Source organism: Trichocoleus desertorum AS-A10, assembly GCF_039962155.1.
Classification (GTDB): Bacteria; Cyanobacteriota; Cyanobacteriia; order FACHB-46; family FACHB-46; genus Trichocoleus.
The window spans coordinates 57,672-173,014 of record NZ_JAMPKN010000011.1 but is presented as its reverse complement, the minus strand read 5'-3'; the positions used below and the strand labels follow the sequence as shown (position 1 = coordinate 173,014).

Sequence of the window (115,343 nt, the reverse complement as noted above, 5' to 3'; positions counted from 1 at the left end):
ACCACATCCTTAATCACAGAACGTACTTCAGTGGGTTCTGGATGCAGGTCCATTTTGCCTGCCTCATAGCGGGAAATCTCGAGGGCATCATTGATCAGTCGTAGTAGCTGTCTACCATTACGAACGACAGTCTCAATATGCTCTACATGGGACGTGGTGTCTCGTGTCTCTGGCACCTTGCGAGACGCTCGCAACATCAACTCTGAGTAGCCAATAATGGAATTGAGGGGGTTTTTTAGCTCATGAGCTAGTTGGGATAGATTGTCTTGATTCGCTTTCACTAAGCGAGTGAGTTCCTGGTTTGTGAGTTCTGCTTGGCTTTGGAGTTGGTGCAACTCACACAAGCGCTCTTCCACATAACTGTTGAAGCACTGGGTAATCGCTTCGTCAATCATGGTGTCAATTAAGCTATATGCGCGTATTACGTCCGACACCGTTCCTTTGAGAAAATCGGTTTCCAGAGTAGCAAAGATGACCCGACGTAGAAGGTGATACTCACGAGCAATTTCATTGGGTGCAAAACCTTGAGCCGCCCGTAAGACCCCATGCTCTAAACTTCTTTCAACAATGGATTGAATATCATTATTTTGAGTCTGGGAGAGAATGCTAACCATGCCTACAAGCACATCAGGAAGATGATCCCGAATTGCCGATCGCGGTAGCTCGTCAACCGCCGGAATCTGTAAATCCTGGCGAACTGTCTCAATCCAGGTTTGTACAATGATGTCTCGTTTTGCAGCTAGCGCTTGACTAAAATCCATCGTGCCTCAGGTTCAAAGGATGGAGCAGGCTCTAGCATCATTCTAATTGAGCAGCTACTTGATTAATCACGCGATCGCCCCCCTAAAATAAGGCCAATTCCCTTTGTGCCCGTTTTAATTCAGCCCCCACCCAGTATGACTCTAATTCTCACCAATGATGATGGTATTGATGCCCCTGGAATTCGAGCTTTGCAAAAGGCCGTGAATGGAACAGGTGTGCTGGTCGCTCCCAAATTAGAATGGTCTGGTTGTGGTCACCGCGTCACGACTACCGCTCCCATTCATATTGAGCAGCGATCGCCCGCCGAGTATGCGATCGGAGGCACTCCTGCCGATTGTGTCCGTATCGCGATCAGCCATCTCTTTCCCAAAGTCCAATTTGTCCTGTCTGGGATCAACGCTGGAGGCAACTTGGGCGCAGATGTATATATTTCTGGAACCGTAGCAGCCGTGCGCGAAGCTGCATTACATGGAATTCCAGGCGTGGCTATATCTCACTATCGCAAAGGACGACGTAATGTGGATTGGGATACAGCCGCTCGTTGGACTGCTCAGGTTTTAACCCAGCTGCGCGATCGCCCCCTAGAGCTCGGCAGCTTTTGGAATGTCAATCTCCCTCATTTGGAACCCGGTGATCCTGATCCAGAGGTCGTGTTTTGTGATTCCTGTAAGCAACCACTACCGATTGATTATGCTGTTGAGGAAGACTCCCTAATTTACAAAGGAGAATATTCCAAACGCGATCGCACTCTAGGTAGTGATGTCGATGTCTGTTTCTCTGGCAAAATTGCCGTGACGCAGCTCCATCTATGACCTATTCCTTCCTTAAGGTAGATTAACCTTGGTGATCAGGCTTTTTGGGTGACAAAATTTGCGCTCATTGACGGAGTTTTGAATGCCTCATCAAAGGTAACGTAGGGAGAATGATAGCCCAAAGTTTTGCAGAGGAGAAATTCCAATGACTAACTTAGAGCAAAGCGTCTTTGATGTAGTCCGGCGGCGTCCTGTTTGGAGTGTCGTAATGATTGCCTACCAGCTCAATTACCCCCAACAAGATGTCAAAGCTGCCCTCGATCGCCTGGTTGAAACAGGCAGACTTCAAAACGCATAGAGCAGGCTATAAATTCAGGCTAAGGGCGATCGCTTTTTCACGGTGATTGCCTTTAGCCTGAATCCTCACTATTATTTACTAACTTTTGATTTCTGGCTCCTAGCTTCTGACTCCTGACTTTTACCTCTTCCCTCCCACGTCTTAAGATAATAAAGCTGGGTTGTGAGGAGGTCTGAATATGCGGATTTTGATTATGGGTGGCACCCGATTTGTTGGGGTCTACCTGACCCAAATTTTGGTTGAGCAAGGGCATGAAGTAGTTTTGTTTAATCGGGGAAATAAACCTGCCCCGGTGGCGGGAGTGCAGCAGATTCAGGGCGATCGCACAGACCCTGCTCAACTCAAAGATAAACTAGCCGCAGAGACGTTTGATGCCATCTTTGATAACAACGGTCGAGAGTTAGGTGACACTCAACCGTTAGCAGATCTGTTCCGAGACAAAGTACAACATTTTGTCTACATGAGTTCTGCGGGAGTGTATTTGAAATCAGAGCAGATGCCGCATGTGGAAGGAGACGCGGTAGACCCCAAAAGTCGGCATCGTGGAAAGCACGAAACGGAAGCTTATCTGGCGGAGCAGGGATTGCCCTTTACTGCAATTCGCCCCACCTATATCTACGGCCCGCAAAACTACAACGACTTAGAAGCTTGGTTTTTTGATCGTATTGTTCGCGATCGCCCGATTCCAATTCCGGGTCATGGTCTGCACTTGACGCAATTGGGGCATGTGCAAGACTTAGCTCAAGCAATGGCAAATGTGTTGGGGAATCCGACAGCAATCGGGCAAGTCTACAATATTTCGGGCGATCGCTATATCACGTTTGATGGCTTGGCTCGCGCCTGTGCCGTGGCTGCGGGAAAATCGGCAGATGCGGTTGAGATTGTGCATTACGACCCCAAACAATTTGATTTCGGTAAGCGCAAAGCCTTTCCCCTGCGGACCCAACACTTCTTCGCCTCGGTGCAAAAGGCGATCGCTGAACTCAACTGGCAACCTAAGTTCGATCTTGTTTCTGGGCTGAAAGACTCGTTTCACCAAGATTATCTCGTTTCCGGTCGGGACACAGCGGCAGTAGACTTTTCAGTGGATGATGAGATCTTGGGCGCATGAAACGTTTACACTACTTGGCTTTGATCGGAGCGATCGCGTTGGGCACAGCGTTACGCTTCTGGAACTTGGATGCCAAACCTCTGTGGCTGGATGAAGTGATTACGGCGATTTTTAGCTTTGGTCGCAGCTACTATGATGTGCCGCTAAATGTGCTGTTTCCACATACGGTGCTGGATCAGGTCTTCACGCTCAAATCGGGTGTTAGTTGTCCGCAAATCGCCCAAACTGTTAGCACTGAGTCTGTGCATCCGCCGCTGTTCTTTTGCTTGCTGCATGGCTGGTTGCAGTGGATCAACCCATTGGCCCAGTCTTGGGTGTGGAAGTTGCGATCGCTCCCGGCTTTGTTTGGAGTTGCAGCGATCGTAGCTATTTATGGACTAAATCGCGTTGCCTATGCTCCCAAGGCAGGCTTGATGGCAGCAGCTTTGATGGCGGTGTCTCCTTTTGCGGTGTATCTCTCGCAGGAGGCCCGTCACTATACCTTGCCAATGTTGCTGATTACGCTGGCATTGTTGGGTTTAGTCCAGATGCAGCAAGACTTGTGGCAATCTCGACGGCTCAGACCGCTGCCTTGGCTCGGTTGGATGTTGGTCAATGGCATTGGCTTCTATATCCACTACTTTTTCTTGTTGGCGTTTGTGGGGCAAGTCGTTACCTTAGTGGGGATGGCAGTTTGGCAACGCTCCAGAATCTTCCGCTACCACTGGGGGGCGATCGCGCTAGCTATTTCTGGAGTGGCTTTGAGCTATCTCCCTTGGTTGCCCACATTACTCAGCCACACAGGCCGCCCAGAAACGGATTGGCTATCTCCCTTTCAATCCAGTTGGCTCGATAAGCTAGCACCGCTCTATCAACTACCTGCGGCTTGGCTGATCATGGTGATCTCCTTCCCTGTAGAGAATCAGCCACTCTGGATCGCTATTCCAGCGGCTTTATTGATGTTGGTGTTTGCAATTTGGCTTATGCGCCATGCCATCCAGGGCTTGAAGCAGCTTTGGGTACAGCCAGAGACTCGTTTAGCAACCATCACTTTGACCAGCTTTATTCTGTGTGTGCTGTTGGAATTTTTGGGGATTGTCTATGTGTTAGGCAAAGACATTACGGTAGTGCCGCGCTACAACTTTGTCTACTATCCAGCGGTCTGTGCTTTATTAGGAGCAAGCCTAACCCAGCTATCTCAAAATAGCTCTCTGCCTCCTAGAATGGCCTGGTCTCACTACTGGAGTGTTTACCGAGTTCAGATCAGCGTTTTAGTGGTTGGTCTCCTTAGCTGTATCTTTTTAGGAATGGGTTTCATCTTTCAGAAACCTTACCAGCCGCAACAGGTAGCTCAGAATTTAATGTTGGAACCCACTAAACCTCTAATGGTGGTGACAGGTTATGACACACTCTTGGAAGTTGCTCTAGGGTTGAGCTTCGACTTGGAAGTGCATCGGCGATCGCTCACTTCTCCGGCACTCAATCAAAACATCTCTTTTGGCTTCTTGAGCCGCCAACCCACCTACAACCAGCTCTGGCAGAATTTAGCCAACGTGCAACCGCCTGTCTCCACTTCACCTAATTTGTGGATTGTTGGCAGTGGCTTGAGACAAAGAGAATTTCCAGAGCAGCTCAGCTTGCCAAGCCAAGCTAATTCGGGAGGAGAGACGGTAGCTTGCGATCGCGATGAGGAAAACTATCATCGTATTGGCGTGCCTTATCAACTTTATCGTTGCGCTGCCAGATAACGTGTTGCTTAGCCTATGAATCTAGTCATCAGGATTTTGTTTTGGCTGCTGGCTCTAGTTGGCAGTCTACTGATTCTTTCCCTCATTCTCTTAGGGATGGCACCGGGAGTCAAACCGCTGGACTTCACTGGCTTTTTGCTTTATGGTCCTGGTCGTGGATTTCTATGGCTACTAGGGTTGTTGCTCCTGGCTGCAATTCTACAGATTTGTAGCATAGCCCTAAGGCTTAGACGGCAACGTCATCCAAGCCAGTTATGCAACCGGCTTTCCTGGGTTGGTCTGATCTTTCTCTTGATACTTGAGGCAGTGATGATTGCCGATTTTCAGGAATTATTCTGAATGTTAGTTTAAGAACTACCTCTATCTAAGCTGTTGCCCAACCTGAACTTATGTCTGACACCCCTAATTCCCCCGTTGCTCGCAAATCCAGTATCACCGAGCATGCCCTGACGCTGAGCGATCGCCGGATTCGCTATACCGCCTCAGCCGAGTGGCAAACGCTGTTTGACCAAGAAAATCCTGTGGCAGAAATGTTCCACGTTGCCTATCTAGCTGAAACAGATGAAGCAACGACTCGCCCTCTGACTTTTGTGTTTAATGGTGGACCTGGGGCTGCTTCTGCCTATCTCCACATGGGTGCGCTAGGGCCAAAACGGATCTATTTTGATGCCAATGGTGGCTTGCCGAAACCTCCGGTGCGATTGGTCGACAACCTCGAAAGTTGGCTCAGTTTTACAGATTTGGTGTTTATTGATCCGATCGGAACGGGATTTAGCCGTAGTTTGCCAGCTAACAAAGACAAGCAGGACAAATCGAGTGAGACACCTAGCAGCACGGAAGCAGAGAAACCCAAGGAAGTAGAGTTCTGGGAAGTGGAGCGGGATTTAAAGGCATTGGGAGAGTTTATCCAAAGATTTCTCTCGCGCCACAAACGCTGGTTATCTCCTATCTTTATTGCAGGGGAAAGTTATGGTGGCTTCCGGGTTGCTAAGTTGGCTCGCAAGCTGCAACAGGAGTTTGGTATCGGTCTTTCCGGAGCGATTTTAATCTCTCCCGCCTTAGAATTCAGCTTGCTGGGTGGAAATGATTACAATCTCACTTCTTGGGCCACATTGCTACCTTCCCTGGCCGCGGCAGCAGCTCATCATGGACGCGCTCAGTGGGCTGGAGAACCCGGAGATCTATCTGCCCATATGGCCGTAGCCGAACTCTTTGCCCGTAGGACGCTGATTCCACTACTGGCGATGGGAAATGCGCTAACTTCTGAGGAACGCCAATCAGCCTATCAACAGATCGCCAATTTGATTGGGTTGCCGCTGTCTTTGGTAGAGAGACAGGCTGGGCGGGTTGATATTGAAGTTTTTTCGAGAGAACTGTTGCGCGATCGCCAGCGGATTGTGGGGTTGTATGATGCCTCAATCACCGCGATCGATCCCTTTCCCGATCGCACCGTTTACCAAGGAATTGACCCCACGCTAGATGGACTCGATCGCCTGTTTACAGGAGCAATCAACAGCCACTTGCGAGATACCTTGGGTCTGGAAACAGATTTGACCTACCACCTCCTGAATCTGGAAACCTTTAAAGCTTGGCAGTTTGATCTCAAAGGAGAATTAAAACAAGGCTTTATTGGTGCAGTGGATGATTTGCGGATAGGAATGACACTGAACCCTTATATGCAGGTGTATATTACCCACGGATTTTTTGATCTGGTGACTCCCTACTTTGCCTCTAATCACCTAGCGGATCTCCTGAAGCTTGACCCTGAGATCCGCCCCAACTTGACGCTAAAACATTTCCAAGGTGGACATATGTTTTATAGTTGGGATGACTCGCGCCAGCAATGGTTTACAGAGATGGAGACCTTCTACCGAAACGCGATCGCCTGAGAAAAACTTATTATCGACGGGCTTCTGCGGTCGTGACAAATTGCTGGGCAGCCTGTTCGATGCCTGCTGGGCTAAAGACATTCATGTACTTTTGGGCCATCGCAGGTGTGAAGAATTCCAGCATCAAGCGGTTTTCTACCCAAAACTCAACCACGTCAAACAAGCCATCTCGGTTGGCTGGAAGCACCCGCCAGCCTTCCCGCTCACCAATGCGTTCGATCTCTTCTAAGCTGAGGGATACAGAAAAAGCAGCATGAACAGGCGTGTATTGAGAAGACTGCTGTTCGTTGATTTGGAAGCCTGCCTGCCCTTCCCATGCATCGGGAATTAGTTCACTGCCCAAAGGATACAGCTCAATTCCAGTCCCGAATTCATCAGCGGCGAAGACAATGTAGCTGCCAGGGTTAGGAGGGAATGGCATCATCCGACCCTGGAGAACTTCTGCTAAGACGCTGGCAACGTGCTGAGGATTTTTAACGGAAACAGAAAGATGATGTAGCATAAGTGCCTCCTAAGGATGAATATTCGCTGAATTAGGTTGGATGATTAACTGATGCATCTAGAATAGGCAAGATTGTTAGGTGGCGTCACGACCCAAATAGATCATCCAACCGGGTGAGATTTAACGGTGAGCGAATTTAGAATAGGGCGATATTCGCTCTCAATGATGCTGACGCCCAAAGGCAAACAGATTAAAATTCAGCAGCATGAAGCGTTGCTAGCTGCCCCGCGATCGCCAACAGAGGAGCCTTTTGTGGATTTCAAACACTTTGTGAATTTTAGACTGCTGCGAAAAGAAGCAAATCTGCTCTATAAGTCGCTCTCGCCACTGCTAAGCGCAGATGCTAGATTTGCGGATGCCATCTTGATAGATTTAGCCAAAATTGTGCAGCTCTGTGGCCGTAGCACTGGTAAGTTAAGCTCTGCTGAATTAATGGCCTATTTAGTGGTCTATGCTCTGGTTAAGCAAGATGCAGAGAAACTCAATGCTGCTGTTAATCTTTGGGAAGCTTCCTCGGAAGTGCAATTGCAGTATCAAAAAATCACGTTGCAGCTTCTTTTAGATTTCACCAAAGACCAAAAACCTGAGCAGTTGATATTACCCTCAATTTTGAATCAACTAGATGAGGAAAAAGGTACCAATCATGTAGGAGATGTGATCAATGCTATCTACAAATTTGCCCAAGTCATCATCAAAGCAGATGACACAGTGGATTTACAAGATTTGGAATCTTTGTCTCTGATTTGGCAACTGCTGCATTCCTATCAGAAACTAGAGAGTTATCAAGCAGGATTACAAGCTGTCTCTCAGATTGCTCCCCCCCCACCAAGTCCCACATCAAATCCTGGTACAAACTCTGGAGTAGCGCCACAAGCTGCTGCAACTCCCGCCCCAGAGCAGCCAGAAGAGATTTTAGAGCAAGCACTAGCTGAACTCAATGATTTGACTGGGATGGAAAATATTAAAGAAGAAGTGAAAACCCTGACCAACTTTCTCAAAATTCAGAAAGTTCGAGCTGAGCGGGGTTTAGCTCAAACTTCAGTGTCACTCCATGCCGTGTTTTGTGGGCCACCGGGAACGGGCAAAACTACCGTGGCGCGATTGATGGGGCGGATTTATCACGGCCTGGGATTTCTGAAGAAAGGACATTTGATAGAAACCGATCGCACAGGTTTAGTTGCGGGTTATGTCGGCCAAACGGCTCAGAAAGTAGATGAATTAATTAACTCGGCGCTGGATGGCGTTCTATTTATTGATGAAGCTTATGCCCTAGTGCCTAAAGAAGCAGGACGTGACTTTGGTCAGGAAGCGATCGATATTTTGCTGAAACGCATGGAAGACTACCGCGATCGCCTAGTGATTATTGTGGCAGGCTACACGGATGAGATGACCACTTTTATTGAATCCAATCCTGGCTTGAAATCTCGTTTCAATCGCTATTTTTACTTCAACCACTACAAACCGGAGGAACTGCTTGCCATCTTTGAAAAGATGTGTGGCAAAAGTCATTTTCACTTGACTCCCTCCACGCGAGATAAACTACAAACGATGTTTGCAGAGCTTTATGCGAACCGAAACTCAACGTTTGGCAATGCTAGAGTCGCGCGTAATCTGTTTGAGAAGAGCATTGAGCAACAAGCGAATCGATTAGCTGTCTTGACATCTCTAAATGATGAAGTTCTCACGACTTTGCTTCCCGAGGATATCCCTATTGAGACGGTCAAAGTCCATGCTGGTAAAGTTGACTGGCAAAACCTCACTGTGCCCTCTCGCTGAGTGGGCCTTTGGATTGCATGTTCTTTGCTACAACAATCCTTTTCAATGCTTGAACAGGTGTCGGGGTTTATCCTGTCTAGAAAGGCAACCCCGCCCCCCCTGGTTCAAAATAGGTGGCAAAATCAAAGCTTGCCTTAGTATGCTCAATCAGTTAAACTTCTTGACCAACTGCCATTAAGCCCACACTGAGGTAGCTAAAGCAGATCGTGATAAAGCCATCAAGTTACAAAGCTTATAAACAGCTCTAGCCCCAACATTGCCATCCCATTCGTCATCACCCACTTCACACACATCAAAACCAATAATTTTTCGACCGCTATTGACCACTTCACGGAACAAGCAAAACGCCTGTTCCAATTCCAGGCCACCGGGCACTGGAGTTCCGGTATGAGGACAAAGTTTGGGGTCTAAGCCATCAGCATCAAAGCTAATGTAAACATGTTGGGGAAGCTCGGCCACCATTTGCTTGCAGAGTTCTAGCCAAGGCACGCCTGCATAAAGCTTTTGCTTCAGTAGAGGGTCGTAGTAGGTGGAGACTCGCCCGCCTGACTGCTGAATTAAACTGACTTCATCATGGCAGAAGTCACGAATCCCTACTTGAACCAGCTTTGAGACTTGAGGCACTTTTAGGGCATTAAACATAATGGAGGCATGGGAGTACTGAAACCCTTCATAGGCTTGGCGCAAATCAGCATGAGCATCAATGTGGAGGATGCCAAACTCTGAATAACGCTCAGCCAAGGCCTGAATGCAGCCCAAGGGAACGCTGTGATCGCCGCCAATCACTGCGACCTGCTTTCCTTGCGCCATTGCTGCTTTAGCTTGCTCAAAGAGCCATTGGTTTACCGCTTCACATTCCTGATTCACGGTTTCCAGTAGCTTTGCCAAGTCTGGATCAGCTTCAATCTGCCTTCCTTGTTCCATGTGGGCAATGATGCGAGTGGCATCCTGCCGTAGACTCTCGTTTTTCTGCTGAATATGTTCTGGAATTGGAGCCATAAAGATGCCCTGCTGCCAACCCTCTGGATGATCAAAATCGTAGATATCTAGTTGGCGAGAAGCTTCTAGGACGCGCTGAGGGCCTGCGGCTGTACCCGCACCATACGAGACCGTCACTTCCCAGGGCACACCGAATACGATGGTTTGGGCAGATTCGTAGTTGAAAGGGAGACCCAACAAGTTACCGTTGTCGAGGCCAATATCATTGGGATTAAAGTTCTGTAAGATGTCTTCTCTGGTAGGCATAAGGAAGTTCCTGGAGCAACGTGGGTTAGTAGCTTGAGTGATAGGACAGAGACGAGAATCGCTTCACCAAACTGAATGCTCTCCCAGTCTATATTTCCTTTAAGTTAAGAAACAGGGTGGATTAGCGTAGAAGGGATGGGAATCCCGTACCTGCTGAGCAAAACGCATGAAAGCGATCGCTGGCTACCGAGGACTAAGCACACGCCAGACAATGAAGAGAGTAAAGGCTAAGTAACCTAGTACTGTCGCCCAATCTTGCCAGTGATTGGCAGATAGCAAAAATTGGTCGTTCATTGATGGTGCTCCTACACGCCTCATGTCGCTGATTCCATTCTCATCGTTGCATGAGATTACAGATTACTTCTCCTACCCTTTCCGGCTCAAACTGCACTACTTTTCCATCTTGACGAACTCGTAGGCGATCGCGGCAGTTATACACCTCAATGGGTCTAGCCGCTCCATTCACGCTGACAGCGGCTCTGTATTCCCAATAATTCTTGGCGCTGCGTTTGATGCTAAGGATACAAATGGTGCGATCGCTAAGCAAACGACAAAACGATTTTGCCTCTACTGGTGAAACAGGGAAGAGTGACAACACGAGTAGCAACAGAAAAGTAATGAAAGAGGATTTCATGCTTGCCGTCCCCACAGAGCCAGTCCCCCACCTCGACCTCTGGCTGCAATGATATCTTCTTGCACTAAGAAGTAGTTGAAAAAAGCTTGCTTCTCCATCCCCACACTCGCCGAATAAAACTTAGTTTCACTGGTTTCCCCACCGCGAACTGTACCTTGATATAGGGAGAATTTAGACAATTGCAAAGTGATTCTTGTGAAGTCAAACGCCAAGATATTGTTTTTGCTCAACAGCTTAGTTGGGCCTGACAGTGCCATTTGAAGCTGACCCAGTTGAACTCGGTTGGTGACGTTACCTGTCTCAAAAGATGTACTGTAGGATGCGTTATCTGTCGCAGTTGCAGCTAAAGGAGATGTGGCATAAGCAAGAGAGATCGTGATCAAAGATGGCACATAGCGGCCTGCTCCTAGCACGACTCCAGCCCGCTGCCGAGTTTTGCGAGTACCTGTGATGAAGCAAAGCCGCCAGTCACCCGTAATATCATTCAAGGAGTAACGAATTTTTTGCTGCTTGTTCGCTTTTTCTACAGCTAACAGTGCCTGAACCACCTGTTCAGGAGTGGGACGCTGACGAGAGCGCTCAAGCACTGCCAAGGCAGCTTGCTGAAGAATGGTCGAGTTGCTGTTCAAGCGGCTTTTGGTTTCACGTACACCAATGACTATCCTACGACAAACCTGCTGCTGGCAGAGAACACTGAAGTGGGTGGTTCTAGGCTGAGACTGCGATCGCCTCTGTCCGCTGTTCAGTCTATAAACCTACACATGCAAGTGAGAGAAAACTTCTCAAGACAGCCATAGTAGAAATCAATCCACCCCTTTATGTGACTTTTCTATGACCGTCGAGTCATTAGTACCTCAATTAACTTTTACAGAACTGACGGTAGAGAGTCCATTGAGCGATCGCGACCGTCCTAAAATTGCTCTCGATCTGCTGCGATCGCTGCATCTTCTAGAAGCAGCACACCATAGCCGTTTATGGGTCTTTATGGGCCTCTATAGCTTTGCTGCGGCTGCGGCTTGGGTTTTGGCGACTCACTGGGGTGGCTTTTGGTGCCTCTGGGCTTGTGTGCCACTCTACATCCTGGCCGCTGCTGCTCTGCATGGCATCAGTTTGTTTACCCATGAAGGAGTGCATAGTGTCCTGTCTCCTCATCCCCATTGGAATCGGGGGCTAAGTATGGTTTGTGCGATACCAGTTTTGCAGAACTATGCAGCCTATAAGGTATTGCACCTCAAACATCACAAGCACTTGGGTGCTCAAGGCGATCCTGACCACTACAAGAACTACACCCATTGGAGTTGGTTGGTTTTCTTGATGCACTGGGGACGTTTATTAGTGGGTTATCCCGTTTATATTATCGCAATTCCTCTGTTGGGATTTTGGCAGGGAAATCGTCGCGATCGCCTGTGGATTGGGTTAGAAGTTATATTGCTCGGACTGCTGATTGCAGGTGTGGTACTTTCTCCTATCCCGCGATCGCTCCTGGTACATGGCTGGCTCATACCCATGTTGTTGATCAATGGGATGGTCAATATTCGAGGCATGAGCCAACATACTCTGCTAGAGCATGAAACTGACTTAATTCGAGGCACGAGAACGCTTCTAACTAACCCTGTTACTCGGTTCTTTATGTGCAATGAAAACTATCACCTAGAACATCATCTGTATCCCGCTGTCCCTTGGTATCATCTTCCTCAACTCCACAAAGAGCTGCAAGCAGAATTAGAATCTCGGGGTGCACCTTATCTCCCTTCATATTTCGATTTTGTTCGCGAGTTTGTGGTTGCTAGTATTCGCCGGACTTCTGTGGGTAGCGTCGCGCTGGTAACGTTTCAAGGAGAAAAGCAGTCATGCTAGAGCTGCCGACCAAACTGTCAACGCTGTCTTCCTTGATGCCATCTGCACCCACATTGGTTTGTGAAGATCTGATCCAGTTCACCACGTTAGATGCTGCTGTCGCCCAGGTTGCAGCCGCATATAATTTTCCACATCATCCCTATTTCTGCTGGATGATAGCCCCCGCGACTAGTCGAGAGGCTTTCTGCAATAGCCAATCGCCGTTCCGATTTGCTGTAGAGTCTTTCTCTCAGGCTCTGGCAGCTGTCCTGGCTAGGATTCCCAGTTTAGAAATGCGATTGGTGATCGCAGAGAATGTAGCTGAAGAGCATGGGCATGGCGATCGCTGGCGGTCTCACAAATACACATTCCAGCAGTATCTCCAGGCATTGGGAGCTACTAGCACTGGATTGACAAAGCCCTGCCCTACCTCTATTTTAGCTTTCAATCAGGCTATCCTGAACTACTGTCTTACCCAACCTGCGGAGGTAGGAGCAGCGATGCTAGGGATGATCGAATATCTGTATGTGGGCATTAGTGCTGCGATCGCTCGAACCCTGACCCAGCGAGCATGGGTTGCGCCAGGTAGCCAATCGCACTATGCCGTACATGAAAAGCTAGATGCTGAGCATGCTCATGACTTATTGCAACTAGCGAGCCCTGGTTGGCAAGACGCTCGATCTCGTCTGTCTCTAGCTCAAGCCTTGCTATTAGGGGCACATTATTTTTGGAGCCTATATGCCGATTTGCTGCCCTCCCTCTGAAATTGCTTTCTCCCAAGTCCGAGAAGATCCTTTGACTGAATGGCAACTGGTGGAGCGATTGGCAAAACAACAGGGGCATCCATTACGAATCTTGTTAGTTGCTTCTGGAGGCTGTACAGCGCTGAGTTTGTTAGCCCATCCCGCGATCGCGCAGATTGATGCGGTTGATCTCAACCCTGCTCAACTGCATTTAGTCACGCTCAAACTGACAGCTTTATTACATCTCTCTCTACCAGAGCAGTGGCGGTTGTTAGGGGCAGCATCTGATTCTCTCCAGTTCTCTAATACCGCAGGGATATCTGAACCAGAGGCAGAAGCGGGCGATCGCCTCCAACGATACCAACGCTTACAGACTCACCTCCCTGAAGCAATACGTCTCTTTTGGGATGCTCGTCTGGACCAGATCGCTTTTGGAGTGAATCGAATTGGCAGGTTTGAGCAACTCTTTAGGGAGCTAGCAACTCGCTTTGCTGAACTGGGAATAGACCCACTTCATAACCCTCAAGCGGCAATGGCTCATCCCCACTGGTCAGCAGTGTTTGCAGCTGTATTCGAGCGAGACAAACTAATGGAGACTTTTGGCCCCGCAGCAGTGAGCTATTCTATGGATCGGAGTTTTAGCGAGCACTTTGCGGATGTGTTTGCTCAAGCTTTGCAGCAATTTGCACCCGATCAGAACTACTTCTTGACGCAGGTATGGCGCGATCGCTATACGGCTGGCTTGGATGGTGTACCGCCTTATCTCCAAGCCGCAGTTCAGGAAGTAATTCGTCAGCTAGGTACCTCACGGTTGGCACTGCATCTGGGACCTTTTACAGAAGTCTTGTTAAGACTGGTTCAGCAAGATGCTTACGATTTGATTCAATTCTCCAATATTTCTGATTGGATGCCCATTTCTGATTTACACCAAATGCTGGCTACAGGGGCAGCAAGTTTGCGACCAGGAGGGATATTGCTGGGTAGGCGTCTGAACGGTGATCATGATTTGGCGGCAATGATGGCTGAGCATGTTGCAGTTGATCGGCAGCTCAGCGCTGAATTACTGGCTAGCGATCGCTCATACTTTTATCGGGAAGTGGTTGCAGGAGTGCGGCTATGAAGTTTCATCACCTGAGCTTAGAGGAACGATTACAGTGGCAATCTGGTATTGCTGCCCTTGAGCAGATGGCTAGCTACCCTTTGGGAGATGACTTTTTTCAGTTAGACCACGGATCGGATTACTTCGCCTTTTTTGACCGCTTAGGATCTGTCAATTACTATGTGGCGCTTGATGGCGATCGCGTAGCAGCTGTAGGAGCAGGAGTTTTACGACAGGTAAAAACTCGGCGGGCAGAAGCTTTGCAGTCAGCGTGGTATCTGTGTGATTTGAAGGTTCATCCCTTTTACCAGAGACAGCAGCTCTCGATGCGGATTCTTAGCCATGCGATCGCGGATGGGTTGCCAACTTGTGTTACAGGATACACCATCTCCATGAATACCGAAGATGGCAGTGCCAGTCGCTGGGTTCGCGTTCTAGAGCGATTTGATCAAATTGCTTTTTGTCGGGCAACGACACTTGGTATCTATAGCTGTGATGCCATGACTATGCAGAAGCTAGAGCCGATACTAAATAAGCATCGTGGACCTATTACTTATCTCTCCCTCCAAGGAGTTAAAGATCTCCGCTTACAGAGCACAGGCCAAATGCTGCCCTTACTGCATGTGCAGTGGGGAGTAGGCAAAGTAGGAGCGATCGCAGTTCCCCAACCTAGATACACTCATATGTTTTGTGCTCCTACAGAAGATGCTCTAGCCTTGGAGCTGTCAAGGCTTGAAGTGTATCCTAGTGCAACCGCTAGTGTTGTGAGTCATGGGATGCAAAGCGACTGGCGATTTATTTTAACTAGTGATATTTAATTCGATTCAAGCCTCTGGAAGGATGCTGCTAGAACATTTCACGTTTAATGTAGGACCGGAACTCAGCAATAAACTCGGTAATGCATTCGTTAATAGAACGATTGCTCTACTGCTGGCATTTATTGCTGATACCCCTGGTTAAAAATTATTATGAGCCTGACTAATCCTTAAAAATAACTTCATAAAAATGACTTACTCACTGTTTCACCTGATTTTTATCTTGCCGCCCATTTTGTTACTCGCCTTGCAGCAACCGCAACCTCTAGCAGGCGTGGGAGGTCGTAAAGCGGGGCTCTCTCTGCTCTTGATTGCTGCTGTAGCGTTTATCTACACGACACCTTGGGACAATTATCTAATTTGGCGCGATGTGTGGCACTATGGCCGCGATCGCGTAATAGGTACTGTTGGCTATGTGCCCATCGAAGAGTATTTATTTTTTGTGCTACAGCCGATTCTGACAGGATTATGGCTATATCGGTTGTTAGCTCATACCGAGGAACCCAGCGAACTCAAATCCTCTCTCGCAGCCAATATAGGAGGAGCGATTATCTGGGCAGGTTTAGGTCTCGCGGGTGGTTGGTTACTACAACGCGATTTTGGCGTTTATCTGGGGCTGATTTTGGTGTGGGCTAGCCCGATCCTAGCCTTGCAATGGTTGGTGGGCGGAGCACAGCTTTGGGTTCGCAAACGTCTTTGGCTCACCGCCACTTTAGCTCCCACTTTGTACCTCTGGATAGCCGATCGCATTGCCATCGGCCAAGGCATTTGGAGCATATCAGAGGTGTATACTACTGGGCTGCATTTATTTGGGCTACCTATTGAGGAAGCGACATTTTTCCTTGTGACAAATTTTTTAGTAGTGCAAGGGCTATTACTGCTCTTAGTGTTCAGTAAAGCCGACAAGCCCTTCCTGCAGACTGAGAGCGAGTTTTGAGTTTCTAGACTGCTTCTACCTTGAAACTTATTTCGTTGTACGGAGAGAGATTAACAAATATTATGCTAACTTGATTCAATAGTTAAGTCATCTTAACTAGCAGTGTTTACAACGTATTGACTATGTCTTGGTTGTTCTTAGCTCCTTTGGGAATTGCAATTACTGCATTTTTCATCTACGAACGATCCTGCGATGAGATCGCTATTTTATCAGCGGTTGCAGCCATTACAGGCGTCCTTTTTGGTCTTATTCTGGCACCCTGGCAATTGCAGTTGGTGGCTTTGCTCCTGGGTCTCATGTTGAGCCAAAAATTCATTAAAGCAGAGCGCTATCAGTCCAACTCTCGCTCTGAGGCCGATCCCATGATGACCATGATGTACAACGGTTTAGATCGCCAAAGGCCTTTTAAGTAAGCGATTTCTCTGCCTGCACAAACGCAATTGTGCTTACCCAGGATACAGTTTTCTCTTGTAAGTAGCGCTGAAACAGCTTGCCGACCCAATTTATCTCTAATTCTGACAGGTAATGGCTGAGGTGATTGGCATAGGTAGGCGGATAAGCTGCAATCGCAAACCATCGCTCGATTAAAGCGGCAGAGATATACATTTCCGCAATTGTTTGAACTGTCTCGGTTTGAGCCCTACATCCTGCTTGCTCAAAGTCAAGCTTTAGGTCTGTGTGGTCCCAACTCATCTTAGGATCGCTTGTGTCTGCGTAGACGGCTTCTTCAGCAGTCACTAATCGTTGATACAGATCAGGCTCAACGTGAGCTGGGTCTAGCAATCGATACAATCGTTGGCTATGGCGTGGCATTGTTTCCGCCAATGTGATTTGGCCTCCGGATTGTAAGAGAGATACCCAGACGTGAATTAGGCCAGGTCTATCTACTGCTGCCATTAAGACGTTGCGGCCCACAATATGATCGAACCGGATGTCGGGTGCCTGAGCCGTTAATAAAGCGGGTAGTTGTTGCACAGGGCCTTGCAGAATTGTCGGTCGTAGCAACTCTGGCAAAGCTTCTACTTGAGCTTGTAAGCGTTCTACGTCTGTTGAGGTTGGCACCTGTACGTAGACACCACCTTCTGGGACTCGGCGCAGTGCTTCCCAAGTGAGTAAACCGTTGCCACCATTGAGTTCTAGGATTGTGTGGTGCCGCTGGGGTTGAGCCATTTCAAACAGGTGATCGCGGACCTGTGCCAAGCGTTCTCCGGTTTGAGATAGCGTGCGTTGTAGCCAACGTTCTTGAGCTTTATTAGTGGGGCTGTAGGTGAGAATTTCTGGAGCCGTTACATCTAAGCCTTCGGCGATCGCAGCCAGTTGGGCTTCCCGACGACGCTCGACTTGGGTGCGGATGCCCGCTTCAAACCCTTGCTCTGAAGGTTGGTAAAATACTTGGCCTTGCAGAGCGGCAGGGAGATATTGCTGCGCCACCCAATGATCGCGGTAGGCATGAGGATAAAGGTAGTTGGCTCCATGCCCAAAACTATGTTTATCTCGATTAGCATCCTTGAGATGGGAGGGGACATCTGCTTCGCGTTCTCGCTCCACGGCAGCCAAGGCATCAAAAAAGCCCATCACACTGTTAGATTTTGGGGCGGTTGCCAAATACAGAGCAGCTTGGGCTAATGGGTAGCGACCTTCTGGCATCCCCACGCGATCGAATGTGGCGGCACAGGCATTGACTCTGGCGACGGCTTCTGGGTCTGCAAGTCCCACATCTTCACTTGCCAAAATCAACATGCGGCGAAAGATAAATCGCGGATCTTCCCCGGCGTAGACCATGCGAGCCAGCCAATACAAGGCTGCATCTGGATCACTGCCCCGTAGACTTTTAATGAAGGCGCTGATGATATCAAAGTGGGCGTCTCCCTCTTTGTCATACAAAACTGCCCGCTGTTGAATCGACTCTTCGGCGACTGCGAGATCAATGCGAATCATACCTGTGCGATCGGGAGTTGTGGTTTCAACCGCAAGTTCCAACGCGTTGAGGAGACTGCGAGCATCTCCGTTCGCCACATTAACGAGATGATCTAGCGCTTCTGGATCAAGCTGAATCGCGCGATCGCCATAGCCTCGTTCGGCATCCGTCAGAGCTTGGTACACAACTCCAACTAAATCAGCAGCGGTGAGCGACTTGAGCTGAAAAATTCGAGAACGGCTGACGAGGGCTTTGTTGACTTCAAAGTAAGGATTTTCGGTCGTGGCTCCAATCAGAATCACGGTGCCATTTTCCACCCACGGCAGCAGCGCATCTTGTTGCGACTTATTGAAGCGATGCACTTCATCCACAAACAAAATGGTTCGTTGATTGTGGCGATCGCGCCGTTCTTGAGCCGTTTCTACCGCTGCGCGAATCTCTTTCACCCCTGCCAGAACAGCATTAATCGAAATGAAGTGCCCTTGAGTGCTGTTGGCGATCACCCGTGCCAGCGTCGTTTTGCCTGTGCCGGGTGGCCCTGCAAAAATCACAGACGCGAGCTGGTCAGCTTGGATGGCACGTCGCAGCAGTCGTCCGGGGCCAACAATATGCTCCTGCCCGACAAATTCATCTAAAGTGCGGGGGCGCAAACGATCGGCAAGAGGGGCAGCTATCGGGTTCAAGGCGAGTCTGGGTGGGAAGGAATTAGGGTCTCAAGCTAGGATAGCTCGCAGAACCGCCAAAATTACTGGTGGTCTGCTAAGACAACCGCAAGGAGAGAGCAGCGTGAGCAACCTAGATAAAAAGCGACTGGATGTAGCCCTGGCGATCGCGGGTTACGCCGTGGGCAGCGGTGCAGCAGTGGCGGTACCCACTTTTGGCGGAGAACTGCCAAAACAAGTGCTGCTCAGTACTTCCGACGTGCTGATGTACACCAGAATTTGGAAGATTTATTTTGAAGAAGATTTGTCCCACAGCAATTTGATGGAAATGCTGACCCAGGTGGGGCTAGTGACCGTGGCTGCAACTGGCGTTGCGTACATTGTGGCGAAAGGCAGTACTGCAATTTTGAAGGAATTTACCAATTGGCTTGGTCCACTAGGCTGGGGAGCGACTGCCGCGATCGCTGGATCTCTAGCCGCTCTATCCGGCGCAGCTTGGGCACTTTATTGCGATTACCTGTATGCAGAACGCAACCCCCAACCCACGACTTAAGCTGAGATTACTTCGAGCCTAATACAATGCTTTGCGGTGTCCAACTAGGACCAGGACAACGCGGCCCATCTGGAGTCCAGTGGATGGGGTCGATGCACATGCGTCGAGCTTCCATGCCTGTATCCCAGGCGTGATAAACGATGTAGTCTGTTTTGCCATCGGGGCCGACCGTAATTGAGTTATGACCCGGACCGAGAACGTAACCGGGATGCGATCGCAAAACCCTTGGGCCTGCTTCATTGCCTGCATCCGAGTACGGCCCCATCACGTGATCCGCCACGCCATAATCCACCCCGTAGCTATCCGTTTCCCAGCGTCCACCACTGTAGAAGCAATAGTAGCGATTGCCATACTTGCGGACACAAGGGCCTTCTAGGGTGTGCCAATCGTAGACACCACCATACATGGGGCGATCGGCGAGAAATCTTTGCCAATCGGATCTGGCTCGCAACACCACTTTGCCTTCACCCGCCAGTTTGGTCATGGTTTCTAGGCGATCGACCATCAAGGCAGTTCCAGCACGAGTATTCTCGCTCGTATCTAAAAAATCTTGAGCATAGAATAAGTACCACTGCCCGTCGTCGTCACAGAAAGCATGGGGGTCGATCGCGAACGGGCAGGACTGCGGATCTAACAACGGTTCACCCACATCTTGGTATGGCCCCAAAGGGTCTTGGCTGGTGGCAACTCGTAACTGGTGGTTTTTATCTTCATGGCCCACCGAGTAATAGAGATAGAAGGTGCCGTCGCAGTAAGCGACCTCCGGTGCCCAGAAATTATCTCCTAAACTGGGGTCAGGCCGCAGCAAAGCATTCTGGACAAATTCCCAGTTAATCAGGTCATTAGAGCGCAACAGCGGAAAAACTCGTCTCTGCCCAGTTTCCTCTACTTCTCCGGCGGCTTCTACTGGCCCAGTGCCGATCGCGTAGTAAATACCTTGGTGCTGCCAAACATACGGATCGGCAAAATAATCTGGATAAACGGGATTAGTGTAGGTTGTGGTTTCTACGTTTGCTTGTGAGCCTAATCCAGATCTCGCTTCAGATTGAGTCATTCTCACTCCTTATCTGCAATCCATCCTCATCACCAGGAAATGAAGCAGCAAAAAAATAGAGGATGGAACTTTGATCGTTAGCGATCGCGGTCCAACCATCCTCTATCTAGAGTAGACTTCTGATGTTTTTGCGTAGTTGAATTAGTACTTGAAATTGATGTAAGTTTCGGTCTTATTCTCTGGTAGCTGCTCTACCACATTGCAGCGCAACATTTCCTGGAGGTGCTGCGGTAGGCTCTCGTAATAATCCTTCTGAACCGTCAAATCCATTACAGGGGTATGCAACCAGTGCATCACATAACCCATCACTACCATTGGTCGGGGTTGAGCGGTGATATTGGGTGAACCTCGGTGGATTGCCAAAGGCGATCGGATGATCACATCACCCAGTTGCATGGGGAAAGACTCAACGGGAATTTCACCCGCTCTAATCTTCACCAATGCTTCTTCGCGAGGCATGACATGAGTGCCGCGTGCCATTTGGAAGGGGCCATTGTCTTCCGTCACTTCGACTAGGGGAAAATTAACTGCTAGAGCATAGAGTGGCGTAACGATCTGATCAGTAAAGAGGGGACGGAAATCCCGGTGCAGTTCTTGGTATTCCGAGTCTTGGAAGGGCGTATCGGCTCCTAGTTGCACCAAGCGGTATTCCTGAAAAAAGACCCGATCGAGCACACCCAAAATCGTGGGGTTGGCAAACACCTCAGTGTTAGCAAAGGGTTGCACCCAAGGCAGAGTCAAATAATAACGGTTTTTCTCACGAGGGGCTAACCCACCGGGCCGCTGTTGACGCTCCCGAAAGAGTGCAGCAAATGCTGCTGCCCACTTTTGGACCAACTCGCGATCGAAGAGTTCGGGAATGACACAAATTCCATCTCGATTAAGCACTTCGGCAAATCGATCTAAATCCGCTGCTGTGAATTTGCTAACACCAGTGGTATTGAGACTTTGAACCATTTTGCTGTCCTTCCTTCGGGCAGAATGTGGGAGTTGAGGGGGGCTCTCGACAGTAAGCGGGATGGGCGATCGCGTGATGTTTTTATCGAGAGTAAAATGTGTCGAGCTTTACACTTCTATTCTGCCCTGAGGAAGAGGTAGGATAACAGCAAAATGCTAAACAGAGATGCTTTAAAAATTGTGAAGAGTTAGCTGGATTAAGCCATCCGTAACCATTCTTTAATCACCTTCACCAGCCAGTTGCATTCGTCCCAACTAAATCCTTTAGCAAAGAAACTTTCGCTACTGTAGGTCTGGATCGTGACCACCCTTTTTTCATAAGTTTGCTTGCCCGCCCGGAAGGCTCTCAGGGTATGAAAAATATTGTGAATCTCTGCATTTGAGCCTTGAATCATCGTCAAGGAGAAGCCAAAGGGAGATTTATAAATTGCAAATTTCTCTGGAGTAAATTGCACATAAGTTGGTAGAAAATCCCAATAGGTCGAAGCAGCAATTAGTAGCGCGATTGGTAAGAAGAAAAAGAGAGTATTGCCAAACTGCCAGCTCATACTAGCCATCACAGGTGCCCATATCTGACCGAAGATCGCTAGCCCAATGCCAACCGGAATTAAGTAGAGCAAATTCCAGGGGTTTGCGCCTGGGACTTGAATCAGCAACTCATCAGCAGTTTGATGCAACTGAATTCGAGTATCAAAATGAGGCACCAGCGATCGCTCTCTTTGAAGTGCTGGCGATCGCTCACGAGATGGGTCAGGCTGTTGAGAGGAAGTCGAGAGCGGTGAGGCTTTACTGGCTTCTAGCGATCGCAAAGCTTCTAGCGCTTGTCGGGCCGTTTGAAACCGTTTCGCTACGTCAGGCTGTACCAGTTTAGCCACCCACCAGACAAAGTCAGGGTCTAAGCTGACGCGATCGGCAAACTGAATTTTCAGATCTTTCTGAGGTAACTCTGCTGGGGATACCCCTGTGAGGAGGTGAATTAGGGTTGCTCCCAGCGCGTACAGGTCAGAAGCGGCAACGGCTCGGCCCCCAAACTGCTCCATCGGGGCATACCCGTAAGTTCCCACAACTGTAAACGTGCTACCTTCAGCTGCAGCTTTATCTTGAACCGCACCAAAATCAATTAGGTAGATGTAATTATCTTTGCCCAAAATCAAATTGCTGGGTTTGATGTCACGGTGTAATACCGGAGGGCTGAGTTCGTGAAGATAAATCAATAAATACAGCAGATTCGCCGCCATCTGCCGCACTTGCCGCTCGCTGAAATGTTGACCTCCAGCGATTAGTTGCTTCAAGGAAGCGCCAGAAATATGGTCTTGCACCAAGCCGAACCAAAGCAGGCGATCGTCAATGGAAAAATAATCGCGGTACTTGGGAATTTGCGAGTGCTTGAGTTGTCGCAACACCTGAGCTTCGCGCTCAAACAACTTTAGGTCATCCCACTGCACTTGGTCGCCAAATGCCAAGAGCTTGATCACCACAGTTTCCAGAGGCTGCGCTGCTAAATCTTCTGCCAGCCAAGTTTGCCGTCCAGCCGTTTGCCCTAGTTTTTGTTTCAGTCGGTAGTGCCCTTCAGTTGGTGTGCCTTGGCGAATGTGGAGAACTTGTTCAGGTTCTAGCATAGAAGGTTAGGTGAGCATCTCCTTGGCTGTAGTTATCCCCAAGTAACGGGAAGAATCTCTAAAACGAGGTCTGATTCTACCGACTTTATAGATACACAAGCTCATATTCACTTTCCTAAAAGCTAGATAGTTCTGATAACCACCCTTAGACTCAGGCTAGGGATATGTGGCAAACGTTATCCTAAATTTAGGGGCTAGATGCAGCAATAGGGGAGGAGCGTGTGGATCAGCTCTTGAATTTCAACACTTTGATCGAGTTCTTATTAGGCGTGAGCTTGAGTGCGGCTTCTGGCTTCCGAGTCTTTGTACCACTCCTGACACTCAGTGCGGCGGCTGTGCTGGGTCATGCCAACTTACCCACTGACTTCGACTGGATTGAAAGCCCACAGGCATTAGCTGTATTTGCGATCGCCTCAACTCTAGAAGTAGGAGGCTACTACATTCCCTGGTTCGACCATCTGCTCGATGTGGTGGCAACGCCAGCAGCAATTTTAGCGGGCACAATTGTCACAGCTTCGCTGGCTCCTGACCTTAACCCCGTGGCGCAATGGACGCTAGCTCTAGTCGCAGGGGGAGGAGCAGCAGGCATCACCAAAAGCTTGACCAATCTGTTACGAGCTACCTCAACTGCAACCTCCGGCGGCTTAGCGAACCCAATTGTGGCGACGGTGGAATTAGTCGTGGCGATCGCGCTCTCGATTTTAGCAATCACCTTGCCAGTCGTTGCCATTATTGTGGTGATTGCGTTTTTAGGTTTCGCGATCGCGAAGCTGTGGCGATTCTTCTCTCGTTTCAGAACGCCGCAAAGCACCCCAGAAAATTTGTCTTAATTCCAAGCGCCTTCGCAGCGATCGCGACAGTACATGGTTGCAGCAGTTATTCTTCTTCTGGCGATCGGCCTGGTTGTGGTTGGGATTTTTGCCAGTCCTCTCTTGGTAAAACGACGCCGCGATCGCCTCAAAAAACGCTCATTTCCACCCCTTTGGGATGCGGTAGTAAAGAATTATCTCCCTATTTATTCCAGTCTTTCTGCGATTGAAAGGAGAAGACTACAGGGACATATCCAAGTCTTTCTGAAAGAGAAGCAGTTTATTGGCTGTGGGGGGTTGCAAGTTACTGAGGAGATGAAGCTCGCGATCGCAGCAATGGCCTGTTTGCTGTTGTTGAATGAGCGAGGGACCTACTTTCTCAAGTTGCGATCGATTCTGGTGTATCCCGGCACTTACTTTGTAAATGAGACTGCGATCGAGGGTAACTATGTGGTGGAGGAAAGACGAGTCGCGCGGCTGGGAGAGTCGTGGAGCCGAGATCAGGTGGTGTTGTCCTGGGAGCAGGTGCAGCGAGACGCGAGTAATTGGCGAGACGGACATAATGTAGTGCTGCATGAGTTTGCTCACCAGCTAGATCAAGAGGATGGCAACGCCGAGGGAGTACCGTTTTTGCCCAAAAATCTAGATTATGCAGTCTGGGCAAAGGTGATGACGCAGGAGTATCAACAACTCTGTCAGGATGTGCAACGAGGGACCAAAACGGTGATGAATAGCTATGGCACTCTAAATCCTGCTGAGTTCTTCGCTGTGGCAACCGAAACATTTTTTGAAAAACCCCAGCAATTGTTAAAAAGGCATCCCGCCCTTTACGAGCAGCTACAACACTACTATCAACTCGATCCGGTGAAATGGGTTTAATTATGGCGATCGCTGAAAGGGTTTAGACTGAGGCTAGTGATCGACAATGCCGCATCAGGGAGTACGCAAGACAGGGGCATGAATCAGCATCCCTCCGACCCGTCCGATTCTCATCTTAATGGTAATAATGGCTCAGGCCAGAAAACACCTCCATCTACCCCACCAATGCCTGCTCCCCCTACCTCTCCTTCACCAGAAGCGGAACAGGCGAAGCAAGAACGGCTCCGAGCTACTCAACAAAGTTTTAAGCGCCTTTACCTGATCTTGCTTGCCGTTGGTCTGTCGATTGGAGCGGTTCTAGCAGTTGGGGTGGCTATTCTGCTCGATCGCTTTGGGCTCTCTGATCCGCCCTCTAGGTGCGATCGCAATTCGATCGGATGCTTTCAGAACGCGCCACCTGAGACATAGAGCGATCGCCTTCTATCTTCTCATTCCTTCATTGATCACACTTGACCTCAAAGGAGTGCCAACGGGGCTGATCGCCTTTTTGTCTACCCTAATCTGAGTTCCATCACGATAATAGAAACTCGTAGACCCGTCACTGTGTCTAATGGTTGCGGCAGGAGAGGCCACTTGGCCCCGTGGAGAACGGATGGCACCATTAGAATAAACTCGGGCACTATTAGGGTAGTTGGGTTGGCTGTCTCTGGTATTGGGAAAGTTAAAAGTTCCCAATCTATCAATGGCAGCCTGAGCCTGAACCGCTGCGGCACTGGATAGCTCTAACCCCAAAACTACTAATACGCCAGCAATTAAACGTTGCATCAGTTGGCCTCAGGCATCGAAAAAGTTTGAAGTTGTAGGCAGGGCCGATTCATATCGTTCCCTACCTCTATTATTTCAAATCTCTTTGCGTTTGCCTGCTCCTCTGAGTAGTATCTGCGTGATTACATATCTTCTAGTTCTATGCCCTTAGTTTCTTTGACTAGGAAGAGCACGAAGAAGAAAGACATGGCTGCTGCTGTAGCATAGAGAGCGTACGCAGTCCCCAAACCAAAGGATTCTAGCAAGGGTGGGAATGTAGTTGAAACAAGAAAGTTGGCTACCCACTGAATCGTTGCACAAGCTGCCAAGGCAACCGCACGAATCTGGTTGTTAAACATTTCGCCCAATAGCACCCACACCACAGGCCCCCAAGAGAAGCCGAAGCAAAACACATATAGGTTAGCGGCCAGTAACGCGATAATGCCCTGAGAGCCTGCCAGGACAGGATTGCCCGCCGGATCTACCGCCGCATTGCTAAAGACAGTTGCCATTGCGCCTAGCGTCAGTGTCATGCCAATGGACCCCAAAACCAATAGGGGTTTGCGGCCAAATTTATCCACAAAGGCGATCGCGACTAGAGTGGTGACGATGTTAGTGACTGAAGTGATCACAGTAATCCAGAGCGAACTCGCCTCGTTAAACCCAACCGAGCGCCACAGGACGCTGCTGTAGTAGAAGATGACATTGATCCCCACGAACTGCTGGAAAATAGACAATCCCATCCCCAACCAAACAATCGGAATTAGACCACCTCTACGACTCAAAAGATCAGAGAACTTAGCAGTGCGATCGCGAAGCACTGTATCGCGAATTTCCTGAATTTTGGTTCTCACATCGATGGTTCTATCTACTTTGGCAAAGACAGCCGCTGCTTCGGATTCTCGTCCCTGCGCCACTAAGTAACGGGGAGACTCTGGAATCCTTAATGCCGCTACACCATACAGAATAGCGGGAGGAATTTCTGTCCAAAACATCCATCGCCAAGCAGCAATGCCGAACCAGAAAGGGGCAGTCGCAGAACCCGCAGAAACAGCAATAAAGTAGTCGGAGAGCAAAGCCAGAAAAATCCCAACCACAATTGCCAACTGCTGCAAAGAACCCATTCTCCCTCGTAAATGTGCCGGAGAGACTTCAGCAATATAGGCTGGGGCGATCACACTGGCAGCGCCAACGGCTACACCGCCTAAAATTCGCCAAAAAATAAAATCCCAAATGCCGAATGGTAAGCCAGAGCCGATCGCGCTAATTGTGAATAATATTGAAGCAATGATCATGACTCGGACTCGACCAAAGCGATCTGAGATTTGGCCTGCAAAGAAAGCTCCGATCGCAGAACCTAACAGTGCTAAAGAAACGGCTAAGCCGATCAACACACTATTTGCTTGAAAGTGAGCTTGCAAAGCCGCAACCGCACCATTGATGACCGCAGTATCAAACCCGAATAAAAAGCCACCCAGCGCTGCCGCTCCACAGATCAGCAGAATATAGGAGCGATTGTTCTGAGCAGTAGGTTGTTTTGTTGAAAGCATGACTATACTTGTTAAATAATTTTCGTTAAGTCGGTCAGCCACAAAGTTAGCCAACAGAAAATAGGAGCCAGCCTCTGACAGGATCGTTGCGCTCTTAGCTCTAATATTCTTTGTTGGATCTTGACCTTATCCTGCTTTCTACTCGCTGCTCATCTGCCTTAGCGAACATGTTCTTTTTCGAACATCCCCCGTTGAAAGGAGATTTGCCCTTCCAAAGGCGTAGTAGCAGTTGATACACATATGGTTTAGCTAATCTACTCGAACTTTGAAGTCGTAGAAATGATTGCCTGGGCCACCGTAGCCAAAGACATAGTAGTTGCCCATTTTTGGTAGTTCATACTGCAACGGTTGCGATCGCTCGGTTATGCAATGGGCATCCAGGCTAGGGTTAAGCCAACGTGGTGACAAATAACAGGCGATGGAGCGTACCCGCATCATAGGTTTAGCCTGCTAGGCCGCAGAATTGCAAAATATGGCCTGATTGTAAGTTAAAGTTCTTTCGGAGATCTGTGAGTGAATCTAAAGTTAAAAGCTCGCTTTCCGGACTCTGACAGGCTAGGCAGGTAGTACTCTGCCATTAGATTTTAGGATTTTTAAGGGAAATTTTTATGACATTTCGGATTCTCAGCTTAGATGGAGGTGGAATTCGGGGAGTTATTGCAGCACGCATTCTGCAAGTAGTGGAACAGCAGTTAGGCGGCCCACTCAGCCAACATTTTGACTTGATCGCTGGAACTTCCACAGGCTCACTCTTAGCCGCTGGTGTAACTTTAGGCTTTAGCAGTGAGAGGTTAATCAATCTTTATCAAGAGCGCGGCAAAACTATCTTTCCCTATGGGGATTGGTGGGGCTATTTGATGCCGCAGCGGCTAAAACTGATCGCGCAATATGGTTTGACCAGTTTCCCCCCTTCTCTCTCTGTGCCCAAGTTTTCTGATGCGGGCTTGCTGAAAGTGCTGCAAACAGAATTAGGCGATCGCAAATTCTGCCAAATTAGTTCTGCCCAGAAATCTAATGGCGAATCTCAAAAATTATTAGTCACGACTTACGACACGATCCGGCGCATGCCACTGGTGTTTAAGAGTTGGCGGCATGACAAGTGGTATGCCAACGTGCCCTTATGGGAGATCTGTGCTTGCTCTGCTTCTGCCCCCTCCTACTTTCCAGCCCATCGCCTCCTAGTACGGGCAGACGGAACTGCTAACGGTGCTACTCCTCAGACGCTTACCTTAGCAGCGACTCCCTGGCAAGATGCAGATGATTATTACAAAATGCAAATTGAAATCTTGGCAGGGCCAGGAAAAGGGCAAAGAGCTTCAATTGAGCGCTACGATGCTGCTACCCAGACGGCAACTATGGCGCAACCTTGGTCTGTAGTGCCCGATGCTACTTCTACATACCGTCTGATCGGTGAGTTTTCTACCATTGATGGTGGAGTAGGAGCCAATAACCCGACTGCCTGCGCGATCGCGGAAGCTCTAAGATTAGGTCATGCGCCACAAGATATTCAGGTACTCTCTATTGGCACTGGGCAGCCTGAAGGCTCAATTCCTTGGGTGGAAGCGAGACAGTGGGGGATACTGCGTTGGGCTTGGAACGCTCGCATTATTGGTGTGACGATGGATGCCCCTTCCGGCATTCATGCCTACGTCTCCCAGCAAATTATCGCTGACGACCACTACTTGAGAATTCAGCCCAAACTGAATTACTCAAAGGAAGGCATTGATAATGCTAGCCAGGAGAATTTGGCAAATCTACGGCGGGACGCGGAAGCGTGCCTGAGCCAAGTGCAAGGACGACTGACTCATTTCCTTAAAACCAATTGGTTATCCTAATCGCCTAAGAACTGGGTTCAGTTTAGGGTGGGTTCTCAGAGTCTGAATGTTTATCATGGTGCTATGTCTGAGCATACTCCCCACCATCGCGATCGCGACCATCAGCAACACCAGCATCATCAACATCAGGGCCATCACGGTCATCACCACTCTCATGGCCATCATCATGGCCTGGCTAACTATAACCGCGCCTTTGTCATTGGCCTTAGCTTAAATCTTGGCTTCGTGCTAACGGAGGCTGTGTTTGGAGTTTTAGCCCATTCTGTCTCTCTACTTGCCGATGCGGGGCATAACCTAAGCGATGTGTTGGGTTTGGCTTTGGCTTGGGGAGCGAGTCTCTTAGCTCAGCGGAAACCTTCGCGACGGTATACCTATGGTTGGCGGCGTTCTTCGGTTTTAGCGGCGTTCTTTAATGCAATTTTCTTACTCGTCGTGACGGGTGGCATTGCTTGGGAGGCGATCGCCCGCTTGACTCGCTCAGCGCCGCTCCCGGAAGTTGCAGGCAGCACCATGATCGGGGTAGCAGCCCTAGGAATTGTGATTAACGCTGCTACAGCGGCTCTATTTTTAGTAGGTCGTAAGCATGATCTGAATATTCGAGCAGCATTTCTACATATGGTGGCGGATGCGATCGTGTCTTTGGGTGTGGTGTTGGCAGGGTTGGCAATTCTGCTGACTCAATGGTTTTGGTTAGACCCTGTCTTTAGTTTGGTAGTCAGTGCAATCATCATTACAAGTACTTGGCAATTACTTAAGGAGGCTTTCAGCCTTAGTATGGATGCTGTACCCACCCAGATTAACGAGCAGGCGGTGTGGACTTATTTAACTGAGCAGGTAGGGGTGACTCAAGTTCATGACTTACATATTTGGGGCATGAGCACGACGGAGACGGCTTTGACAGCGCATTTAGTGATGCCGCAAGGACATCCTGGAGATGCGTTCTTAGCTCAAATGGCTCAAGAATTGCACGATTTTTTCGGCATTGAGCATACGACGCTGCAAATTGAAATGGGCAACTCTTGCCAAGCTTGTGCTTTGGAGCCAGATCATAGGGTTTAACCTATAGAGGTAATAGAACTCTAGGAGATTATGGTCGCGATCGCTTTTGCGCCTTGGGATGCCCTACTCAAGCAATATGTGGATGGTCAGGGCCGAGTAGACTATGGCACTTGGCAGCGGGACCAGCCAGATAGCCTGAATCAATGGCTCTCAACTTTTCAATCTCCTGGTTTCAGTCTGGAGTTGCCGCGAGACCAGCAGTTGGCATTATGGATTAATCTCTACAATGCCTTCACGATCGCGCGAATTTTGGAGCGTTACCCAATTGCATCGATTCAACCAAAGATTTTAGGATTACCGAACTGGGCCGCTTTTCTGTGGTTTTTCTCTCGTCCCGCTCATGTGGTGGCAGGGAAGCGCTACAGCTTGGCAGATATTGAACATAAAGTTCTGCGATCGCAATTCCAGGAACCCCGGATTCATTTTGCCTTGGTTTGTGCCTCGATTGGTTGTCCCTTACTACGCAATGAAGCTTACTGGCCTGATCGCGTGGAGCAGCAATTGGAGGCGGATGTCAGCCGTTTTATCAACAACGAGGATAAGGTGCACTACGACTCGAAAACGCAAACGCTATATTGCAGTCAAATTTTCAAGTGGTATCGGCAAGACTTTCTCCAGTTGGCTCCTTCGATTCCAGACTACATCCGTCGTTATCTCAAAGTAGATCGACCCCTGGATGCTGAAACTCCAATCCAGTATCTGGATTACGATTGGCAACTGAATCAGCGGATATCGGCATAAAATTTCTTGAGATAGGTCGCTGAAACACCCAATCCCCAGAGAAAGCCAATGTAGGAATAGATGGCAGTGGCTTTCAGCGAACCCCAATGGGCTACCCGGCGATCGGAAGTTTGCACGACTCGGTTGACCATGCAGATACGTCCTTTCTGGACTAATTTGAGACACAAATCCCCATCTTCCATGATGGGTAAAGCTGGATCAAAGCCGCCACATTCCCAAAAGTCCTGGCGACGACAAAACATAACTTGGTCGCCAAACAAAAGACGTAATCCCTTAAAGAAGAGACGGGGGCGAAATAATAGTGGTGCGTAATAGGTTTTGAGATAGTGATGTAAGGAGATGCCCCAACGGGTGGTTTGCGGTCCTGCCAATAAACAAACAAATCCACCACAGGCGATTTGGGCATCTGACAAAGTATGGCTCATGACTTCAACTAAGTCGTCTGGCACCCAAGTATCGGCATGGAGAAAGCAAAGGATATCTCCTGTAGCCGCTTCCGCGCCGAAGTTCATTTGCAGCGATCGCCCCCGTTGCTCGGTTTCTAGGAGGCGCAGTTGCGTCGATGGAGGCATACAACCTGAGGCTGTTACTGCTTCAGCGATCGCGACTGTTCCATCTTCACTGCCGCCATCTACGACGATGATTTCGGCGGCAGGGGGATGCAACAAGGCCAAGTGACGCAACGTGCGCTCTAGACTGCTGGCCTCATTCAAGGTTGGAATCACAATGGAAACACGAGTTTGCATGCAACTGAAGTTTAAGACTCCGCCGCATGATCAATCACTTCGACTGGACCATTAACCACTTCTACAGGCGCTGAAGTTTTACTAGATTTAGACTCTGCACCCCACTGGTCGAGCACGTCCTTAACTAAAACTTCTTCTACCCAAATCTGACCCACAATGACTAAGGGAATGGCGAGGAACAAGCCGAGGAAGCCAAAGAAGATGGCGAAAATTACCTGCGAGAGTAACGTCACAGCGGGTAAGATTGCCACCTGTTTAGACATGACAAACGGCACCAGCAAAAATTGCTCTAGCTGCTGAATTCCTACATAGAACGCTAATACAGCCCCTGCTTTCCAAGGAGCATCCAAAAGCGCGATCGCCATTGGGGGAATCAAGCTCAGCGTTGGGCCTACGGTAGGGATGGCTTCCAAGAGCCCCGCGATCGCAGCGTTGGCTAGCACTAGGGGCACTCGTAAAATCCACAGACCCACGGCACTGACCAAACCAATGACAACCATATTAATCAGAATGCCGCCCATCCAATTGACTAGAGCGATTTCACACTTTGACAGGATCTCATCGGCACGTCTGCGGTAAAACGAAGGAAACAGCAGCACAAATCCATGCCGATAGGGAGCAGGATTGACCAGTAGCATAATGGTCAAAACCATGACTAGTAGCAGGTTCAACAGAATCGCTAAGAAATTTGAGAATAGTGAAAAGAAATTGTTAAAGGCCCAGCTAGCAAAAGGTTGAATTTGGCGGGTCAAGTCATTGACGCTGGGCAAGTATCTTAGCGGCTGACCAGGTAACTGGGTTCGTAAAGCTTCTACCCAGATCCGCAGACGTTCTAGTCCTCGGGGAACTAGTTCGGTCAGTTGTTGAAACTGCTCAACGAAGGGTGGAATGGTTACCGCAGCAAAGACGATGAAGAAGACTACGAAACAAGTGATAGCTAACAATGCTGCAAACCCTCGCTTCGCTCCCGATCGCCGCAATCGCCTCACCAAACGGTTCAAAGCGGTCGCAAACACCACCGCCATAAAGACCAGCAACAGCACCTGCCGGATCTGCCATAAGATGTACATCGAAACTAGCAGGGCAATTAAGCCGATCCATTGTCCCATTTTCATAGCTTTGGCTGAGTCCTTTGGCTGACCGCTTTAGAGGAGGGTGAGAAGTGGAAATGTGAGAGCCTTCCTATGGTGTATTGTCGGGCTTCCTAGCCATTCCTCATATCACTCTAAGGTTAAAATCAACTTTCAAAGATAAAAATAAGTTAGCAAGATTGAGCTGCAGTTCTCTATCTAGGGACAGATTGAGCAGTTGAGGATTTCAAAAAACGGGCAACCACATCAGCGTGAATTTTCACGCCTCTTAGAGGGCCTGGTAACTTTGCCGACTTGTCGCTGATGGTATTGAGGACTAGAGTTATTGATTACGGATTGACTAATCTGTAAGGATCGTTAGGCAATATCAGTATCAGATAAATAGCGAGCGGAGTTACCGTATTTCTCTTTTCATTGAATCCTCCTAAATCTCTCCCTTGGCTTTAGCACTTTTTGGGAGAAGTGATAGGCTTAAAAATAAAGTTAAGAGAGCCTTCGTGATAGAAGTAATTGCTGCGAAATTTAATATAACTACTAAAAATATTGTTACTTATTCATTAGTCTTAGTTGAAACGATTCTGGCTTTCGCGGCTGGCTTTGGGTTTATTGCTTTAGGCATTGGTGGTGGAGCTTGGATTTTGGGCGGAATTGCCGCTGGAGCCCTAGCTTTTTATATTTACCGAGCTCGATTCAGCGATCGCATAGAGCCTAACCGTAATTTGAGAAAGCTGGGCCAAATGATTGTCGGCTTAACGGTGGGTTTTTCGATTCAGCCGCATAACCTAGAAGCCATTACAGCTCAGCTACCAATTTTTGTCTTTCTTGCTTTATTTTTGTTAGCTAGCGGGGGCTTAATTGCTTATATCTATTCTCGGTTACAAAAAACAGATTTACTCACTGCTACCCTAGCCACTGTACCTGGCAACATCGGGATCATGGCGAGCCTAGCAGCAGACTATGGCAAAAGCACTGCCCTAGTTTCCTTAGTGCAACTCATTCGTTTTACCACTTTAATTTCAGCGATTCCGCTCATTGCTAACGTTTCTCATCCCTATGACATTCACACAGCGATCGCGACTCTCACTCAAGACCTATTTAAGCTGAATTCAACTTACTTATTTCTCCTAGTTTTGGTGCTCAGTTTAACAGCTTTGGTTGTTTCTGCGGCAGGTAAACTGAAGATTCCTGTAGCTGCTTTTTTAGGTTCAATTGTGGTGGGTATAGCTCTAAATTTCTCGTTTGCTGCTCTGCCACTAACTGCCCAAATAGACTTTAGCTTTTCACCTTTATTTAAGGTGATCGGTCAAATCCTTTTAGGGATCACAATTGGAGAATATTGGGGACTTAATCCCAAGTTTAGTCGCGCTACGATTGCCTATGCTTTGGTGCCTGTGACATTGACCTTCTTCGCAGGCTTACTCTCGGCAGGAATTGCCATGCTGCTGACGCCTTGGGATTGGCTCACTTGTCTGTTGGTGACGGCTCCGGGAGGCTCTCCAGAAATGATTTGGATTGCTTTGGTCTTACATCACGATGTTGAGATTGTCACAGCGGGGCATCTAGTCAGGTTGATCGCCATTAACTTCTCCTTGCCCGCTTTAGTTTCCCTAGCGTGCTACCTAGAAGAGCGCTTGAGCAACGGTGTTAACAACCCAGCCCCAGTTTTAGAATCTATTCCAGCCGCTAATCCAACCTCCAAACAACGCTGAAGCTCATTCCTGCGTAGCCAATACTTCATGGCAACCATCCACCCGCCACAATATCGCTTGGATAGTGAACCCCTGAGTAAAACTGTGTCCAAGCGATCGCCACCTATTTGGCGTGGCGATCGCAAAATTTTACAGTCGAGGCGGCATAATTTCTACTTAAAGGTATAGTTTCTGCCTAATTACCAAACAGACAAATCGTCTATAGGGAATAGCTTAAGATTTCTAGCACCGAGGGTCACTCTGAGCGGAACCTAGCTCCTCTATAATGAGTGAGGCTTGATATTGCATCAAGCTACCTTAGTTCCCCTAACGAAGGCCACTTCTTCAAGGACTAAACGATAGGACTCAAAATTTTAGTCAAATTTTAGTTCAGGCCTATTCGTTATTCTTCAGTCGCTGCTTCAAGGAGCTAGGTTAAAACCTGGAATGGAGTTGTCACTGGAGATGGGGTGGTAAAGAGGAATGGGTAGCAAAATTCATGACATTCTCGATCAGCATGGAGCTGAGCTACTAACAGAGTGGCTGCAAGTCATCACGGCCAGCCATCGGCGGGGGCTGCTTAAGGAAGGAGAGCTGCGCGAGGAATGCCGAGAGTTTATTCATTTGTTTCGTGAAGCCGTACGCCAAAATAGCTTGAGCGACGTTTATTCAGCGCCTTGGAATGAGGTTCGGGGGCTGTTGAGTAATATTTCTCGGATGCGTTCCCAAAAAGGCTTTACTCCCTCAGAAACTGCTAGCTTTGTCTTCTCCTTTAAGCAGCCATTGTTTGCTCGTCTGCGCCAGGAACTAGCCCAGGACGGAGAAGAGTTGTTGGAGAATGTCTGGACCGCGACTGCTCTACTCGATAAGTTGGGGCTATTTACGACAGAGGTGTATCAGAAGAACCGAGAAGAGGTAATTCTGCGACAACAGGAAGAGCTGCTAGAGCTATCAACTCCAGTCGTCAAACTCTGGGAGGGCGTTTTAGCTTTGCCCATTATTGGGACGTTGGATAGCGCTCGGACGCAAGTGGTGATGGAGTCGCTGCTGCAAAAGATTGTCGAGACAGGATCGGATTTTGCCATCATCGATATTACTGGTGTGCCCACCGTAGATACGCTCACTGCTCAGCACTTACTCAAAACGATTACAGCAGCTCGCCTCATGGGAGCAGAATGCATCATTAGTGGCATTCGGCCCCAGATTGCTCAAACCATTGTCTATCTAGGGGTTGACCTGGCAGGCGTGACGACCAAATCTAGTTTGGCCGACGCTTTTAAGCTAGCGCTTGAGCGCACAGGCAGGAAGATTATTCGCACTCAAGGTTAGGGAGGGAGGTGCTATGGAACGCATTCCAATTCTCCAAATGGGCGACCTGCTGTTGGTGACGATTCAAGTTGATATGCACGATCGCCTGGCTATGACTTTGCAGGACGATCTGACCACGCGCATTAGTCAAGTTGATGCTCGCGGCGTCCTGATTGACATTTCTGCCCTAGAAATTGTGGATTCGTTTATTGGTAGAGTCTTGGGCAATATTGCCAAAATGGCCCAAGTTCTAGATGCAGAAACCGTGGTCGTGGGGATGCAGCCAGCGGTTGCGATTACTTTAGTCGAGTTGGGCTTGTCACTGACTGGCATTCGCACTGCTTTGAATGTCGAAAAAGGCATGGCTCTCTTGCGATCGGCTGTGCATCGAGATTTGAATGAAGACGAGAGCCCCGTCTTGCCAGAGGAGCCTACAGGCATCTATGGAGAAATGTGAAATCATGAGTATCCAATCCTCGGCTGATGTAGTGCTAGTGCGGCAAGCGGTGCGTCAGGTGGCCATTGAGATCGGGCTCAGCTTGGTGGACCAAACCAAAATTGTGACCGCAGCCAGCGAATTGGCTCGGAACACGTTGGACTATGGTGGGGGCGGCACTGCGACTCTAGAGACTGTGCAAGTCGGTGCCCGAAGAGGGGTGCGCTTAACCTTTGCAGACCAAGGGCCTGGTATTCCTGATCTTGACCTTGCCCTGAAAGACGGCTACACCACAGGAGGTGGATTGGGCATGGGTTTGAGCGGAACAAAGCGCCTGGTGAACGAGTTTGAGCTTGTTTCTCAGGTTGGTCAAGGAACCACGGTGACGGTAACAAAATGGAAATAAAACGAATATGACCCACCCCATTGTTCTCTCGATGGTAGAGCCGAGTCAGGTTGGAGAAGCACGACGCAGAGCCGCATCTCTAGCAACGCAGCTTGGCTTTAGTGAGGTAGAGCAAGGCAAGGTGGGAATTGTCGTGACTGAAATAGCCAACAATCTGATTAAACATGCTCAAGAGGGGGCTTTGCTGCTGCGATCGCTAGAGCGCCAAGGTGTCGCAGGGCTAGAAATTCTTTCTCTTGATCGGGGACCAGGAATGCGGGATGTGAGCGAGTGCCTCAGAGACGGCTTCTCCACGGGTGGCACTTCTGGAACTGGGTTAGGCGCAATTCAACGTCTCTCCGATCAGTTTGAGGTCTATTCCGCTTCCCCAGAAGGAACCGCGATTTTCTGCCGGCTGTGGGCGGGTTCTGCCTGCCCAGTCTATGCAGCGGGTGAGTTAGAGATTGGGGTAGTTTGTTTACCTATGCAGGGTGAAGAGGTGTCAGGAGATGCCTATTGCAGCCAATTTGTCGGCGATCGCCATCTCTTACTCATCGCCGATGGGTTAGGACATGGACCGATGGCAGCCCAAGCCTCCCTGGAAGCAGTAAAGGTGTTTCAAGAAGCAGGCGATCGCACTCCATCCGAGCTGATGGCGGATATGCATGCAGCTTTGCGGAGCACGCGGGGCGCAGCAGTGGCGATCGCAGAAGTGAACTTGCAGGAACAGAGGGTGCAGTACGTTGGAGTTGGCAATATCGTGGGTAGCCTTTTGGCGACTGACCAGCCGATTGAGCGCAGTACCAATATGGTTTCTCACAACGGTACTGTGGGCTGCGAGATGCGAAAAAATCAGACCTTTACCTACTCGTGGAAGCCGAAAGGGATACTGATTATGCATTCCGATGGTTTGGGGACAAAATGGCGCTTAGATCGCTATCCTGGCTTGGTCAACCAGCATCCCAGCCTGATTGCAGGAATTCTCTATCGAGACTTTAACCGAGGACGAGACGATGTGACCGTGCTGGTTGCGCGTGAGGTGAACTGAGATGAGTACAGTGCTGCTAACTCTCGAAATTCGCTATGAACAAGATGTGGTCCTAACCCGCCAACGAGTTCGACAAATTGCAGCGCTCATTGGGTTTGACGCACAAGACCAAACTCGAATTGCTACTGCTGTCTCAGAAATGGCTCGCAATGCCTTTCAGTATACGGGAGGCGGCAGAGTTGAGTTTCGCTTGGAAGGTCAGTCGCCCCAGAGTTTCTTAATCATCATCCGCGACCAAGGACAAGGTATCCCGCAGCTTGAGGACGTTTTGCAAGGACGCTATCACTCTGAAACGGGAGCAGGGCGGGGCATTGTCGGGGCACGGCAACTGATGGATCAGTTTCAAATTGAGTCTTTGCCAGGACGAGGCACGACTGTGGTTCTAGCTAAGCAGTTGCCTCGGCAAGTCACCGCTCTCAACAGCCAGCAGATCACAAACATTGTTAATGAGTTAGTCCAGCGATCGCCGCAAAATCCCTATGAAGAGGTACAGCAGCAAAACCAAGAACTCCTCCAAGCCTTAGCGGAACTCCGTAAACGAGAAGAGCAGTTAACGCAACTCAACCGAGAACTAGAGGATACCAATCGAGGAGTCGTGGCTTTGTATACCGAGCTAGATGAGAAGGCAGACTCTCTAAAGCGAGCCAATGAGCTAAAGACCCGCTTTCTCTCGAATATGAGTCATGAGTTCCGGACTCCCTTGAACTCAATTATGTCTCTGACGCGATTGCTGATGGATCGAACAGATGGCGATCTAACGTCGGAGCAAGAGAAACAAGTCACTTTTATCCGTAAATCAGCGGCGGGACTCTCGGATCTGGTCAATGACCTTCTGGATTTAGCCAAGGTAGAAGCGGGCAAGACGGCTGTTCACCTCTCTACGTTTGAAGTTGATGAACTATTTGCGACGCTGCGGGGGATGCTGCGACCGCTTTTGGAACATAACTCTTCTGTTTCCCTGCTTTTTGAAGAACCTATAGATATTCCAGCAATCCATAGTGATGAAGGCAAAGTGGCGCAGATTCTCAGAAATTTCATCTCGAATGCTCTGAAGTATACCGAGCAGGGGGAAGTGCGAGTGTCTGCGGTGAGGGCTGGCGATCGCGTGGTACTCTCGGTCACTGATACAGGAATTGGCATTAGTCCACAGGATCTAGAACGGATTTTTGAGGACTTTATTCAAATCGAGTCGCACTTACAAAAGCGGGTGAAGGGCACTGGATTAGGCTTGCCACTCTCGCGCAAATTAGCAGAACTTTTGGGGGGTGATGTCGCGGTAACAAGCACTCCAGGGAGCGGTTCTACCTTTTCAGCCACCATTCCTTTGGTCTATCCTCATCTGCCTGAAGGAGTGCCGATCGCCCAACCTGATTGGCAGTTTGACCCGCAGCGCTCGCCCGTGCTAGTGGTGGAAGATCATGCTGAAACCCTTTTTACCTACGAGAAATATCTCGAAGGTTCAACGTACCAGTTAATTCCAGCGCGTACACTAGAACATGCCAGCCAGGCCTTAGCCCAAGTGCAACCCGTAGCCATTGTTTTGGATATTCTCTTGGAAGGAGAAAACACTTGGTCCCTTTTGACGCAGCTAAAGCAAGATCCCGCGACCCGATCTATTCCAGTTTTGGTAATGAGTGTGGTAGATAATGAGAGACAAACTAGGAATCTGGGCGCGGACGCATTTCTGGTTAAGCCTGTAGATAGGCTGTCATTGCTCAAGCAACTAAATATGTTAATTAATCAAAACCAACAACAAAAACTGTTGCTGATCGATGATGACCTGGTGGCTCGTTATCTGTTGAAACAACAGTTGTCTCAACTGCTGCCTCACATACCCCTGTCGATTCTAGAAGCCAGCAATGGATACGAAGGAATTCGCTTAGCGCAATCAGAACAGCCTCAGGCGATAGTCTTAGATTTAGTCATGCCAGAGATGAGTGGCATTGAAGTGCTGGACCAACTGAAGCAGCAGCCTGCCACGAGTAGTATTCCGGTGATTATCAACACATCGCAGCTCTTAGAGGCAGAAGAGAGCCAGATTTTAGCTGAGCGGACGGTGGCTATTCTCTCCAAAGAAAATTCCTCAGCCGAGGTTGCGATCGCCAAGCTCCAAGAAGCGCTGATCAAAGCGGGATTAGTGCTGGAGGCGGGGGGAATCGAGCATGGCTGAGGAGTCATTGATCAAGATTTTGCATGTAGATGACAATGAATCTAATCGGTATATTGTCTCTCGGATTCTGCGAAATGCTGGATTTATCGCCCTAGAAGCCGAAACCGGCTATGCGGGATTGCAAGTCGTCACAGAGCAATCTCCCGACTTGGTAATTCTGGATGTGAAGCTTCCTGATCTCAATGGCTTTGAAGTCTGTCACCAGATTAAAACGAACTCCAAAACAGCTTTTATTCCTGTTTTACATCTATCTGCTAGCTTTATCGAAAGCCGAGATAAAGCCCAAGGCTTAGACAGTGGTGCGGATGCTTACTTGGCCCAGCCGGTGGAACCTATTGAGCTACTTGCCACCATTCGCTCGCTGTTACGCATCCGGCGGGCAGAAGATGCCGCTCTAGCTTTGGCCAAGGAATGGCAAATCACCTTTGACTCGATCAGTGATGGCGTTGGCCTACTCGATCGAGAGGGAAATTTTCTCCGTTGTAATCGGGCACTGTCTCAACTTTTAGGCAGACCCGTAGAAGACATTATTGGATATTCTCAACAAACCCTCATTGAGAAGTTTTTAGGCTACACAGACATCACTCCTTTTGCTCGGGTCCAAGTGACCCAACAGCGAGAAATTCAAGAAGTTCAGTTTGATTCTCGATGGTTTTTAATTACAGTCGATCCAGTATTTAACTCCGAGGATATCTTTACAGGCGCAGTTTATCTCCTGACGGATATCACAGAGCGTCAGCGAGCCGAAGCAGAACGAATTCAACTACTCAATCGAGAACAAAAAGCACGAACGGAAGCAGAGGCAGCCAACCGGGTAAAAGATGAGTTCTTGGCAACACTTTCTCATGAATTGCGATCGCCCCTGAATGCTATGTTGGGCTGGACCCGTTTGCTAAATACGCGCAAGTTCGATGAAGCGACTACAGCGCGAGCGATGGAGACCATTGAACGGAATGCCCGCTCCCAAGCTCAGCTCGTAGAAGATTTGCTGGATGTCTCCCGGATTATTCAGGGCAAGCTGCGATTAAATGTCCGTCCCATTGAGCTGAAGGCAATCATTGAAACTGCCCTGGAAACGGCGGGGCCAGCTGCAGAAGCAAAGGAAATCCGTTTGCAATCTGTCCTCGACCCAGGGAGTGGGTGCGTCGCAGGAGATTCAGATCGTCTACAACAAATTATTTGGAATTTATTATCTAATGCCATCAAGTTCACACCCAAGGGTGGACGAGTGCAAATCCGCTTAGAGCGAGTGCATTCTCATGTTGAAATTGCTGTCAGCGATACAGGCCAAGGAATTAGCTCAGATTTCGTTCCTTATGTGTTCGATCGCTTCCGCCAAGCGGATAGCTCTATCACCCGTTCCTATAGTGGCTTAGGCTTGGGGTTGGCGATCGTCCGTCATCTAGTTGAGCTGCACGGCGGTACAGTAGAGGCTTATAGTCCTGGTCCGGGAGAAGGCTCAACTTTTACAGTCAAGTTGCCCCTCATTCCGGTGCGGATTGAGGAAAGTAATACAGAACGCATTCATCCCACCGTTGCCCAAGCAGTTCCTTTTAATAATCCTCCTTCTCTAAAAGGCGTCAGGGTCTTGATTGTAGATGATGAAGTAGATGCACGAAACTACCTCTTAGCAGTGCTAGAGCAATGTGAAGCCGAAACCTTAGCAGCAACATCTGCTCAAGAAGCCATAGAACTCCTTTTAGCTCAAAAACCCGATGTGCTGGTTAGTGACATTGGGATGCCGGAAGAAGATGGATACAGCTTAATCCACCGGATTAGGGCTTTACCAGTAGAGCAAGGAGGCTCAATTCCTGCTGTAGCCTTGACAGCTTATGCCCGCACTGAAGACCGCACGCGAGTGATTGCGGCTGGATTTCAAATTCATATCCCTAAACCAGTCGAGCCAGCAGAACTAGCCACTGTTATTGCTAGCCTCGCGGCAAGAAATCGAAAACTTTAAGCCAAACGCCATTCGCCCAGATGGGTGATCTATTGCTAGGTTCCCGAAAACGCAATTTTGGAGCTTGTAGATCGCAATATCAAGCCCACACACCTTCGAGAAGAGCGTTCATCATGGCTTACACCAATGCCCAATTCCGCAGTATTTTGAATGGTTACGGTTTCGGTTCCTCTCCCGAGCCCGATCCTAACTTTCCCATCTCCAGCTACGAAGGACCACTCGTTGACAGAACTACAGTAGAAGCTATTAGAGCCTTCCAAACCTACTTTAAACTTAAGGTAGACGGCATTGCTGGTCCGCTCACAATGGCAAAAGCAGAACAAGCGATGCGGATTTTGCAAGATAATCTCAACCGGGTGATCCGAGCCAATATTCCTCAGAATCAACCGTTTTATGGTCCTAGAACCGTTGCTGCGGTTAAAGAGTTTGAGCGCCGCTATGCCTACAACGTGGATGGCGTTGCCAATCTCGTAGTTCGTCAGCGCCTCAATGACCTAGCCCGTGCTGTTGTTTAGTTTTTCTCCCTTAAGAGCTGGATTGCTATAGATGAAATTTCTACAGGGGGAGATCGCCATTCTCCCCTACACATTTATATCCGCTCGATCCCCTGAAGCCTGAGAGGGAGAGTGATCAAAAACTCAGCACCTTGACCTAAAGCAGAGAAACATTCAAGCTGACCCAAATGTTTTTCAACGACCACCTGGTAGCTGATGGATAAACCTAACCCCGTACCTTTACCAATCGGTTTGGTGGTAAAGAAGGGTTCAAACAAGCGCTGTCTGACAGGTTCTGGGATGCCAGGCCCGTTATCCGCAATCCTAATCTGCACTTGCTGGGCATCAAGCTTACGAGTCCGAATCGTAATGGTGCTAGGGGTTTGTTTGATTTCTTGAAGCGATCGCTGGCTATCTCGTTCATTCAGTGCATCGATCGCATTCGAGAGCACATTCATAAAGACTTGATTTAGCTGTCCGGCGTAACATTCCAATAGAGGAAGATTGCCGTAGTTTTTGATGATCTCAATGCCGCGATGGTTAGGCGTATCCTTAATACGGTTATGGAGAATCATCAAGGTGCTATCAATGCCTTCATGGAGATTCACTGACTTAACCTCGGCTTCATCCATGCGGGAGAAGTTACGCAGCGCTAGCACAATCTTTTGAATGCGGTCTGCTCCTACTTTCATAGATGACAGTAGGTTGGGCAAATCTCCTGAGAGGAACTCTATATCAATGTCGGCCATCTCCTGTTGAATCTCTGGATGAGGCTGCGGGTAATGTCGTTGATAGAGAGCCAGCAAATGCAGCAAGTCCTGCATGTACCCATCGGCATGAGAGAGGTTGCCATAAATGAAATTTACGGGATTGTTGATCTCATGCGCCACACCCGCCACGAGTTGCCCCAGACTAGACATTTTCTCGGTCTGGACTAATTGTGCTTGGGTTTGCTGGAGGGCACGGAGTGCTTGCTCTAGTTGTTTGGTCTGAGCTTGGGCGGTCGCTGCAGCCGCACGGCTTTGTTCGTACAGTTTGGCTTGATCGATTGCGATCGCCAAATTGTCGCCCACTGCTTGCAGTAAGGCTACCTCTGAATCATCCCAAGTTCGGTTCGCTTGAGTCATGGCGCAACAGATAACACCAATCTCACCAGATTGAGTATGAACAGGGAGCGTCAGCGTGGAAGTGTAGCCTAAAAAGGTAAAGAATTCCCGAGTAGTTGGGTCAGGCTCCCTTTGCACATCGTCAATGCGAACACCCTCTCGTCTTAAAGATTTCTCAGCTAAGGGCAGAATGTCTGCATCGACGTTTTTAAATCCTAATAAGCTGTCGAGGGCAGGATCTTTTGCTTCTTGAGTGATCTCCCAATAAGGAGGCGTAGTATCTTGACAGTAGCGGACAAACAAACAGCGATCGAGCTGCAACAAAGATTGAATTTCCCTTACCGCCGTTTCTAGAGTTTGGTTGAGGTTTAAGGAACTCCGAATTTGATTAGTGAGCTGATTGAGCAGTTGTTCGCGCTGGGCTTTTTCTCTCAGCTTGGCCTCTGATTGCCTCAGAGCTGATTCAAATTGCTTGCGATCGCTGATATCTGTTGAAATACCGCCCGTTGCGCAAACTTCGCCCTTAGCATTAAAAATAGGGAACTTGACGGAGAGATAAGTATGTAAACCGTCAGCCTGTGGTGCTAACTCCTCTACCGTGATTGCTTTGCCAGAGGTCAATAGGATTTGATCGTTTCTCCAGTGCTCATCAGCGACATGTTGGGGAAAGAGATCATGACTGCTCTTGCCGCAAATCTGGTCGGCACTCATCCCTGTCAAGATTTCAAACTGGCGGTTCACACGGGTCAACCGACCTTGTGTATCCCTCAGGTAAATAACAGCGGGACAGTTGTCAATAATGGCCTGTAACTCTGCTTCATTTTCGCGCAGGGCTGCCTCGGCTTGCTTGCGTTGGGTAATGTCTTCAGCCAGTAGCATGACGCCCGCGATGGCACCCGATCGATCTTGCCAAGAGCAAATTCTCCATTGTCGCCAAGCGATCGCCCGATCTGATCGTTGAAACTGTTCTTCGACACAAAGCTCAGTGACTTCCGCTAAGCACTGTTGGTGAGCAGCACTCAAGGGATGACAGTGCTGAGGAAAAAATTCGTAATGCGATCGCCCTGTGATATTTAGCTGATCTAACCCCAAGTCACTCAACCACCGCTGACTGGTGATGAGATAGTTCATGTTGCGATCGAGCAGGGCAGCAGCAAAGGGGAGATTCTCAACAAATAGATAGCAGAGTTCCTCACGCTGTAAGTGACTAGAGGCAGAGAGGTTCTGAGGCATGCTAAATAATTTTTTCTGGGGCTAGGTTAATCACAACTGTTGTAGCTACAGCATCTCTATCTATCCGTAGTCAGCCTGACCATAGATGGGCAGACAGTTGATCAGTATCACGGCTGGAGAAGGGTAAACATCCGTGGAATCTATGATGATTTGAGCAAGAATTAATTCGCAATTATTTTGGCACTATAAATTTTTACGGTTACCTAGCCCTGGCAGGGCTTAGCCGCCACGCAGGTTCATCAATTCTGCCTAGAATCCTGTTTAAGCCAAGGGGTTTAGGATGCAATGAGCTCTCAAGATCGCTTCCCACCTGTAGAGAAAAATTGGAGTAGATTGGCCAGATTCGGGAAAACTGTAATTCAGTGGTTTTGGCTAAGCTCTTATGTCTCGTCTCAGCGATCGCGCCTTTCATATCCTGCAAACCGAAATCCAGAATTGTGCTAGCAATGATGCTGCGGGCCAAGTGCAGAAAGAAATTGTGCTACGACGGCTAGAGAGACTGCGATCGCAGATGGGTGTACCTGTGGCTGAAGCGGAATTATGTCAGGTGATTAGTGATATTTTTCCAGAGTTTAGTCATAAGGCGATCAAGCAAGCGTTAAGGGCAAATCGTCCTCCTGGAATTTGGAGTAAGGTCAAGCTCGTGACTGTGACCACTGTCGGTGTAGTCGGTGGGATTTATGTCCTCAACTTGCCGTTTCCCATGATTCGGATTCCGGTGGCTAAAGTTGCACCGTTTCTCCTGTTCCCCAGCTACCTCAGCATGGACCACAACTACCGACAAGCAATTTCCTTGGTAGAGCAGTCGGATCAACTGGTCAATCGCGCCACCAGTTCCGCTGATATTAGCTTGGGAGGAGAAAAGGTCAAGTTAGCCCAAACGCATTTGGATGCCTTACCTGTTTGGTTTTTAGGCTATAGCCCCCGAACCTATTGTGGGTTCTTTCAGTGCGGTTGGCGCTTCACGTTAGATGAATTTGAAACAGCCCGCAAAAGTATTGGGCGGATGGAAGCGAAAGTGTTTCAAGAGCAGAATGCTCAAACACAATTAGGAGCGAGTGACAAAGCGCTGAATACTGCCAAGCAGGAATATCAACAAGCCAAAGCTTCCGCTGCCAAAGCAGATGCGATCGCTGACTGGCAAATGGCACTCGACCAGTTGCAACAAGTCCCCTCTGCTACCTTGGCGGGTCGGATGGCTCAAACTAAATTGGTGGCCAGTCAACGGGATTTTGAGCAAGTTACAGGTTTTGCTGCTGGTAGCGCCCGCACCGATACATTAATGAATGCTGGAATGCAGTTAGCCTTGAGAGCCGCCCAACTTGGCCAAAATTCCCCCCATCAAGCTGCAAAATGGGAGCAGATAGTAGCGTTGTGGGAAGATGCGGTTACACAAGTGGAGCAGGCTAGTTTGGCCGATCCCGGCTATGTAGCCTCCCGATCTTTATTGGCAGACTACAAGAAAAATTTGGCGATCGTGCGGATTCGCCTAGAGGCAGAACGAGACTCTGCCGCAGCGCTAGAAGCAGCACAAAGGACGACTCGCTCGTTTTTAGCGTCTGCTACAAGGGAAAACTTCTCGACCGATCGGGGCTATCTCCTCAGCGAACTGCAAGGCATTAGAGATCAGCTAGGCAAGGTCCAGCCTGGAACAACCGCTTATGCTGAAGCCCAGGCGCTGTCGCAATCAGCTCAGAAGAAATTGCAGCAATTACAGCCATGAAAGGTGGGAGTAGGGAGTGAAGGGTAAGAAGTTAGCGATCGCTCATCTTCAGCACTCACCCCTAGATTGAGGATCAAACTTAGCCGCAGCATTAAGGTTGAAAAACAGCTCGTAATAAACCTATGCTGATCCACATCATTGCCGATTATGGACAAGGCGACCTCGCTTTTGCGGAAGTCGTGCAGCGCATCAGACTCTACTTACCAGACGCTGAACCGATCCTTACCCCTGTTCCCGCCTTTTCTACGCTAGCAGCGGGCTTTTGTGTGGCTCAGCTAGGTCTCAATGAAGCTCCCGCTGGCACCATCATTTATCACAACGTTGCGCCTCGCCAGGATGACGAGCAAGCCCGTACAGAAAATGCTGGGGAGCGGCTAGCTTTTGCCCGCTTACCCAATGGAGTACGGGTCATGGGGGTCAATGCAGGGCACGCTTTCTCCTTTGTGCGAGATGCGGCAGCAGAGTTGCGTTGGGCCGCAGTAGCTGCTGAAGGCTCCCAGTTTCGATCGCGGGATCTCTTTCCTCAAGCCGCTGCTGCGATCGCTCTAGGGCAACCAGAAGCGCTAGATGATGTCCTAGAGCCGACGGATATTCCTGATATCCCAGAGAACTGTATTGCTTACATTGATGGTTACGGCAACTTAAAAACCACTATTAAACAGAGCGATCGCAAAGCTGAGGTTGGCTCCGCAATCTCTGTGCGAATTGGTGACACAGAGCAAACCGCGATCGCCAGTGATGGTAGTTTTGCTGTAGAACCAGGGCAGATCGCCTTTGCGCCAGGTAGTAGCGGCTGGACAGATTCCGCAGGTCAAGAAACTCAATGGATGGAGTTATTTTTGCGGGGGCACAGTGCTTGGGAAGCATTTGGCAGACCAGCAGTCGGGTCACAGATTCAAATTCGAGAGCGAATTTTAGCTGGCAATAGCGGTCCTGCTTGAATCGAAAAGCCACTATAATGCCGAGAACAGGCGATCGCTGAGCCGCGAATCATGGCAGGGACAACTACACCGGATAACTATCAGTGGCATTACTCTCTCCAAGGTGATCCCAGCCAACCATTAGTTTTGTTTTTGCATGGCTTATTGGGCGACTGTCATGATTTTGACTCTGTCATCTCCTTGCTAGCCAATCAATTTTGCTGCTTAGCTGTGGACTTGCCAGGACATGGCAAAACGAAGGTCAGAGGTGGAAATGAATCTTATACCATGCCGCAGACCGCTCAAGGGTTAATTCAGCTTTTAGAGCAATTAGAGATTTCTCCTTGTTCCTTAGTTGGCTATTCGATGGGTGGACGGCTGGCGTTATATCTAGCCCTCAACTTTCCTCAATTTTTTCATCGAGTCGGGTTAGAGTCAGCTTCGCCCGGACTCAAAACTGCTGCTGAGCGATCGCAACGCCGCGACCATGATGCCCGACTCGCCGAGCAATTAGAAACAGAAAATTTTTCCGATTTCCTGAGGCGATGGTATGACCAGCCGCTTTTCACCTCTCTCAAGCAGCACCCAGATTTTGAGCAGATCGTAGAACGTCGCTTAGACAATCATCCTCAGGAACTGGCCCAATCTCTCCGCTATCTGAGTACAGGGCGGCAACCTTCTTTGTGGGAGCGCTTACCAGAGAATCAACTGCCGTTGCTGTTGCTAGTAGGTGAACAGGATACGAAATTTAGAGCTATCAATACAGAAATGGCAAACTTATGTCCTAAAACTACATTGAGCATCTTGCCCAACTGCGGTCATAATATCCACTGGGAAAATCCCCACCGATTTGCTCAGCAACTGAGACAATTTTTGGCGATCGCACCTGATGCTAGCAAGGACACCCAGAGGCAAAATCTATGCAATATCAATATTTAGCCGGATTGATTGTTTTTGCAGGCGTTGGCTCTTTCCTGCTCACCGATACCATTGATTTTTTTCGAGACCTAAAACGCCGCGATCGCCGTAACCGTTGGTATGTAGACCTCCTTCGACTTCTGTTTTTAGCTGGAATTACCACAATTGGTTATAAAATTGCTTCAGAAACATTCCGAAGTTCTCAAGACCAAGTCAGCTTTCTTGCGATCGGTTTGGTAGGAGCAGTTGTAGCCTATTTAGTTACTCAAGGCACTAAGGATCTCAGAAGGTCCTAAGGATTCTGTTCTATTGAATATTAGTAGGGGCGTAGCTACTAGGCTTTCCCTAGCTCACCGCCTGAATGCTAAACCCCTACTAATATTCTTAAAGGATATCTGCTTTGTTTAGGGATTGGGTTGATTGACCGAAGCAGTACGAGGTGCCTGATCTAAGTAGCTGTAGACAATGCGAGACACATCCTGGATAAAGTCTCTAGCGGCTGGGTCGTCGTAAGCGCTTTCCACTAAGACAGCGGCGAGATAGTGTTTGCCATTAGGCATGACGACAATTCCAGCATCTCCTAGGAGGAAGCCAATATCTCCGGTTTTGTGCGCGATCGTGGCTCCTCGTCCCAAGCCGACAGGCAGGAGTTTCCGGTTTTTGACTCGTTGCAAAATACCGATCGCTTGGGCCTGACTTTTAGAAGAGAGCAACTTCTGCTGATCTAGCATAGCCAACAGGCGAGTCAACTCTTTGGCAGTGGTGGTATTGGTGCCGCGTAAGTCGGGGAGCCAATTGCGAATTACGGTTTTCTCCAGACCCCAACTGCGGAAACGTTGGTTAAGCACCTGGATGCCACCCATGCGCTTGATGATCATGTTAGTGGCGGTGTTGTCGCTGATGGTAATCATCTTCGTGGCGGTTTCCAACGCCGTAAATTTGCTGCCCACAGGGAGATCTTGCATCTCTCCTGAGCCGCCGACAACCATATCTCGCGTCATGGTCAAGGTTTCGTTGAGCTTGATTTTGCCAGCATCTACATCTTGGAAAAAGGCGATCAAGATGGGCAATTTAATAATGCTGGCAGTCGCGTAGACTTTGTCTCCGTTCAAATCCAAATAATTGCCAGTCTCCATATCCAGAAATGAAATTCCGGAGCGAAGGGATGAGTATTTAGAGGTACGGAGCGAGGATACTCGCTGTTGTAACCAAGTTAGAGGTCTCCCTGCCGGGATCAGACCACCGAAAGTTTCAGGAGGAGGGGCGACAGTGGCGATCGCCTGTGGCACATTACTAGGAGGATTGGCGATCGCAGTCGTGGGTTGGGGCGTGGGCAACTTCACCGTCCACCGAGTTAAGGAACTGCCTCTGACCTGAACTTGCTGCGGATCCACCGTATATCCCGGCGCTAATTCCACGACGAATCGGGCTGTCTGGGCATTGAACTGACCCGTCCGCACTGCTTGTACGGTACCTCCGATCACTTGGCTGGTTTTGGGTCGTCCCAAGCGGATACCAGGTAGATCAATTACAACACGGCTAGGGTTGGCAATCAGTTGAGCCGTTGGCTGCACTCCTTCATCAGTGCTAATCTCTAACTGATTCTGGCGGGCGTCAAACCGCCAAGATTGCAAAACATCGGCGTGGGCAGGAGCTGAAAGTAAAAGCGTCCCGACTAAACTGGGCACAAACCAGGGAAACTTGACAACTGTTTGCATGTCGAGGGTAGGAAAACGTGTGAGCAGGAGCGAGGAAAATCAAGGTGAAAGCGAAGGAGTCATCTCCCTAGCTATTGAACAATGATTGTGGCGCGATCGCATCCCTGAATAAATTGGAGGAACTGCCTATGAGTCGTATCTCGTTCCTCGTTTGTTCCACCGTCTAGACCAAATTCTTAATCTAAAATCATGCTCCTGGTAATAGATGCAGCGAACCAGGAATCTCAAAAAATCTGAATAAACCGGAAGTTTTAACCCGCTAGGTTTAAATCACTGGAACTGAAATCTTAATTAACTAGTTGCGACTGTAGTTAGTAGTAGTTATAAGCTCTAGGCTTAAACTACTGCGTTGGCTGTGAGACCTGGCTCAGTGAGAAATGCTTGGAGGAGCGCGATCGCTTTAGCAAACACATTTTCGGGGGCGCGATCGCAGGTGCATCCAAGCAGGCGTTGCTGGCTGTCACGAATTTCTGATTGCCAAAAGCCCGTAGAAGCAGCGCTGACTTCAATGGCAAATTGTTGTTGAGTCGCGGTACTAACCTGAAAATGCCAGGAGCCAGGTGCAGTTGCAGTCACTTTGATGTTTTGCTTTTTGAAGTCAATCTTCATAAAATTCTTTGCTTCATGCTTGCTTCACGATTACTTCATAGTTGTCTCACAGTTCATAGCGCATTTAGTTCAGTAGAATTAAGGATTTTTGATGAAGAATACGGCAAAAGTGCGTAAGTACTCAGCCCAATATTTTCCTCTCGAAAATCTTTAAGTATTTTTTTGCTTTTGAGGAATAAGTTGCATGGCGATCGCTTCTCGCTTCAAGGCCAGTCTTGAGCTGCTTGCTCTAAAACATAAGCTGACACAGCTTGAACCTGCGGCTCACTTAAACGCTCTTGGAAAGCAGGCATGTTGTTTTTGCCATTAGTTACGAGAGCCGCGATCGCCTCCAAGGAGTCTACTTTATATTTCTTCAGTGCTTTCTGCTTCAGAGTTTTACCGCGACGAATAATATTGCCACCATTGGCATGGCACCCTGCACAGTGAATCTGAAAAAGCTCTGCTCCCTGATTCACATCCGCAGCCGCAGCAGAGCTAGGGGCACCACTCCAAATAATGAGGATCACTATAAGGAGAGCTATTAGTTGCTTCATAAATCAAGTTTTCCTACAATCTGGGCTAAGCAAGAGAAGAAAGTTTTAGTCATCGCCCGTTTCTGAGCTATTTTCTGAGCTTGTTTCGGATACTTCTCCCATTGCCCATGCTTCTCCATTCTCGATCGCTTCTTGGAGAAAGCGTATGGCTAAACGTTTGTAAGCACCAGGCCCCACAAATTGTGGATAAGTATGGGAGCGACTATAAACCCAGACCAAGTCTTCTCCCTCAAAAATTCGGATATCTTGCAGTAGGCTTTTGCATTGCGGTTGCAGAGATTTAGCAGTGTTTAAGGCATCTGTCCAACGGCCAAACTCTTGAGAGAAGTTACGGGTAACAACTTTGAACATCACACTTAGTATTTTTAAGCACCTGCATTAATTTAGTATCCCTCACTTGAGCTTAGATTAAGCAAGGTTTTATCACCAACAATACTTTCATTCATTTCGCGCTCATTGTAAATAAATGCAAATTTTTATCGTGCGTTCCCAAAAAAGTTTCTAATTTTTCTGATGAAGCAAATTTTTCTAGTAATACAGTATGGATTGACTCGAAATAGAGCTGTTTTAGTAGCTCCTAAACATTGAAAAATGGTATAAACCAAGGAGCAAATCAATATATTGGCTGCGATCTGTATCAAAAAAAGTGAAATTTTTATAAAGGGTTCCCATTGCTTTAATCATATTAAATATTCCTTGACATCTACCAGAGTCTTAGAGATAAATGATTAGTATTAGATTTTGGTGAGTATAATCCTCAGATAAAATTAACAAATTTAGGATTTTGAAAGTTTAATGTCCAGAGTTGAAAGGGAATTCGGTTGAGCAAGCAATCACTGTATCAGCTCCCTAGTAGTAGCCAGACATGAAGAACGGTAGCCCTTTAGACCTTGATCGATCGCTGCATTTGTCGATTATTACGCAGTTTTATCCCCCCGATTATGCTGCTACCGGACAACTGATTGAAGAACTGGCCTCCCAATTAAGCCATCAAGGAATTGAAGTTCAGGTTTTTACAGGTCAACCGGGATATGCTTTTCAAGCTAAATCGGCTCCAGCGACTGAGAAGGTTGAGCGGGTCCTAGTTCGGCGATCGCGAACTACCCAAATTTGGCCGCAGCGCATCCGGGGAAAAGTAGTTAGTGGTTTGCTATTTTGTCTGCGTTCTGGACTACATTTACTAAAGAATTCTCGACGAGGAAATATTCTTCTCGTTACCACAGCACCTCCGTATTTGCCAGTTTTAGGTCTCTTCGCTAACTTATGCTTTAAGCTGCCTTATATTTGTCTAATTTATGATCTATATCCTGACGTAGCAATTCAGCTGAATGTTGTTTCGCAAAAACACTGGTTAGCTCAAATTTGGCATGCAATTAATTGGGCTGTTTGGAGTAGATCGCAGCAGATTATTGTCTTGAGTCCTACCATGAAGCAGCGGATTGCTGAGCGGTACCCAGCTTTAAGCGATAAAATTTCAGTGATTCATAGTTGGGCAAATCCTAATAAAATTGTGCCGATCGCCAAGCAAGATAATTGGTTTGCAGCGCAGCACCATTTAACTGAAAAATTTACGGTGCTTTATTCGGGAAATTTTGGTCGCTGCCATGATATGGAGACCATTTTAGCGGCGGCAGATCACCTCAAAAATGAAGCTGTTCAATTTGTATTTATTGGTAGTGGAGCCCAGTATCAAGGTTGCATTGATCAGGCTCAAAGCTTAGGTCTCAATAATTGCTTGTTTCTGCCTTATCAAGATAAGCAGACCTTGCCCTACTCCTTAACTGCCTGCGATTTGTCCTTGGTGAGCATTAGTCCGGGGATGGAAGGATTGGTCGCTCCTAGTAAACTTTATGGCACGCTGGCTGCTGGGCGTCCTGTCGCCATTATTTGTGAATCCCACTCCTATCTTCGTCAGATGCTAGCAGCGGCTGATTGTGGTCAAGCGTTTGAGAATGGAGATGGTAGTGGTTTAGCTCACTTTATTCGTGACTTGGTTCAGAACCGCGAACTATCAGCGAACTTAGGGGCAGCAGGGCGGCGTTATCTTTTAACTCACTTTACGCCAGAGATCATTGCCAAGCAATACTCTAATGTGATCAAGGCTCAAACGAAGATTTCTTACCCCGTAGCCGTAAAAGCTCCTCTCTCTTTATCTTTCAAGCTGAATCATAGCTGGTTATCTAGACTAGGATTCTCTAGAAAAGCTTGATGAAAGGATGAAAAAGAAAAAGAGCAAAAACATTTAGGGGCATAGCATCTAGCTAAAATCCAAATCAGAGAGTTACTGGCTGGATACTATGCCCCAAGCTGTGGTTCTGTAATCTACACGATGCCTAACTTAGGTTTGCAGGAACTTCTAGGGGGACAGAATCGCGCTTTTGGGTGTAGTAGCGATTGTAGTAGTCATAGGATTGAGTGGTGTAGCCCTTAATACCATTCGCCACAATGCCTAAGACGGGGGTGGAAGAAATCCTGAGACTATCTAAAGCCATGACCAAGGTTGAGCGATCGGTTTTTCCGAGTCCTACTACCATGATGATTCCATCGGTATAGGTGGCTAAGATGCTACTGTCTGCCAGCCCTAATACGGGAGGAGTATCGTAGATCACTAAGTCAAAGCTCTCCTGCAACTCTTCCATCAGGTTTTGCATTTTTTTGGAGGAGAGCAACTTCGTAGGATCGGGCGGAATTTGCCCTGCGGTAATGATAAAGAGATTTTCGTCACTAGGCGATCGCTGAATCACCTCTTCAGCAGTCACATTGGTAGCGATTAGGTGGCTCAACCCTCGCATATTGGCTAGGCCCAAGTAAGTATGGACTTGGGGGCGGCGCATATCAGCATCGACCAATAAGACTCGCTGACCCATCGCTGCAGCTGCTTTTGCCAGTTGTAGGGAGATCGTGGATTTGCCTTCCGCAGGAACTGCCGACCCTACGACTAGGGAGCGGATAGGAGTATCTGATCCTAATAAACGAACATTTGTATAAAGCGATCGGAAGGATTCTAAGAAAGGAGAAGTGGTGTAATGGCTAGGACTGGCAATGGGGGCATTTTCCAGATTGAAGGTTTCTAATTGCGATTGCTCGCTAAACTCAGGAGCAAGGTTCTGCTCTGGTAAGGTGAAGCGAGGAGCCACGACACCATACGCAGGTTCGGGTAAACGTTTTTGAAACGGCACCACTCCTAACAGTGGTAACCGGGTCAAATCTTTTAGATCGGTGGGAGAATGAAAAACGTTGTCTAGCTTTTCGGTGAGTAACGCGGCTCCAGTTCCCAGAAGTAAGCCTGCGACAACACCCAGAGCTAAATTGCGAGGAGTATTGGGCGAAATCGGTTGCTGTGGTTCTTGGGGGGCCGAAATAACTTGCCACGGAATGGCTTTCTGGGATGCTTCAATTTGCAGCGTTTCTTTGGTGCCCAAGAAGCGATTTAAGCTTTCAGTGGCGACCTTTAGTTCTCGTTGTAAGTCAGTGTATTGTCTGGCCAGCGCTGGTACAAGCTCAAAGTTTTGCTTCAGGTTGCGCTCTACTTCTGCAAGGGCCAAATTTCGCATTTGCAGCACTTGCACTTGATTGGCTGTATTCACCAACTGCTTACTGAGGTCTAAAGAGATGGAGGTTAAGTTACCATCCGCACCGCTGGGTCGTGCCTGATTGCCCAAGACCTTTTGAGACTCTTCACCTAGAAGGGCTTCTAACTGCTGCTTTTTGTCTTCCAGGATTTGAATATTAGGACTGGTCGGTTGAAACCGAGCTAACTCAACCGCGATTTGAGCTTCCACTTCCTGAATTTGATTCAGGAGTTGTTGGTAGCGGGGAGATTCACTCAAAGAGGCAGCGGCGATCGCCTCCGTTGGCTGGTATCCTACTTGATTTTGTAAGGTGCCGTAGAGGGATTGAGCCTCAATGAGTTGCGTGCGAGCTTCTTGTTGTTGTTTTTCTACATCACTAATGAGTTCAGATAGTTCATTGCCCCGTGACTCTGGATCAATGAGACTGTATCTTTGACGAAATTTTTCCAGCTCTTCTTGCAGGTTGCTAACTCGTTCGCGCAGCTTTGGCAATTGTCCATCGACAAACTGAGTGCCTTGCTGCAAGCTAACTTGTCGCTGTTGCACACCATAGTTGAGGTACAAATCTGACAAGCCTTCGAGGACCGTGTGCACCTTCTTGGGATCGGAGTCGCGGTAGCTGACTAGAAGGATTTTGGTGTTGCTGAGCTGAGTAATGGTGAGATTACTCACTAAGGAACCATAGTTGAGGTCGGGATATAGCTTCTGCAACTTTGATACTGCCGGAGCTAATAATTCAGGGCTGCGCAGCACCTCAATTTGAGTCGCGTAGTCAAAGGTGGGTTGGAGGGCGTTTTGATTCTCCTGTAATAACTGCTGGGGAGATGGCGTATCGGTGACAGGTTCCACCAAAACTTGAAAGTCACCCTTGTAGATCGGGGTTTGACTCCAAGTCCATCCCCAAGTGGTTGCTGTGACTGCGATCGCCACACTCGCCACAATCAACGCTCTACGGCGTAAAACCTCTAGAAAGCTTTTAAGATCAAGCTCGTCCTTGGGGGCATAGTAGGGCTGGGGAGCGTAGTATGTCAGGGGCAGAGCCTGAGGTTGTAGTTCGCCAGGTGGCTGGAGATTTCCTGGTACTAAAGAATAGGGGGATGGTTCCATCTGCATAATTTGCCTACTATTTACCCTAGAAATGAATCAAGCCGAAATCACAAGCCGAGGAGCCGAAATAAACCAAAACCACCAGTAAGGGGTGAAAGTACAGTCCCGATCGCATCTGAAACTCCAGAAATGCCTGAGCGCTTCACAACAATGGTGTCGTTGTTCCGAAGAGGCGGGTTGTCTTTGTCGTTCAATCCCTTGGAAAAGTTAATCGCAACTTGCTGCCTGGACACAGTGCCGTTGGGGTTTAGCCGAATCAGTTCTACCGATCCCTTTTTGGCTCGGCGATTAAAGCCACCTGCGGCGAGCAGTCCTTGGTTAAGGGGGGTATTGGGGGGCACTTCAACTACACCGGGCTGTACCACCTCACCTACGACATTGATTGTGATCTTGTTAGGCGAAAAACTAGCTGAAGCTAGCTCTGTCACTTCCGTGGGAGTCATGGCGGTGGCGGTAGGAATCGCGATGGTATCTCCTTCTTGCAGGGGGATATCTTGACGCACATCTCCAGCCTGCAACAGCTTCCAGAGATCAACATCAATGACTTGGTCGGCCCCTGTTTTGGTCAACCGTCGTAGCTGAATCCGTCGAATGTCTGCTGACTGGGTAATCCCTCCGGCTACCTGAATGGCTCGCGTTACAGTTGGCATTTGTACGCCACCACCTGCCTCGGCCTGTCCATCCATGTTTCCGGTCAGGGTATACGGTCCGGGACGATTGACTTGCCCCACAACCGCAATGCGTAAAGGCTCGGCTTTACTGGCCGCAAAGCTAGCAGCCGCTAATTGGTTAGCTTCCGCTAAATTGACAACTGTTTGAGTCGGGATAAAAATGGTGTCTCCGTCTTGGAGCAACAGGTCTTGCCGTAAGTCTCCCGTTTGCAGGAGTTGCCAGAGATCGACTGTCAACACTTGCTCCCCACCAACATTGAGCGGGCGAGCCCGCCGCACTTGCACCTGTCTGGTGTCAGCCGCTTGAGTAATCCCTCCCGCCAATTGCACCGCGCGAGTGACCGTAGGCACCCCTTGCTCCCCACTGGGAGACACTGTGTAGGAACCGGGATGGCTGACCTCTCCCGCGATCGCAATTTTTAAGGGCCGCGCTCCTAGGAGAGTAATCGTGACAATGGGCCGCTTAATAATCGGGGCATACTTAGCCGAAAGGACGGCAGAGGCTTGCTTGAGGGTCATGCCTTGAACGGGTATGGTGCCGATCAGGGGTAAATTCAGCGAACCATCCGAGAGGACTTGGTGTTCTCCGCTATACTCTGGAACCTGAAAAATATCTAAACGAACGCGATCGCCTGCCCCTAACTGGTAGCCATCGGGGGTGGAATAGGTAGGGGTTAGGCTCGGAGGAGCCGCGTTGGCGGGGGCTAGACTGGCGGGAGCTAAGCTCGGAGAAGTCGTTGTAGGTATGGGGAGCGACATTTGGGCCCATCCTGGAGCCGCTGCACTGCTGAGCAGCAACAAGCTAAAAGTAATCTGACTTAGCGAAAAACTGATGTTATTGTCGTTTTGACCCATTGGAAGCCGACTGCCCTTTTTCCTTCATGGTTTATATGAGATAGCGATCGCACCTGATAAATATTTAGTAAATGTCTGGACTTAGTTAAGCATGACGCTGCCCTAAAGTGCTGTAATGGTTAACCAGTTGCTACCAGTAATCAAATTTTGAGGGGTTGCCTTGGCTTTGGTGCTTAAGCTTTGTCGCTTAATTAGGGCAGAGGGATAGCAGACGATTTGGCAGCATCAAGACTTTTCAATAAACAATGGCATACTTTTGCAAAACTAGATGAGTTATTTAGAAATAGTTCAACTATTTAGAATTAGTTAAACATCCCTAGTGAATCTTCGGATCTAGCTCCCCTATACTCGTTACTAGTTCGGGCATGGCAAGGCAAATCCGGATTCCTAGCAGTAGTCCCTGGATCACTGAGAACAGCAATTGGGTCAGCATCGAGAAAATCAGGTGAGACAAGTATTACGGCAGGTTCAACGGCTCATCAAGACCATCTGGTTCCGGTTGCAAGGCTGGTTGTCAGGAAAACCCCGACAACGCTCTTTCTACCAGCGCCAGACTCCCTTTAGTTGGGTGATCCCCGGTAGACTAGCCGTCGGAGGTTTGCCACAAGCAGAAGATCACCCCCGCTTGGTTGCGGCCAACATCAAGGTAGTTCTGTCTCTCTGTGCTGAGATTGAAGGTTGCTTACCGGAAAAGATTATTCAAGATTTCAATTGTCTGCGGTTCATTTTGCCAGATCGCTACTACACCACTCAGTTAGAGGTGCATCAACTAGCTAAGGCAGTAGAGATTGTGCATCAGAGTGTGCAGAACCAGCTCCCTATCTATGTTCACTGTCTAGCGGGAATCGAGCGATCGCCAACCGTCTGTCTGGCCTATCTCTGCCTCTACCAAAATTTGGAGCTGTGGGAAGCGCTAAATTGGCTTAAGCAGGTGCACCCTTCGACTATGCCTAATGAGTCCCAACTGCGAACCCTCCGGGAGTTTTTGCAAGTCAGGCAAAATTAATAAGCTTTTTTAACAAGTCTTAACTTGTTCAGTCTAGATTTAAATATCATTTTTATTAAATTTTTGCTAAGTTTGGCATCGCTTAAATAAAGCATTTTTGTAGAGATGCAATTGTTGATTGTCCTTAAACTTTTCCCTGAGAGCAAAGTAATATAACTTCAGTCTCGGGGTTGTTTTTGATCAGTTGATCAGGGGCGATCGCAATATACTTTAATTGCTACTTGTTTGATTAATCACATAGTTTTTGAATTTTATCTATGTGTAGGCAGGTGTGTAGGTAGAAGCTTCACTAAGTTTTAATTACGTTCTACTCCTTTCAGCAGTTCAGCCACATTAGCCTTCTCAAGTATCCTAAAGCTGATGCAGCAAATGTTTTGGCAGACAAGGAGCAAGGATGTCGGAGCGAGTACTGGTTGTTGGAGCTACAGGGGGAGTTGGGCAATTAGTTGTAGCCAAACTACTGGAGAAAGGATTCTCTGTGCGAGCCCTAACCCGTAACTCTGCCAAAGCTCAAAAAATGTTTGGCGATCGCGTGGAGACAGCAGTGGGCGATATTCGTCAAGCAGAAACGCTGCCTGCGGCAATGCCAGATATTACGCACATCATTTGTTGTACTGGAACCACCGCTTTTCCCTCGGCTCGCTGGGAATTTGATTTGCCTCCACAAAATCAGTTGCAGCGCCTACAAGCCTGGGGCAAGATTTACTTCGATGCCAATTATCGCAATGCCAAAGCCAAAAACAATCCTGAAAAAGTAGATGCTGAAGGGGTTGCCCATCTGGTTAATGCGGCTCCTAAAAACCTTCAGCGATTTGTCTTTATTTCCTCTTGTGGAGTAGAGCATAAAGATAAACCGCCCTACAACTTATTGAATGCTTATGGCGTGTTGGATGCGAAAGAAAAGGGAGAGCAAGCGATCGCCCGATCAGGTTTACCCTACACCATCATCCGACCGGGACGACTGATTGATGGTCCTTATACTTCCTATGATCTCAATACCTTGCTGAAGGCAACCACCGGAGGTAAGCAGGGAGTGGTACTAGGAACAGGAGATCGATTATCGGGGCAGACGAGTCGGATTGATGTGGCGGCTGCTTGTGTGGAATGTCTGAGCAGTGCAGCAACAGTCAGGAAAGTATTTGAAATTGTGAATCAAGGCACGAGACCACCAGCTCTCAGTTGGACAGAACTGTTCGCCCAAATAGCTTGAGGTGAATAGTTAAAGTCAGGCACTTGATCCGGTGGAGCTAGTCACAGCAATTACGAGCTTAAAGGCGGTAGCGTCACCGTTATAGGCTGCTTGCGGACTGACTTGATAGTTATTTCTCAATATGAGACCAGTTAGTTAGAAATTGGTCTCATATTCAATTTTCGAGACTCATCGTTAGACCAAGATTGAGACTCTTAGTCTAAGAAAGGACGAACTTACAGGGCTATATGAATATCCCTAAACAGTTGCTATGGCTTGAAACTAGAAGACCCTGATGAACTCTAAAGTTCCAAATTATGAATTGATAACTGCGAACTGGCATTACGATTTCAATTGGCGTTTTCCAAGCAGGATTGAGCTATACCTTTTTTGTTTCAGGGCGTGCTGCATACCATGAAAGCTTTGTCTCAAATAGCTCGATAAGACTCAAAGCTAGACTCATTTTGAGACTCAAAATCCATAAAAGAGACAAGTATTTTTCGAGATGGCGGATAATACTAATTCTCTAAATTTTATTTACCGATATTCGCAGGGGCGAACGGACGTTCGCCCCTGCGAATATCATTTGTAGCCCGATTTTTAGGAATTGGTATTAGATATTGGGCTTCTACTGGGTCTGGTTAAACATCGCATTGCCCCATGTCCGTGTGAGGTTTAACTAAACCCCGTCTTTAGCGACCAACCTATTTGGCTACTTCACCTCTAACGCCGCTCCTTTTCGCTTACCTGAGATTCCTTTTTTAGTTGGCGTGGGATTGTTCGGTTTAGCTTTGTGGTTTGCCATCAAAACCTTCTCTAAGCACTCCTGGCAAAGCGAATCTCTTTAAACTCATCCTGTCAGTTCGGCGATCGCATTCAGCAGTTCGTAAATATCTAATGGTTTGACCATATATTTCTGGAAACCGGATACTAATGCTCCTTCGTTATGGGCTCGCTCTGAAAGCTTGGTACTGTAGCCCGTCATCGCGATCGCTGGCAAAATCTTACGAGGATTTTTCTGCAAGTTTCTGATTTGCTTGAGCAGATCGTAACCGTCGCCATCGGGAAGTTGGATATCAGTAATGAGAATATCGGGTTCAAAAGATTGCAGTACTTCTAGAGCCTCCTGGGCTGTGCCTGCTACCCTCACCTGGGCTCGCGCCTGACTCAAAAGCAGACTGAACAATTCTGCTGTGTCCGAGTCATCTTCAACGACCAAAATCGACAAGTCGTTGAGGAGTTCTAGAGTACTTGGCGCTTCACTCATCGGGTTGATGTGTTGCGGTGTACGCAATTATTCAAAAAGCCATACTTGCTCGTAAGCAAGGCTTTTGCCTGCCGACATAAAGGGTTTGGACTAAAAATGGACTAAATTTTAACCCTTGTTTTGAGTTGCTTGGCTTGCCCCAGTAGGCTTTGCGATCGCGTAACTCAACTATAAACCGAGATGCCCAATTCGCTTCTACAAACTATTTCGAGGCAGAGCATCTGTCAGCATCTATCGATTTGTGGCTTTTCCTTCCTAGCATGAGCCTTCTAGATAACCCAATCTGACCCTGCATCAAAAGGCTATTACTATTGCCGATTTAGCTTGTCTTTCAGCAAGACTTATATTCTCTAAATAAGTCTTGCTGAAAGATTGCTGATATTGAATTGAGACGAGTTTTGCATTGCCGCACAGGGGATGAAAACTGTAGCGGCAGGTCTCGTGCTGGCTGTTTAATATCAGGACAACCCCAAGGAATTGCCCTTATCCACTTCAACTGTCCTGCAACTATGCAACACCCAGACTTTTAACCCTACCCAGGAATAGTGTAAAAGTCAGATCGTGAAAGGCTCGATCGCGTAGTTCTTCCATTTTCGTTGCACCCGCTCCGACACATAAGGTCGAATCACGAACTGCGGCGGTTTACCTGCTTTGACATCGATCCGCAAAAAAGAATAAGGTCGTCGCTTTTGAGTGCCCGCTCCAGTTCTGCCCACATAGAGCAGCGATCGCGCCACCAAACGATCATCAGGGTTAGCAATAGTGCTGATAGACTCTTGCAGTTCTGGCCCTTCCTCTCTCTGGCGACGCAGACTAAAACCACTGCCTCCACAAACGATCCAGTTGAGACGAGAATCGGCATGACCTGTGTCCAGGGTGCGGAGGTATTCCAAGCAATGAGCATGTCCATTGAGAACTAAATCTACCAAAGGAGCACCATCAGGCAACGGCCCTAGCTCAGCCGCTACTGCATCCAAAACTTGGCGCAAACGGTGACGAATCGCTAACGTTTGACCTTGGTGCCATTTGGTTGCTTCCGTGACATAAGGAGGATGATGAAAATAGAGCACACGTCCCCGCACTGCTTCTGTGTGCCAAGACTCAATCAGTCGTTGTTTCAGCCAATTCAGTTGCTCCTGATCTACAACCACAGTTTCGTCGGCTGCTAATTGTTTTTCAATATCTAACTTGGCTTCTTCCAGTTGCTCCAACTTAGTGCGCATGTCATCTAGGCGCTCAGCTTCTTCCGGTTGGTTAGGCTTCAGTGTCGTGGAAGTCGCTAGGATTTGTTGTTTTTGCTGCTCTAATTCATCTCGTTGTTTTTCTAAGACATGGCGGTAAGCTCTGCCCTCTCCTGTCGTGGGTAAAGGGAGCGGTGCATTAAACGTATTAGAGTCAAGCGCAAAGAAATCGATGCCGCCATAGCGAAAGGTGTAATAGCGATTCGGCAATCGTGTAAACTGCCCCGGATCGTAACGGAGAGATAAACCTGTATCTGTTTTTGCGGTGTAATGAGTGTCTAGATGTTGAGCGATCGCTTGAGGCGAACCGAGTCGATTTAAGCAATCTAAAAATGCCTGAGCATACACCTTGCCTTGACCAGAACCTCGCCAACCAATATCAAAGTCTAAGTGGGATTGCAGTAAGCGACGGAACGGCAAGGTTGCCTGCACCAGCAAACCCAAGGCTAACGGCAGGTCATAGTAATCATGATTGCCAGGAGTAGGAAGAAAAGGAAAGTTGAACACCATGCGATCGTAAGGAATTTTTTCTGGTCGCTCCCCTCCGACTAGAAACTCACGATACGGCTCAATAAAATTTTTCAGATAGTACTCACTCGCACCCACCAAATAGATCACATCGCCTGTGTGCAACACAAAACGAGAGTTCTCTTGCTGGGCCAGCATCTGCTCTGCTACTTGCCGTTGAGGACTATGGCCGCGATGTTCTCCAGATCCACTATCCCCCACCACCAAAAAAGAGAAATCTGTATCTTCCGCTCCTCCATCCTCAATGACCAACCGAGTTTGATCAATTCCTCGCTCCAGCACCAGTGGATCTTGCCACCGAACTCGCTGCTGCATTTGGCGAATCTTGTCAGCGATCGGCGGGTCAGAAACAAATTTCATACGACATCATTTCCAAAGGAGGGAATTTGACCAACGTGAGCTTCAAGTTGCAACACTAGACTACCTTCTTGAATCTCCAACTGATGAACTCGCACCACCATATCTTCCCATTTGAGGTAGGGCAACTCCATCAGCTCTTTCATTTTCTTGAAGAAGGCAAAAGTCAGTCCAAAGGGTAATCCTTGACCGGGATGACAACGGAATTCTTCTAACAAAACAGGCTGCTCTTCGGTTCGAGGGTATATTACAGCCGAAAATCTAGTTCGCTGTTCTTGACCGTTCTCATTTCGCACCACATTGGCCATAAATTGAATTTTGCCGCCGCTCAACAATTGAATCTCCATAGGCGGCTGCAATTCTACCGTCACCATTTGACCGTCTACATTCAGAGCCCAAGGAGACAAATATTGCTTGAGGGCATCCGAGTTTAAAGTTTGGTTGAGGTCTGCTTCTGTCAGCACAACTCGAACCGTTGTATCGACGGGATGGTCTAGCTTGAGCTTGCCGAACAGCGCACTGAGCGGGTTAATAGCTACTCCTTGCGTATGCACCTCTAGCTCTTGCACCCGGACATCGGGTTGAACCACCAGTCCTTGACCTGTCACAGAAACTTGCTTGGCCTGTCCCTGGACAATTTTTCCTAGATCAGTGCGTACATCTACTGCGATCGCGTCCGCAGCATCTAATTGGCTAGCCAACCCCGCTTCCACGACTTGAGCCAGTACTTGTTCTTCTAAACGCGGTTCTTCTGACATAAGTATGTTGTCCTAAATACTTTGATTTTTTATCAAATAAAAACAACGCCCCCCCTGGACGTTGCTTTAAAGTTTTGATCTTAAGGAACTCACCCGCAATCACAAGGAATTATCGAAACAGTTAGTAAACGCCTTCCTGACGGTTAAGACGCTCATCATGCTTCAGAATGACCCAAATCGCATGGATGCTGCCAGGTAACCAACCCAACAAAGTCAGCACAATATTGATGATCAAAGTGGGGCCAATTCCCACAGTCAGGAAGATGCCTAGAGGAGGCACCAAAATACCTGCAAGAATGCGAACCAGTTTCATAGAATTCCTTCCGTTTGTTAAATTTGTTTTGTCTGTATTCTCCTAAACCCATCGCTCGAAATACTCCGTCGAATGGGCTATTTCATCACCAGGGCTGGGTAGATCCAGCCAGGGCAAATTTAGAGCCAGCGTGTAGCGGTAAAAACTAAACTTCGGTTTTTAGATCCACACTTCTCTCAGCAAAGTATCGATTCATGAAAGTGCTGACGAAAGACAGGATCACGGGACCGAGCAAGAAGGCAATCAAACCATCGACTCTGAATCCGGGAACTAAGACGGATGAGAGCCAGAAACAAAGACCGTTCACAACAAGCGAAAAAGCTCCCAAGGAGACAAAATTCAGAGGCAAGGAGAGCACGCTTAAAACAGGCTTGACGCCAGCGTTCACTAAACCGATCGCGATCGCCGCAATGAGAGCAGCCGGGAAGGTCGCGATATCAACGCCAGGAACGGCTAAATCAACTACCAGCAAACTCAATGCAGTCGCGACCAGCGTTAAAAGATTACTAATCATCTTGGTTTTCCCTTAAACACAACAGTAAAACGCTTTAAAAGTTCTACGTTGATCGTGCAAGACCCAACCTGTCTATAACCTCTCTAAGAAGACAGATCTTCCAGTGGGGCTTAAGTCGTAGAAATCCATCGACCCAAATGCTGCCCGATTGCCCAATGCTGACACTGAAGCCTAAACCTCGTTTAAGATGTTTGGCGGAACAGGCGCTCTAATTAAAAAATGTGATGAGTCGAAAGCAATGGGTTGTTTTAGCTTTGGCCTTGCTGATGATTGGGCTGGCTTGGGTGGGCGTCCTTGGTGCGCGGAGTGGTTTAGTGGTGCGTCAGATAGCGCGGAGCGATGTGCCCCTAATTTATCTGGCTCCCCAAAACCAGACTCGTGTTCCTGGAGTGCTGATTGCTCATGGCTTTGCGGGTTCTAAGCAACTAATGTTGGGCTATGGGCATGTATTAGCGCATGCTGGTTATGGAGTGATGCTGTGGGATTTCTCTGGGCATGGTGGCAGTACGCTACCCCAGCGTGATTCTTTGCAAGCAGATTTACAAGTGGCTTATGAGGTGCTGGTGGCTCAGCCAGAGATTGATGCGACTCGGTTGGCGCTGTTGGGTCACTCAATGGGCAGCGGATCAGTAATGACGGCTGGCATTCAACAAGCCGATCGCTTTGCCGCTACTGTAGCGATCTCCCCCACGGGAGCCAAAGTCACACCCGAATCACCCCGAAACTTACAACTCCAAGCAGGCGCTTGGGAAGGTGGATTCATTGCCAATGCGGAACGATTGCTAGACAGAGCAGGCGGAGAAAATGAGAACTTAGCAGCAGGACAAGGGCGATCGCTCGTGCTGATTCCCAAAGCCGAGCACATTACAATTCTGTTTCGTCAGGCGAGTCACCAAGCCGCTTTGCGTTGGCTGGATGCTACATTTGGCCGTCAAAGCTCCAGTCTATATATAGATCAGCGCATGGCTTGGTACGGGTTGCATCTCCTGGGTTGGTTGCTTGCGATGGGAGCAATATTGCCATCTTTTACAGGATCGAGCCCAGCGTTGAGCCAGGTTAGTAAATTTCAGGTGCGATCGCCGATTCGGCGCTGGGGCAGCTTGCTGGTTTCGGCTTTGGCAGCCAGCGGCACCATCCCGTTGCTAGGAGGCGGGAAAAATTTAGCAGCACTGGGAGGTGTGCAAGTCGGAGGAGCAGTGGCGCTGTGGTTTGGCATTGCAGGAATTCTCTGGCTAGGACTGCTAACTCAATTTCCGCGACCGACGCTTCGCGCTCTGCTGTTAGGTTTCTCGGTCTTCGCACTCTTGTGGATTGGCTTTGGCCTGATGGCTCAACTCGTCTGGTTGCAATGGTGGCTCATTCCGACTCGCTTAGCCCTTTGGCCTTGGCTAGCCCTGGGGTTTTTACCGTGGTTTTTAGCCTCTGGTATGGCTCAGCAGGATATTTCAGGTGGTTCCCAAATTGTATGGTGGTTGGGTCAGAGCATTGCCCTAGTCATAGGAATTTATCTGATGCTGCAATTTTCTCCCCAACTGGGTTTTCTCTATATCCTGCTGCCTCTGTTTCCACTATTTATGGCTCTCTTTGCTTATGTGGCAGCTCTACTCAACAATACTTGGGGTTATGCTTTAGGCTGTGCGTTGTTCTTTGGGTGGGCGATCGCGGCAGCTTTTCCCCTCGCTTCGTAAGCAAGCAAAAGCCTCTGCGTCAGTCGCAGAGGCTCGAATTTCTCAGAAACTATTTAACAAAAACCAGATCTCAAACTCTAGCCGTATCAAATCAAATTTTAGGAGACACCACGACGGCCACTAACAGCGTAGTAAATAAAGAGAGCCACGATCGCGCCTAAAACAGCAACCAAAATACCACCCAAGCTTAAGCCAGCCGAAGTTAAGGCCAGCGATCCTGTCGTGAGGAAGCTAAAGAGGCTACCACCCACAAAGGCACCAATAATTCCTAACAACATTGTGCCGAGGATACCGCCACCCTGACTACCAGGATAGATAGCTTTAGCAATAGCACCCGCGATTAAACCTAATACGATCCAAGCCAAAATATTCATCTTTGTTCCCCTTTCTTAAAACCTATGGGTTCTAAATAAACGTTCTAAACTTGATGCATGAATTCCTGAACACATTTATAAGTTATCGAACCACCTAGGACTTTCCAAACTATCACAAGAGAGAAAGCTGTTCTTGCCTACGGCAGAGTTTGGTTCAGTTCGGTCTCTACCTATGCGTAGAGTGATGGCAAAAAAATAGGGGCAGCAACCCTTTGGAAGTTACTGCCCCAGAATTAGATAGTACTCGCTATCTAAACTTGCTATTTAGCTATTTAAGCGATCGCTTATGCAGGAATTAGCACAGTATCGATAATATGAATGACACCATTATCAGCAGCAACATCGGGAGTTGTGACTGTGGAATCATTAATTTTGACACCGCTGGAAGCATCAATTTTCACATCTGAACCTTCAACGGTAGTCGCTGATTTCAGCTTGGTGACATCCGCTGCCATCACTTTTCCAGAGACGACATGATAGGTCAAGATTTTTGTGAGCTTAGGCACATCTTGAAGTAGTGCATCTACAGTTCCTGCGGGAAGCTTAGCAAATGCTTCGTCGGTCGGTGCAAAGACTGTAAATGGACCTTCACCTTTAAGTGTATCGACTAAATTGGCAGCCTTGACTGCGGCAACTAGGGTGCTGAATGAACCAGCATTAACGGCAGTATCAACAATGTCAGCCACGTATTCACCTAGTTTTTTGTCTCTGTTGATCAGCTTAGACTACTTCTCGAAAAATAGCTCTTACTATTTCAAAATTCCTAAATCCGTTGAAGTAAATCATCAAAAATCTGGTGTTTTAATCTGTTTTTAATCAAGCAATAACTAAATGTGCTTTTGAATCTTCAGCAAAAATTAGCCGTAGCAATCTGGATCAACAATAATTTTTTCAGATCTACCCATTTAGGATGAAGCTAAATTTTAGTATTAGGTGATTGATGCAATCTCGCATTAACTTATATGGAATTTTGAGTTAGTTCAAATACCCTGAAATCCAACACATAGCAATTCTAAATGGGTGTACTTCTCCAACTCACCTCTACTGATACGGCCCTAAACTCATTACTATCCTTTCCAGGCCACATAGTTCTGATGACGGTTTCTGCGGAAGAATATCGCCAACTTTTGCAAAATCAAGGTTTTCAATTTTGTCCGGTTGATGCCACCTCTAATTTGGCAATTTTGGCCTGTCCCATCGCAGATGACCAAGGGATAATAGGAGACTTGTGGCTATTTAAGCAATCCACAGAAGCATTTACTAAACCAGAAATTGGCCTGGTACACCAAGTTGCCAATCAATGTGCGATCGCGATTCGTCAAGCACGTCTCTATCAGGCAGCGCAACAGCAAGTTGAAGAACTAGAGCGCTTAAATCATCTAAAGGATGATTTCCTGAACACAGTCTCCCACGAATTACGCACACCGCTGACCAGCATCAGAATGGCAATTCAACTGCTAGAAATCACCCTCAAGCAGCCAGAAATAGGCAAAGCAAAAGCAACCCATTATCTTCAAATCCTTCGCAATGAGTGCCAGCGAGAGATGCGACTCATTAATGATCTGCTAGATTTAGCGCGTCTTGATGCGAATATCGATCCCTTAGCATTAACGATCGCGAATCTAGGCGAATGGATTATCCCAGTGATCGAGCCTTTCACAGACCGAATTTGCCAGCAACAACAATGCCTACAAATTGCGATCCCACCTCAACTCCCCCCATTAGAAACCGATTTTTCTTACCTAGAACGGATACTGAGCGAACTGCTCAACAATGCTTACAAATACACTCCTCCCCAGGGAAGCATCACCATCTCAGCCCAGGCGACAGCGACAAACTTAGAATTGCAAGTGAGCAACTCAGGAATAGAAGTTCCTGAGAAAGAACTCAACTACATCTTTGACAAGTTTTACCGCATTGCTAGTAATGATCCTTGGAAACACGGTAGCACAGGACTAGGACTAGCCTTAGTCAAGAAGCGAGTAGAACAAATTCAAGGCACTATTGAGGTGGCTAAGAAGAACGATGCGATCGCCTTTACACTACATCTTCCTTGGTGCGTCGCCTAGAATTTAGCCTCCAGTCTTACTTCAGATGCCAAGCCGTATGAAAAGCAGCATAAGGTAATTGTTGGGCGCAATACCAAAGCAGCTTGTAACACTCCTGGGCTTGAGAAGAAGGTTTTTCCTTGGGCTTGTCTTTGGCCAGATCTGTCTGAGTTGCAGAGCCAAAACGTCTCAGAGTAGAAACAATTATTGGTAACTGTTCTTGTAGGAGAATCTCTCTTAAGTCCTCACCAATGCGGCGATAGAGAGTCGTAGAGCGTTGAGATTGCAACAGTTGCAGCAACATTTCAACTGCTTGAGGGTGTCCTGGATGCAAATGTCCCAATTGACAGGCCAGCCGCCTCTGGGTAGAAGCATCCGTCGCCACTACCAAACGCTGTTCCAAAGACGCGATCGCTTGGGCTGGATCTCTTTGCACTTGGGATTTAGTCTTGCGCTGTGGCTTGGGAAATGGTGCAGGTTTTCGATGCGCTTGGATGAACTGGGTAGCGATCGCATTACCTGGATCTAACTGCAACAAATTCTCTGCTGCTTGCAGACATAAAGCCTGCTCCGGTGCTGACTTAATCAGGTTGATTAGAGTGGTGGCGGCGATCGCATTACCTAGATCAAGTTTACCGAGGGCGTAAGCTGCTTTCCGCCGCAGCGTATTTTGTTGAGTCGTGGTAATGAGTTTTGTCAGGGTCGCGATCGCCAGAGAACTGCCAGGGTCAACTCTGCCTAAACTCTCACTAATTTGCAGCCGCAGCGCTTCACTCTGTAGCGTTTGTAAGAGCTGTGTGATTGCCGCGATCGCCACCGGATTCCTCGGATCAAAAGTTTTGCCCAAACTATAGGCGGCGTTCCAACGGGCAAAGAAATTGGAGGTAGATTGAATAAATTGTTCTAACGCCGCGATTGCTTGGGTGCGATCGCTTTGCAGCAATGCCACTCTCGCTCCCTCTTGTGCTGGAAATGGGTAGCACTGCCAATGCTCCTGAGAGTCGAACTCACCAAACCGCCATCGCAGCAACTGAGCAAAGATAGACTCTGCATCAGGATATTCGGGAAACTCTGCCAAACCTGCGGCTGCGAGGAAATAAGCTTGATAGTGATAGAACTCGCCACAGCCATCTTCCCATGCAGTTAAGGTTTGGAGAAAACAGCTTTTCTCCATAGCGGATATATCGGAGCGTCCTAACCACAGCAAGATCACTTCTCGCCACTGGGAGGCAAAGACGAGCGGAAATGCCTCTAGATCTATCGTTGAGTTGGCAGCAGTTGCAGGGAGGAAGCAACGCCAATCAGCGATCGCTTGCGCGGCAAAATACTCCTGAAACGTAGGATGGTAAAAGGCGTAGATCTTTTCTCCGGATGCAGTAGAGATCCCCACTTGATTCAGCCAGCCTAAATTGAGAGCCAGATCTAGCAACTCTAAGGACTGTTCTCTAAAGACTTGCTGCACAAACGACTGAGACAGTCGGAACTTAGTCTTTGCTTGAGCCAATCCCTGCAAAGCCAGATGCCCCAAGGCTTGATTCAGTTGCCAGCGTTGAGCCAAAGTCGTGGGAAAGCGATCTTGCTTCCACTCGTAGATAGTATCGACAAACTGTTGATATAGCGCTGCTTTCGAGCTAGGTAGAGTCCCTTGGCTGAGTGACCAAGCTCGACAGAGCAAGGCCAGTCGCAACGGATTTTTTACCACATCCTTGATCCGTCGCCGTTCTAGTTTATTGAGTTCTGCCTGCAAGCGATCGCCCAATGTGGGGTGTTGATGAAACCAACGCTCAATAAATTGTCCTACCTGATCTGCACTGGCAGCATCCCCATGACTAAACGTGAGATTACGATAGGTGGTAAAGGTTTCTAGCGCGTTTTTGCCACTATCCCAAACATTGAGGCGACAGGTGAGAATCACGTTGGCATCTGCAACCCAACCGCGTAATTGCTTCGCGATCGCCGCCAGAGCAGAACTTGCTTCCGTTGCCATCTCATCCACTGCATCCAGTAACAGCCAAACCCGTCCTTGATTAAACTGCGCTCCTAAGGCTTCTTGTAACTCTGTTGAAACCGTGACTTTGCGAGTTGCTGCTTTCAACCAATCTTGTAGTAGATACTGCTCTAGGCTAGCTCCCTGCAAATCCGCCAAAGAGATCCAAATCGGCAACGCTCGCTGGTCTAGCAACCAACTGGCGATCTTTTGCAGCAACGTGGTTTTGCCTGCTCCTGGTTCTCCGGCGATCGCAATCCGCTTCGCCAATCCGGGTTGCTGTAACTGTTCTAGAAATTGCTCTAGAGCAAATTGAGCTGTATCTCCCTCTTCCGCCTCGTAAAGTTTCGAGCCTTGATCTGCCCTCACCTCTGTATCTCGTCGCTCCTGTTGTTTGCGCTCCACCAACCCTAGCGGCACATAAACTTCATCCACCTCAAACGCAACGCCATCTCCTACCGTTAGCGGATTGGTCGTGAGTCGTTGATACTGCTGCGCCTCCAAAACCTCTCGGCACCATTGCCACCACATATCTGTTTCGGACGCATCACCGCTCGCCTCTACAACTGCAACTTCTGCATTGTAAGTTGTGTTTTTCTGCGTAGACTGCTTCGACTTTTGGGACCGCCGCTGCTCCCACTCCTGCTCAAATCGCTCTAAGTTGGCTTTGCGATCGCGTCGAGGATGCCACAGCTTCAAGGTGAAATGCCAAGTCTCCGATCCACCACGATTTGGGCGATTATCCTCCAGGAGTTCCAGAAAATCCTCCAGCCGTCGCAATGCTTCCTTAATCTGTTCTCCGGTTAAAGGGGTAGTCGCAATCTTGGTTAAAGCCTCCAAAAACCGTACCTTCGTCCGCACCACCAATCGCTGTTCCGTCTGCCAATGCACCTGAATCTGCGATCGCAACCCATCCAAAGTCCCCTCATCACAGTCCAGCTCATCATTGGCGTAATCCAACAACACCGCCAACAACTGCTGCGATCGCTTCTTCACTTCCGGGCCATAACTCAGGCGTGCCATTGGTAGAACAACCAGCGCTTAAGGGGTGATCAGAAAGCTCTGACCTCCCAGATTGCTCTACGGTTTTATCCCATATTTTTTCTAAAAGCTAGGGGAATCCCCCAGGTTCTACTACCTCCCTTAGCTTCCAAAACATTGTTTTGATTGCATTTTGAGTGGTTCACTCTGTAATTCGCCTGGGGGAATCTCATCCGCCTATTCTGGATTCATCCAAGACAAAGAGGCAGCAAGAATGATGAATTCACAACGAAGTTAAACAACAAAATCCAAAAAAATCCAACAACTTTACATGTGGCGGCTAGCTCAACAGTAGAGCACCAATTTTGCCCTTACGGGCCGCAGATTTAGGGTTATCGCTTGAAAATCGACACCCCCTTAATCGCCGGAGATGCGGGTGCAACCCCCGCGCCGCTACACCAAACTCTAAGCCTACATGTGGCGGGTAGCTAAGTGGTAAAGCAGCGTGAGTATGTCCTTGTTCACAACCTTGTCCGTAAGGGCCGACGAATGAGGGTTATCGGTTAACGCGCGATCGCAGGTTCGATTCCTGCCCCACCACACCAAACTCAAAATTTCTCTATTCACACTGGCAGGTCGCTTAACAGTAAAGCACCACTTTTTGCCCTCACGGGCCGCAGATTTAGGGTTATCGCTGTAGACGAAGTCCCCCTTAATCGCCGGAGATGCGGGTGCAATTCCCGTTCTGTCAATTTCCCAATTTGCCCAATCGGGCCGGAGGTGTAGAAAACTATGAACTACAAATTTTTTGCCCAAAACAAAGCTCACACGCCACAAGATCAACCCATTCCCGGACGCGAAAAAGAAATGATCCAGGGACGCTCTGGGGGGTATATGTTCAAAGCGGGGTTGTGGCAGAATTTGCGTCGCTGCTTGTTGATTGGCACTGCTCAAAGCACCTACTACGCCGGGAAACAAGAACTGACGAATGAGTTTGTCGATGTTTTAGAGCAGGCGATCGCAGAGAATCCGGAGCGAGTTGCGGCTGAGATTGTCTATGCCTCGGATGGTCGTGCCGTCAACAACAGTGCGCCGATCTTTGCCCTGGTGTTGCTCTCGATGGGGGAAACACCAGAAGCGAAACAGGCATTCCAAAAAATCTTTCCCAAAGTGGTGCGGACGGCTAGCCATTTCTATGAATGGCTGAGCTATACCAAGTCAGTGCGGGGATTTGGCAAGATTGTCCGGGAAGCGGGGCAACGTTGGCTAGCACGAGAGAACGTCAAAGAATTGGCGTATCAATTACTGAAATATCAACAGCGCCAAGGTTTCTCTCACCGAGATGCATTGCGTCTATTCCACGTCAAACCTCCTACTGAGGAACACAACCAGTTGTTTCAGTGGGTAACTCAAGGTTGGGAGAACCTACCTAAAGCCGCTCCCTCAGAGGCTCTGTCACAAATTTGGTGGTATGAGTGGCTAAAGCGGCATCCAGAGCAAGCTCATGAGGCGATCGCGAAAGGCCGCTTAACTCACGAAATGGCCGCACCTGTTGGCAAAATAGATAAGCAGGCTTGGCAGCTCTTGTTTAATGACATGCCGATTGGAGCCATGTTGCGAAATCTAGGTTCCTTGACAGAGTTGGGAGTTTTCCGTTCTGATTACCGCAAAAATCTAGACAAAGTAGAGAGAGTTCTCAACAGTCGAGATCATCTCCGTAAGGGTCGCATCCATCCCATTGATGTCCTCAAAGCGCTGAAAACTTACCAGTCAGGCGGTAAATTAGGCCGCAGCCAGAAAACATGGGAACCGATTCCTCGCATTGTAGACATCTTGGAAAAGGCGTTAGAACTCTCCTTTGATGTGCTGCAACCGACTGGCAAAGTGTTTCTTCATGCGATCGATGTCTCTGGCTCTATGTCTTACTACAGCGTCAGTTCCATTGGCTTAACCTGTTGCGAAATTGCCACCACAATGGCGCTTGCCACAGCTAAAGCTGAGAAGAACTATGTGATTCGGGGGTTCGCAGAGAATTTCCGAGACCTGAGTATCTCTGCTCAAGATTCATTCAGTTCTGCGATCGCTAAAGCCAACAACCAAAATTTTGGTGGCACTGATGCCTCGGTAGCTTACGACTGGATGATTAAGCACAAGTTCAAAGCAGATGTGGTTTGCTTCTGGACCGATTGCGAAAGCTGGGCAGGTCGACGGCACCCTAGCCAAGCGCTAGCAGAGTATCGCCGTAAGGTGAACCCTAACGTCAAGGCGGTGTATATCACCTTAGCTCCTTACCAAATCTCCCTAGTTGATCCCCAAGATCTACTTTCCTGGGATATGGCAGGTTTTGATCCCGGTGCCCCTCGCCTGATCCAGATGCTAGCAACAGGTGAATTATAGATTGAGACCTAATCCCCAGCCCCTTCCCTGCCAGGGAAGGGGAGCCAAATTAAGTAACGCCCTTTGAAACAATCTGATTTAATGGAGGCAGATCAAGTCAAGGGTGTTGAGAGTAGCTGTGATGCATATTCTTCATGGTACTTGGATTCCAGAAGAGACAGCGAGCTTCGTCCAGAGTGGCGGATTCCATCTGTGGATCGAAACCACAGATACACTGCGACGGCGTAAGACAGCCCCACGCCTCCACTTAAATCATCTGCCACAAGAGAAGCTGGCAACATTTCTCACCGAAGTTCTTGGCATCAAACCTGCTACTTATCAAAAACTTGAAACGGCGATCGCGCCTAAATATTTCTTATTACCTACTGTAGGAGATCAGCCTTGCCCCTCTCCAGAACTGGCTCGCTACCTGGAACTGGAGCCACCAGAGCAATGGCAATGGCAGTACTGGCAAGTAGATTGCTACCGTCCCACAGCCTATGTCAAGACGGGCACCTACAGCCGTGCCGCTGTCACGAATGTAATTAAGCTGCTGAATGAGCTGCATTTCATCGCTTTACACAATCTAGCAGAGATTCAGTTGGGCGCAGATCTCCTGTTCTGGTATCACTACACCCAATTCTTTAAGCAAATTATTCTGCATGATCAATATATTCCAGCGCTGAAGTATCGATCGCTAACTCCGACAGAGGCACCTACCAAAGGTAAACGCAAAGCGGCATCCCAAGCTGCTAGTAAGACCACTAAAGCCGCGAAGAGCAAGAGTCAATCCACAATCAAAACAACACCAGAAGAATTTGAAATTTATCAAGGCTGGGAAATCCTTTCAGCTCGGTATGAAGCGGAATTAGAACGCTATGTAGAACTCATGCCTTTTGTTTGTGTAGCAGGTCGTGCAGAACCGAAAGAACCACCGCAACTCTACGACAAGATGACCTTGCTGCGTCATTTCTCGGAGGTGCTGCTCGCAGAAATTGTCACCCATACTCCCACTTCTACGGCCTTTGAGAAACAGATTAACGACACCCTGCTGTGGAGTTGCCTACATCCCGGGCATCCCTGGCAACATCCAGAAGGGCTAACCCAATATCAGCAGTGGAAAACTTGGCGCGATCGCATTGGTCGCAGCCAAAGTGATCTCCCTTTTTATTTATGTTTTCAGCTCCAGTCTCCTGCCAAGTCAGAGGACGCTTGGACGCTGGAGTTTCAAGTGGCATCGCGGCAAGATCCCTCTGTCCAGATCCCCTTACAGGATTACTGGCGACTCCGCACCAAGCGCCACAAGGCTTTAATGCAACAGTTTGGCGAAAACTTTGAGCAACATTTACTGATTCATCTCGGTTATGCTGCTCGGATCTATCCGCAACTTTGGGCTGGTCTAGAAACCGATCAACCCGTTGGTATCTCTCTGGCGATCGCGGAAGCCTCTGCCTTTTTGCAAGAATCAGCTTGGGTCTTAGAAGCAGCAGGATATAAGGTTAGAGTGCCTGCTTGGTGGACCCCCCAGGGTTGGCGACGTACTAAGCTGCGGATGAAAGCGCGCGGTCGCACGTTGGGCGGAGATGACAAAAGCAAAAGCTACTTCTCCTTCGAAACGCTGGTAGATTATCGCTACGAGCTATCCATTGATGGCAAGCCCGTGAGCGAGCAAGAATGGCAAGAATTGGTCAATGCTAAAGCCTCCTTGGTGCAATTTCGGGGGCAGTGGATGCAGCTTGACCAAGACAAGATGCAGCAAATGTTGGAGTTTTGGAAAAAACATCAGCACGAGCAGCCAGAACTGAGTTTGCTCGATTTCATGAGATTGTCTGGAGGCAGTGAAGATGGGATTGAGCTAGAGGTCGATCACGACGAAACCTTGGCAGAGATGATGAGCAGGCTGAATGATAAAAGCCATTTAGAAATACTGCCTGATCCCAAAGCGCTCCAAGGAACCCTACGCACTTACCAAAAACGCGGATTAGCCTGGCTGCACTATCTTGAAACGCTAGGGCTTAACGGTTGCCTCGCTGATGATATGGGTATGGGCAAGTCGATACAGGTGATTGCTCGCTTGGTGCAAGAACGAGAACAAGTACCCGAAAAGCTCAAAAAAGCGGTGCCGATCCCACCCACCTTATTAATCGCACCGACTTCAGTCGTGGGTAACTGGCAAAAGGAGATTGAGAAGTTCGCTCCGCATCTCCGATCGCTGATTCATCATGGTAGCGATCGCCTCCAGAAAAAAGAAGAGTTTCAAGCTGCGATCGCCGACTGTGACGTCGCGATTACTTCCTATACCCTGGTTCGCAAAGATATTGCTCTGCTCTCAGAAGTAGAATGGCGACGGATTGTGATCGACGAAGCGCAGAATATCAAGAACCCCAAGGCGGCACAAACTAAAGCAATTTACAAACTGCCAGGGCAATATCGTCTTGCGCTTACAGGTACTCCAGTCGAAAATCGCTTGCTCGATCTGTGGTCAATTTTTAACTTCCTTAATCCTGGTTACTTGGGCAAAGAGTCGCAGTTTCGTCAATCCTTTGAAATTCCGATTCAGAAAAATAATGATGTGGTGCGCTCGGCTACGCTGAAAAAGTTGGTAGAACCGTTTATTCTGCGCCGTGTCAAAACCGATCCCTCGATTATTCAAGATCTCCCTGACAAGCTAGAGCAAAAGCTCTACTGTAACCTCACCAAAGAGCAAGCGTCTCTTTACGAAGCCACCGTTAAAGACGTGGAAAAGCAACTGCAAGCAGCAGAGGGCATTCAACGCAAGGGTTTGATTCTTGCCACCTTAATGAAACTGAAGCAAATCTGTAATCATCCTATGCAGTTTTTGCAAGATGGCAGCGACTTTACGCCAGACCGATCGCATAAGCTAGAGCGCCTCACAGAGATGACCCAAGAAGCGATCGCAGAAGGAGAAAGCCTCTTGATATTTACGCAATTTGCAGAGATTGGCGAAGCTCTGGAGAAGTACCTCAAGCACACCCTCCGCTGCAATACTTTCTACCTCCACGGGGGCACCCCTCGCCCCAAACGAGAACAGATGATCGCTGAGTTCCAAGACCCCAATACTGAACCCTCGGTCTTTGTGCTGTCTCTCAAAGCAGGAGGAGTTGGCATTACCCTAACCAAAGCCAATCACGTGTTTCATTTCGATCGCTGGTGGAATCCAGCGGTAGAAGACCAAGCCACCGATCGCGCTTTCCGGATTGGGCAAAAGAAGAATGTTTTTGTGCATAAATTTGTGGCGATCGGCACCTTGGAAGAACGCATTGACCAGATGATTGAAGATAAAAAGAAACTGGTAGGCGCGATCGTCGGAGCTGATGAGTCTTGGCTGACAGAACTCGACAATGAAGCCTTTAAGCAACTCATTTCTTTGAATCGCAGTGCTGTGTTGGATTAAAAGTAGCCATGAAAAAACTCTCAAAAACCTGGTGGGGCAATCGATTTATTCAAGCCTTAGAAGCATTCAGCGATCCGAGTCGCTTGAGTCGAGGTCGCTCCTATGCCAACAGCAACCGTATCCTCCAGCTCGATATTATTGATTCTGTCATTCACGCGAAAGTTCGAGGCAACGTCAACCCTTACTTTGGCGTTTACAAAGAACCGACTTATAACATTGAGATTGTCATTCATCCCATTAGTCAGGCGCAATGGGCGGCAGGGATCGCTTACATTGCCTCTAAAGCCAGTTTTATCTCCAAACTGCTGCTGAATGAGATGCCAGATAACATCGAGGATGCCTTTCAAACCTTAGGATTGCATCTATTACCAAAGTCAAAACTAGATTTTGAAACGCACTGCTCTTGTCCCGATTGGGGTAATCCTTGCAAGCATGTGGCTGGAGTTTATTACCGCGTTGCCAAAGATCTCGATCGCGATCCCTTTCTCCTGTTTGAGTTACGAGGGCTACCCAGAAAACAACTACATGCAGAGCTAGCTAAATCACCTTTAGGCCAAGCTCTGATTGCAGAACTGAACGCCGAAGCGAGTGCACCTGCCCCTGTGAGCTCCTACTACACTCGACCTCAACTCACGGCGTTGCCACAGGAGATCAATCCTAAAACTTTTTGGCAGGGAGAGAAACCATTTCCTAAAACTGTTGAAGTACTGTCGCCTAGCACCGTTTCAGGCATTTTGGTCAAAAAGCAGGGAGACTTTCCCGCCTTTTGGCAAAAGGACCACTCGTTTATTGCAACGATTGATGAACTATACGATCGCATTAAAACAAAAAATCGCGACTTGCTATAATCTTAGCGATTGTGGAGCCTGTCCTAGCCCCCATTGCTCCTGTATCCTTTCGCTTGCCTTAGTCCATCAGCCCCCAGCAAGTCTATGAAAGCAATCACCCACCTCCCTTTACTCTCTGATTCCTCCGCTGCTCAGACAGAGTTTGCTTATCAACTCTTTGATGCGCTTTTTAGGGTGGGTGTGGCCTATGTTCCTGTATTACCCGCAATGCAGGATAATGATTTATTCAATAGCTTGCGAGACTTTTTTGCCCTCAGCGATTTACAGAAGCGATCGCTGGCTCAACAGTTATCGTCTCCTTGGCAGGGTGTGTTTCTCCCGTTGGGGCAGGAGCAACTCAGCGATGCCAATGAAGATTACAAAGAAGTATTAGATCTCAATCTAGAGAATGGCACTTATGCTCAATGGCTCCAGCGTTGGGGAAAGCAGTCCGATGCAGATTCAAGCACTATAGAAGAGATGCTTCCTCACCCAGAGGAACTGGCTAGGCTAACAGCTCAACTCTACAAAATCTTTCATGCCTTTCAGGAACAGGCTAATCGAGTTTTAGCGGCCCTCGAAATAGTCTATCAGCAGCCTCCGAATAGTTTGGTGAAGCAGCATGGCCAGAACAGCACTCTACGGCTCCTCCATTATCCTCCTGCTCCTCACTTTACCCTCGGCTCGATTCGCCTGGGAGCCCACCAAGACTATTCGGGTATTACTCTGCTTTGGCAGGATTCCACTGGAGGTCTAGAAGTTTTGACTCCCAACTATGAATGGGTCACTGTAGATATTCCGCCTGGTTGCATTGGAGTGCTTGCTGGTGAGGTAATGCAACGCTGGAGCGGAGATACAATTCATGCAGCTCCGCATCGAGTTCGGATTACAGATGCTCAGCAACTCCAGAACACCCGATACTCGATCGCCTTCTTTTGCGAAACCAATCATGATTGTGTGGTCTATCCAGGTTCACTAATCAGTGAGCCGAATTTAGCAGACGCGCCCATCGCGATCCAGGAATTCCTCGATCGCAAGTATGACCAAATTCAGAATCAGGCAGCTTCAAACGTAAGCTCCGATAAAGCTGTAAATTAATCCTGTGAGAACCAGTAAGGTGATTACGGTATAAGTCAAATCTCGCCAGCGCAAAAAAGTCACCAACGACAAAATTACACGGGCGATCGGCGTGGCAATCAGGAGCAGAAGACCAAGCTGAATTAGCCCCCGTGCCCGACCCGCTAGCACTGCTGCCACTATCCCCGCAGGAGAACGGAAGGTATCTGGTTCTCCCCGGAAAACGTGATAATCAACAGGTTCTGCACCGTGACGGATTAGATACCAAATGCCGCCGATGCAAACGATCGCGCTGGCTGTTAATACTCCATAACTGAGCAGGTAACTAATCCATTGCCCCAGTTTTTGCTCACGAGCCGCAAAGATAAGATTGCACTCTTTAGCGCTTGAATTTGGTTGTGTCTCTGAGTTTAGCTCGCGCATCTAAAGCCCTCCTGCCAAGCTGTTGTAGACCATTCTCAAGGCCATGACAACGAGCACGAGACTAAACAGAATCCTCAAAATTTGCGTTTTGGCACCAATCAACACTTTTGCGCCTAAAAGCGCACCTGGCAGCACACCTAGCATCACTGGCATTGACAAACCTGGATCGATGTAGCCCCTGGCCAAATACACGCCTGCTGAGGCGGCTGCGGTCACTCCGATCATGAAGTTGCTGGTAGTAGTAGAAACCTTAAATGGCAGTCGCATCGCTTGATCCATCGCCAACACTTTCAGCGCGCCTGAGCCAATGCCCAGTAGTCCAGAAAGCACTCCTGCCACAAACATGACTCCGAATCCTGTTGGCACTGCTGCCGCTTGATAAGCCATTAAGCCTTCTGGGGTAGGGCAGGTGCCACTGAGCTTGAGCTGAACGACTAGCGGATCAACGGCTTCACTCACAACATATTCGGAGCGTGGCTGTTGAGCGAGATAAGCAGAGTAGAGGAGCACCACTGCCAGCACCACAGTTAAGGCTTTAATGGAAACCCAAGTCGCTAAAAAAGCTCCGGCGATCGCGCCAATGGTCGTAGCAACTTCTAGAAACATGCCCAAGCGTAGATTGGCAAAGCCCTGTCGGATGTAGGTTGAGGCTGCACCCGAGGATGTGGCAATCACAGAAACTAGAGAAGCACCGATTGCATAACGAATATCCACCCCAAATACTGAAGTGAGTAAAGGAACAATGACAACGCCGCCGCCCAAGCCCGTCAGTGAGCCTAAAAAACCAGCGATTAGTGATCCCAACCAAACCAGTAACGAAAACTCTAGAATGCTCAACCGTCTATCCCCGCTTTTGGGACATTGTGCCTAATTTAATTCTAAATAGGCTGTAGCGTCTGTTCCAAAAGCGCAATAGTTGTATGCAACAGTTGTCATAAATTATCGGTAGTTCATGTAATGAAGCGATCGCCTTCATTCCACGTCTGATTCAACTTATTCAATAGAATTAACATTAAAAGGGAAGTAGACAGAATAGTTATTGCTCTTGGAGGACTGCTCGTCGCCTACCTTAATCTCCTGCAATTGCTGTTGAGCAATGGGTAGAATGCTGACCTTGAGTTCGTTCAGCGATCGCTCCTGTTGCTGCAAGACAGGTAGCACGGTCGCTTTCATTTCATTCAGGCTATGCTGTTGTTCTCTCACAATCAGAGTCAATTCTTTCAATTGTTGCGCTTGTAGAGTATCTATTTTTTCATGTAGCAATCCAATGTCATATCCTGCCTTTAAGTTGACTTGGCGGTCATATTCAGATTTCTCTCGCTCCGCATCTGACTGACGGTTCTGACTCATCAACACAATTGGAGCGGTGTAGGCTGAGGCAAAGGAGAACACCAAATTGAGCAAGATAAACGGTTGTTCATCCCAATGGGGCACTCCAGGCATCAAGTTGAAGGTTACCCAGCCTGTGAGTATCGTCGTTTGTCCAATCAGAAATCCCCAAGACCCCACTTTGGCAGCCAGTTTATCAGCAACTCGTTGGCCTGTGGTCAGCTTTTGCGGTTGGGAGCGTTGTTGCTCAATCTCTTGCAAAGCTGTGTATGTTTTTTTCTGTCTCAACTCAATTACTTTATTTTCTTTAGCCGTGGTTGCCTGTTGGGTGGAGTGTTGTGCTCTCATAATTGACCTACTTGAAGAGTTGGGTGAGTTCTGTATGAACTGTTGGCATGGGCTGCAATTCAGCTTGTTATCAACATAAAGCCAGTTCAAAAATAAAAGCAAATGCTCTTTTTTCTTAAAACGATAAGTTGAAGTAATGCTAGCCAAAAAGAGGGCTAAGGATGCAAGATGCCCATCCTGGAAGGCAAGCGTAGCTGTGTTTGCAGATATCAATCACTTCAAGTTATCTTCTCAACAAAAAAGAATGTTTGCTTTTATCGAATAGGCTTCCTAGAGTGAGACTATGTTTTTCGCAGCCAGTCTTCACTGAACTCTATCAAGAGCAATCAACCTAGTAGGGATAGCAGGTAACGTAAATTCCCTCTCTAAGTTGCAGCGATTCGCAGTCATGCCACCCCCAGCGATCGCCTCACAGATCGCCTCACTCAAGCTTGGTATTTCCCCATCCCAGCCTTAAAAATTTTCAGACCAACCGGAGTAAAGCCCATGAAATTATTCAAAGTCGTTCTTGTCGCCTTAGTACTGCTAGTCAATTTGGTCATTGCTCCAGCTTCCTGGGCAGACCGACCCAAACTCACTAATACCCCTGAATACACAGAAGTAACCCAGGCGATCGATAGTCTCCTGCAAGTCAAAAGTGCGCCCAACCGATCGGGCCTAGCTCCCGACGAGATTGAGCAACAACTCGGTGAACTGAAGTTGCAAAAGTATATCCTTGAAACTGCAACGGAGTGGGCGCAATGCCGCAATAACACAGGTAAGACTTTGGCAGTCTATGCTCACAAAGCCAAGAAAGCAGCTCAACCCAGCACCCTCTACTATCTAGGGAGTGGCAAGATTACAGATGATGACTGGAACTGCGATGGTGTCTACTTACCCAGTGGGGCTCTAATCGCGAATCGAGATCAACCCTTGGCTGAACCTCTGGCGCTCAAAGTTACCCCCGGCACTCAACTCATTGCCAAGAATGATCCTGAAACAGGTGTGCTGGAATTCAATGTCAATCCCGCGCAAGTGTTCCGGGCTGGTGAAACCAATTGGTCAATTCCTAACCTGTCTCAAGCCAACATTGACGCTAAAGTACCCAATGCCCCAATCGAAGACTAACCTGATTTTCTCTCGGCATTGGGGAAAAGTAGCTGATGTAGGTAGTTAGGAATTAGGCATGTTAGAGCAAGTGACAAATACTGTAGGGATGGCTTTCTCCCTCAATACGTTGGGAGCCTTATTGGCCCTGGTTGCTTTAGAAACGGTACTCTCTGCTGATAATGCAGTCGCCTTAGCGGCTCTAGTCCAGCCACTACCCGATCCTAAACATCAGCAGCAAGCCTTAAACTGGGGCCTGGCAGGTGCCTTCATCCTACGGATCGCTTTGCTCTTTACTGCCACCTGGGTCATTCGCTTCTGGCAGATAGAATTAGCGGGGGCGCTTTATTTACTGTGGTTAGTTGGCAAACATTTCTGGACAAAGTTTTCCATCAGCTCAGCCTTCAATCACCCCAGTACTGAACCACCAGTATCCGGTTCGCTTTGGCAGCTAATCGCCTTAATTGCTTTAACGGATTTAGTGTTCTCCCTAGATAGCGTTACAACTGCGATCGCTATCTCTGATAACACCTGGATTGTCCTTACAGGTTGCATTATTGGTATCCTGACTCTCCGCTTTTTAGCAGGCTTGTTTGTGCAATGGCTAGAACGCTTTACCTACCTCCAGGATGCGGCTTACCTAACTGTTTTAGGAGTAGGATTGCGGCTGCTATGTAAAGCGTTGCGACCCGATTCAGTACCGCCTGAGTGGATTGTGTTGACCATGATTGTCGTACTGTTTACCTGGGGATTTTCTAAGCGTACAGCCTCGCTAGAAGCATAGGAACGATAGTAAAACGATAGTAACTGCTGATGCTGATTAGAAAACATATCCTGATCAGCGCAGAACCAGAAAAGTGATAACAAGTGGGTGCAGGCGCAGATCGTTTAACAAACTCAGGGATAGAACTAGATTATGTCTCGCCCTCGAATTCAAATTCTTCCTCACTTGGCCCATGCAGAACTAGTGCGTCGTCAAGAGGAATGCCAAGACCCCAAAACCAAAAACTACTGGCTCACCATTCAACTTTTGAGCCAACCGCATATACCAATGACAGTAGAACAAGTTGCCGAAATTTTAGGCTTTTCTACCGATTGGGTACGTAAACTAGCAGGTCGATATAATCGGCTGGGACCCGTCCGTTTCATAGATAGTCATCAACGGCGGGACAAAGTCTACAAACCCACTTGGCAGAGTTCTGAGCATACGTTAGAGACGTTATTCAGCACATAATCGCCATAGTTTCAGCATCAACCAAATTTGTGAATAGGAGATCTCGTATGAAATTGGTAAAAATTATTCTAGTTTTGCTGGTATTTCTAGTCAACCTGGCGATCGCTCCCGCTTCCTGGGCCGATAAACCAAAGGTCAGCAAAAATCATGACTATGTAGAGATGACCAGAACTCTAAATCGTCTGTTCGCAGAAAGAGATGCTCAAGGCAATTCTCCTGAGCTGAAGCAACAAATTGACGAGTTACAACTACAGAAAGCGGCGATCGAATCTGGCATTACTTGGGGTCAGTGCCGCAATGAAACGGGGCAGACTTTAGCGATTTATGGTCCCGCAGGTGAAGAATCTAAATCTGGCAGCAACGCCCTTTACTTCCTAGCAGATGGTGAAACAACCCCAGAGGGATGGGATTGCAACGGCGTTTACCTCCCCAATGATGTCCAAGCCGCAGGAATTCCATCTAGCCCCGCTGTGTTTAAAATTTTGGACGGCACTCGGTTAGTGGCAAAAACCAACCCTGACACTTCCGAAATCGTCTTTAACGTTCCACCAGTTCAGGATTCTCCAGCTAAGGATCTATCCATTCCTAACGTATCTCAAACATTCATCAACTCCCGAATTCCTAGCCCACTAGCTGCTGGTGAAATCGATGACTAACATTATTGATCTGCCGAGACTCTAAGCGAATCAGCATGATCAAAAAAGAGATGAAGGAGCAAGAAAATTTCTTTCATCCCTCATCTCATCTTTTCAACAACTCAGCTTTGGGCCATTGAGATCGATTCTGCCTCGAACCAGGAGCGATCGAAGTTGCAACCTAGATGTTGTTGAATTCGCAATAAATCTTGTTCCGCGTTGCCTAAGCAAGTAGTAGCTCCGGGAGAAGGCGTGATATTAAAGCGAATCCCCTCTCCTGGATCAATCTCTGCTTGCCCCAGAATCAGCTTCCGTTGGGTGCGATCGATCAACTGAGGCCGAATCCCGCCAATGCCATGAGCGAATTCTAGGTCTTCTAACTGCAATGAAGGAACGATTTTACGAGCATCTTGCAAGAACAAGCGACGGTTGACTAAAGGCACCTCGAAGGCCATGTTTTTGAAGATGTAGTTCCGGATATCTTTCACCTTCAACAGATCGCCCAGCACACTCGCTACAGTGCCGTCTAGCTTCAAAACTTCCAAGTAGTCGATTAAGGTTTTGAGGTTGTTTCGCTCCAACAACGGTAGAGGCAACGCCGTAGGTCCAAAACGAGTCTTGCCGGGCACCGTGATATCTGGATCACCGTGAATTGCTGCAAAGGGCAACTTATCATTCTGTACGGTGTAAACCTTGCCGTTCAAGATCTCTGGCGTGAAGTAGAAGTTGCCTGCGACCGGCAAACAAGAATATTCCAGCCCAATTCCCATCCGGTGAGCGAACAGCAGGCTGTGACCGCCCGCAGACACCACCACAAACCGCGCTGTTACAGTTCCTTCAGCGGTTGTGATTTGGTAATTAGACCCCACAGGTTCAATCGATTGGACTGGATAACCCAACTTCAGATCAACGGTTTTATCGGTTACTGCTTGAGCCTGCTCCACAAAGGACTGCGCTAAGGCTCCATAGTTAATGGCCGTGTATTCTCCCAAAATGGCGATCGCGACTAACTCTTCTGGGCGATCGCCGCCGTTCAGCCGCACCACATTTGGCTCAATTTCGGCAATCTGGGATTTTTCTAGCAGTTGCATCCCAGTGAAGTGGGGCTTAAATACTTCATATCGCTGCCGCAAAAACTCGCACTCTTGCGAGCCCACCCCCAAAACCATCTTGGGAAACTGGTAGATAATCTGGTCCCGCAGGGCTGGCGGCAACTGGCTACCATAGCGGACCAACATTTGAGCCGATCGCCGGACTTTAATTGCTTTTTCCAGCGTGTAGTTGGTCTCAATATCGCCGCAATGGATTGTCTGGCTATTATTTGTGGCTTTCGAGTTGACCGAGGCAACGCTAGGATACTTTTCTAACAGTGCCACACGCTTGAGATCGGTAAAGGTCGCCAAAGAGTAGAGCAAGGCTGCTCCTGCTACTCCGCCCCCTATTACCACAACGTCGTATACCTGATTGACCATCCCAGAGCCTGCTGAATCCCTAAACTTCTTCAGCGTATCGTATTCAGGGTCAGTTCAGGTAGCGTTGCTTCTAGACAAACCCTATTCCTTTAGGCTCCTGTCAAAGTTCTGAGATATAGCCAAAGTCAGAGGTAATTTCTGAGATTAGCAGTAAGTTAAGGAATAAGGGAAATTCAAGGATATTTGATATGGAAAATACAAAAAAGAATTTTGCTCCAGGTGCTAGTGAAGAACTGTCAACTGTTATTGATCATGGTCAAGACGGGTTAAATCCTAACAAAAGCCTTCCAGTAAAATTGACTTTCTGGCTTTCAATGGGAGCCTCGGCAATTGTTCTTCTGGCTACGCTTTATTACTATGGAGTTTTCTCCTAGTTAGCTGATACATAGTAGTCCTAAATGATTGATGAAATTAGCGGGGTGCGCCTCTCACAACCTACTAGGACCGCTATAGTATTTCTGAATTCATGGCAGTGCCTTTGCTTTGTCAAATCTTAGCGGTACTGCCATCGTTGTGTGTTGATGTAAATGTACCGCTTCATTACTATCCATTTCTGACACAGATATTTAACCACAACCGTATCTAGATTACTTTTTGGCTTAGCACAGGGTTACTCACTGGATAGAGAGAGAGCTAATAGCCATCACCTCTCATCGGTTGGAGGGAAGTAGCTCGTAAAAAGCTATCAAAGCAGTTCCTCAAAAATACTTAAAGGAGACAGGAGCATGAGTAATCATCCCGATCAAAGCAGTGAGAAGCAAAATCAGTCCTCCAAGGGGAGCGATCGCCCTCAGGAGGTCGAAACCTATGACGTGTTAAAGCTAGTCCGTCCAGGTGGCTTTGATGGAGACCCTCAAGAGATTTTAGGTAATCCAGCTGTTGCCCCTGAAATGATTCAGGAAGGTAGAGATCTTAGACCCGATTTGTTTAGAGAGGCAGCAGAAGCCAGTCCAGATGAGGGAGCTTAGGCAGCAGGCTGAGGCGATCGCAGGGTTACATCTGTATTCACAATTTTGTGCACATTTAGGACTGCTATACCATCAACACTTTCTAGGAATCTGAATCACAAATTCTGTACCTTTTCCTAATGTGGAGAAACATTCCAGCTTTCCACCATGTTTCTCTGTGATGATCTGGTAGCTAATCGACATCCCCATGCCTGTCCCCTTACCTACTGGTTTGGTTGTAAAGAATGGGTTGAAGATTTGCTGCTGCGTCTGTTGCGTCATTCCTTTTCCATTATCCACGATCGCCACTTGTACCCACTGAGCATTTATTGCCGTTGTCCGAATGGTGATCTGGCTCGGATTTGTTTGCATTTCTTGGTAGGTACGTTTGTGGTTGTGCTCCTCTAGGGCATCAATGGCATTAACCAAGATATTCATAAACACCTGATTCAGCTGACCTGCGTAGCACTCCACCAAGGGCAACTGATCGTAGTCTTTGATGACCTCAATCTCCGGTCGCTCTGATCTGGCTTTGAGGCGGTGTTGCAGAATCATTAAGGTACTGTCAAGACCTTCATGGATATTGACAGGCTTAATCTCTGCTTCGTCCATACGCGAGAAGTTGCGTAATGACAACACAATCTGCCGGATGCGATCGCTGCCCATTTTCATAGAAGCGAGCATTTTAGGCAGATCTTGCTGCAAAAATTCGAGGTCAATCTCTTCGGCTTCCGCTTGGATCTCGGAGACAGGTTGAGGATAGTGCTGCTCGTATAACTGCACGAAGCCTAAAAGGTCTTGAGTGTATTCCTGAACATGCACCAGATTGCCATGAATGAAGTTGATGGGATTGTTAATCTCATGGGCCAATCCCGCAACCAGTTGTCCCAGACTCGACATTTTCTCACTTTGCACCACCTGAGCTTGAGTTCTTTGCAACTCACCTAGCGCCTCTCTAAGCTCAACCGTACGGGCTTCAACGCGGTGCTCTAGTTCGGTATTGCTCTGCTCCAGAGCGGCAAAGGAGTCGCGTAGTTGTCCCGCCATATGGTTGAAGGAGACCGCCAACGTGTTCAGCTCCTGAATGCCACTATCTCCTACCGTTTGGTTGAGGTTGCCTGCTGCCATATCTTCACTGGCACGGCTTAGCCGCAGAATAGGTCGGCTAAGCCAACGAGAAGTAACCACGCTCAAAACTGAGGCGACAGCTAGAGCCACTAGACACAGTAAGATCGTGGTGCGGTTATTGGCATTAATTTGGGCCATAAACCCATCTTCTGGCACGCTAACCACCACAAGCCAATCCAGCCCATATTGATCATGCCAAGGAGTAAGCTGCACGTACTGTGGCTCTCCCTGGAAATCGAGTTTAATCTTCTGAGCTTTGGTAATGTTGCGAAAATCGCCGAACTGCTGTTGCAGTTGTTTGGTAATTCCCTGCACCACTGGATTGGGGCTATTGATCGCCTGCAAACGTTTGATTTCGTCCTTCACAATCGCGAAAGGCTGCTCAGGTGCCGAATTAGCAATCAAGGTACCTTTGCGATCTAGGATGAAGATCTGGCCCGCATGACTGACATCCGAACTTCGTAAAAACTCACTGAGTTTCAGTAGATGAATATCTACAGCAACGATGCCCAGCAATTGATTTTGAGCGCTATAAATTGGTCTACCCGCTGAAGCCACAATGTAGGGGTGGCCTGGATAGTTCCAAGTATAGACCCGAGACCAAATTGGTCTCTTCGCAGCGATCGGCTCAGTATACCAGGTTTCCCTGAGGCTATCCCAGTCGAAGACCGTCGTGACTTTGGTTCGATTGCCCTGGTTATCAGTGGCATAGGTGGAGAGATTATTGACAGATGCGGCGGTCCAATCGTCTACTGTGACGGTTTTGCCATCGTAGCGGGCTGCCCCTGCCCCCTCACCTGTGGTCAACCCAATACCGATATAACTCAGGTCATAAGCCTGCATCTGCCGCCAAAAGTACTTAGCCACTGTTTCGCGATCGCCCACATCTAGCAACCCCATCTGGATCGCGTCAGCATTGATCTGAAGCACCTTATGGGGAACTGACAAGTAAGCATCCAAATGTTGATTCACCGAACGACTAGTGCGTTCCATTAACTGGTCTGCTAACTCATTGACCGCTTTCTGACCATTCTTGAAGGACAGGTAGCCAACCAAACCGACTGCCCCAAAAATTTGCAGCACAAAGGGAACAATTAGGACAAGCTGTAAAGGGAAAGCTTGAACTTGGCCAAAGCGATGCATTTTCATGGGTGCAATTACGGTTCAGTCTGGTATCAGATTAAACACAGTATTCCCATCTAGGCGGTTAAAATATCGATTCGCTTGATTCAATGAACTGCACGAACCGCACCTTCAATGGTGGTAGCTCCTTGTACTGGCCAGACTGATACTGAGCAGACTTAGCTTCAATTTCTTGTAGTTGGCCCAATGCTAAACCGCAAGGTTTTCCATACTTGACCTGCACCCGATCGCTGGCAATTTTTAGGGCTGTACGCGATCGCGCTACAAAATCATCTAAGTCATAGTCCTGGTTGGGAGCGAAATAGTCTTTGACGATTAGAGAGGGAGAATAGCAAGTTTCCTGAGAACCATCGGGCCATTGAATTTGAAAGCGAATTTCAGGCATAGGAAGCTAGAAGTTGTTTGTAGTGATGGAGGTGCATTTCAGCAGAGGCTGCCCAGGTATAGCGAGACAAAACTGATTGGCTGTGCTGCACCAAAGAGCGAGACAGGTCTGGCTGAACCATAGCTTGCATGGCTTGGGCGATCGCGGTAGGTGATTCGGGGTCTACCAGGAGAGCTTGAGTTGGAGCAAGGAATTCGGTAAAAGGGGTTTGGTGGGAAGTTAGAACCGGGAGACCAGAGGCGATCGCTTCCAGTAACACCAAGCCCCAGCCTTCTTTGACTGAAGGAAAGACAAAGGCATCAGCAGTTCGATACAGAGCAGGCAGATCAGCATCCGTAATTACTCCTGGTAACACTAGGGAATGCCCGATTTTGATTTTTAGGGTATTGGCGATCGCAAAAAACTTATCTCGGTAGGATTGGTAGTCAAATAGGGTAGCCCCGCCTGCGATCGCTAACTGAGCGTTGGGATAATGCGATCGGACTTGAGCAAAGGCTTGTAGTAGTCGAATCGAATTTTTTCGAGGTTCAATTCCACCCACCGTGAGATACAGAGGAGAACCATGCAAGCCCCATCGCTCTTTCAGGGTCTGTTCTGAACCATTTGGGATAGACGTAAATCTCTCTAGATTTACCCCGTTTACAACTCGTGGAGCCTGAATCTGGTATTGCTCTTGTAGTGCAGCCTGCCAATTGTCACTGACACAGAAGCAGAAGTTGGCAGCGCGAATCGAACGATCCTGACACTGCTGCAAATAGGGACTCCTGTAAGCTTCAATATGATGCACAGTGCGGATAAAGTGGGAAATTTGTCGCTGCTGAGCTAGCTTCGCAAGAGCATTAGCACTAATACAATCTTGGGCATGGTAGCAGTCATAAATCTCTCTAGGCTGACTGAAATAGTCCACAAACTCTTGAATGCGCTGCTGAATCAGAGCATCTAAATCAGAAGGAGCAGGCTGAGCAGGAATTAGTTGGTAGTTGCAAGCCAAAGGATAATCAAATCCTGAGCCATCTTTATCCAAGGCATAAACACAGACATCATGGCCTAAATGATGCAGAGCTGTCGCCAACTCCAGGGTATGAATGACACTGCCTCTCGGTTTGGTGGAGTAAGTGAACAAGGCAATTTTTAAGTTGGGTGGCAGATCTGAGGATGAAGAGTTCTGATCTACCTGAGCGGTAATACTGGAGGAGCAGTTCATGCCGTTGCTCCTGTTTTAGAGAAACCTGTAAGTAGCTCTTGGGACAAATCCCAAAAGATCATTGATTCTTGGTCTGAACGTAGAATCAGATGCTGGCTGGATTGCACTTCGCCCACCACTGCACAAACTAAACCCTGTTGCTGAAAGCAGGATTGTACCGCAGCCACTTGGTGCGATCGCACACTCAGGAGAAACCCATAACTGGGAAAACTAACGAGCCAGCGAGCCAGCGTTAAGCTTGGTGGACAGGGAACTTGATCTAAATCCAGGATGGCTCCGCAGCCAGAGGTTTCTAGCAACATCAGCAGAGTACCAATGATGCCGCCATTGCTGATGTCTTTGCCTGTATCACACAGGTCGGCTTCCGCCAAATAGGGCAAGATTGCTAGATTTTCTCGCAACTGCACCGGATCAGCCGTAGTTGCTGCGTCCCAAAAGGGATATTTAGGATGGGGTTTACCCCGAAAATCAACCGCCACCAACAGTTGATCGCCCGGTTGAGCATTAAAGCTACTGATCAATCGCTGCGATCGCCCTAAAATCGCGACTGAGAGAGCATTGTAAGGACTATGGCAATTAGTATGCCCACCGACTATCGGCACATTGTAAGCTTGGGCCGCAGCCTGCATGCCCTCCCAGATAGCTAGGGTACTGCTTGTAGACTGGCTCCACAACGTATCTACCACGGCGATCGCTCGTCCGCCCATCGCAGCAATATCACTGATGTTTACCATCACTGCCGACCACCCCGCAAACCAAGGGTCTGTTTCTACGAGCAGCGGCAACATCCCCTCTGCTGCCAACAACAAATATCCTTCTCCATCTGGAATAGCTGCACAATCATCTCCCAGCAGTACGTTGGCAGAAGTCCACTCTGACCCCATGCTCAAAGCTTGGGATGCCGTTTGGATATCCTGCTTCTGCAAAAGGCTGAGGGATTGGCGCAATTGGGCGGCAAGGGGCAATAGCATCAAGAAGCCTCTCTGGCTGGCAAAGAAAGAATGGGACGTATCTCGGTGTTAGGTGGATAGAAACTGAGGTCTGCTTCCATCAAATGATGCGGGTGAGTCCGAATCGCCATCTCTTCTAATGATTGCCAGTGCAGCCGTTGGAAGAAGCGTACATTTTGCAACTGCACCGTGGCTAGAAACTGTTGACAGCCCCAAGTATTCGCAGTGGTGACCGCTTTGTAGATCAATCCTTTGCCAATTTGCCAACCTTTGCGATACTCTGGATGAGTGCCTAGTCTACCCCCGTACCAAATGCCTGGTTTAGCTTCGTAGATTCGCACTACTCCGACGACCTGCTGGGTAGCGGTGGCGATCGCCACAATAGGATAGGCAAATTGATCAATCTCATCTACGTCATCGCCGCAAAAGAGTTGCTGTTCTTCTGCAAAGATGGCACGACGCAATGCAAAGTAAGCTGCAATCTCTTGAGCATCCGTTGCGAGTTTGAATTCGTAAGTCTTCATGGACTTGGTTTGCCAGAATTACTTTTCAAAGGTAGAAAGAGCTGAGCAAGCCCCACACTTTGCGCAGCCTGCTTTGATATCTGCTGATGACATCCCTGCCTGCTTTAACATGGCACCGACTTGTTCATAAAGAGTGAACATAAATTCGCTCTTAGGAGCAGGATGATGAGCGAGGGGAGTGCCTGTGATGGGAACAAAGGGTACCACAAAGGGATAAACGCCGATTTGAATCAGGCGATCGCAAACCTCCAATAAGGTCTCCAAACTATCTCCCAATCCTGCCAATAAGTAGGTATTCACTTGTCCCCAACCAAAGACTTTGACTGCGGCAGCAAACGCCTTGAAATAGTACTCAACGGGGACTGTAGCTTTCCCTGGCATAATCCTAGCCCGAACCTCTGGGTCAGCCGCTTCCAAATGCATGCCTAAGCTATCAATTCCTGCTGCCTGCATGCGATCGAACCAGACAAAATCATCTGGAGGTTCACACTGCGCCTGAATCGGGATATTCACCCTGGCTTTGATGGCTTTGGCACATTCTGTCAAATAAGCCGCACCGCGATCGCTGCTGTTAGGAGTTCCTGTCGTCATCACCATTTGCTTCACTCCATCCAGCCGCACCGCTGCTTCGGCAACTTCAGCTAGTTGAGCAGGAGTTTTCCGAGCAATTGTTCTCCCTGCTGCCAATGATTGCCCGATGGCACAAAACTGGCAAGAGCTATCTGTATTACCATAACGCATACAGGTTTGTAGCACCGTGGTCGCTAATACATCTCGGCTATGCAACAAGGCAATTTGGCTGTAAAGGATACCGTCAGCCGTTGTAAGGTTGTAGAACTGGGGCGGCTGAGGAAACTGAATTGGGGCGATCGCTTCTCCCTGATGATCTAAAGTCAATGATGGAGATGAGGTGGTAGTGACTGTGTAAGGCGATCGCGCTGCTGGATTGTTGAAGATAGGCACCATGACAGTTGTGCCGTCTACAGTCACAGCTTTGTGATCAGAAGGACCCGCTCCACCTTTGCGTCCTGCTGCTCCAATTTCTTCTACCAGCTTCAACCCATGGGTTTGCAGTTCTACAATCAACTGTTGCTTGTTCATAGACTGGGTTTACGCTCCCACCGAAACTTTCTCTCAGGCTCTTGAATCAGCACATCATTAATACTGGCCTCTCGTCTTTGCATCAACCCATTCTCGGCAAACTCCCATTGTTCATTGCCGTAAGCTCGATACCAATAGCCAGAATCATCATGCCATTCATACTCAAATCGCACCGAGATCCGATTTCCTGTAAAGCTCCAAAGCTCCTTTTTGAGACGGTAATCTAACTCCTTGGCCCACTTGCGATTCAGAAAAGCCGCGATCGCTTCTCGCCCACTAAAGAACTCAGCTCGATTGCGCCATTGGGAATCCTCTGTGTAGGCCAAGGCGACCTTTTGAGGATCGCGCGTGTTCCAAGCATCTTCTGCAGCTTGAACTTTGGCTTTTGCTGTTTCTAGGGTAAAGGGGGGTAGAGGTGGTTTTTCCATGCAGTGTTGCAGTTAGGGAGTAGGTTGTAGGGAAGGGTCAAGGGGTATTTCGCTTATTGAAAAACTGCTATCGGGAGATTCTGCTATCACTGTTTGAGCCTCTAAATTGACTTGCAATTGCAGCAACTCTGGGCGGGAATAGTGACCCACACAATCCATCATGCGTTTCCGTTTAGTAATTAAAGAGAAATTCAGATCGGCGATCGCCATTCCCTCGCCTTCTGTAATCGGTGGACAAAGATGATTTCCTTCAGGTCCGATAATTGCGGTATTACAGCCGCCACTGAGCACCCGTTGCAGTTTCTCATCAGAGGTGATCTGACCGACTTGTTCTGGGGAGAGCCAACCTGTGGCATTAACAACGAAACAGCCAGCCTCCAAGGCATGATGACGAATCGTGACTTCAATCTGGTCGGCGAAAATCTGCCCTACTAAGGAACCGGGAAATTGAGCACAGTGAATTTGTTCATGCTGGGCCATGAGGGCGAAGCGAGCCAAAGGATTGTAGTGCTCCCAGCAAGCCAAGGCACCCAGTTTTCCCACTGCTGTCTCCACAACCTTCAAGCCAGAACCATCTCCTTGCCCCCACACCATTCGCTCATGATAGGTGGGTGTAATCTTGCGCCGCTTCAACAATAGAGTGCCGTCGGCATCAAAAATTAACTGCGTGTTGTAGAGGGAGCCATGATCTCGCTCATTGACTCCTAGCACCACCACCATTGCATAAGAACGAGCCGCTCTGCTCACCGCATCTACCACTGGCCCAGGTACTGTCACCGCTTCTTCATACAGCCGCATATGTTCCTGTCCCATGAGAACGGGCGGTTGCACAAAGGAGAAGTAAGGATAATAAGGGATAAAAGTCTCAGGGAAAACGATCAGTTGCACCCCTGCTTTGGCAGCTTTAGCGATCGCCTGCAACACTTTCTCGGTGGTGCCATCTCGACTAAACAAAACTGGGCTAATCTGTATGGCTGCGGCTCGAATGGTATGAGAATCATTCATTATTTACAAGGTCCAAGTATCTAAAATTAAGGCTCCATCTTTGCGATGCAGGAGCACTAGATCTAGTACATCCAAAGGATTAATGGGACGGATACCAGGAATCAGGGAGGGTTCACCATGACCGTATAAAGCTTGTAGAGCAAAGCGGCAAGCATAAACTTTGCCACCTTCCGCCATAAACTTGCTGATTTGGTCGTTAAAATTTTGATGTCCAGGGAAAGCTGCATCTCCTAACTTAGGAAATCCTCGCTGTACCCCCAAAGTTACACCAGGGCCATACAGCAAGACAGAAGTTTCAAATCCTTTACGCAGCAAACGTGTAGCTTGCAAGAGATTAACAAAACCAATCGATCCTTCAAACGCAACGGTGTGGAATGTCACCAATGCTTTCTCGCCAGGTTCGGCTTTGACATCGGGAAATACTTTCTCTTCATAATCAACAAAGAAATCACCAACTTGATGAGCAGGAGTGGTTACTTCAGGCATCTCTTTTTCCTTGAATGGTGTTGCCAGATTAAGGGCTGGCTGAGGAGATCTTTGTATCCCTCACTACGAAAGGTTTAACTCTATCAATAAGGCTAGGGAGGGCGATCGCTAGGTCTCATTCCGAGGTCAAAACGATGAAAATTAGTACCAAATTCACCCAGTCACCTATCGATTTCGCTAGGTCGCTAACGACGTATATCTAGACTACGAACCCAGCAAGAATTCATTGACCACACTCCAGTCATTGGGGTAGGACACCTTCTTCCTGGCGACGATGTAATCGGCTAGATAACTAGCGTCACGAGCGACCCCAGAAAAGCGACCTGACCCCCAAGTGTAGAGCCAGGGAAGTCCTAGAAAATATAGCCCCCAAACTCCGGTTACACCGCGTTCATGACCTGGATACCCCTTGCCATCAAAGACAGGCACTTCTACCCAACTAAAATCAGTCTGATATCCAGTACACCAAATCACTGCACTGATATTGGCTTGAGCATAGTCTAAGCTAAGAATCGACTGCTCAGGCTGCCAGATTGGATGATAAGCAGGTTCTGTAGGAGCCTCAATCTGATTTTTTTCAATAAATCCATCGATAGTTTTCTTGATACTTTCCGCCACCGCATCGGCTTGATCTAAATTTTGCTGCAAGTTATCCCAGAATTCCAACTGGCGATCGCTAATGTCCTTCAGCCTGCCATACAACTGCATTCCTTCTAGGGCAAACTGTCGCAAATCAATTTCTCGACCGCCATCTCGACCTGTAACATAGTGATTAGCTTTGGCTCTCACTTTTTCTTTTTGGGGATGCTCCTCAATCGATAAATCGTAATATCCCATCTGGTCCAGCCAATCGACCACATCTTTACCTCGGTACCGCCGGGGCGATCGCGGTGCACTCCCCACACAGAGATGTACTTGTCTGCCAGCCAAGTGCAGATCCTCAGCAATTTGGCATCCTGACTGCCCCGTACCTATGACCAACATGGCTCCAGGCGGTAAGGACTGGGAGTTTTTATATTCTGAAGCGTGGAGTTGCGTGATGTTTTTAGGGAGCCGTTCAGCAATCTTTGGCACCTTAGGAAGATGGTAGCTACCGGATGCCACAACTACCTGGTCAGCCGTGTATTCTCCAATTGAAGTTGTCACCTCAAAGAAGTTTTGGGCTACATTCTGACTAAGCTTTAATACCTCAACACCTTGCTGAATGGGAGGATCGAAAGAGGCAGCATAAGCTTCAACGTATTGTACAATTTCGTTTTTCTGCATGAAACCATGAGGATCATTACCTGGATAGGCATAGCCTGGGAGTTTACATTGCCAATTGGGTGTGACCAAACAAAAGGAGTCCCAGCGTTTAGTGCGCCAAGCATAGCCAATTTTGTTCTTCTCAAAAACAACGTGATTAATGCCTCTCTCCTTTAAGCAATAGCTCATGGAGAGTCCTGCCTGACCTCCACCTACAATAATGACTGAATAGTGATTGTTCATAAGCTGACTTCTGACTGGCTGGAATGTGTTGCCAGATTAAGTCCTGATTTCGCAAGTCTTTGTATCTCTCACTACGGAAGCGGGAGATCTAGTAATAAGGACAGGAGAAACGATCGCAGCACTTCCTCAGATTTATGTAACCAGCCATCCCTTAGCGATCGCCTGATAAATCGCTTGGCAACGAGTCCGCGCCTGCAATTTCGCCAAGACATTATTCATGTGAAACTTAACGGTACTTTCGCTAATGATTAGATGATCGGCAATATCGCGATCGCGATGTCCCTGAGTCAACAAAGCCAGAATCTCCAACTCTCGCTCAGACAGAGGTTGCTGTTTCTCCAAATCTGGGTCGATACCCCACGATTCACCCTGGGACAACGCTTCTACCGCCTGTCTCAATGTCTCTGGGCTGGTAGACAAATCAACTTTACCTCGAATCCCCTTCGGTGCAATTTGACTTCCCTGTTGCACCCACAGCACCCATTTCGCTGTCTGAATTTGTGTGGCATCATCGGTCAATAAAGGTACATTTTTGTCTGCTTCTTTGGCTATTCCACGGCAAAGTGGTAGACCTGCCGAAAAAGCTAGGTGTGTAAAGGCTAGTTGTAGAACTGATGAGTGGCATTGAATTCGCAATTGATGATCACCGCGATCGCGCCAATTGGGTACTTTGAGCAAAAACTGCATGGCCCGTTGATTACTGGTGGCTCGGGTTTGCAGCACTCCCCCTAAACAGGTGACAGTAAAAAACAGTTTATTTAGAGAGGACGGCAAGCCATTTGGTGGATCGAGGTCGGGAAAATGAGTTGCCGGAATCATGGCCTCTAATGCTACAGACTCTGCTGTATAAATCAGCCGACAATAGTGACAGGTAAATTGGTACAAAGTTTCGGCTGCTTGCAAGAAGACATAAGCTACTGGCAGAGGGAGAGGTCGCTCTGTGCCTACCAAAGTTAAGCGGGTATCACTTAGCAGACTGACTAATTGATCAGAAAGAGAGAGATAGTTGAATTTAAGGCTCTGAACCGCAGGCTGGGCCATCGACTGCATCGAGGTTTGCCAAATCTGCTTTTCCTGCTGATATTGTATAGCTGTGTCTAAGGCGATCGCTGTAACCGTGCAAAGAGTCTGTAAAACCTCTAGAAACTCTGTCTCCATTGCTTGATGGCTAAAAGTTGCCAGCACGCCGATGACTTTATCTTGAATCACTAAGGGATATCCTGCAAATCCTCGAATGTTGTTAGCGATCGCCCATTCGCGATTTCCCACCCAAGTTTCTGCCGCAAGATGATTGCTCAAAAAGGAAACTCGATTTTGAGCAATTTTGCCCACTTTGTAAGCTCCCATCGGGACTCGCCCAAAGGTGCCATTGAGATGTGTATACATGCCTGAGGAAGCAACTAGCTTTAAGGTAGTTTGCTCTGGTTCTAGTAGCCAGATCCGGGCTAAGGCACAGTCAAACTTCTCTACCAAGCCATTGGCGACCCGACGGGCTATTTCTTCTGGTTCTAAGCAACCAGAAAAGCCTTGGGCAATTTCATTGCCCTGCTGCAAGTCAAACAGAATTCGAGTTGCATCAAGGTGCTCTATCAACGGATTAGGCATTGGTATATCGCTCCAGTCCCTAATCTATTGAGGACTAGATTGTTTCCTGACTCTGTATCTCAAGTTACGGAAGGGCTACCTGTTTCGGTATAGGGGCGATCTATATAAACCTAATATTTCCCTACAGCTTTTGGCAGACTCACTGAAACATCTAACCTGAGTTAGGTGGATGATACCTGAAACCTAGACAGAATCAAGGTATTCAAGCCTTTTTGCTTGAAACATAATCCAGTGTAGGGCTGGCTTGCTGCTCTTTAATACTTTTCCCATAAGGATTGGGTCCCAAGAACAAAACATTCATTAACTTAACTTTCCTATAAGAGACATAACAAGAGACACAACATGGTTACAACCCTAAACGATACAAAGCGGCTCGCGATCGCAGAAAGATTGGCAGACCTGAGAGCACTTCAGGCTTTCATTCTCTCCAACGATCAAAAACTAATTGAAGCTTGCCCTTACCAAGACGTGCGGGAACGGCTACAGAACATGCTGGCTGACGATCAGAAAAATCTTGGTATTATCGACACCGTCGTTGTGCAATACGGCATTCAATCTGAACCTAGTGCTGCAACCAAGGCTTTTATTCCTCAGTTTGAGCAGATGATGTCAGGTAATGAGTTGACGTTCTACCAAAAACTCATGCACCACGAACTGATGAAGCACAATCAAGTAATGAGTGGCATCGTGATCCATAAGGCAGCTCAGAAAGTAGGCGCAGACATCGAATTAGCCATTGGCCCTTTGAATACGGTTAACTTTGAAGGCCGAGCGCACCAAGAACAGCTCAAGGGCTTGCTAGAACAAGTTGGTGTCCGGGAAATGACAGGTCAAGATGCCGATCAAGGTCTCTGGGCAAGAGTGCAAGACGCGATCGCCGCTTTCTCTGGTGTGGCTGGTAGTGTTGTCACTCAGAATACCGACAAGCAGGATATGAATATCCAGACTTTGATTCGTCTGGACCACGAGAAGGTGAATACCATCTTCACAGAAATTGGGGCCACCAAAGATCCTCAAAAACTCCAAGAGTACTTCGGGCAGCTCTACAAAGATTTGCTAGTTCACGCTCAAGCAGAAGAAGAAGTCGTTTATCCAAAAGTTCGCCCCTTCTACGGTAACGACGATACGCAGGAGCTATACGACGAGCAAGCTGAGATGAAGCGGGTGCTAGATGAAATCAAAGCGATGAATCCTGCTGATGCTGATGCTTTCAGATCCAGAATCAAGGATTTGATGGATGCCGTGGGTGATCACATCCGTCAAGAAGAAAGCACGATGTTTTCCGCGATCGATCGCAATTGCAGCACTGAGCAAAAAGAGCAACTAGCCACTGAATTCAAAGCTACCAAGAGCCGTATTCAGCAAGAACTGGCAGCTTCTCTGCGATAACAATCAAGGCTGACCTCTCCCCAAACCCCTCTCCTTCAACGAGAGGGGCTTTGAATACCAACAAATAGTCCGGGATAATGTCTGTGGGGTGCGGAAACTATGAAATAGCTAGATGGGTGGCAGAATTACAGCCGCTCTATCTCAACGACATCAGCAAAGGGTGAGACAGAATGACGGTGGAGGAAGCATTAGTAGTTGTTGAGCGAATCTTGCCTCAAGGACGGTTAAGCAAAATTCAGGCAGAAATTTTGCGTCAATCTTGGGACGGGAAATCCTACACAGATATAGCTCTCGCTTCTGATTACGATGCTGGCTATGTCAAAGATGTGGGGTCTCACTTGTGGCAGCTGCTCTCCCAAGTGTTAGGTGAAAAAGTCACAAAACATAACTTTCGGGGAGTATTACAACGCTTTATTCAACGAGAAGTAACTAGCACCCAACCGCTAGCACCCGTTTCCCCGCTCATCCTCCCTAAGCCTTCAACGGCGATCGCTCACAATCTACCCGTCCGAGATTTCAGCCGCATCATAGGACGCGATCGCGAACTTGCCCAGTTACTAGAAGCGCTGACCTTCGATTGCCCCACTCACTGCATCAGCATCGAAGGTATTGGCGGCATGGGTAAAACTACCCTGACTTTGTCTGCGGCCTATCACTACCTACACGCTACATCCAACACTGCTAATCCGGAGCCTGACTCATTTCTGAGGCTTGCACCCACGTTTGAGGCGATCATCTTCACCTCGGCTAAACAAGAGCGTCTCACACCCCAAGGAGTCTTGCCTCGTCTGAAGCCAGAGCGGAGTTTGCGGGATGTCTTCCGCGCGATCGCTCGCACGCTCAAGTGCTCGGATATTTTATTGATGGATTTTGAGGAGCAGATTGAACAAATTCAGGATGCGTTAAATCGTCAGTCTACCCTGCTGATTGTAGACAACCTGGAAACCTTAGAAGACTGGCGGTCGATCTTGGCATTCTTGTATGACCTGCCATCTACGGTTAAAGTGGTGATCACCAGCCGTCAACAGTTCTCATTTCATGCCATTCGCTTAGAGCCACTGCCACCTGCGGAAAGCTTTTCCCTCATTCAGCAGCAGGTTCAAAGTAAGAGTATCGTGCTAGGGTCAACCGATGTGCAAACCCTACATCATTACACCAGCGGCGTACCTGCGGCTATTATTTATGCGATCGGGCAACTCGCAGCAGGCTACCCAGTGAAACATCTACCTTCTCGTTTGACCTTGGCGGTTGGGGACTATGCTCACTTCTATTTCCAGAGTTCTATGTCCCTGCTTCAAGGCACCTTACCTCACTACTTACTCATGGCGTTGGCACTGTCTCCGGGGTCAGCTCCTTTAGAGGCGATCGCGCATATTGCAGGCAGCGACAATCTCGCTCACTCGATGGAGGGGTTGGCACAATTGCTGCAACTTTCTCTGGTGAATCAGCAGGCAGGGCGCTACAGTATCTTGGCGCTAACGCGAGAATATGCTTTAGCAGAATTGGCGACCCATCCCAACTTTGAGCAAGCAGCCCGCAATCGCTGGATCAATTGGTTCCTGTCTTATGTGCAACAGCACGGCGGCAAAGATAGCAAAGAATGGCAGGAATATCCTCTGCTCGACCAGGAATGGGATAACCTGCAAGCGGTGATTGAATGGTGTATTGCCAGCGATCGCTATGACGAGATGCGGCAGTTGTGGCAGCAGGTCAACTCCTACACCCACACGCAAGGCTACCGCAAAAATCGGTTGAACGTCTGGAACACTCGCCTCGACTGGGCTGATTGGCTCATCCAAGCTGCCGAGCAACGGCAAGATTGGTTTACTGCTCTAGAAGTGATGCTGGACCAAGGCTGGACCCTAACTTTACTCGGTCAATCCAGACATTTAGAACAAGCTCATACCCTCTATCAAAAAGCTTGGGAACAGCGGCATTACCAAACCCTCAACTTCCAAGCCGAGTTAGCCATCAACATCGCCGTGCTCCGAATTCAACAGCGCCTTTTTGTCGAAGCGACAGACTGGCTACAACAAGCGCAACAACTCCTTAGCCGCGCTGCAATCGAGACATCTATGCCGCGATCGCAGATACAGATTTGGTATTACCAAGGCGAGGTGGCTTACAAAACCGAAAACTATAACCAAGCCCACACCTTATTCCAACAAGTCTTAGCGCAAGCTGAATACCTGGATTGGCAACGGGCTAAGTTTTTAGCTAAAGACTGGTTAGCGGATATTGCCATTCAGCAACAGCACTTCAGCGAAGCACAACACTTGCTAGAGGAAGGCTTGCAAGCAGCCACAACCAACCAAGACACATGCCGAGTCGCCTTTTGTGAGCGATCGCTAGCCCGCCTAGAAAAAGCCCGTGGCAACGGTGCGATCGCCCAACATTGGGCCGCGACAGCGAAACACCGCTTTGAGGAGTTGGGAATGCTAACCGAAGCTAAGGAAACAGCCGTCCTGCTGCAAACCTTGGTATAAGCCTAACAACCTATCACCTAACGACTAAAGTCACGGCTACAAAAACAAAGACCGCGCAGGCGGTCTCATTCTTGAAAAACTATTTATAGCCTGCGGAGGCAGGCTTGGTTTCAATAGCCCCAAGCTTCAGCCTGCGGAATATTTAGGCAGGGGTAAAAAAGCTCCTCAAAGCATCCTCCATTGAGAGGCTAACGGTAGGACGCGATTGAGAAGTAGAACGATCTACGCCTCGGCAAGTTTGCATTGCTTGTAAGGGTTCGCAATCCGATGGAGCAACACCCGTCGCCAAATCTAATCCAAAGTGTTTGCGAAAGAGCACCTGAGTGAGTGCGTAAGCCTGTTGCCAATTCTGTTGATCGGCTTCTCCTCTTGTACCCAGATAAGGAAAATGATGGATAAATCGCCCGAATAAGTGTTGACAATCTTCCGCATACTTATGTGTGTCCAGGATATGTTGATGCCAAACCTGATCGATTTCCTGAGTTGGTACCAGTTGTAAGCGAGGATATTGTCCTACCAAATAAAGAAAACCCAGATAACGCGCGATCGCCCTAGTAGTCTGAAGTTTCGTCCACTGAGGACCAGTCTGAGAGTGCATTAATTGATGGGCAATAGGGCCAAGATCAAGCGATCGCACCTTTTGGAGAAATGCTTGATATGATTGAGGTGAGGCGGGGTACTGCACCATTGTGGCTTGCTCCTTCAAAGTAGACGTAGCTTAGGAGAAGTTTGTTTTAGAACCAACAAGTCATCTCCTATCTATAAACATCGCTAAAAGTATGGCCTCGTACGGATTTTAATCGGTTCACTTTTTGGTTCAGTTTTGGTTCAGTGTCACATTTCGTCAACATCAATTCTGAAATGAGCGTGCAATACTGAGATAGACTCAGTTTCCGCTCTCGTGCAATCTATCAATGCCCTCGCTCAAGGTCTCCCCTCAGGAGTTAAATCGAATCAAGCAGCTTAGGAAAGCGAGACACTGGGCAATTGAAGACAGGCAGTGGTTGATTGTTGCTAGCCAAATTCTTGACTCCGCCACCGACTGGGGCTCTGAAGCTTACGCAGGCCAACAAATTTTTGCTCCTGGCGTTTCTCTTTCTACTTGGAAGCGCTTTTTACGGGGTGAGGCAATCAACGCCAAAGTCTTCAAGGCTTTCTGCCAAGTCCTAGAACTGCCTTGGCAATCGGTTGTAGAACTAGAGGAAACAGTAGGAATTAGTTCTCCATTAGTTCCGCCCGCTGTGTCTCTGTCCTGTTATCAGGATTGGGGAGAGGCTCCAGAGGTTCCCGTGTTTTTTGGGCGATCGCAGGAATTGAGCACTCTGGAGCAATGGGTTTTAGGGGATCGGTGCCGTCTAGTCGCAATTTTGGGTATTGGTGGCACTGGCAAAACGGGGCTCTCGCTGAAATTTGGCTCTGGTGGGATGGGCAAGACTAACCTATCTCTCGCCTTGGCTCAGAATATTCAGGATGAGTTTGAGTGCATCGTTTGGCGATCGCTCCTCAATGCTTCTTCCTTGGCTACTTTACTGGTAGATCTGATCCAGATTCTCTCAAATCAGCAGGAATCAACCCTGCCAAATACTTTAGAAGACAGTCTTTCTCGGTTATTGCATTACCTGCGATCGCGACGGTGTTTGCTGATTTTAGATAACGTAGAAACGATTCTGCAAGGCGGAGATGTCGCAGGGCAATATCGAGCAGGATATGAAGGCTACGGACAACTATTCAAGCAACTGGGAGAAGTACCTCACAAAAGCTGCCTATTGCTCACCAGCCGCGAGAAGCCACGAGAAGTAGCGCGTTTAGAAGGTCGCAATCGACCTGTGCGATCGCTAGAGCTAGGAGGTTTGGGAGTCACCGATGGACAGCAGATTTTTACGGAGATCGATGAGTTCTCTGGTTCCGAACAGGATTGGCAGGAGCTAATTGCGCTCTACAATGGCAATCCCCTAGCCCTAGAACTAGCAGCCAAACATATCCGAGATGTGTTCGGTGGCAACCTTAACGAATTTCTCAAGTATGGTAAACCTATCTTTCATGACTTACAAGACCTATTAGATTGGTACTTTCAGCGCTTAACTGAGCAGGAAATTGAGGTAATTTATTGGTTGGTAATCAATCGCGAGCCAGTAGCGATCGCCCAACTAAGTGAGGATCTCCTCTCTCCCATCTCTAAGGAGCAACTACCCACCACGCTCCAATCCCTGCAACGCCGCTTGGCGCTAGAAAAAACTGGCGATCGCTTTACGCTGCATCCAGTGTTGATGGAGTATTTCGTCGCTCAATTCATTCAGGCGATCGCAGCGGAGATCCAAACAGGCGATATACGCTTCTTCAAAAGTCATACTTTGCTGAAGGCGATCGCGAAAGACTATATCCGTGAAGCTCAAAAGCAACTGATTTTACAGCCACTCACTGATCAGCTTTTGGCTAAATTAGGTGAATTTGCAGCGGTTGAACAACAACTAAACCAACTTTTGGCAGAGTTGCGAGGTAAACCTTCATCGTACACAGGCTATGCGGCAGGTAATATCCTCAATCTACTTTGCCATCTAAAAGTAGACTTGAGCGATCGAGATTTCTCTAATCTAGCAATTCGCCAAGCTTATTTAGCCAATATCTCTCTACATCGCATCAATCTCACTGATACCACTATCGAGCGCTCTGTTTTTACCGAAACCACCGGAAGCATTCTCGCCATTACTTTTAGTCCTGATGGTAATTTGCTGGCAACAGGAGAAACAGACGGCATTCTCCGCCTATGGCACGTACATTCAGGGAGACAAATTTTAACTTGGAAGGGGCATAGCAGCTGGGTTAGCTCAGTTGTTTTTAGCCCAGATGGTAGTATTTTAGCTAGCAGCAATCTTGACCATACCATTCGCTTTTGGGACATTGCCACAAAGACCTACTTAAGGACGCTGGAAGGACACACGGGTTGGGTACAAGACATCCTATTCAGCGTAGATGGTCAACTTCTATTCAGCGCTAGTAGTGACCAAACGGTAAAAATTTGGCAAGTTAGCACAGGTATCTGCCTCAAAACTTTGGCAGGACATTGTGATCGCATTTGGAAGTTGGCTCTCAGTCCTGATGGCCGTTTACTGGCTAGCGGTAGCTCTGATTTTACAATTCGCTTGTGGGATACTCATACTGGAGAATGTATGAGAGTTCTGAAAGGGCACCAACATTGGATTAGATTCGTAGAGTTTTATCCAGATAATAAAACCTTACTCAGTATTGGGGATGATAAGACTTTAAGAAGATGGGATTGCCATACGGGCGAGTGCTTAGCCATTTTGCCAAATCATATGCAATTGTTAATCTCCAGTACTAGTAACGAAACAGGAAAATTGCTAGCGATGGCTGACCCTGAAAATAGGGTGCAGCTCTGGAGTTTAGAAAATTGGTGTTGCGAAAAGATACTGGAGGGACATTCCAATCAGATTTCAGCGATCGCATTTAGTTCTGATGGGATGACTTGCGCGACAGGAGGAGAAGACCAAATCCTTAAAATATGGGATGTACAAACTGGACAACTTGTTAGAGCATTGCACGGATTCAAAGATGAAGTGACTGCCATTGTCCATTCTCATACTAATAATTGGCTAGTCAGTGGCTATCGTAATGGCACAATTCGCCTGTGGAACTCCTCAACCGGTGAAGGCTGCAAAACTTTCGAGGAACACACTGCAAGAATTTGGTCTGTTACCCTCAGTTCAGATAATTCTATGATTGCCAGTGCTGGTGGTGACTCATCTATCCGTGTGTGGGATGCTGAGACTGGTGCATGTCTTCGAGTTTTACCAGGAAGTAATTACTGGTTCTGGGCAGTTGCTTTTAGCCTCAACAACGAGGTATTGATTAGCGGTGCAGGGAATGGATGTATTCAGTTTTGGGATGTGCGATTGGGAGAATGCCTAAGAGCGATCGCGGCACACCAAGGCCGAGCCTGGTCTCTCTCCTGTAGCCCTGATGGCAAAACGTTAGTCAGTGGTGGGCAAGATTTAGCCGTCAAATTCTGGGATCTCTCATCTGGGAAATATCTTGGAGAACTACCTCCTGTGGAACATCCTGTCTGGTTAGGCGAGTTTAGTCCTGACGGTCAGATCCTGGCTTGTAGTAGTCCTGATGGTACTCTGAGTTTATGGGATGCTAATACTCGTAACTGTTTGCACTTTCTCCCAGGCCACTCGAAGCAGACTTGGCGAGCGAAATTTAGTGTAGATAGCAAACTTCTAGCTAGCTGTAGTGATGACCAAACCGCTCGGATTTGGGATGTTGCCGCTGGGAAATGCCTGCAAGTGCTGACAGGCCACACCCATACAGTGAATTCAGTCTACTTTCTTCCTGATAACCAAACTCTCGCGACTGGCAGCCAAGACGGCACCATTCGCCTTTGGGAGGTTATCACTGGAAAATGCCTCAACGTTTTACGCGCCCCTCGTCCCTATGAAGGCATGAAGATTAAAGGCATAAAAGGGCTAACCGATGCCGAGAAAGAAACGCTGCACCTTTTGGGGGCTGTAAGTTAGGGAGCGATCGCCTCTCTCGGAAAACCAATCTTGAGCAGTAACTCCTGCCAACGCTCCTGTGGTAAAGTACCTCCTGATGCTTGATCATGCCCGTGACCGTAGCTGCCTTCTCCCTCAGAGATCTGCTGTGCCCGGAGAAACTCCAACACATTGGCACTGGTAGAGCGGGCGGAGAAATTAACTCGGCCAGGGAGATAACCGGAATTAGCCACGATCACAATATGTTTAGGGAGACGAGTGCGCCAACTTTGAGCCAGCAGGGGATGAATTTGGCAGGGAGAGTTAACTTGAATCAACGCCACATCCCCCGCGAAAACAGGTGCCGCTTTTCGGCCTACCTCCATTGCTGCTTTCACCTCTGCCCGCGCCGATTGCAACTGTTGCACGGCATCTGAGGTAGAGTTCACCAATTCCTTAGGATTGCTGTGCGTCAGTAGGGCTTGCGCTGCGGCTTCTGGATTGTAGTGAGAGGCTCGACGGATAGCATTAATGAGAACCGTTGCCTCTTTTAAGTATTTGGCGGTGTACTTGCGCTTAGCAGTACTCAACAACTCAAAAGGAGCGCGATCGCCCAGATCACTGACAATTCCAATTGCGGCAACCCAATCTAAATCCGAGATATCCGCGATCGCTTGACACAGATCCCAAACTAGGAGCGATGTATTCGGCACAGGGTCCCAAGTGTAAGCACTAATTAATGTATCTCCGGGTGGCACTCCTTCGGGATGGTGATGATCGATAAAACAGGTAGGAACGCCTGCCAATACAGGTTCAGTTTGACTGCCCAAATCCAGGACAAACAAGCGATCGGGATGCTCCGCCTTGACGCGATCGCGGTTACTATGGGTCCAAGCATTTCGTTCGCGATCGGGAATCACACGGGTAGGAGCGACAAACCCAGCTCGCTGAAAGGCTTGCTGCCATACCACACCCGCCGTTACACCATCAGCATCGGAGTCATGTAGTGCCACCAATTTACTAGCGGTAGAAATGCCTCTGACAAACTGTGCGAACACGGTACAGGCTGCTGCCAAGTTGTGAGTGAGATCCGTTCTAGTTTCCAGTTTTTGCGTCATGATCGATAAGTTCTCATGTTTCTGCGAGCCGACGGACTGTTTCTAGCGTGTCAATCTCTTCCGGTGGCTTATCATGCCGTATCCGCACAATCCGAGGAAAGCGCAGGGCATAGCCGCTCTTGTGGCGCTTGGAGAGTTGGACGCGATCGAACGTCACCTCTAGAACAATTTGAGGCTCCACAACATGCACTTTGCCATGAGCAAACTCTTGCAGTGTATGTGCTTGAAACCAAGTAGATAGCTCTGTCACTTCCGTATCCGTCAAGCCAGAATAAGCCTTTCCCACATTTAGCAAAGTAGGGTCGGTTTCACTGGCTCGCACTGCAAAGGTATAATCCGAGAGAAAGCGACTGCGCTTGCCGGTGCCTACTTCTGCCGCTGTCACCACCACATCCAAAGTAGCGATCGCCCGCTTGATTTTTAGCCAATCCTTGCCTCGGCGACCAGGTTTGTAGGTAGAGTCAAGTGCCTTGACCATCAAGCCTTCGTTACCGCGATCGCGAGCTGCGAGAAATTCTGCATCCAAAGCCGTGGCATCGCTAAAGCGTTGTGAGACTGCCCGACGAACTCTCGGTGTCGCCAGTGGCAGCATAGTTAATGCTGTTTGACGCTGCACATACGGCTCCTCTATCAACACCGTGCCATTTTGGTAGAGCAGATCATAGGCAACAAACGCCACAGGCACTTCAGCTAGTAGTTTTTCCGTAGGGGTTTTACGCCCCAGCCGCTTTTGTAGTTTCTGAAAGGGGAGAATTTGCTCATCTCGGAATGGTACAATCTCGCCATCCAAAATCAATTCTGTGGTTTTTCCTTCTCTAGTCCCTCTTGCTAAAGCAGCCAATGGAGACAACAAGTCTGGGAAACTCGCTGTGATGTCATCTAAGGTGCGAGAAAAAAGAGCCACCCGAATGCCATCAATTACTATTCCGTGAGCCGATTTATTTGCTGGATCGGCGGGAGCAATATGGGCTTGGGCTCGAATGCCATCGTATTTATCCTCAACCGCAAATTCTCCTGGTAACAGTCGGGATACTTCTACCAAATCCTCGGCGGGACTTGCCAACATAAACTTAATTGGATGAAATAGCTGCATTTGGGCTTGCCCTAGCTGGCCGTGACGAGCCAACACAGCCGTTGCCCCAATATCCCCTAGCAACATATTCACCCACTGAATCCGCTCTACCTTTTGCCTCGCCAAACGCGCAATCGCATCTTCTACCGCGCCTTCCTTGAGACCAATCCGCAGATCTCCAGATAACAGCTTGATCAAATACTTTGCTTCTAAGGGAGTCGCGCGTTTCAGCAGTTTGACTACCCACTCTAGTTTGCGCTTGGAGCCTTTGGTTTTGGCAATTTGCTCTAGAGCGATCGCGACATCGGTAAGGTCAAGTAAGGATGAGGCGTGATTGGGAAACACAGCAGCCGTGACATCACCTAAGTCTCCCAGTTTGACCAACTGCGTCTTGAGCGTCTCCAACTCAATCTTCGTAATCAGCATCAAAGCTGACAACAGGGTCGCCCCTCCAACCTTAGTTGTTCTTTGCTCCTTCAAAGGAAACACATAGCCTGCAAAATAACGAGCTGCATAAGCTAGTTGCTCATCGCTGAGGCTATTAAAGTAGTGACCCAGTAAAGCAGACTTGGCCAAGCGTTTCGTTGTGGCACCCACCTGTTCTGCCACTTGGGCAAACCGCCGAAAGGCACCCATCTGAGCGTCTGTGCTAGAGTCAACCTCAGCTTTAACCACAGGGGTGGTGAGTGAGTTAGCGCCAAGATTTCCCGAAGTCATGGATGGTAGTAAAGCGACTTGTATCGAGTTGCCCAGCAAAACGGTTCTCCCTTTTCAACGTTTTGTGCGGCTCACTCTAGCCAGAAAGGCAAAAGAACAGAGAACTCAACCAGGAATGATTCAAATATAGTCAGGGTGAGGGGTCACAGCCTCTATCTTTTGGTACGACCCGCAGGAGCGATCGCGGCTCATTGCCCTGCCGCAAGAGTTATTGCTAAAAGATCTGACTTTCCCCAGACCTTTTCTGACCCTCAGAATGTAGGACAACACGTTAAAGTTGGCTGGGAGTTGAGTATTAGAGGTCTGAGCTAACAAGATTGCTGGGACAACGCAGTTTAGAACGCAATCAGTAAACCAATTTCATTTAAGTAATAAATTATACTCACGCAATCCACCTGTGATTTCATTTAAGATTTGGTGGATTATTTTTTAATGTCAACTTTTACAAGGATCAAATCACTTCTTTTTTAAGGTTTAAATTACTTTTTGATTGTTGTTTCTTAATATATAAAAATCCTTTAAATGCCTTCCAGTAGAACTTCAAGGCGCTCACTAGTTCAAAAATGATAAAAATATAGAGTGTGTGGGCGATCGCTTGCTTTACTTTCAAAAAAGCACCAAATTATTATGAAGAAATTCATAAAAAGACTGTAAAGCAGAAAGACGTGTAGTAGATTTTACAGGTAGGGTGCTGTATCTTCGATGTACATTCACGGAGTAAGTGTTGTTAGTACATCGAAGCAAACTGACGGCAAGCCTATAAACCCGTCAGATTACTGAATCAGGTTTTCGTCTGCCGAATGGTTCCATCTGCTGCGACAGCATCTTTTATGCCAAGCAACTGGCCCAACTCGTTGCGATCGCGCTAACAGTTTTTATCTCTGTAGAGCAGAAAAGTTGCGGTAATCATCGTTGCCGCTCTAATTCTGCTGCCGTTCCCTTATTCAACCGTTTGAGATCAGCCCATGACCGCTACTTTGCAAAAAGCTCCAGCCGCTTCTCTCACTTTCAGCACCTCCGCTGCTAGCCACGAAATTGTTTTTATTGATCCAGCCGTCACCAATTACCCAGAGTTAGTCGCAGGCGTGCGATCAGGGGTTGAAGTTGTTGTGTTAGAGGCAATGGCAGATGGAGTTGAGCAAATTAGCAGTGTTTTAGCTCAGCGGCACAACTTGACCGCTGTACATGTGGTCTCTCATGGCTCACCCGGACGAGTGCAACTGGGTACCAGCGAACTAAGCCTAGAAACCATCGATCGCTATTCCTGGGAACTGCAAGCCTGGGCCGAATCCCTCACCAATACCGCAGAGTTGCTGATTTACGGCTGTGAAGTAGCTAAGGGCGATCGCGGTTGGGTCTTCGTCAATATGGTCCATAGTCTGACAGGCGCAAATGTTGCAGATTCCCCGCTCAGCCGCCTTACTGACAGCAACTAAGCTTTTGCAACTGTAAACGCGATCGCTCCTAGCGATGGATTTGAGGTGGCGATCGCTGCTTCAACTCGTTTTCCCTTCTTGATCAACCTGTTCCAATCCATACCTATTACTTCGCTCTGCTCCCGTGCCGCCTCTCTAGTACGAAGCACTCAAATCTACATTACTCAGGAAAGATTTCATGACTAGCCTCAACGAAGCTATTTTGGCTGATTCTCTAGTTCTAGCTCAGCAACAACTCCAAGGCTTTGCCCAAAGCGAGAACTTCTGGACAGTCCTCGATAGTGTTTTCGGCACCGAATACGATCGCACTCAAACAGAAGCCATTCAGCAAGCATGGCAGGCCAACGACTTCTCCCTCTTGCCTGAGATTCAAGTGGTGGATGCTACTTCCATGTCAGGCATACAGGGAGGCTTTTCGGCGCAAACAGGCAAAATCTATATCAATGCTGATTTCTTGGCAAATGCAACAACAGACCAGATTGCTGCTGTGCTTCTAGAGGAGATTGGGCACTCACTAGATAGCCGAATTAATGTGACTGACGCTGGGGGCGACGAGGGACAACTGTTTTCAGCATTGGTGGGAGGGCAATCTCTTAGCGAAGAGCAATTAGTGTTGATTCAGTCTCAGAATGATGGGATGCAGATAGTCGTTGATGGCTTAAATATCTCAGTGGAAGCAGCCGCAACAGTTGTTAATGGAAACTTTGAGACTGGAAATCTGAATGGCTGGACTGTCGTGAATCAGTCTGGTTCATCTGGAAGCTTTTATATTCAGAATGGGCAATCTTCCCCTTACTCTGGATTTTCAGTTCCCTCGAGTGGAAGCTACGCGGCAATGGCTGATCAGGGCAGTCCAGGCTCTCATCTTTTGTACCAGGACATTTATCTATCCGCCGATGGTTTGGTTCCCACTCTTAACTTTAGTTTATTCATAGGGAATAGAGCAGAAGCTTTTTATACTCCTAATAGCATGTCTTACTCTACCTACCCTAATCAGCAGTTTCGAGTTGATCTGCTCAATCCCAGTTTCAGTAATTTTTTTGGTACAGCTACTGATGGTGTTTTGGCAAACGTATTTCAAACGATTGTTGGCTCACCTGCGGTTTTTTCGAACTACCAGTCTTACTCATTCAATCTAACTCCTTTCGCTGGAAGCACAGTTAGACTAGCTTTCAGATCCGTCGAAACTAATTATTTTTTTCAGGTTGGAGTTGATAATGTTGCGATTAATTCTGTCAACGTTGCACCTGTTTTAGCAGACAGCAGTATTGTTTTTAATTCTGTTAATGAAGACTCTGGAATTCCTATTGGTGCGGTTGGCACATTGGTTTCCCAACTTGCTGATTTGGTTGGAGGAGCAGGACAAAGCAACGTGACAGATGCTGCCCCTGGAGCAGTTACAGGAATTGCTATCACCAACACAGATACAGCAAATGGTACTTGGTTCTATAGCACCAATAACGGTGTAACTTGGAACTCTTTGAGTGGAGTATCTAATGCAAGTGCTCGTTTACTAGCAGCAGACGCCAATACCAGGATCTACTTTCAGCCCAATCCCAACTTTAACGGGGCAATCACTAATACTATTCAGTTCCGGGCTTGGGATCGGATAACTGGAACAAATGGTGGTACAGCAAACACTAATACGAACGGCGGCTTAACGTCCTTCAGTGTTGCGACGGATACAGCTTCTATTACAGTTAATCCTGTCAATGATACACCTGTTGTGGCAAATGCGATCGCTGATCAAACCGTATCCGAAGACACTGCCTTTAGTTTCACCATCCCTGCTAATACCTTCAGTGATGTTGATGGGGATACTCTGGCTTACAGCGCAAAACTGGTAGATGATTCTGATTTACCATCCTGGTTAATTTTTGATCCCACAACTCGAACCTTTAGCGGTACTCCTGAAAATAGTGATGTCGATAGCCTCAGCGTCAAGGTAATTGCAGCAGATGCTTCAGGTACAACAGCAAAAGATATCTTTACCCTGGCGATCTCCAACACTAATGATGCACCCACGCTAGATGCCACTACCACCAGCATCTCCTACACTGATTCCAGTAATGATGACAGTTTTGATGTAGTTGGCGGTGAGCTGACTAGCACTGATCCAGATGTCGGGGATACTGCTACTTATGGCATTACCGAAGGAGATGACAACAACGACGGAACCATCTCGAAAACTGGACTTTACGGCACATTAACGGTCGATAAAGAAACAGGGGCTTACACCTTCACCCCGAATGATGACGCAATCGAAGCTCTCAAAGCTGACTCTTCAGAGGCATTCACGTTGCTAGTTACAGATGGTTCGGGTGCCACTGCCACTCAAAAACTCACCATCGACCTCACAGGTGTCAATGATACTGCCAGCATTAGTGGTACGCAAACCGGATCTGTTACTGAAGACATCACTGTTATTGATGGTGCGTTGACTGCCAGTGGTACTTTGAGTGTGAGCGATCGAGATACAGGGGACGCGAAGTTCAGCACCACAGTGACCCCAGCGGGCAGCGTCTTAGGCAGTCTCACTATTACCGAAGCAGGTGCATGGGCTTACAACGTTGACAACAGCGCCGTGCAATCTCTGGGACAAAACGTCACCAAGCTTGAAAAATTCACCGTCACCTCAATCGACAGTACAGCCACCCAAGAGATTACCGTCACCATCACTGGCACCAATGATGCTCCAACAGGTTCGCCAACCGTAACCTTAACTTCTGGAACCGAAGACACCGCCTATACCATCAACAAAGCTGATCTACTAGCAGGTTTCAGCGATGTGGACGGTGATTCCTTCTCAGTCAGCAATCTCACCGCTAATGATGTAGTACTAACGGCAGATAGCAATGGCAATTATGTTTTCACGCCGCCTGCTAACTTCAACGGCTCGGTGACATTGAACTACAACGTAGTCGATGGTAAAGGTGGCTCTAGAGCAGCAACTCAGTCCTTTGCGCTGGCTCCTGTCAATGATGCAGCAGTTCTCTCCTCAGCTAATGTCGCACTGAGCGAGACCAATGCAGTGCTCTCAACCAGCGGCAAGCTAAGCATCAGCGATGTGGACAATACAGCTGAGTTTGTGGCTCAAGCTGATGTGGCTGGTAGCTATGGTCAGTTCTCCATCGACAAGGATGGCAACTGGTCTTACGCCGCTAACGAAGCCTACAACTCCCTCAATGTGGGTGATTCAGTTGCTGACACCTTCACGGTCAAGACAGTGGATGGCACCGCGAGCAGCGTCCAGGTCACCATCAATGGCACCAACGATGCTCCCACTGCTACCAACGATAGCCTCATCACAAGTGAAGACATCCCCTTGGTGATCAGTGCAGCGACCCTCATAGGAAACGATGTAGATGTAGATTTGGGTGACATCCTCAGCGTTAGCGAATTCACACAACCGAGTCAAGGCGGGTTGGTTGACAATGGCAATGGCACCTACACCTACACCCCCAACGCCAACTACAACGGGGTGGATAGCTTTGCTTACACGATGCGCGATCGTGAGGGCGCAACCAGCACGGCTACTGTCAATCTCACAGTTAATGCTGTGAATGACAACCCAGATGCCATCAATGACATCATCACTGCTCGCCAAGGCACAGCCAAAACCATCCTGGCGGCTGACTTACTCGCTAACGATGCTGACATTGAAGGAGATGCCCTCCGCTTGACTCAGGTGAAGAATGCCCAAAATGGTACAGTTGCCCTCGATAGTAACGGCAATGTCGTCTTCACGGCGAATGCCAACGTCGCAACTGCCAGCTTTGAATATACTCTCAGCGATGGTCAGGGCGGAACTGATATCGCATTTGTGAGCGTATTGGTTGGCGTGGTTGATGATGGCGGCAACGGCCAAGATACCATGAACGGCACGGCTGGAGATGATGTGCTCAATGGCGGCAATGGTGATGATATTTTACGAGGTTTTTCTGGGGACGATAAGTTGTTGGGTGGCAATGGTATAGATAACTTACAAGGTGGAGAAGGTAAAGACTGGCTGTATGGTGGACGCAGTAATGACCTGCTGAACGGTGGTTTAGGACGTGATACCTTTGTGCTAATTTCCCAAAATGGCACAGACACCATTCAGGACTTCACTGATGGCGAAGACCAAATTGGTTTAGCTGAGGGTCTGACTTTCGGGCAACTAACGGTTAGCTCTAGCAACGGCAATACGCTCATCGCTAAGAACGGTGGAGACGTGCTAGCAATCTTGTCAGGAGTTAACTCTAGTCTGATTACCCAAGCCGACTTCATCAGCGTGGTGTAGCACATAAACTGCGATCGCCTCTCTAGTCTTAGTAAAGGCGATCGCAGTTGAACTATCTTAGGTATCTTTATCGCAGCACTAATCGACGACGTGGACGGCGGCTGATCAACAGTAGGGCGATCGCGGCTATCCCAAGTATTATTCCTGGTTCTGGAGTACTCTCCATATTTTCTGGGCTGTCATTGTCGCCTACGCGATTGAAGCGGTCTTTATTTAGCTCAGCTTGGCGCAAAGCTTCTCTCTGCTCATCGTTGACCAGTACGATCATAGAGGAATAAGGACTCACGATCTTGAGTTGTTTCGCGATCGCATGCACTGTATCCAATTGAGCAAGTTGAGGGTTTGCCATATCTTTGCTCAGGGCCAAAATGAGCTGTCGTGCAGCGAAAGGAGCAAAGGTATCTGGATTTTCGGGAGTAAAACGTGGGGGTTTAGCTTGATTACTCGAAGGTTTAGGCTGAACACCTTCTAAAGGAGAAGTGTCTGGAGATGCAGTTGGGGGTGAAGCTGGTTTTTCGACAAACCAGGCATAGCCATCTGCCACTGTCACAACTCCTGGGCCTAAAGCCGCTTGAGTCGCTTGGCGTTGCAGAGCTGTGGGAAGGTCAAAAGCCGTACCT

At 48.3% G+C, this 115,343-nt stretch carries 100 protein-coding genes and 3 tRNA genes (2 of these 103 cut by a window edge); 55 read left to right on the top strand and 48 right to left on the bottom strand.

The annotated features are described in order from the left end of the window. A protein-coding gene (locus NDA01_RS16345) for an ATP-binding protein (RefSeq protein WP_348228766.1) crosses the window boundary here: on the bottom strand, positions 1–761 show its 5' portion. 427 nt of this gene lie to the left of the window's left edge; the window shows 761 of its 1,188 coding nt (coding positions 1–761); it begins with the start codon at positions 759–761; its stop codon lies off the left edge, out of view. Positions 762–896: 135 nt separating this feature from the next. Between NDA01_RS16345 and surE the strand changes: the two genes are divergently transcribed. From surE to NDA01_RS16320, 5 genes are all read left to right on the top strand, one after another. Continuing rightward, on the top strand, positions 897–1,574 hold the full coding sequence (gene surE / locus NDA01_RS16340; protein WP_348228765.1) for a 5'/3'-nucleotidase SurE: 678 nt from the start codon (positions 897–899) through the stop codon (positions 1,572–1,574). A 145-nt stretch (positions 1,575–1,719) separates the two neighbouring features. Beyond that, entirely contained in the window at positions 1,720–1,872 is a 153-nt protein-coding gene (locus tag NDA01_RS16335; RefSeq protein WP_190440076.1) for a hypothetical protein, read from the top strand. Positions 1,873–2,050: 178 nt separating this feature from the next. Next, complete coding sequence (locus NDA01_RS16330; protein WP_348228764.1) at positions 2,051–2,983, top strand: NAD-dependent epimerase/dehydratase family protein; 933 nt, start codon at positions 2,051–2,053, stop codon at positions 2,981–2,983. Next, a complete protein-coding gene (locus NDA01_RS16325) occupies positions 2,980–4,710 on the top strand; it encodes a glycosyltransferase family 39 protein (protein WP_348228763.1) in 1,731 nt (576 codons plus the stop codon). The genes NDA01_RS16330 and NDA01_RS16325 overlap by 4 nt, the downstream gene beginning before the upstream one ends. A 389-nt stretch (positions 4,711–5,099) precedes the next feature. Beyond that, the gene (locus NDA01_RS16320) at positions 5,100–6,599 is read left to right on the top strand and encodes a S10 family peptidase (RefSeq protein WP_348228762.1); all 1,500 of its coding nucleotides are present in this window, start codon (positions 5,100–5,102) and stop codon (positions 6,597–6,599) included. Between the two features lie 10 nt (positions 6,600–6,609). On the opposite strand, the gene NDA01_RS16315 is transcribed toward NDA01_RS16320, so the two are convergent. Next, complete coding sequence (locus tag NDA01_RS16315) at positions 6,610–7,101, bottom strand: hypothetical protein (protein ID WP_348228761.1); 492 nt, start codon at positions 7,099–7,101, stop codon at positions 6,610–6,612. 162 nt (positions 7,102–7,263) lie between these two features. Here NDA01_RS16315 and NDA01_RS16310 point away from each other — a divergent pair, with 162 nt between their 5' ends. Next, positions 7,264–8,877, top strand: coding sequence for an AAA family ATPase (locus NDA01_RS16310; RefSeq protein WP_348228760.1), 1,614 nt, complete (start codon positions 7,264–7,266; stop codon positions 8,875–8,877). Positions 8,878–9,051: 174 nt separating this feature from the next. Here the strand turns inward: NDA01_RS16310 and NDA01_RS16305 are convergent, their stop codons facing one another. The 3 genes from NDA01_RS16305 to NDA01_RS16295 form a co-directional block, all read right to left on the bottom strand. Further along, positions 9,052–10,122 carry an agmatinase family protein gene (locus NDA01_RS16305; RefSeq protein ID WP_348228759.1) on the bottom strand — a complete coding sequence of 357 codons (1,071 nt, stop codon included), beginning with the start codon at positions 10,120–10,122 and terminating at the stop codon, positions 9,052–9,054. Positions 10,123–10,456: 334 nt separating this feature from the next. Then, on the bottom strand, positions 10,457–10,756 hold the full coding sequence (locus tag NDA01_RS16300) for a hypothetical protein (protein WP_348228758.1): 300 nt from the start codon (positions 10,754–10,756) through the stop codon (positions 10,457–10,459). Beyond that, on the bottom strand, positions 10,753–11,385 hold the full coding sequence (locus NDA01_RS16295) for a hypothetical protein (protein WP_348228757.1): 633 nt from the start codon (positions 11,383–11,385) through the stop codon (positions 10,753–10,755). Before NDA01_RS16295 ends, NDA01_RS16300 begins: the two co-directional genes overlap by 4 nt. 202 nt (positions 11,386–11,587) lie before the next feature. On the opposite strand from NDA01_RS16295, the gene NDA01_RS16290 reads away from it, so the two are divergent. The 6 genes from NDA01_RS16290 (at position 11,588) to NDA01_RS16265 (ending at position 16,599) form a co-directional block, all read left to right on the top strand. Beyond that, positions 11,588–12,613 (top strand): fatty acid desaturase family protein, encoded by a 1,026-nt coding sequence (locus tag NDA01_RS16290; RefSeq protein WP_348228756.1) that lies wholly within the window; start codon positions 11,588–11,590, stop codon positions 12,611–12,613. After that, positions 12,607–13,356 (top strand): iron-containing redox enzyme family protein, encoded by a 750-nt coding sequence (locus tag NDA01_RS16285; protein ID WP_348228755.1) that lies wholly within the window; start codon positions 12,607–12,609, stop codon positions 13,354–13,356. Before NDA01_RS16290 ends, NDA01_RS16285 begins: the two co-directional genes overlap by 7 nt. Next, positions 13,331–14,455: a DUF3419 family protein gene (locus tag NDA01_RS16280; RefSeq protein ID WP_348228754.1), complete on the top strand. Its 1,125-nt coding sequence runs from the start codon at positions 13,331–13,333 to the stop codon at positions 14,453–14,455. Before NDA01_RS16285 ends, NDA01_RS16280 begins: the two co-directional genes overlap by 26 nt. Continuing rightward, positions 14,452–15,252 (top strand): GNAT family N-acetyltransferase, encoded by an 801-nt coding sequence (locus NDA01_RS16275; protein WP_348228753.1) that lies wholly within the window; start codon positions 14,452–14,454, stop codon positions 15,250–15,252. The genes NDA01_RS16280 and NDA01_RS16275 overlap by 4 nt, the downstream gene beginning before the upstream one ends. A 187-nt stretch (positions 15,253–15,439) precedes the next feature. Further along, positions 15,440–16,186 (top strand): lycopene cyclase domain-containing protein, encoded by a 747-nt coding sequence (locus NDA01_RS16270; RefSeq protein ID WP_348228752.1) that lies wholly within the window; start codon positions 15,440–15,442, stop codon positions 16,184–16,186. Positions 16,187–16,308: 122 nt separating this feature from the next. Continuing rightward, positions 16,309–16,599, top strand: coding sequence for a hypothetical protein (locus NDA01_RS16265; protein ID WP_190440107.1), 291 nt, complete (start codon positions 16,309–16,311; stop codon positions 16,597–16,599). Here NDA01_RS16265 and NDA01_RS16260 read toward each other — a convergent pair. Next, entirely contained in the window at positions 16,592–18,787 is a 2,196-nt protein-coding gene (locus tag NDA01_RS16260) for an AAA family ATPase (protein WP_348228751.1), read from the bottom strand. The two genes, NDA01_RS16265 and NDA01_RS16260, sit on opposite strands and share 8 nt — an antisense overlap. Positions 18,788–18,890: 103 nt before the next feature. Here NDA01_RS16260 and NDA01_RS16255 point away from each other — a divergent pair, with 103 nt between their 5' ends. Continuing rightward, positions 18,891–19,319, top strand: coding sequence for a hypothetical protein (locus tag NDA01_RS16255; protein WP_348228750.1), 429 nt, complete (start codon positions 18,891–18,893; stop codon positions 19,317–19,319). A gap of 7 nt (positions 19,320–19,326) precedes the next feature. On the opposite strand, the gene NDA01_RS16250 is transcribed toward NDA01_RS16255, so the two are convergent. From NDA01_RS16250 to NDA01_RS16240, 3 genes are all read right to left on the bottom strand, one after another. Beyond that, a complete protein-coding gene (locus tag NDA01_RS16250) occupies positions 19,327–20,373 on the bottom strand; it encodes a glycoside hydrolase family 43 protein (RefSeq protein WP_348228749.1) in 1,047 nt (348 codons plus the stop codon). A gap of 141 nt (positions 20,374–20,514) precedes the next feature. Continuing rightward, entirely contained in the window at positions 20,515–21,330 is an 816-nt protein-coding gene (locus NDA01_RS16245; protein WP_348228748.1) for a phytanoyl-CoA dioxygenase family protein, read from the bottom strand. Between the two features lie 197 nt (positions 21,331–21,527). After that, on the bottom strand, positions 21,528–22,949 hold the full coding sequence (locus NDA01_RS16240) for a serine/threonine protein kinase (protein ID WP_348228747.1): 1,422 nt from the start codon (positions 22,947–22,949) through the stop codon (positions 21,528–21,530). Positions 22,950–23,170: 221 nt separating this feature from the next. On the opposite strand from NDA01_RS16240, the gene NDA01_RS16235 reads away from it, so the two are divergent. From NDA01_RS16235 to NDA01_RS16225, 3 genes are all read left to right on the top strand, one after another. Next, positions 23,171–23,779, top strand: a complete 609-nt coding sequence (locus NDA01_RS16235) for a DUF4126 domain-containing protein (protein WP_348228746.1) — start codon at positions 23,171–23,173, stop codon at positions 23,777–23,779. A 33-nt stretch (positions 23,780–23,812) separates the two neighbouring features. Beyond that, complete coding sequence (locus tag NDA01_RS16230) at positions 23,813–24,637, top strand: M90 family metallopeptidase (RefSeq protein WP_348228745.1); 825 nt, start codon at positions 23,813–23,815, stop codon at positions 24,635–24,637. A 78-nt stretch (positions 24,638–24,715) separates the two neighbouring features. Then, positions 24,716–25,045: a hypothetical protein gene (locus NDA01_RS16225; RefSeq protein ID WP_348228744.1), complete on the top strand. Its 330-nt coding sequence runs from the start codon at positions 24,716–24,718 to the stop codon at positions 25,043–25,045. Between the two features lie 12 nt (positions 25,046–25,057). Here NDA01_RS16225 and NDA01_RS16220 read toward each other — a convergent pair whose 3' ends face one another. The 3 genes from NDA01_RS16220 to NDA01_RS16210 form a co-directional block, all read right to left on the bottom strand. Further along, positions 25,058–25,402: a hypothetical protein gene (locus NDA01_RS16220; protein ID WP_190440127.1), complete on the bottom strand. Its 345-nt coding sequence runs from the start codon at positions 25,400–25,402 to the stop codon at positions 25,058–25,060. 122 nt (positions 25,403–25,524) lie between these two features. Further along, complete coding sequence (locus NDA01_RS16215) at positions 25,525–26,931, bottom strand: sugar porter family MFS transporter (RefSeq protein ID WP_348228743.1); 1,407 nt, start codon at positions 26,929–26,931, stop codon at positions 25,525–25,527. Positions 26,932–27,180: 249 nt separating this feature from the next. Next, positions 27,181–27,369 (bottom strand): hypothetical protein, encoded by a 189-nt coding sequence (locus NDA01_RS16210; RefSeq protein WP_348228742.1) that lies wholly within the window; start codon positions 27,367–27,369, stop codon positions 27,181–27,183. 170 nt (positions 27,370–27,539) lie between these two features. On the opposite strand from NDA01_RS16210, the gene NDA01_RS16205 reads away from it, so the two are divergent. The 3 genes from NDA01_RS16205 (at position 27,540) to NDA01_RS16195 (ending at position 30,566) form a co-directional block, all read left to right on the top strand. Then, complete coding sequence (locus NDA01_RS16205; RefSeq protein WP_348228741.1) at positions 27,540–28,766, top strand: patatin-like phospholipase family protein; 1,227 nt, start codon at positions 27,540–27,542, stop codon at positions 28,764–28,766. Between the two features lie 63 nt (positions 28,767–28,829). Further along, complete coding sequence (locus NDA01_RS16200) at positions 28,830–29,825, top strand: cation diffusion facilitator family transporter (protein ID WP_348228740.1); 996 nt, start codon at positions 28,830–28,832, stop codon at positions 29,823–29,825. A gap of 30 nt (positions 29,826–29,855) precedes the next feature. Further along, complete coding sequence (locus NDA01_RS16195) at positions 29,856–30,566, top strand: DUF547 domain-containing protein (RefSeq protein WP_348228739.1); 711 nt, start codon at positions 29,856–29,858, stop codon at positions 30,564–30,566. Here NDA01_RS16195 and NDA01_RS16190 read toward each other — a convergent pair. Beyond that, the gene (locus tag NDA01_RS16190) at positions 30,548–31,312 is read right to left on the bottom strand and encodes a TIGR04283 family arsenosugar biosynthesis glycosyltransferase (RefSeq protein ID WP_348228738.1); all 765 of its coding nucleotides are present in this window, start codon (positions 31,310–31,312) and stop codon (positions 30,548–30,550) included. The genes NDA01_RS16195 and NDA01_RS16190 overlap by 19 nt on opposite strands. An 11-nt stretch (positions 31,313–31,323) precedes the next feature. Further along, positions 31,324–32,427, bottom strand: coding sequence for an AI-2E family transporter (locus NDA01_RS16185; RefSeq protein WP_348228737.1), 1,104 nt, complete (start codon positions 32,425–32,427; stop codon positions 31,324–31,326). A 473-nt stretch (positions 32,428–32,900) separates the two neighbouring features. Here NDA01_RS16185 and NDA01_RS16180 point away from each other — a divergent pair, with 473 nt between their 5' ends. From NDA01_RS16180 to NDA01_RS16140, 9 genes are all read left to right on the top strand, one after another. Continuing rightward, the gene (locus NDA01_RS16180) at positions 32,901–34,112 is read left to right on the top strand and encodes an AbrB family transcriptional regulator (RefSeq protein WP_348228736.1); all 1,212 of its coding nucleotides are present in this window, start codon (positions 32,901–32,903) and stop codon (positions 34,110–34,112) included. Between the two features lie 27 nt (positions 34,113–34,139). Beyond that, a complete protein-coding gene (locus tag NDA01_RS16175) occupies positions 34,140–34,280 on the top strand; it encodes a hypothetical protein (protein WP_348228734.1) in 141 nt (46 codons plus the stop codon). A 294-nt stretch (positions 34,281–34,574) separates the two neighbouring features. Next, positions 34,575–35,420 (top strand): STAS domain-containing protein, encoded by an 846-nt coding sequence (locus NDA01_RS16170; protein WP_348228733.1) that lies wholly within the window; start codon positions 34,575–34,577, stop codon positions 35,418–35,420. Between the two features lie 13 nt (positions 35,421–35,433). Continuing rightward, positions 35,434–35,856, top strand: coding sequence for an STAS domain-containing protein (locus NDA01_RS16165; protein WP_190440152.1), 423 nt, complete (start codon positions 35,434–35,436; stop codon positions 35,854–35,856). 4 nt (positions 35,857–35,860) lie between these two features. Continuing rightward, entirely contained in the window at positions 35,861–36,241 is a 381-nt protein-coding gene (locus NDA01_RS16160) for an anti-sigma regulatory factor (protein ID WP_242017051.1), read from the top strand. Between the two features lie 7 nt (positions 36,242–36,248). After that, the gene (locus tag NDA01_RS16155; RefSeq protein WP_348228732.1) at positions 36,249–37,268 is read left to right on the top strand and encodes an ATP-binding SpoIIE family protein phosphatase; all 1,020 of its coding nucleotides are present in this window, start codon (positions 36,249–36,251) and stop codon (positions 37,266–37,268) included. Position 37,269: 1 nt separating this feature from the next. Beyond that, entirely contained in the window at positions 37,270–39,438 is a 2,169-nt protein-coding gene (locus NDA01_RS16150; RefSeq protein WP_348228731.1) for an ATP-binding protein, read from the top strand. Next, positions 39,431–41,398 carry an ATP-binding response regulator gene (locus tag NDA01_RS16145; RefSeq protein WP_348228730.1) on the top strand — a complete coding sequence of 656 codons (1,968 nt, stop codon included), beginning with the start codon at positions 39,431–39,433 and terminating at the stop codon, positions 41,396–41,398. The genes NDA01_RS16150 and NDA01_RS16145 overlap by 8 nt, the downstream gene beginning before the upstream one ends. A 113-nt stretch (positions 41,399–41,511) precedes the next feature. Then, positions 41,512–41,913 (top strand): peptidoglycan-binding domain-containing protein, encoded by a 402-nt coding sequence (locus NDA01_RS16140; RefSeq protein ID WP_190549863.1) that lies wholly within the window; start codon positions 41,512–41,514, stop codon positions 41,911–41,913. A gap of 74 nt (positions 41,914–41,987) precedes the next feature. Here the strand turns inward: NDA01_RS16140 and NDA01_RS16135 are convergent, their stop codons facing one another. Next, the gene (locus NDA01_RS16135; protein ID WP_348228729.1) at positions 41,988–44,231 is read right to left on the bottom strand and encodes a PAS domain-containing protein; all 2,244 of its coding nucleotides are present in this window, start codon (positions 44,229–44,231) and stop codon (positions 41,988–41,990) included. Positions 44,232–44,613: 382 nt separating this feature from the next. On the opposite strand from NDA01_RS16135, the gene NDA01_RS16130 reads away from it, so the two are divergent. The 4 genes from NDA01_RS16130 (at position 44,614) to NDA01_RS16115 (ending at position 48,088) form a co-directional block, all read left to right on the top strand. Next, entirely contained in the window at positions 44,614–45,954 is a 1,341-nt protein-coding gene (locus tag NDA01_RS16130) for a hypothetical protein (protein ID WP_348228728.1), read from the top strand. 122 nt (positions 45,955–46,076) lie between these two features. Next, on the top strand, positions 46,077–46,895 hold the full coding sequence (locus NDA01_RS16125) for an SAM hydrolase/SAM-dependent halogenase family protein (RefSeq protein ID WP_190440168.1): 819 nt from the start codon (positions 46,077–46,079) through the stop codon (positions 46,893–46,895). Between the two features lie 51 nt (positions 46,896–46,946). Then, positions 46,947–47,813, top strand: coding sequence for a 2-succinyl-6-hydroxy-2,4-cyclohexadiene-1-carboxylate synthase (menH, locus tag NDA01_RS16120; RefSeq protein ID WP_348228727.1), 867 nt, complete (start codon positions 46,947–46,949; stop codon positions 47,811–47,813). After that, entirely contained in the window at positions 47,795–48,088 is a 294-nt protein-coding gene (locus NDA01_RS16115) for a hypothetical protein (RefSeq protein WP_348228726.1), read from the top strand. Before menH ends, NDA01_RS16115 begins: the two co-directional genes overlap by 19 nt. A gap of 108 nt (positions 48,089–48,196) precedes the next feature. Here NDA01_RS16115 and NDA01_RS16110 read toward each other — a convergent pair whose 3' ends face one another. The 4 genes from NDA01_RS16110 to NDA01_RS16095 form a co-directional block, all read right to left on the bottom strand. Further along, positions 48,197–49,510, bottom strand: a complete 1,314-nt coding sequence (locus NDA01_RS16110; protein WP_348228725.1) for a serine hydrolase — start codon at positions 49,508–49,510, stop codon at positions 48,197–48,199. A gap of 336 nt (positions 49,511–49,846) precedes the next feature. Continuing rightward, positions 49,847–50,119: a hypothetical protein gene (locus NDA01_RS16105; protein ID WP_190549848.1), complete on the bottom strand. Its 273-nt coding sequence runs from the start codon at positions 50,117–50,119 to the stop codon at positions 49,847–49,849. A gap of 203 nt (positions 50,120–50,322) precedes the next feature. After that, positions 50,323–50,655 (bottom strand): cytochrome c6 PetJ, encoded by a 333-nt coding sequence (gene petJ / locus NDA01_RS16100; RefSeq protein WP_348228724.1) that lies wholly within the window; start codon positions 50,653–50,655, stop codon positions 50,323–50,325. 45 nt (positions 50,656–50,700) lie between these two features. Next, entirely contained in the window at positions 50,701–51,006 is a 306-nt protein-coding gene (locus NDA01_RS16095; protein ID WP_348228723.1) for a hypothetical protein, read from the bottom strand. A 514-nt stretch (positions 51,007–51,520) separates the two neighbouring features. On the opposite strand from NDA01_RS16095, the gene NDA01_RS16090 reads away from it, so the two are divergent. Beyond that, entirely contained in the window at positions 51,521–52,864 is a 1,344-nt protein-coding gene (locus NDA01_RS16090) for a glycosyltransferase family 4 protein (RefSeq protein ID WP_348228722.1), read from the top strand. Positions 52,865–52,988: 124 nt separating this feature from the next. Here the strand turns inward: NDA01_RS16090 and NDA01_RS16085 are convergent, their stop codons facing one another. After that, positions 52,989–55,334: a GumC family protein gene (locus tag NDA01_RS16085; RefSeq protein WP_348228721.1), complete on the bottom strand. Its 2,346-nt coding sequence runs from the start codon at positions 55,332–55,334 to the stop codon at positions 52,989–52,991. Between the two features lie 47 nt (positions 55,335–55,381). Next, the gene (locus NDA01_RS16080) at positions 55,382–56,860 is read right to left on the bottom strand and encodes an SLBB domain-containing protein (protein WP_199299218.1); all 1,479 of its coding nucleotides are present in this window, start codon (positions 56,858–56,860) and stop codon (positions 55,382–55,384) included. Between the two features lie 421 nt (positions 56,861–57,281). Here NDA01_RS16080 and NDA01_RS16075 point away from each other — a divergent pair, with 421 nt between their 5' ends. Together NDA01_RS16075 and NDA01_RS16070 are read left to right on the top strand one after the other, a co-directional pair. Continuing rightward, positions 57,282–57,866, top strand: coding sequence for a dual specificity protein phosphatase family protein (locus NDA01_RS16075; RefSeq protein ID WP_190440185.1), 585 nt, complete (start codon positions 57,282–57,284; stop codon positions 57,864–57,866). A gap of 394 nt (positions 57,867–58,260) precedes the next feature. After that, positions 58,261–59,076: an SDR family oxidoreductase gene (locus tag NDA01_RS16070; RefSeq protein ID WP_348228720.1), complete on the top strand. Its 816-nt coding sequence runs from the start codon at positions 58,261–58,263 to the stop codon at positions 59,074–59,076. Positions 59,077–59,905: 829 nt separating this feature from the next. Here the strand turns inward: NDA01_RS16070 and NDA01_RS16065 are convergent. From NDA01_RS16065 to NDA01_RS16045, 5 genes are all read right to left on the bottom strand, one after another. After that, positions 59,906–60,322, bottom strand: coding sequence for a response regulator (locus NDA01_RS16065; RefSeq protein WP_348228719.1), 417 nt, complete (start codon positions 60,320–60,322; stop codon positions 59,906–59,908). A gap of 554 nt (positions 60,323–60,876) precedes the next feature. Beyond that, entirely contained in the window at positions 60,877–62,451 is a 1,575-nt protein-coding gene (locus NDA01_RS16060) for a metallophosphoesterase (protein ID WP_348228718.1), read from the bottom strand. Then, on the bottom strand, positions 62,448–63,206 hold the full coding sequence (locus NDA01_RS16055) for an LmeA family phospholipid-binding protein (protein ID WP_348228717.1): 759 nt from the start codon (positions 63,204–63,206) through the stop codon (positions 62,448–62,450). The genes NDA01_RS16060 and NDA01_RS16055 overlap by 4 nt, the downstream gene beginning before the upstream one ends. 121 nt (positions 63,207–63,327) lie before the next feature. Next, entirely contained in the window at positions 63,328–63,519 is a 192-nt protein-coding gene (locus tag NDA01_RS16050; protein WP_190440200.1) for a YqaE/Pmp3 family membrane protein, read from the bottom strand. A gap of 145 nt (positions 63,520–63,664) precedes the next feature. Continuing rightward, positions 63,665–64,033, bottom strand: coding sequence for a phage holin family protein (locus NDA01_RS16045; RefSeq protein ID WP_190440201.1), 369 nt, complete (start codon positions 64,031–64,033; stop codon positions 63,665–63,667). A 224-nt stretch (positions 64,034–64,257) separates the two neighbouring features. Here NDA01_RS16045 and NDA01_RS16040 point away from each other — a divergent pair, with 224 nt between their 5' ends. Next, positions 64,258–65,721, top strand: a complete 1,464-nt coding sequence (locus NDA01_RS16040) for an alpha/beta fold hydrolase (protein WP_348228716.1) — start codon at positions 64,258–64,260, stop codon at positions 65,719–65,721. Positions 65,722–65,819: 98 nt separating this feature from the next. On the opposite strand, the gene NDA01_RS16035 is transcribed toward NDA01_RS16040, so the two are convergent. Then, positions 65,820–66,095 carry a GlsB/YeaQ/YmgE family stress response membrane protein gene (locus NDA01_RS16035; protein ID WP_348228715.1) on the bottom strand — a complete coding sequence of 92 codons (276 nt, stop codon included), beginning with the start codon at positions 66,093–66,095 and terminating at the stop codon, positions 65,820–65,822. Between the two features lie 284 nt (positions 66,096–66,379). Then, a complete protein-coding gene (locus NDA01_RS16030) occupies positions 66,380–66,781 on the bottom strand; it encodes a fasciclin domain-containing protein (protein ID WP_190440206.1) in 402 nt (133 codons plus the stop codon). 330 nt (positions 66,782–67,111) lie between these two features. Between NDA01_RS16030 and NDA01_RS16025 the strand changes: the two genes are divergently transcribed. Continuing rightward, positions 67,112–68,164 carry a GAF domain-containing sensor histidine kinase gene (locus NDA01_RS16025; RefSeq protein ID WP_348228714.1) on the top strand — a complete coding sequence of 351 codons (1,053 nt, stop codon included), beginning with the start codon at positions 67,112–67,114 and terminating at the stop codon, positions 68,162–68,164. Positions 68,165–68,180: 16 nt separating this feature from the next. On the opposite strand, the gene NDA01_RS16020 is transcribed toward NDA01_RS16025, so the two are convergent. After that, a complete protein-coding gene (locus NDA01_RS16020; protein WP_348228713.1) occupies positions 68,181–71,153 on the bottom strand; it encodes an NACHT domain-containing protein in 2,973 nt (990 codons plus the stop codon). Positions 71,154–71,444: 291 nt separating this feature from the next. Here NDA01_RS16020 and NDA01_RS16015 point away from each other — a divergent pair. The 7 genes from NDA01_RS16015 to NDA01_RS15985 all read left to right on the top strand — a co-directional run bounded on the left by NDA01_RS16015 (position 71,445) and on the right by NDA01_RS15985 (position 78,827). Next, positions 71,445–71,572: transfer RNA gene (locus tag NDA01_RS16015), tRNA-OTHER, on the top strand. A 16-nt stretch (positions 71,573–71,588) separates the two neighbouring features. Continuing rightward, positions 71,589–71,716: transfer RNA gene (locus tag NDA01_RS16010), tRNA-OTHER, on the top strand. Positions 71,717–71,740: 24 nt separating this feature from the next. Further along, positions 71,741–71,863: transfer RNA gene (locus NDA01_RS16005), tRNA-OTHER, on the top strand. A 40-nt stretch (positions 71,864–71,903) separates the two neighbouring features. Further along, positions 71,904–73,508 carry a TROVE domain-containing protein gene (locus NDA01_RS16000; protein WP_348228712.1) on the top strand — a complete coding sequence of 535 codons (1,605 nt, stop codon included), beginning with the start codon at positions 71,904–71,906 and terminating at the stop codon, positions 73,506–73,508. A gap of 121 nt (positions 73,509–73,629) precedes the next feature. Further along, complete coding sequence (locus NDA01_RS15995; protein WP_348228711.1) at positions 73,630–76,902, top strand: DEAD/DEAH box helicase; 3,273 nt, start codon at positions 73,630–73,632, stop codon at positions 76,900–76,902. Between the two features lie 8 nt (positions 76,903–76,910). Beyond that, complete coding sequence (locus NDA01_RS15990) at positions 76,911–77,750, top strand: SWIM zinc finger family protein (protein ID WP_348228710.1); 840 nt, start codon at positions 76,911–76,913, stop codon at positions 77,748–77,750. An 84-nt stretch (positions 77,751–77,834) separates the two neighbouring features. Further along, positions 77,835–78,827, top strand: coding sequence for a 2OG-Fe(II) oxygenase family protein (locus NDA01_RS15985; RefSeq protein WP_348228709.1), 993 nt, complete (start codon positions 77,835–77,837; stop codon positions 78,825–78,827). On the opposite strand, the gene NDA01_RS15980 is transcribed toward NDA01_RS15985, so the two are convergent. From NDA01_RS15980 to NDA01_RS15970, 3 genes are all read right to left on the bottom strand, one after another. Continuing rightward, entirely contained in the window at positions 78,795–79,229 is a 435-nt protein-coding gene (locus NDA01_RS15980; RefSeq protein ID WP_348228708.1) for a DUF1634 domain-containing protein, read from the bottom strand. The genes NDA01_RS15985 and NDA01_RS15980 overlap by 33 nt on opposite strands. Then, positions 79,230–80,066 carry a sulfite exporter TauE/SafE family protein gene (locus tag NDA01_RS15975; RefSeq protein WP_348228707.1) on the bottom strand — a complete coding sequence of 279 codons (837 nt, stop codon included), beginning with the start codon at positions 80,064–80,066 and terminating at the stop codon, positions 79,230–79,232. It lies immediately after the preceding gene. 156 nt (positions 80,067–80,222) lie between these two features. After that, positions 80,223–80,906, bottom strand: coding sequence for a DUF1003 domain-containing protein (locus NDA01_RS15970; RefSeq protein WP_348228706.1), 684 nt, complete (start codon positions 80,904–80,906; stop codon positions 80,223–80,225). A 486-nt stretch (positions 80,907–81,392) separates the two neighbouring features. Between NDA01_RS15970 and NDA01_RS15965 the strand changes: the two genes are divergently transcribed. From NDA01_RS15965 to NDA01_RS15950, 4 genes are all read left to right on the top strand, one after another. After that, a complete protein-coding gene (locus NDA01_RS15965) occupies positions 81,393–82,013 on the top strand; it encodes a hypothetical protein (RefSeq protein ID WP_190559067.1) in 621 nt (206 codons plus the stop codon). A 58-nt stretch (positions 82,014–82,071) separates the two neighbouring features. Then, on the top strand, positions 82,072–82,776 hold the full coding sequence (locus NDA01_RS15960; protein ID WP_431193423.1) for a TerC family protein: 705 nt from the start codon (positions 82,072–82,074) through the stop codon (positions 82,774–82,776). Between the two features lie 132 nt (positions 82,777–82,908). After that, entirely contained in the window at positions 82,909–83,226 is a 318-nt protein-coding gene (locus tag NDA01_RS15955) for a hypothetical protein (RefSeq protein WP_348228705.1), read from the top strand. A gap of 47 nt (positions 83,227–83,273) precedes the next feature. Further along, positions 83,274–83,882, top strand: coding sequence for a hypothetical protein (locus NDA01_RS15950; protein WP_348228704.1), 609 nt, complete (start codon positions 83,274–83,276; stop codon positions 83,880–83,882). Positions 83,883–83,983: 101 nt separating this feature from the next. On the opposite strand, the gene NDA01_RS15945 is transcribed toward NDA01_RS15950, so the two are convergent. Further along, a complete protein-coding gene (locus tag NDA01_RS15945) occupies positions 83,984–85,333 on the bottom strand; it encodes an FAD-dependent oxidoreductase (protein ID WP_190559059.1) in 1,350 nt (449 codons plus the stop codon). A gap of 188 nt (positions 85,334–85,521) precedes the next feature. Here NDA01_RS15945 and NDA01_RS15940 point away from each other — a divergent pair, with 188 nt between their 5' ends. Both NDA01_RS15940 and NDA01_RS15935 read left to right on the top strand, forming a co-directional pair. Next, on the top strand, positions 85,522–85,707 hold the full coding sequence (locus NDA01_RS15940) for a hypothetical protein (protein ID WP_190440249.1): 186 nt from the start codon (positions 85,522–85,524) through the stop codon (positions 85,705–85,707). Positions 85,708–86,058: 351 nt separating this feature from the next. Continuing rightward, on the top strand, positions 86,059–86,301 hold the full coding sequence (locus NDA01_RS15935; protein ID WP_348228703.1) for a hypothetical protein: 243 nt from the start codon (positions 86,059–86,061) through the stop codon (positions 86,299–86,301). Between the two features lie 72 nt (positions 86,302–86,373). On the opposite strand, the gene NDA01_RS15930 is transcribed toward NDA01_RS15935, so the two are convergent. The 11 genes from NDA01_RS15930 to NDA01_RS15880 all read right to left on the bottom strand — a co-directional run bounded on the left by NDA01_RS15930 (position 86,374) and on the right by NDA01_RS15880 (position 97,727). Beyond that, a complete protein-coding gene (locus NDA01_RS15930; RefSeq protein WP_348228702.1) occupies positions 86,374–88,557 on the bottom strand; it encodes an ATP-binding protein in 2,184 nt (727 codons plus the stop codon). A 58-nt stretch (positions 88,558–88,615) separates the two neighbouring features. Next, a complete protein-coding gene (locus NDA01_RS15925; protein WP_190440257.1) occupies positions 88,616–88,936 on the bottom strand; it encodes an MSMEG_0570 family nitrogen starvation response protein in 321 nt (106 codons plus the stop codon). After that, the gene (locus tag NDA01_RS15920; protein WP_348228701.1) at positions 88,929–90,140 is read right to left on the bottom strand and encodes an MSMEG_0565 family glycosyltransferase; all 1,212 of its coding nucleotides are present in this window, start codon (positions 90,138–90,140) and stop codon (positions 88,929–88,931) included. Before NDA01_RS15920 ends, NDA01_RS15925 begins: the two co-directional genes overlap by 8 nt. Further along, positions 90,137–91,111 (bottom strand): sll0787 family AIR synthase-like protein, encoded by a 975-nt coding sequence (locus tag NDA01_RS15915; RefSeq protein WP_348228700.1) that lies wholly within the window; start codon positions 91,109–91,111, stop codon positions 90,137–90,139. The genes NDA01_RS15920 and NDA01_RS15915 overlap by 4 nt, the downstream gene beginning before the upstream one ends. After that, complete coding sequence (locus NDA01_RS15910) at positions 91,111–91,614, bottom strand: MSMEG_0567/Sll0786 family nitrogen starvation N-acetyltransferase (RefSeq protein WP_348228699.1); 504 nt, start codon at positions 91,612–91,614, stop codon at positions 91,111–91,113. The genes NDA01_RS15915 and NDA01_RS15910 overlap by 1 nt, the downstream gene beginning before the upstream one ends. 18 nt (positions 91,615–91,632) lie before the next feature. Next, positions 91,633–92,715, bottom strand: a complete 1,083-nt coding sequence (locus tag NDA01_RS15905; protein WP_348228698.1) for an MSMEG_0568 family radical SAM protein — start codon at positions 92,713–92,715, stop codon at positions 91,633–91,635. After that, a complete protein-coding gene (locus NDA01_RS15900) occupies positions 92,712–93,143 on the bottom strand; it encodes a nuclear transport factor 2 family protein (protein ID WP_348228697.1) in 432 nt (143 codons plus the stop codon). The genes NDA01_RS15905 and NDA01_RS15900 overlap by 4 nt, the downstream gene beginning before the upstream one ends. 12 nt (positions 93,144–93,155) lie before the next feature. Next, a complete protein-coding gene (locus NDA01_RS15895; RefSeq protein WP_348228696.1) occupies positions 93,156–94,148 on the bottom strand; it encodes a Nit6803 family nitrilase in 993 nt (330 codons plus the stop codon). A gap of 3 nt (positions 94,149–94,151) precedes the next feature. Next, the gene (locus NDA01_RS15890; RefSeq protein WP_190440278.1) at positions 94,152–94,634 is read right to left on the bottom strand and encodes an MSMEG_0572/Sll0783 family nitrogen starvation response protein; all 483 of its coding nucleotides are present in this window, start codon (positions 94,632–94,634) and stop codon (positions 94,152–94,154) included. Between the two features lie 204 nt (positions 94,635–94,838). Beyond that, entirely contained in the window at positions 94,839–96,122 is a 1,284-nt protein-coding gene (locus NDA01_RS15885) for an MSMEG_0569 family flavin-dependent oxidoreductase (RefSeq protein ID WP_348228695.1), read from the bottom strand. A 132-nt stretch (positions 96,123–96,254) separates the two neighbouring features. After that, positions 96,255–97,727 carry a LuxR C-terminal-related transcriptional regulator gene (locus NDA01_RS15880; RefSeq protein WP_348228694.1) on the bottom strand — a complete coding sequence of 491 codons (1,473 nt, stop codon included), beginning with the start codon at positions 97,725–97,727 and terminating at the stop codon, positions 96,255–96,257. A 342-nt stretch (positions 97,728–98,069) separates the two neighbouring features. Between NDA01_RS15880 and NDA01_RS15875 the strand changes: the two genes are divergently transcribed. Then, positions 98,070–99,116, top strand: coding sequence for a hemerythrin domain-containing protein (locus tag NDA01_RS15875; RefSeq protein ID WP_348228693.1), 1,047 nt, complete (start codon positions 98,070–98,072; stop codon positions 99,114–99,116). 170 nt (positions 99,117–99,286) lie between these two features. Continuing rightward, positions 99,287–101,602: a helix-turn-helix domain-containing protein gene (locus NDA01_RS15870; RefSeq protein WP_348228692.1), complete on the top strand. Its 2,316-nt coding sequence runs from the start codon at positions 99,287–99,289 to the stop codon at positions 101,600–101,602. Positions 101,603–101,744: 142 nt separating this feature from the next. On the opposite strand, the gene NDA01_RS15865 is transcribed toward NDA01_RS15870, so the two are convergent. Continuing rightward, entirely contained in the window at positions 101,745–102,290 is a 546-nt protein-coding gene (locus NDA01_RS15865; protein ID WP_348228691.1) for a glycine-rich domain-containing protein, read from the bottom strand. 226 nt (positions 102,291–102,516) lie between these two features. Here NDA01_RS15865 and NDA01_RS15860 point away from each other — a divergent pair, with 226 nt between their 5' ends. After that, a complete protein-coding gene (locus NDA01_RS15860) occupies positions 102,517–106,140 on the top strand; it encodes an NB-ARC domain-containing protein (protein WP_348228690.1) in 3,624 nt (1,207 codons plus the stop codon). On the opposite strand, the gene NDA01_RS15855 is transcribed toward NDA01_RS15860, so the two are convergent. Continuing rightward, positions 106,137–107,216 carry a DHH family phosphoesterase gene (locus tag NDA01_RS15855; protein WP_348228689.1) on the bottom strand — a complete coding sequence of 360 codons (1,080 nt, stop codon included), beginning with the start codon at positions 107,214–107,216 and terminating at the stop codon, positions 106,137–106,139. The genes NDA01_RS15860 and NDA01_RS15855 overlap by 4 nt on opposite strands. Positions 107,217–107,229: 13 nt before the next feature. Further along, complete coding sequence (locus tag NDA01_RS15850; RefSeq protein ID WP_348228688.1) at positions 107,230–109,005, bottom strand: ATP-dependent DNA ligase; 1,776 nt, start codon at positions 109,003–109,005, stop codon at positions 107,230–107,232. A gap of 965 nt (positions 109,006–109,970) precedes the next feature. Between NDA01_RS15850 and NDA01_RS15845 the strand changes: the two genes are divergently transcribed. Next, on the top strand, positions 109,971–110,441 hold the full coding sequence (locus NDA01_RS15845) for a DUF4347 domain-containing protein (protein ID WP_348228687.1): 471 nt from the start codon (positions 109,971–109,973) through the stop codon (positions 110,439–110,441). Between the two features lie 178 nt (positions 110,442–110,619). Then, a complete protein-coding gene (locus NDA01_RS15840) occupies positions 110,620–114,723 on the top strand; it encodes a cadherin-like domain-containing protein (RefSeq protein ID WP_348228686.1) in 4,104 nt (1,367 codons plus the stop codon). A gap of 67 nt (positions 114,724–114,790) precedes the next feature. Here NDA01_RS15840 and NDA01_RS15835 read toward each other — a convergent pair whose 3' ends face one another. After that, on the bottom strand, positions 114,791–115,343 hold the final stretch of the coding sequence (locus NDA01_RS15835; RefSeq protein ID WP_348228685.1) for a TIGR02921 family PEP-CTERM protein. 2,249 nt of this gene lie beyond the right edge of the window; the window shows 553 of its 2,802 coding nt (coding positions 2,250–2,802); the start codon falls outside the window, past its right edge; the stop codon is at positions 114,791–114,793.

Excerpts from the sequence above, each read along its gene's own strand:
- surE (WP_348228765.1), top strand. The coding sequence starts at position 897 with ATGACTCTAATTCTCACCAATGATGATGGTATTGATGCCCCTGGAATT.
- NDA01_RS16335 (WP_190440076.1), top strand. The coding sequence starts at position 1,720 with ATGACTAACTTAGAGCAAAGCGTCTTTGATGTAGTCCGGCGGCGTCCT.
- NDA01_RS16330 (WP_348228764.1), top strand. The coding sequence starts at position 2,051 with ATGCGGATTTTGATTATGGGTGGCACCCGATTTGTTGGGGTCTACCTG.
- NDA01_RS16325 (WP_348228763.1), top strand. The coding sequence starts at position 2,980 with ATGAAACGTTTACACTACTTGGCTTTGATCGGAGCGATCGCGTTGGGC.
- NDA01_RS16320 (WP_348228762.1), top strand. The coding sequence starts at position 5,100 with ATGTCTGACACCCCTAATTCCCCCGTTGCTCGCAAATCCAGTATCACC.
- NDA01_RS16315 (WP_348228761.1), bottom strand. The coding sequence starts at position 7,101 with ATGCTACATCATCTTTCTGTTTCCGTTAAAAATCCTCAGCACGTTGCC.
- NDA01_RS16310 (WP_348228760.1), top strand. The coding sequence starts at position 7,264 with ATGATGCTGACGCCCAAAGGCAAACAGATTAAAATTCAGCAGCATGAA.
- NDA01_RS16305 (WP_348228759.1), bottom strand. The coding sequence starts at position 10,122 with ATGCCTACCAGAGAAGACATCTTACAGAACTTTAATCCCAATGATATT.
- NDA01_RS16300 (WP_348228758.1), bottom strand. The coding sequence starts at position 10,756 with ATGAAATCCTCTTTCATTACTTTTCTGTTGCTACTCGTGTTGTCACTC.
- NDA01_RS16290 (WP_348228756.1), top strand. The coding sequence starts at position 11,588 with ATGACCGTCGAGTCATTAGTACCTCAATTAACTTTTACAGAACTGACG.
- NDA01_RS16285 (WP_348228755.1), top strand. The coding sequence starts at position 12,607 with ATGCTAGAGCTGCCGACCAAACTGTCAACGCTGTCTTCCTTGATGCCA.
- NDA01_RS16280 (WP_348228754.1), top strand. The coding sequence starts at position 13,331 with ATGCCGATTTGCTGCCCTCCCTCTGAAATTGCTTTCTCCCAAGTCCGA.
- NDA01_RS16275 (WP_348228753.1), top strand. The coding sequence starts at position 14,452 with ATGAAGTTTCATCACCTGAGCTTAGAGGAACGATTACAGTGGCAATCT.
- NDA01_RS16270 (WP_348228752.1), top strand. The coding sequence starts at position 15,440 with ATGACTTACTCACTGTTTCACCTGATTTTTATCTTGCCGCCCATTTTG.
- NDA01_RS16265 (WP_190440107.1), top strand. The coding sequence starts at position 16,309 with ATGTCTTGGTTGTTCTTAGCTCCTTTGGGAATTGCAATTACTGCATTT.
- NDA01_RS16250 (WP_348228749.1), bottom strand. The coding sequence starts at position 20,373 with ATGACTCAATCTGAAGCGAGATCTGGATTAGGCTCACAAGCAAACGTA.
- NDA01_RS16245 (WP_348228748.1), bottom strand. The coding sequence starts at position 21,330 with ATGGTTCAAAGTCTCAATACCACTGGTGTTAGCAAATTCACAGCAGCG.
- NDA01_RS16240 (WP_348228747.1), bottom strand. The coding sequence starts at position 22,949 with ATGCTAGAACCTGAACAAGTTCTCCACATTCGCCAAGGCACACCAACT.
- NDA01_RS16230 (WP_348228745.1), top strand. The coding sequence starts at position 23,813 with ATGGTTGCAGCAGTTATTCTTCTTCTGGCGATCGGCCTGGTTGTGGTT.
- NDA01_RS16225 (WP_348228744.1), top strand. The coding sequence starts at position 24,716 with ATGAATCAGCATCCCTCCGACCCGTCCGATTCTCATCTTAATGGTAAT.
- NDA01_RS16220 (WP_190440127.1), bottom strand. The coding sequence starts at position 25,402 with ATGCAACGTTTAATTGCTGGCGTATTAGTAGTTTTGGGGTTAGAGCTA.
- NDA01_RS16215 (WP_348228743.1), bottom strand. The coding sequence starts at position 26,931 with ATGCTTTCAACAAAACAACCTACTGCTCAGAACAATCGCTCCTATATT.
- NDA01_RS16210 (WP_348228742.1), bottom strand. The coding sequence starts at position 27,369 with ATGATGCGGGTACGCTCCATCGCCTGTTATTTGTCACCACGTTGGCTT.
- NDA01_RS16205 (WP_348228741.1), top strand. The coding sequence starts at position 27,540 with ATGACATTTCGGATTCTCAGCTTAGATGGAGGTGGAATTCGGGGAGTT.
- NDA01_RS16200 (WP_348228740.1), top strand. The coding sequence starts at position 28,830 with ATGTCTGAGCATACTCCCCACCATCGCGATCGCGACCATCAGCAACAC.
- NDA01_RS16195 (WP_348228739.1), top strand. The coding sequence starts at position 29,856 with ATGGTCGCGATCGCTTTTGCGCCTTGGGATGCCCTACTCAAGCAATAT.
- NDA01_RS16190 (WP_348228738.1), bottom strand. The coding sequence starts at position 31,312 with ATGCAAACTCGTGTTTCCATTGTGATTCCAACCTTGAATGAGGCCAGC.
- NDA01_RS16185 (WP_348228737.1), bottom strand. The coding sequence starts at position 32,427 with ATGAAAATGGGACAATGGATCGGCTTAATTGCCCTGCTAGTTTCGATG.
- NDA01_RS16175 (WP_348228734.1), top strand. The coding sequence starts at position 34,140 with ATGGCAACCATCCACCCGCCACAATATCGCTTGGATAGTGAACCCCTG.
- NDA01_RS16170 (WP_348228733.1), top strand. The coding sequence starts at position 34,575 with ATGGGTAGCAAAATTCATGACATTCTCGATCAGCATGGAGCTGAGCTA.
- NDA01_RS16165 (WP_190440152.1), top strand. The coding sequence starts at position 35,434 with ATGGAACGCATTCCAATTCTCCAAATGGGCGACCTGCTGTTGGTGACG.
- NDA01_RS16160 (WP_242017051.1), top strand. The coding sequence starts at position 35,861 with ATGAGTATCCAATCCTCGGCTGATGTAGTGCTAGTGCGGCAAGCGGTG.
- NDA01_RS16155 (WP_348228732.1), top strand. The coding sequence starts at position 36,249 with ATGACCCACCCCATTGTTCTCTCGATGGTAGAGCCGAGTCAGGTTGGA.
- NDA01_RS16150 (WP_348228731.1), top strand. The coding sequence starts at position 37,270 with ATGAGTACAGTGCTGCTAACTCTCGAAATTCGCTATGAACAAGATGTG.
- NDA01_RS16145 (WP_348228730.1), top strand. The coding sequence starts at position 39,431 with ATGGCTGAGGAGTCATTGATCAAGATTTTGCATGTAGATGACAATGAA.
- NDA01_RS16140 (WP_190549863.1), top strand. The coding sequence starts at position 41,512 with ATGGCTTACACCAATGCCCAATTCCGCAGTATTTTGAATGGTTACGGT.
- NDA01_RS16135 (WP_348228729.1), bottom strand. The coding sequence starts at position 44,231 with ATGCCTCAGAACCTCTCTGCCTCTAGTCACTTACAGCGTGAGGAACTC.
- NDA01_RS16130 (WP_348228728.1), top strand. The coding sequence starts at position 44,614 with ATGTCTCGTCTCAGCGATCGCGCCTTTCATATCCTGCAAACCGAAATC.
- NDA01_RS16125 (WP_190440168.1), top strand. The coding sequence starts at position 46,077 with ATGCTGATCCACATCATTGCCGATTATGGACAAGGCGACCTCGCTTTT.
- menH (WP_348228727.1), top strand. The coding sequence starts at position 46,947 with ATGGCAGGGACAACTACACCGGATAACTATCAGTGGCATTACTCTCTC.
- NDA01_RS16115 (WP_348228726.1), top strand. The coding sequence starts at position 47,795 with ATGCAATATCAATATTTAGCCGGATTGATTGTTTTTGCAGGCGTTGGC.
- NDA01_RS16110 (WP_348228725.1), bottom strand. The coding sequence starts at position 49,510 with ATGCAAACAGTTGTCAAGTTTCCCTGGTTTGTGCCCAGTTTAGTCGGG.
- NDA01_RS16105 (WP_190549848.1), bottom strand. The coding sequence starts at position 50,119 with ATGAAGATTGACTTCAAAAAGCAAAACATCAAAGTGACTGCAACTGCA.
- petJ (WP_348228724.1), bottom strand. The coding sequence starts at position 50,655 with ATGAAGCAACTAATAGCTCTCCTTATAGTGATCCTCATTATTTGGAGT.
- NDA01_RS16095 (WP_348228723.1), bottom strand. The coding sequence starts at position 51,006 with ATGTTCAAAGTTGTTACCCGTAACTTCTCTCAAGAGTTTGGCCGTTGG.
- NDA01_RS16090 (WP_348228722.1), top strand. The coding sequence starts at position 51,521 with ATGAAGAACGGTAGCCCTTTAGACCTTGATCGATCGCTGCATTTGTCG.
- NDA01_RS16085 (WP_348228721.1), bottom strand. The coding sequence starts at position 55,334 with ATGGAACCATCCCCCTATTCTTTAGTACCAGGAAATCTCCAGCCACCT.
- NDA01_RS16080 (WP_199299218.1), bottom strand. The coding sequence starts at position 56,860 with ATGGGTCAAAACGACAATAACATCAGTTTTTCGCTAAGTCAGATTACT.
- NDA01_RS16070 (WP_348228720.1), top strand. The coding sequence starts at position 58,261 with ATGTCGGAGCGAGTACTGGTTGTTGGAGCTACAGGGGGAGTTGGGCAA.
- NDA01_RS16065 (WP_348228719.1), bottom strand. The coding sequence starts at position 60,322 with ATGAGTGAAGCGCCAAGTACTCTAGAACTCCTCAACGACTTGTCGATT.
- NDA01_RS16060 (WP_348228718.1), bottom strand. The coding sequence starts at position 62,451 with ATGAAATTTGTTTCTGACCCGCCGATCGCTGACAAGATTCGCCAAATG.
- NDA01_RS16055 (WP_348228717.1), bottom strand. The coding sequence starts at position 63,206 with ATGTCAGAAGAACCGCGTTTAGAAGAACAAGTACTGGCTCAAGTCGTG.
- NDA01_RS16050 (WP_190440200.1), bottom strand. The coding sequence starts at position 63,519 with ATGAAACTGGTTCGCATTCTTGCAGGTATTTTGGTGCCTCCTCTAGGC.
- NDA01_RS16045 (WP_190440201.1), bottom strand. The coding sequence starts at position 64,033 with ATGATTAGTAATCTTTTAACGCTGGTCGCGACTGCATTGAGTTTGCTG.
- NDA01_RS16040 (WP_348228716.1), top strand. The coding sequence starts at position 64,258 with ATGAGTCGAAAGCAATGGGTTGTTTTAGCTTTGGCCTTGCTGATGATT.
- NDA01_RS16035 (WP_348228715.1), bottom strand. The coding sequence starts at position 66,095 with ATGAATATTTTGGCTTGGATCGTATTAGGTTTAATCGCGGGTGCTATT.
- NDA01_RS16025 (WP_348228714.1), top strand. The coding sequence starts at position 67,112 with ATGGGTGTACTTCTCCAACTCACCTCTACTGATACGGCCCTAAACTCA.
- NDA01_RS16020 (WP_348228713.1), bottom strand. The coding sequence starts at position 71,153 with ATGGCACGCCTGAGTTATGGCCCGGAAGTGAAGAAGCGATCGCAGCAG.
- NDA01_RS16000 (WP_348228712.1), top strand. The coding sequence starts at position 71,904 with ATGAACTACAAATTTTTTGCCCAAAACAAAGCTCACACGCCACAAGAT.
- NDA01_RS15995 (WP_348228711.1), top strand. The coding sequence starts at position 73,630 with ATGCATATTCTTCATGGTACTTGGATTCCAGAAGAGACAGCGAGCTTC.
- NDA01_RS15990 (WP_348228710.1), top strand. The coding sequence starts at position 76,911 with ATGAAAAAACTCTCAAAAACCTGGTGGGGCAATCGATTTATTCAAGCC.
- NDA01_RS15985 (WP_348228709.1), top strand. The coding sequence starts at position 77,835 with ATGAAAGCAATCACCCACCTCCCTTTACTCTCTGATTCCTCCGCTGCT.
- NDA01_RS15980 (WP_348228708.1), bottom strand. The coding sequence starts at position 79,229 with ATGCGCGAGCTAAACTCAGAGACACAACCAAATTCAAGCGCTAAAGAG.
- NDA01_RS15970 (WP_348228706.1), bottom strand. The coding sequence starts at position 80,906 with ATGAGAGCACAACACTCCACCCAACAGGCAACCACGGCTAAAGAAAAT.
- NDA01_RS15965 (WP_190559067.1), top strand. The coding sequence starts at position 81,393 with ATGAAATTATTCAAAGTCGTTCTTGTCGCCTTAGTACTGCTAGTCAAT.
- NDA01_RS15960 (WP_431193423.1), top strand. The coding sequence starts at position 82,072 with ATGTTAGAGCAAGTGACAAATACTGTAGGGATGGCTTTCTCCCTCAAT.
- NDA01_RS15955 (WP_348228705.1), top strand. The coding sequence starts at position 82,909 with ATGTCTCGCCCTCGAATTCAAATTCTTCCTCACTTGGCCCATGCAGAA.
- NDA01_RS15950 (WP_348228704.1), top strand. The coding sequence starts at position 83,274 with ATGAAATTGGTAAAAATTATTCTAGTTTTGCTGGTATTTCTAGTCAAC.
- NDA01_RS15945 (WP_190559059.1), bottom strand. The coding sequence starts at position 85,333 with ATGGTCAATCAGGTATACGACGTTGTGGTAATAGGGGGCGGAGTAGCA.
- NDA01_RS15940 (WP_190440249.1), top strand. The coding sequence starts at position 85,522 with ATGGAAAATACAAAAAAGAATTTTGCTCCAGGTGCTAGTGAAGAACTG.
- NDA01_RS15935 (WP_348228703.1), top strand. The coding sequence starts at position 86,059 with ATGAGTAATCATCCCGATCAAAGCAGTGAGAAGCAAAATCAGTCCTCC.
- NDA01_RS15930 (WP_348228702.1), bottom strand. The coding sequence starts at position 88,557 with ATGAAAATGCATCGCTTTGGCCAAGTTCAAGCTTTCCCTTTACAGCTT.
- NDA01_RS15925 (WP_190440257.1), bottom strand. The coding sequence starts at position 88,936 with ATGCCTGAAATTCGCTTTCAAATTCAATGGCCCGATGGTTCTCAGGAA.
- NDA01_RS15920 (WP_348228701.1), bottom strand. The coding sequence starts at position 90,140 with ATGAACTGCTCCTCCAGTATTACCGCTCAGGTAGATCAGAACTCTTCA.
- NDA01_RS15915 (WP_348228700.1), bottom strand. The coding sequence starts at position 91,111 with ATGCTATTGCCCCTTGCCGCCCAATTGCGCCAATCCCTCAGCCTTTTG.
- NDA01_RS15910 (WP_348228699.1), bottom strand. The coding sequence starts at position 91,614 with ATGAAGACTTACGAATTCAAACTCGCAACGGATGCTCAAGAGATTGCA.
- NDA01_RS15905 (WP_348228698.1), bottom strand. The coding sequence starts at position 92,715 with ATGAACAAGCAACAGTTGATTGTAGAACTGCAAACCCATGGGTTGAAG.
- NDA01_RS15900 (WP_348228697.1), bottom strand. The coding sequence starts at position 93,143 with ATGGAAAAACCACCTCTACCCCCCTTTACCCTAGAAACAGCAAAAGCC.
- NDA01_RS15895 (WP_348228696.1), bottom strand. The coding sequence starts at position 94,148 with ATGAATGATTCTCATACCATTCGAGCCGCAGCCATACAGATTAGCCCA.
- NDA01_RS15890 (WP_190440278.1), bottom strand. The coding sequence starts at position 94,634 with ATGCCTGAAGTAACCACTCCTGCTCATCAAGTTGGTGATTTCTTTGTT.
- NDA01_RS15885 (WP_348228695.1), bottom strand. The coding sequence starts at position 96,122 with ATGAACAATCACTATTCAGTCATTATTGTAGGTGGAGGTCAGGCAGGA.
- NDA01_RS15880 (WP_348228694.1), bottom strand. The coding sequence starts at position 97,727 with ATGCCTAATCCGTTGATAGAGCACCTTGATGCAACTCGAATTCTGTTT.
- NDA01_RS15875 (WP_348228693.1), top strand. The coding sequence starts at position 98,070 with ATGGTTACAACCCTAAACGATACAAAGCGGCTCGCGATCGCAGAAAGA.
- NDA01_RS15870 (WP_348228692.1), top strand. The coding sequence starts at position 99,287 with ATGACGGTGGAGGAAGCATTAGTAGTTGTTGAGCGAATCTTGCCTCAA.
- NDA01_RS15865 (WP_348228691.1), bottom strand. The coding sequence starts at position 102,290 with ATGGTGCAGTACCCCGCCTCACCTCAATCATATCAAGCATTTCTCCAA.
- NDA01_RS15860 (WP_348228690.1), top strand. The coding sequence starts at position 102,517 with ATGCCCTCGCTCAAGGTCTCCCCTCAGGAGTTAAATCGAATCAAGCAG.
- NDA01_RS15855 (WP_348228689.1), bottom strand. The coding sequence starts at position 107,216 with ATGACGCAAAAACTGGAAACTAGAACGGATCTCACTCACAACTTGGCA.
- NDA01_RS15850 (WP_348228688.1), bottom strand. The coding sequence starts at position 109,005 with ATGACTTCGGGAAATCTTGGCGCTAACTCACTCACCACCCCTGTGGTT.
- NDA01_RS15845 (WP_348228687.1), top strand. The coding sequence starts at position 109,971 with ATGACCGCTACTTTGCAAAAAGCTCCAGCCGCTTCTCTCACTTTCAGC.
- NDA01_RS15840 (WP_348228686.1), top strand. The coding sequence starts at position 110,620 with ATGACTAGCCTCAACGAAGCTATTTTGGCTGATTCTCTAGTTCTAGCT.